The sequence below is a fragment of the Enterobacter sp. YSU genome (genome assembly GCF_016082135.1).
GTDB lineage: Bacteria > Pseudomonadota > Gammaproteobacteria > Enterobacterales > Enterobacteriaceae > Enterobacter > Enterobacter hormaechei_C.
Genome location: NZ_CP059487.1, coordinates 172,675 through 288,017 on the forward strand (window position 1 = coordinate 172,675; position 115,343 = coordinate 288,017).

The 115,343-nt window shown below is 56.4% G+C and carries 107 protein-coding genes, 6 tRNA genes and 1 riboswitch (2 of these 114 only partly in view); of the genes, 48 read left to right on the forward strand and 65 right to left on the reverse strand.

All coding sequences use genetic code 11. From position 1 onward, the window contains the following. From dps to ybiO, 5 genes are all read left to right on the forward strand, one after another. Positions 1-109: the 3' end of a DNA starvation/stationary phase protection protein Dps gene (gene dps / locus H2Z33_RS00795; RefSeq protein ID WP_000100801.1), read on the forward strand. It extends 395 nt beyond the left edge of the window; the window shows 109 of its 504 coding nt (coding positions 396-504); the start codon falls outside the window, past its left edge; it ends in the stop codon at positions 107-109. A gap of 361 nt (positions 110-470) precedes the next feature. Further along, positions 471-1,214: a glutamine ABC transporter substrate-binding protein GlnH gene (gene glnH, locus H2Z33_RS00800; RefSeq protein ID WP_003858455.1), complete on the forward strand. Its 744-nt coding sequence runs from the start codon at positions 471-473 to the stop codon at positions 1,212-1,214. A gap of 93 nt (positions 1,215-1,307) precedes the next feature. Then, positions 1,308-1,967: a glutamine ABC transporter permease GlnP gene (glnP, locus tag H2Z33_RS00805; protein WP_003858462.1), complete on the forward strand. Its 660-nt coding sequence runs from the start codon at positions 1,308-1,310 to the stop codon at positions 1,965-1,967. After that, complete coding sequence (gene glnQ, locus H2Z33_RS00810; RefSeq protein ID WP_006809503.1) at positions 1,964-2,686, forward strand: glutamine ABC transporter ATP-binding protein GlnQ; 723 nt, start codon at positions 1,964-1,966, stop codon at positions 2,684-2,686. The genes glnP and glnQ overlap by 4 nt, the downstream gene beginning before the upstream one ends. A gap of 120 nt (positions 2,687-2,806) precedes the next feature. Then, positions 2,807-5,017 (forward strand): mechanosensitive channel protein, encoded by a 2,211-nt coding sequence (ybiO, locus tag H2Z33_RS00815; RefSeq protein WP_023303335.1) that lies wholly within the window; start codon positions 2,807-2,809, stop codon positions 5,015-5,017. 45 nt (positions 5,018-5,062) lie between these two features. Here the strand turns inward: ybiO and rlmF are convergent, their stop codons facing one another. Next, positions 5,063-5,974 (reverse strand): 23S rRNA (adenine(1618)-N(6))-methyltransferase RlmF, encoded by a 912-nt coding sequence (rlmF, locus tag H2Z33_RS00820; RefSeq protein WP_063134804.1) that lies wholly within the window; start codon positions 5,972-5,974, stop codon positions 5,063-5,065. Positions 5,975-6,216: 242 nt separating this feature from the next. Between rlmF and mcbA the strand changes: the two genes are divergently transcribed. The 3 genes from mcbA to ybiJ all read left to right on the forward strand — a co-directional run bounded on the left by mcbA (position 6,217) and on the right by ybiJ (position 7,416). After that, positions 6,217-6,480, forward strand: coding sequence for a DUF1471 family periplasmic protein McbA (mcbA, locus tag H2Z33_RS00825; RefSeq protein WP_003858470.1), 264 nt, complete (start codon positions 6,217-6,219; stop codon positions 6,478-6,480). Between the two features lie 123 nt (positions 6,481-6,603). Further along, the gene (locus H2Z33_RS00830; RefSeq protein WP_017693765.1) at positions 6,604-6,870 is read left to right on the forward strand and encodes a DksA/TraR family C4-type zinc finger protein; all 267 of its coding nucleotides are present in this window, start codon (positions 6,604-6,606) and stop codon (positions 6,868-6,870) included. Positions 6,871-7,155: 285 nt separating this feature from the next. Next, on the forward strand, positions 7,156-7,416 hold the full coding sequence (gene ybiJ, locus H2Z33_RS00835) for a DUF1471 family protein YbiJ (protein ID WP_032670284.1): 261 nt from the start codon (positions 7,156-7,158) through the stop codon (positions 7,414-7,416). A gap of 117 nt (positions 7,417-7,533) precedes the next feature. Here the strand turns inward: ybiJ and ybiB are convergent, their stop codons facing one another. Continuing rightward, positions 7,534-8,496, reverse strand: a complete 963-nt coding sequence (ybiB, locus tag H2Z33_RS00840; protein ID WP_047718766.1) for a DNA-binding protein YbiB — start codon at positions 8,494-8,496, stop codon at positions 7,534-7,536. Between the two features lie 255 nt (positions 8,497-8,751). Between ybiB and H2Z33_RS00845 the strand changes: the two genes are divergently transcribed. The 5 genes from H2Z33_RS00845 to H2Z33_RS00865 all read left to right on the forward strand — a co-directional run bounded on the left by H2Z33_RS00845 (position 8,752) and on the right by H2Z33_RS00865 (position 14,121). Then, complete coding sequence (locus H2Z33_RS00845; RefSeq protein ID WP_047718768.1) at positions 8,752-9,288, forward strand: fimbrial protein; 537 nt, start codon at positions 8,752-8,754, stop codon at positions 9,286-9,288. Positions 9,289-9,357: 69 nt separating this feature from the next. Then, positions 9,358-10,032 carry a molecular chaperone gene (locus tag H2Z33_RS00850; RefSeq protein ID WP_048249640.1) on the forward strand — a complete coding sequence of 225 codons (675 nt, stop codon included), beginning with the start codon at positions 9,358-9,360 and terminating at the stop codon, positions 10,030-10,032. 26 nt (positions 10,033-10,058) lie between these two features. Further along, a complete protein-coding gene (locus H2Z33_RS00855) occupies positions 10,059-12,602 on the forward strand; it encodes a fimbria/pilus outer membrane usher protein (protein WP_139153673.1) in 2,544 nt (847 codons plus the stop codon). A 21-nt stretch (positions 12,603-12,623) separates the two neighbouring features. Then, positions 12,624-13,610 carry a fimbrial protein gene (locus H2Z33_RS00860; protein ID WP_048973313.1) on the forward strand — a complete coding sequence of 329 codons (987 nt, stop codon included), beginning with the start codon at positions 12,624-12,626 and terminating at the stop codon, positions 13,608-13,610. A 7-nt stretch (positions 13,611-13,617) separates the two neighbouring features. Further along, positions 13,618-14,121 (forward strand): fimbrial protein, encoded by a 504-nt coding sequence (locus tag H2Z33_RS00865; RefSeq protein ID WP_033486369.1) that lies wholly within the window; start codon positions 13,618-13,620, stop codon positions 14,119-14,121. Here H2Z33_RS00865 and dinG read toward each other — a convergent pair. Both dinG and rhlE read right to left on the reverse strand, forming a co-directional pair. Then, positions 14,108-16,285: an ATP-dependent DNA helicase DinG gene (dinG, locus tag H2Z33_RS00870; protein ID WP_015571073.1), complete on the reverse strand. Its 2,178-nt coding sequence runs from the start codon at positions 16,283-16,285 to the stop codon at positions 14,108-14,110. The genes H2Z33_RS00865 and dinG overlap by 14 nt on opposite strands. A gap of 97 nt (positions 16,286-16,382) precedes the next feature. Then, entirely contained in the window at positions 16,383-17,765 is a 1,383-nt protein-coding gene (gene rhlE, locus H2Z33_RS00875) for an ATP-dependent RNA helicase RhlE (protein ID WP_017693771.1), read from the reverse strand. Positions 17,766-17,969: 204 nt separating this feature from the next. Between rhlE and cecR the strand changes: the two genes are divergently transcribed. From cecR to H2Z33_RS00900, 5 genes are read left to right on the forward strand one after another with little or no spacing between them, the layout of a single operon-like run. After that, complete coding sequence (cecR, locus tag H2Z33_RS00880; RefSeq protein WP_003858489.1) at positions 17,970-18,647, forward strand: transcriptional regulator CecR; 678 nt, start codon at positions 17,970-17,972, stop codon at positions 18,645-18,647. Continuing rightward, positions 18,644-19,639, forward strand: coding sequence for a secretion protein HlyD (gene hlyD / locus H2Z33_RS00885; protein ID WP_017384929.1), 996 nt, complete (start codon positions 18,644-18,646; stop codon positions 19,637-19,639). The genes cecR and hlyD overlap by 4 nt, the downstream gene beginning before the upstream one ends. After that, entirely contained in the window at positions 19,632-21,371 is a 1,740-nt protein-coding gene (locus H2Z33_RS00890; RefSeq protein ID WP_059295616.1) for an ATP-binding cassette domain-containing protein, read from the forward strand. The genes hlyD and H2Z33_RS00890 overlap by 8 nt, the downstream gene beginning before the upstream one ends. Further along, entirely contained in the window at positions 21,361-22,494 is a 1,134-nt protein-coding gene (locus tag H2Z33_RS00895) for an ABC transporter permease (RefSeq protein WP_047740623.1), read from the forward strand. The genes H2Z33_RS00890 and H2Z33_RS00895 overlap by 11 nt, the downstream gene beginning before the upstream one ends. 57 nt (positions 22,495-22,551) lie before the next feature. Beyond that, a complete protein-coding gene (locus tag H2Z33_RS00900) occupies positions 22,552-23,658 on the forward strand; it encodes an ABC transporter permease (RefSeq protein ID WP_017384932.1) in 1,107 nt (368 codons plus the stop codon). Here the strand turns inward: H2Z33_RS00900 and H2Z33_RS00905 are convergent. Further along, positions 23,620-24,030 carry a YbhQ family protein gene (locus tag H2Z33_RS00905; protein WP_003858499.1) on the reverse strand — a complete coding sequence of 137 codons (411 nt, stop codon included), beginning with the start codon at positions 24,028-24,030 and terminating at the stop codon, positions 23,620-23,622. The genes H2Z33_RS00900 and H2Z33_RS00905 overlap by 39 nt on opposite strands. A 133-nt stretch (positions 24,031-24,163) precedes the next feature. Here H2Z33_RS00905 and H2Z33_RS00910 point away from each other — a divergent pair, with 133 nt between their 5' ends. Genes H2Z33_RS00910 through H2Z33_RS00920 form a run of 3 tightly spaced genes read left to right on the forward strand, consistent with a single transcriptional unit; the run spans position 24,164 to position 27,122 of the window. After that, positions 24,164-24,925 (forward strand): endonuclease/exonuclease/phosphatase family protein, encoded by a 762-nt coding sequence (locus tag H2Z33_RS00910; protein ID WP_017384933.1) that lies wholly within the window; start codon positions 24,164-24,166, stop codon positions 24,923-24,925. Then, entirely contained in the window at positions 24,922-26,160 is a 1,239-nt protein-coding gene (clsB, locus tag H2Z33_RS00915) for a cardiolipin synthase ClsB (RefSeq protein WP_032670294.1), read from the forward strand. The genes H2Z33_RS00910 and clsB overlap by 4 nt, the downstream gene beginning before the upstream one ends. Beyond that, positions 26,160-27,122 carry a lysylphosphatidylglycerol synthase transmembrane domain-containing protein gene (locus H2Z33_RS00920; RefSeq protein WP_015571080.1) on the forward strand — a complete coding sequence of 321 codons (963 nt, stop codon included), beginning with the start codon at positions 26,160-26,162 and terminating at the stop codon, positions 27,120-27,122. The genes clsB and H2Z33_RS00920 overlap by 1 nt, the downstream gene beginning before the upstream one ends. Positions 27,123-27,248: 126 nt before the next feature. Here H2Z33_RS00920 and H2Z33_RS00925 read toward each other — a convergent pair whose 3' ends face one another. The 6 genes from H2Z33_RS00925 to moaA all read right to left on the reverse strand — a co-directional run bounded on the left by H2Z33_RS00925 (position 27,249) and on the right by moaA (position 30,722). After that, entirely contained in the window at positions 27,249-27,956 is a 708-nt protein-coding gene (locus H2Z33_RS00925; RefSeq protein ID WP_015571081.1) for a Bax inhibitor-1 family protein, read from the reverse strand. 58 nt (positions 27,957-28,014) lie between these two features. Next, positions 28,015-28,467: a molybdopterin synthase catalytic subunit MoaE gene (moaE, locus tag H2Z33_RS00930; RefSeq protein ID WP_015571082.1), complete on the reverse strand. Its 453-nt coding sequence runs from the start codon at positions 28,465-28,467 to the stop codon at positions 28,015-28,017. Position 28,468: 1 nt separating this feature from the next. Next, the gene (moaD, locus tag H2Z33_RS00935) at positions 28,469-28,714 is read right to left on the reverse strand and encodes a molybdopterin synthase sulfur carrier subunit (RefSeq protein ID WP_003858510.1); all 246 of its coding nucleotides are present in this window, start codon (positions 28,712-28,714) and stop codon (positions 28,469-28,471) included. Continuing rightward, positions 28,707-29,192 carry a cyclic pyranopterin monophosphate synthase MoaC gene (gene moaC, locus H2Z33_RS00940; protein WP_017384934.1) on the reverse strand — a complete coding sequence of 162 codons (486 nt, stop codon included), beginning with the start codon at positions 29,190-29,192 and terminating at the stop codon, positions 28,707-28,709. Before moaC ends, moaD begins: the two co-directional genes overlap by 8 nt. Positions 29,193-29,195: 3 nt before the next feature. Next, positions 29,196-29,708: a molybdenum cofactor biosynthesis protein B gene (gene moaB, locus H2Z33_RS00945; protein WP_063134802.1), complete on the reverse strand. Its 513-nt coding sequence runs from the start codon at positions 29,706-29,708 to the stop codon at positions 29,196-29,198. A 24-nt stretch (positions 29,709-29,732) separates the two neighbouring features. Beyond that, on the reverse strand, positions 29,733-30,722 hold the full coding sequence (gene moaA, locus H2Z33_RS00950) for a GTP 3',8-cyclase MoaA (RefSeq protein WP_047364671.1): 990 nt from the start codon (positions 30,720-30,722) through the stop codon (positions 29,733-29,735). Beyond that, a riboswitch (molybdenum cofactor riboswitch) is annotated at positions 30,710-30,843 on the reverse strand. (Overlaps the previous gene by 13 nt.) 226 nt (positions 30,844-31,069) lie before the next feature. Between moaA and yvcK the strand changes: the two genes are divergently transcribed. Next, positions 31,070-31,978 carry a uridine diphosphate-N-acetylglucosamine-binding protein YvcK gene (gene yvcK, locus H2Z33_RS00955; protein ID WP_017384936.1) on the forward strand — a complete coding sequence of 303 codons (909 nt, stop codon included), beginning with the start codon at positions 31,070-31,072 and terminating at the stop codon, positions 31,976-31,978. A gap of 78 nt (positions 31,979-32,056) precedes the next feature. Here yvcK and uvrB read toward each other — a convergent pair whose 3' ends face one another. Continuing rightward, positions 32,057-34,072: an excinuclease ABC subunit UvrB gene (uvrB, locus tag H2Z33_RS00960; protein WP_015571085.1), complete on the reverse strand. Its 2,016-nt coding sequence runs from the start codon at positions 34,070-34,072 to the stop codon at positions 32,057-32,059. 748 nt (positions 34,073-34,820) lie between these two features. On the opposite strand from uvrB, the gene H2Z33_RS00965 reads away from it, so the two are divergent. After that, positions 34,821-35,543: an ABC transporter ATP-binding protein gene (locus H2Z33_RS00965; RefSeq protein WP_015571086.1), complete on the forward strand. Its 723-nt coding sequence runs from the start codon at positions 34,821-34,823 to the stop codon at positions 35,541-35,543. Here the strand turns inward: H2Z33_RS00965 and bioD are convergent. From bioD to bioB, 4 genes are read right to left on the reverse strand one after another with little or no spacing between them, the layout of a single operon-like run. Next, entirely contained in the window at positions 35,506-36,207 is a 702-nt protein-coding gene (gene bioD / locus H2Z33_RS00970) for a dethiobiotin synthase (RefSeq protein ID WP_023303329.1), read from the reverse strand. The genes H2Z33_RS00965 and bioD overlap by 38 nt on opposite strands. Next, on the reverse strand, positions 36,200-36,955 hold the full coding sequence (gene bioC, locus H2Z33_RS00975; protein WP_017694114.1) for a malonyl-ACP O-methyltransferase BioC: 756 nt from the start codon (positions 36,953-36,955) through the stop codon (positions 36,200-36,202). The genes bioD and bioC overlap by 8 nt, the downstream gene beginning before the upstream one ends. Continuing rightward, positions 36,939-38,096: an 8-amino-7-oxononanoate synthase gene (gene bioF, locus H2Z33_RS00980; protein WP_045906629.1), complete on the reverse strand. Its 1,158-nt coding sequence runs from the start codon at positions 38,094-38,096 to the stop codon at positions 36,939-36,941. The genes bioC and bioF overlap by 17 nt, the downstream gene beginning before the upstream one ends. Further along, on the reverse strand, positions 38,093-39,133 hold the full coding sequence (bioB, locus tag H2Z33_RS00985) for a biotin synthase BioB (RefSeq protein ID WP_023303328.1): 1,041 nt from the start codon (positions 39,131-39,133) through the stop codon (positions 38,093-38,095). Before bioB ends, bioF begins: the two co-directional genes overlap by 4 nt. A gap of 86 nt (positions 39,134-39,219) precedes the next feature. On the opposite strand from bioB, the gene bioA reads away from it, so the two are divergent. Then, on the forward strand, positions 39,220-40,509 hold the full coding sequence (gene bioA / locus H2Z33_RS00990) for an adenosylmethionine--8-amino-7-oxononanoate transaminase (RefSeq protein WP_017694117.1): 1,290 nt from the start codon (positions 39,220-39,222) through the stop codon (positions 40,507-40,509). Between the two features lie 47 nt (positions 40,510-40,556). Continuing rightward, positions 40,557-41,033: a kinase inhibitor gene (locus tag H2Z33_RS00995; RefSeq protein WP_003858531.1), complete on the forward strand. Its 477-nt coding sequence runs from the start codon at positions 40,557-40,559 to the stop codon at positions 41,031-41,033. A 103-nt stretch (positions 41,034-41,136) separates the two neighbouring features. On the opposite strand, the gene hutH is transcribed toward H2Z33_RS00995, so the two are convergent. The 5 genes from hutH to hutI form a co-directional block, all read right to left on the reverse strand. After that, positions 41,137-42,657, reverse strand: a complete 1,521-nt coding sequence (gene hutH / locus H2Z33_RS01000) for a histidine ammonia-lyase (protein WP_015571090.1) — start codon at positions 42,655-42,657, stop codon at positions 41,137-41,139. Next, positions 42,654-44,342, reverse strand: coding sequence for a urocanate hydratase (gene hutU / locus H2Z33_RS01005; protein WP_003858533.1), 1,689 nt, complete (start codon positions 44,340-44,342; stop codon positions 42,654-42,656). The genes hutH and hutU overlap by 4 nt, the downstream gene beginning before the upstream one ends. Before the next feature lie 127 nt (positions 44,343-44,469). After that, the gene (locus H2Z33_RS01010) at positions 44,470-45,204 is read right to left on the reverse strand and encodes a histidine utilization repressor (RefSeq protein ID WP_017384945.1); all 735 of its coding nucleotides are present in this window, start codon (positions 45,202-45,204) and stop codon (positions 44,470-44,472) included. Between the two features lie 19 nt (positions 45,205-45,223). Further along, positions 45,224-46,162, reverse strand: coding sequence for a formimidoylglutamase (hutG, locus tag H2Z33_RS01015; RefSeq protein ID WP_058700483.1), 939 nt, complete (start codon positions 46,160-46,162; stop codon positions 45,224-45,226). Continuing rightward, entirely contained in the window at positions 46,159-47,382 is a 1,224-nt protein-coding gene (gene hutI / locus H2Z33_RS01020; protein ID WP_033486381.1) for an imidazolonepropionase, read from the reverse strand. Before hutI ends, hutG begins: the two co-directional genes overlap by 4 nt. A 223-nt stretch (positions 47,383-47,605) precedes the next feature. On the opposite strand from hutI, the gene H2Z33_RS01025 reads away from it, so the two are divergent. After that, entirely contained in the window at positions 47,606-48,889 is a 1,284-nt protein-coding gene (locus H2Z33_RS01025) for a putative acyl-CoA thioester hydrolase (protein ID WP_063134801.1), read from the forward strand. Positions 48,890-48,992: 103 nt separating this feature from the next. Here H2Z33_RS01025 and pgl read toward each other — a convergent pair whose 3' ends face one another. Beyond that, positions 48,993-49,988, reverse strand: coding sequence for a 6-phosphogluconolactonase (gene pgl, locus H2Z33_RS01030; RefSeq protein WP_015571095.1), 996 nt, complete (start codon positions 49,986-49,988; stop codon positions 48,993-48,995). A 119-nt stretch (positions 49,989-50,107) separates the two neighbouring features. Between pgl and H2Z33_RS01035 the strand changes: the two genes are divergently transcribed. Continuing rightward, positions 50,108-50,926, forward strand: a complete 819-nt coding sequence (locus H2Z33_RS01035) for a pyridoxal phosphatase (protein WP_063134800.1) — start codon at positions 50,108-50,110, stop codon at positions 50,924-50,926. Here H2Z33_RS01035 and modC read toward each other — a convergent pair whose 3' ends face one another. The 4 genes from modC to H2Z33_RS01055 all read right to left on the reverse strand — a co-directional run bounded on the left by modC (position 50,927) and on the right by H2Z33_RS01055 (position 53,781). After that, positions 50,927-51,985, reverse strand: coding sequence for a molybdenum ABC transporter ATP-binding protein ModC (gene modC, locus H2Z33_RS01040; protein WP_017384950.1), 1,059 nt, complete (start codon positions 51,983-51,985; stop codon positions 50,927-50,929). Further along, complete coding sequence (gene modB, locus H2Z33_RS01045) at positions 51,985-52,677, reverse strand: molybdate ABC transporter permease subunit (protein ID WP_003858545.1); 693 nt, start codon at positions 52,675-52,677, stop codon at positions 51,985-51,987. Before modB ends, modC begins: the two co-directional genes overlap by 1 nt. Then, on the reverse strand, positions 52,674-53,450 hold the full coding sequence (gene modA, locus H2Z33_RS01050; protein ID WP_017384951.1) for a molybdate ABC transporter substrate-binding protein: 777 nt from the start codon (positions 53,448-53,450) through the stop codon (positions 52,674-52,676). The genes modB and modA overlap by 4 nt, the downstream gene beginning before the upstream one ends. 178 nt (positions 53,451-53,628) lie before the next feature. Further along, positions 53,629-53,781, reverse strand: coding sequence for an AcrZ family multidrug efflux pump-associated protein (locus tag H2Z33_RS01055; protein ID WP_003858549.1), 153 nt, complete (start codon positions 53,779-53,781; stop codon positions 53,629-53,631). Between the two features lie 127 nt (positions 53,782-53,908). Between H2Z33_RS01055 and modE the strand changes: the two genes are divergently transcribed. The 7 genes from modE to gpmA all read left to right on the forward strand — a co-directional run bounded on the left by modE (position 53,909) and on the right by gpmA (position 61,717). Continuing rightward, positions 53,909-54,697, forward strand: coding sequence for a molybdenum-dependent transcriptional regulator (modE, locus tag H2Z33_RS01060; RefSeq protein WP_032653013.1), 789 nt, complete (start codon positions 53,909-53,911; stop codon positions 54,695-54,697). A gap of 67 nt (positions 54,698-54,764) precedes the next feature. Beyond that, complete coding sequence (gene modF, locus H2Z33_RS01065; protein ID WP_032653011.1) at positions 54,765-56,237, forward strand: molybdate ABC transporter ATP-binding protein ModF; 1,473 nt, start codon at positions 54,765-54,767, stop codon at positions 56,235-56,237. Positions 56,238-56,438: 201 nt separating this feature from the next. Beyond that, a complete protein-coding gene (gene galE / locus H2Z33_RS01070) occupies positions 56,439-57,455 on the forward strand; it encodes a UDP-glucose 4-epimerase GalE (protein WP_003858554.1) in 1,017 nt (338 codons plus the stop codon). A 9-nt stretch (positions 57,456-57,464) separates the two neighbouring features. Beyond that, positions 57,465-58,511, forward strand: a complete 1,047-nt coding sequence (gene galT, locus H2Z33_RS01075; RefSeq protein ID WP_017384954.1) for a galactose-1-phosphate uridylyltransferase — start codon at positions 57,465-57,467, stop codon at positions 58,509-58,511. Positions 58,512-58,513: 2 nt separating this feature from the next. Further along, on the forward strand, positions 58,514-59,662 hold the full coding sequence (gene galK / locus H2Z33_RS01080; RefSeq protein ID WP_045328177.1) for a galactokinase: 1,149 nt from the start codon (positions 58,514-58,516) through the stop codon (positions 59,660-59,662). Beyond that, the gene (galM, locus tag H2Z33_RS01085; RefSeq protein ID WP_047057806.1) at positions 59,656-60,699 is read left to right on the forward strand and encodes a galactose-1-epimerase; all 1,044 of its coding nucleotides are present in this window, start codon (positions 59,656-59,658) and stop codon (positions 60,697-60,699) included. Before galK ends, galM begins: the two co-directional genes overlap by 7 nt. A gap of 265 nt (positions 60,700-60,964) precedes the next feature. Beyond that, positions 60,965-61,717, forward strand: coding sequence for a 2,3-diphosphoglycerate-dependent phosphoglycerate mutase (gpmA, locus tag H2Z33_RS01090; RefSeq protein ID WP_006809557.1), 753 nt, complete (start codon positions 60,965-60,967; stop codon positions 61,715-61,717). A 61-nt stretch (positions 61,718-61,778) separates the two neighbouring features. Here gpmA and aroG read toward each other — a convergent pair whose 3' ends face one another. Further along, positions 61,779-62,831 (reverse strand): 3-deoxy-7-phosphoheptulonate synthase AroG, encoded by a 1,053-nt coding sequence (gene aroG, locus H2Z33_RS01095; protein ID WP_003858564.1) that lies wholly within the window; start codon positions 62,829-62,831, stop codon positions 61,779-61,781. A 304-nt stretch (positions 62,832-63,135) separates the two neighbouring features. Here aroG and H2Z33_RS01100 point away from each other — a divergent pair, with 304 nt between their 5' ends. After that, complete coding sequence (locus H2Z33_RS01100; protein ID WP_017384957.1) at positions 63,136-63,495, forward strand: protein YbgS; 360 nt, start codon at positions 63,136-63,138, stop codon at positions 63,493-63,495. Between the two features lie 99 nt (positions 63,496-63,594). Further along, the gene (gene zitB, locus H2Z33_RS01105; protein ID WP_015571102.1) at positions 63,595-64,533 is read left to right on the forward strand and encodes a CDF family zinc transporter ZitB; all 939 of its coding nucleotides are present in this window, start codon (positions 63,595-63,597) and stop codon (positions 64,531-64,533) included. Here zitB and pnuC read toward each other — a convergent pair. The 21 genes from pnuC to mngA form a co-directional block, all read right to left on the reverse strand. Next, positions 64,530-65,249 (reverse strand): nicotinamide riboside transporter PnuC, encoded by a 720-nt coding sequence (gene pnuC / locus H2Z33_RS01110; protein WP_023296141.1) that lies wholly within the window; start codon positions 65,247-65,249, stop codon positions 64,530-64,532. The genes zitB and pnuC overlap by 4 nt on opposite strands. Before the next feature lie 22 nt (positions 65,250-65,271). Further along, positions 65,272-66,315 (reverse strand): quinolinate synthase NadA, encoded by a 1,044-nt coding sequence (gene nadA / locus H2Z33_RS01115; protein WP_032653006.1) that lies wholly within the window; start codon positions 66,313-66,315, stop codon positions 65,272-65,274. 230 nt (positions 66,316-66,545) lie between these two features. Next, positions 66,546-66,621: transfer RNA gene (locus H2Z33_RS01120), tRNA-Lys, on the reverse strand. A 31-nt stretch (positions 66,622-66,652) separates the two neighbouring features. Beyond that, positions 66,653-66,728 (reverse strand) — tRNA-Lys (locus tag H2Z33_RS01125). After that, positions 66,729-66,804: transfer RNA gene (locus tag H2Z33_RS01130), tRNA-Lys, on the reverse strand. A gap of 41 nt (positions 66,805-66,845) precedes the next feature. Continuing rightward, positions 66,846-66,921 (reverse strand) — tRNA-Lys (locus tag H2Z33_RS01135). Between the two features lie 3 nt (positions 66,922-66,924). Continuing rightward, positions 66,925-67,000, reverse strand: a tRNA-Val gene (locus H2Z33_RS01140). A gap of 27 nt (positions 67,001-67,027) precedes the next feature. Then, positions 67,028-67,103 (reverse strand) — tRNA-Lys (locus H2Z33_RS01145). Positions 67,104-67,264: 161 nt separating this feature from the next. Next, positions 67,265-68,053: a cell division protein CpoB gene (gene cpoB, locus H2Z33_RS01150; protein ID WP_045350538.1), complete on the reverse strand. Its 789-nt coding sequence runs from the start codon at positions 68,051-68,053 to the stop codon at positions 67,265-67,267. A gap of 9 nt (positions 68,054-68,062) precedes the next feature. Next, on the reverse strand, positions 68,063-68,584 hold the full coding sequence (pal, locus tag H2Z33_RS01155; RefSeq protein WP_003858578.1) for a peptidoglycan-associated lipoprotein Pal: 522 nt from the start codon (positions 68,582-68,584) through the stop codon (positions 68,063-68,065). 34 nt (positions 68,585-68,618) lie between these two features. Further along, positions 68,619-69,911: a Tol-Pal system beta propeller repeat protein TolB gene (gene tolB / locus H2Z33_RS01160; protein WP_017384962.1), complete on the reverse strand. Its 1,293-nt coding sequence runs from the start codon at positions 69,909-69,911 to the stop codon at positions 68,619-68,621. A 100-nt stretch (positions 69,912-70,011) separates the two neighbouring features. After that, entirely contained in the window at positions 70,012-71,247 is a 1,236-nt protein-coding gene (gene tolA, locus H2Z33_RS01165; RefSeq protein WP_047732942.1) for a cell envelope integrity protein TolA, read from the reverse strand. A 28-nt stretch (positions 71,248-71,275) separates the two neighbouring features. Further along, entirely contained in the window at positions 71,276-71,704 is a 429-nt protein-coding gene (tolR, locus tag H2Z33_RS01170; RefSeq protein ID WP_003858589.1) for a colicin uptake protein TolR, read from the reverse strand. A gap of 3 nt (positions 71,705-71,707) precedes the next feature. Continuing rightward, positions 71,708-72,400, reverse strand: a complete 693-nt coding sequence (gene tolQ, locus H2Z33_RS01175) for a Tol-Pal system protein TolQ (protein ID WP_003858590.1) — start codon at positions 72,398-72,400, stop codon at positions 71,708-71,710. After that, positions 72,397-72,801, reverse strand: coding sequence for a tol-pal system-associated acyl-CoA thioesterase (gene ybgC, locus H2Z33_RS01180; RefSeq protein ID WP_003858593.1), 405 nt, complete (start codon positions 72,799-72,801; stop codon positions 72,397-72,399). Before ybgC ends, tolQ begins: the two co-directional genes overlap by 4 nt. A gap of 148 nt (positions 72,802-72,949) precedes the next feature. Continuing rightward, on the reverse strand, positions 72,950-73,240 hold the full coding sequence (ybgE, locus tag H2Z33_RS01185) for a cyd operon protein YbgE (RefSeq protein WP_003858596.1): 291 nt from the start codon (positions 73,238-73,240) through the stop codon (positions 72,950-72,952). Further along, complete coding sequence (cydX, locus tag H2Z33_RS01190) at positions 73,240-73,353, reverse strand: cytochrome bd-I oxidase subunit CydX (RefSeq protein ID WP_003858598.1); 114 nt, start codon at positions 73,351-73,353, stop codon at positions 73,240-73,242. Before cydX ends, ybgE begins: the two co-directional genes overlap by 1 nt. 14 nt (positions 73,354-73,367) lie before the next feature. Beyond that, on the reverse strand, positions 73,368-74,507 hold the full coding sequence (cydB, locus tag H2Z33_RS01195; protein WP_023303309.1) for a cytochrome d ubiquinol oxidase subunit II: 1,140 nt from the start codon (positions 74,505-74,507) through the stop codon (positions 73,368-73,370). Positions 74,508-74,522: 15 nt separating this feature from the next. Then, positions 74,523-76,091, reverse strand: coding sequence for a cytochrome ubiquinol oxidase subunit I (gene cydA, locus H2Z33_RS01200; protein ID WP_003858601.1), 1,569 nt, complete (start codon positions 76,089-76,091; stop codon positions 74,523-74,525). 679 nt (positions 76,092-76,770) lie between these two features. Then, positions 76,771-79,407 (reverse strand): mannosylglycerate hydrolase, encoded by a 2,637-nt coding sequence (gene mngB / locus H2Z33_RS01205; protein ID WP_063134799.1) that lies wholly within the window; start codon positions 79,405-79,407, stop codon positions 76,771-76,773. 23 nt (positions 79,408-79,430) lie between these two features. Beyond that, a complete protein-coding gene (gene mngA, locus H2Z33_RS01210; protein ID WP_032670328.1) occupies positions 79,431-81,347 on the reverse strand; it encodes a PTS 2-O-a-mannosyl-D-glycerate transporter subunit IIABC in 1,917 nt (638 codons plus the stop codon). 170 nt (positions 81,348-81,517) lie between these two features. On the opposite strand from mngA, the gene H2Z33_RS01215 reads away from it, so the two are divergent. Further along, complete coding sequence (locus H2Z33_RS01215) at positions 81,518-82,234, forward strand: GntR family transcriptional regulator (protein WP_032670329.1); 717 nt, start codon at positions 81,518-81,520, stop codon at positions 82,232-82,234. 86 nt (positions 82,235-82,320) lie between these two features. Here H2Z33_RS01215 and sucD read toward each other — a convergent pair whose 3' ends face one another. The 8 genes from sucD to sdhC form a co-directional block, all read right to left on the reverse strand. Beyond that, on the reverse strand, positions 82,321-83,190 hold the full coding sequence (gene sucD / locus H2Z33_RS01220) for a succinate--CoA ligase subunit alpha (protein WP_003858609.1): 870 nt from the start codon (positions 83,188-83,190) through the stop codon (positions 82,321-82,323). Then, complete coding sequence (gene sucC, locus H2Z33_RS01225; RefSeq protein WP_017384968.1) at positions 83,190-84,356, reverse strand: ADP-forming succinate--CoA ligase subunit beta; 1,167 nt, start codon at positions 84,354-84,356, stop codon at positions 83,190-83,192. Before sucC ends, sucD begins: the two co-directional genes overlap by 1 nt. 85 nt (positions 84,357-84,441) lie before the next feature. Continuing rightward, on the reverse strand, positions 84,442-85,668 hold the full coding sequence (odhB, locus tag H2Z33_RS01230; protein ID WP_003858613.1) for a 2-oxoglutarate dehydrogenase complex dihydrolipoyllysine-residue succinyltransferase: 1,227 nt from the start codon (positions 85,666-85,668) through the stop codon (positions 84,442-84,444). A 14-nt stretch (positions 85,669-85,682) separates the two neighbouring features. Continuing rightward, positions 85,683-88,490: a 2-oxoglutarate dehydrogenase E1 component gene (sucA, locus tag H2Z33_RS01235; RefSeq protein WP_003858615.1), complete on the reverse strand. Its 2,808-nt coding sequence runs from the start codon at positions 88,488-88,490 to the stop codon at positions 85,683-85,685. A 238-nt stretch (positions 88,491-88,728) separates the two neighbouring features. Beyond that, complete coding sequence (locus tag H2Z33_RS01240; RefSeq protein WP_023303307.1) at positions 88,729-89,445, reverse strand: succinate dehydrogenase iron-sulfur subunit; 717 nt, start codon at positions 89,443-89,445, stop codon at positions 88,729-88,731. 15 nt (positions 89,446-89,460) lie between these two features. Further along, the gene (gene sdhA, locus H2Z33_RS01245; RefSeq protein ID WP_003858619.1) at positions 89,461-91,227 is read right to left on the reverse strand and encodes a succinate dehydrogenase flavoprotein subunit; all 1,767 of its coding nucleotides are present in this window, start codon (positions 91,225-91,227) and stop codon (positions 89,461-89,463) included. Continuing rightward, a complete protein-coding gene (gene sdhD, locus H2Z33_RS01250) occupies positions 91,227-91,574 on the reverse strand; it encodes a succinate dehydrogenase membrane anchor subunit (protein ID WP_003858621.1) in 348 nt (115 codons plus the stop codon). The genes sdhA and sdhD overlap by 1 nt, the downstream gene beginning before the upstream one ends. After that, positions 91,568-91,972 carry a succinate dehydrogenase cytochrome b556 subunit gene (sdhC, locus tag H2Z33_RS01255; protein ID WP_026080740.1) on the reverse strand — a complete coding sequence of 135 codons (405 nt, stop codon included), beginning with the start codon at positions 91,970-91,972 and terminating at the stop codon, positions 91,568-91,570. The genes sdhD and sdhC overlap by 7 nt, the downstream gene beginning before the upstream one ends. A gap of 639 nt (positions 91,973-92,611) precedes the next feature. Between sdhC and H2Z33_RS01260 the strand changes: the two genes are divergently transcribed. After that, positions 92,612-93,895 (forward strand): citrate synthase, encoded by a 1,284-nt coding sequence (locus H2Z33_RS01260; protein WP_006809584.1) that lies wholly within the window; start codon positions 92,612-92,614, stop codon positions 93,893-93,895. An 84-nt stretch (positions 93,896-93,979) separates the two neighbouring features. On the opposite strand, the gene nei is transcribed toward H2Z33_RS01260, so the two are convergent. From nei to H2Z33_RS01295, 7 genes are all read right to left on the reverse strand, one after another. Continuing rightward, entirely contained in the window at positions 93,980-94,771 is a 792-nt protein-coding gene (gene nei, locus H2Z33_RS01265; RefSeq protein WP_015571114.1) for an endonuclease VIII, read from the reverse strand. Positions 94,772-94,789: 18 nt separating this feature from the next. Beyond that, entirely contained in the window at positions 94,790-95,530 is a 741-nt protein-coding gene (gene pxpA / locus H2Z33_RS01270) for a 5-oxoprolinase subunit PxpA (RefSeq protein ID WP_063134827.1), read from the reverse strand. Next, positions 95,517-96,449, reverse strand: coding sequence for a 5-oxoprolinase subunit PxpC (pxpC, locus tag H2Z33_RS01275; protein WP_063134798.1), 933 nt, complete (start codon positions 96,447-96,449; stop codon positions 95,517-95,519). Before pxpC ends, pxpA begins: the two co-directional genes overlap by 14 nt. Further along, complete coding sequence (gene pxpB, locus H2Z33_RS01280) at positions 96,443-97,099, reverse strand: 5-oxoprolinase subunit PxpB (RefSeq protein WP_003858633.1); 657 nt, start codon at positions 97,097-97,099, stop codon at positions 96,443-96,445. The genes pxpC and pxpB overlap by 7 nt, the downstream gene beginning before the upstream one ends. 14 nt (positions 97,100-97,113) lie before the next feature. After that, a complete protein-coding gene (locus H2Z33_RS01285) occupies positions 97,114-97,857 on the reverse strand; it encodes a type 2 GTP cyclohydrolase I (RefSeq protein WP_026094364.1) in 744 nt (247 codons plus the stop codon). Positions 97,858-97,867: 10 nt separating this feature from the next. Further along, positions 97,868-99,280 (reverse strand): deoxyribodipyrimidine photo-lyase, encoded by a 1,413-nt coding sequence (gene phrB / locus H2Z33_RS01290; protein WP_045349810.1) that lies wholly within the window; start codon positions 99,278-99,280, stop codon positions 97,868-97,870. 600 nt (positions 99,281-99,880) lie between these two features. Continuing rightward, positions 99,881-100,087 (reverse strand): YbfA family protein, encoded by a 207-nt coding sequence (locus H2Z33_RS01295; RefSeq protein WP_003858637.1) that lies wholly within the window; start codon positions 100,085-100,087, stop codon positions 99,881-99,883. A 309-nt stretch (positions 100,088-100,396) separates the two neighbouring features. On the opposite strand from H2Z33_RS01295, the gene kdpF reads away from it, so the two are divergent. From kdpF to potE, 9 genes are all read left to right on the forward strand, one after another. Continuing rightward, positions 100,397-100,486, forward strand: a complete 90-nt coding sequence (gene kdpF / locus H2Z33_RS01300; protein WP_003858638.1) for a K(+)-transporting ATPase subunit F — start codon at positions 100,397-100,399, stop codon at positions 100,484-100,486. Next, a complete protein-coding gene (gene kdpA / locus H2Z33_RS01305) occupies positions 100,486-102,165 on the forward strand; it encodes a potassium-transporting ATPase subunit KdpA (protein WP_023296127.1) in 1,680 nt (559 codons plus the stop codon). Before kdpF ends, kdpA begins: the two co-directional genes overlap by 1 nt. Positions 102,166-102,183: 18 nt before the next feature. Beyond that, a complete protein-coding gene (kdpB, locus tag H2Z33_RS01310) occupies positions 102,184-104,232 on the forward strand; it encodes a potassium-transporting ATPase subunit KdpB (RefSeq protein WP_032652983.1) in 2,049 nt (682 codons plus the stop codon). Positions 104,233-104,244: 12 nt separating this feature from the next. Further along, positions 104,245-104,820 carry a potassium-transporting ATPase subunit KdpC gene (kdpC, locus tag H2Z33_RS01315; protein WP_032652982.1) on the forward strand — a complete coding sequence of 192 codons (576 nt, stop codon included), beginning with the start codon at positions 104,245-104,247 and terminating at the stop codon, positions 104,818-104,820. Next, entirely contained in the window at positions 104,821-107,508 is a 2,688-nt protein-coding gene (kdpD, locus tag H2Z33_RS01320; protein WP_015571120.1) for a two-component system sensor histidine kinase KdpD, read from the forward strand. Next, complete coding sequence (kdpE, locus tag H2Z33_RS01325; protein ID WP_003858643.1) at positions 107,505-108,182, forward strand: two-component system response regulator KdpE; 678 nt, start codon at positions 107,505-107,507, stop codon at positions 108,180-108,182. Before kdpD ends, kdpE begins: the two co-directional genes overlap by 4 nt. A 278-nt stretch (positions 108,183-108,460) precedes the next feature. Continuing rightward, positions 108,461-108,565 carry a leader peptide SpeFL gene (speFL, locus tag H2Z33_RS01330; RefSeq protein WP_003858645.1) on the forward strand — a complete coding sequence of 35 codons (105 nt, stop codon included), beginning with the start codon at positions 108,461-108,463 and terminating at the stop codon, positions 108,563-108,565. Between the two features lie 255 nt (positions 108,566-108,820). Further along, positions 108,821-111,019, forward strand: a complete 2,199-nt coding sequence (speF, locus tag H2Z33_RS01335; protein WP_063134796.1) for an ornithine decarboxylase SpeF — start codon at positions 108,821-108,823, stop codon at positions 111,017-111,019. Continuing rightward, complete coding sequence (potE, locus tag H2Z33_RS01340) at positions 111,016-112,329, forward strand: putrescine-ornithine antiporter (protein ID WP_003858648.1); 1,314 nt, start codon at positions 111,016-111,018, stop codon at positions 112,327-112,329. The genes speF and potE overlap by 4 nt, the downstream gene beginning before the upstream one ends. Before the next feature lie 145 nt (positions 112,330-112,474). Here potE and pgm read toward each other — a convergent pair whose 3' ends face one another. Together pgm and seqA are read right to left on the reverse strand one after the other, a co-directional pair. Continuing rightward, complete coding sequence (pgm, locus tag H2Z33_RS01345; RefSeq protein ID WP_015571122.1) at positions 112,475-114,115, reverse strand: phosphoglucomutase (alpha-D-glucose-1,6-bisphosphate-dependent); 1,641 nt, start codon at positions 114,113-114,115, stop codon at positions 112,475-112,477. A gap of 24 nt (positions 114,116-114,139) precedes the next feature. Further along, positions 114,140-114,685, reverse strand: coding sequence for a replication initiation negative regulator SeqA (gene seqA, locus H2Z33_RS01350; protein ID WP_003858650.1), 546 nt, complete (start codon positions 114,683-114,685; stop codon positions 114,140-114,142). 183 nt (positions 114,686-114,868) lie between these two features. Here seqA and ybfF point away from each other — a divergent pair, with 183 nt between their 5' ends. Beyond that, positions 114,869-115,343, forward strand: partial view of an esterase gene (gene ybfF, locus H2Z33_RS01355; RefSeq protein WP_063134795.1) — the 5' portion only. Its footprint extends 299 nt past the window's final position; 475 of the gene's 774 nt are visible here — the first part of the coding sequence; the start codon lies at positions 114,869-114,871; its stop codon lies beyond the right edge, outside the window.

Here is a 115,343-nt window from a genome sequence, read left to right on the forward strand (position 1 = left end):
TCGTAAAGCGATTGGCGAAGCCAAAGATGAAGATACCGCTGATATCTTCACTGCCGCATCACGCGACCTGGATCAGTTCCTGTGGTTCATTGAGTCCAACATCGAATAATCCCTGCGGATTGTCCGAATAACCCTCGCCCCTGGCGGGGGTTTTGCACATTTATGGTGCGCACTTTTGCCCGCAACGGCCGCAAAAGTGAATAAAATGTAATAATCACCTCACACAACCGTTAACGGAAGATTGTTTTTTCGTCAGATTCTGCGCTAAATATCCCCCTGTCAGAAGACCTTAACGAAGCGCACCAAAACGGTGCTCCATTCTGGTGCAACCTGGCAGAATTGCCACGCTTTTTGTGCAATGCGTGACATCATCCCCTTTGCAAAACAACAGCTTGTAAAATTGGCACGATTTTTTCATTGTGCCTGAGGTTCTCGCAGGGGATCGCCCCGTGGATATAAAAGGAAATGCTATGAAGTCTGTATTAAAAGTTTCACTGGCTGCACTTACCCTGGCGTTTGCGGTGTCCTCGCAGGCTGCCGACAAACTGGTTGTGGCGACTGACACGGCGTTCGTACCGTTTGAATTCAAACAGGGTGATAAATACGTTGGTTTTGACGTGGATCTGTGGGCCGCTGTCGCAAAAGAACTCAAACTGGATTACACCCTGAAGCCAATGGATTTCAGCGGCATTATCCCGGCACTGCAAACCAAAAACGTTGACCTGGCGCTGGCAGGCATCACCATTACCGAAGAACGTAAAAAAGCCATCGACTTCTCTGACGGCTACTACAAAAGCGGCCTGCTGGTGATGGTGAAAGCGGATAACAACGACGTGAAAAGCGTGAAAGATCTCGACGGTAAAGTGGTCGCCGTGAAGAGCGGAACCGGCTCCGTTGATTACGCGAAAGCCAACATCAAAACCAAAGACCTGCGTCAGTTCCCGAACATCGACAACGCTTACATGGAACTGGGCACCAACCGCGCTGACGCGGTGCTGCACGACACGCCTAACATCCTTTACTTCATCAAAACCGCCGGTAATGGCAAGTTCAAAGCGGTAGGTGATTCCCTGGAAGCTCAGCAGTACGGTATTGCGTTCCCGAAAGGCAGCGACGACCTGCGTAACAAAGTTAACGGCGCGCTGAAAACCCTGAAAGAGAACGGCACCTATAACGAAATCTACAAAAAATGGTTCGGTACCGAGCCTAAATAATTTCACCTGACTTCAGGTTTGTAACGCCCGGTGGCGCTTCCGCTTACCGGGCCTACGTTTTTTGTTTTTCACCACGGTATACAGGAATACATCATGCAGTTTGACTGGAGCGCCATCTGGCCTGCCATTCCTCTCTTGCTTGAAGGCGCTAAAATGACCCTGTGGATTTCGGTCCTCGGTCTGGTTGGCGGGTTGATTATCGGTCTGGTGGCCGGTTTCGCCCGCACCTACGGCGGCTGGATTGCAAACCACATCGCACTGGTTTTCATCGAAGTGATCCGCGGCACCCCCATTGTGGTGCAGGTCATGTTCATCTACTTCGCCCTGCCGATGGCCTTCACCGACCTGCGCATCGACCCGTTCAGCGCCGCCGTTGTTACCATCATGATCAACTCCGGCGCCTACATTGCGGAAATTACCCGCGGTGCGGTGCTGTCGATTCATAAAGGCTTCAGCGAAGCCGGCCTGGCGTTAGGTCTTTCCCGTCGCGAAACCATTCGTCACGTGATCCTGCCGCTGGCGCTGCGCCGCATGCTGCCGCCGCTGGGTAACCAGTGGATCATCAGCATTAAAGACACCTCGCTGTTTATTGTTATCGGCGTGGCCGAACTGACCCGTCAGGGCCAGGAGATCATCGCGGGTAACTTCCGCGCTCTGGAAATCTGGAGTGCGGTCGCCGTTGTCTATCTGATTATCACGCTTGTCCTGAGCTTTGTTCTGCGTCGTCTTGAAAGAAGGATGAAAATCCTGTGATTGAATTTAAAAACGTTTCCAAGCACTTTGGCCCAACCCAGGTGCTGCACAATATCGATTTGAACATCAGGCAGGGCGAAGTGGTGGTGATCATCGGGCCGTCCGGTTCCGGCAAATCCACCCTGCTGCGCTGCATTAACAAGCTGGAAGAGATCACCAGCGGCGATCTGATCGTCGACGGCCTGAAGGTCAATGACCCGAAAGTGGATGAGCGCCTGATCCGTCAGGAAGCGGGCATGGTGTTCCAGCAGTTCTACCTGTTCCCGCACCTCACGGCGCTGGAAAACGTGATGTTCGGTCCTCTGCGCGTGCGCGGGGCCAGCAAAGCGGCAGCGGAAGCGCTGGCAAAAGATCTGCTGGCGAAGGTTGGTCTGGCGGAGCGTGCCCACCACTATCCTTCCGAGCTGTCCGGCGGCCAGCAGCAGCGCGTGGCCATTGCCCGTGCGCTGGCGGTGAAGCCAAAGATGATGCTGTTCGATGAGCCAACGTCGGCACTCGACCCGGAGCTGCGTCACGAAGTGCTGAAAGTTATGCAGGATCTGGCGGAAGAAGGCATGACGATGGTGATCGTTACCCACGAAATCGGCTTTGCCGAAAAGGTGGCGTCCCGTCTGATCTTCATTGATAAGGGCCGTATCGCGGAGGACGGGAATCCGCAGGCGCTGATTGCGAACCCACCAAGCCAGCGCCTCCAGGAGTTCCTGCAACACGTCTCCTGATAGCCACACCCAGAGCCGGGCATGCCCGGCTTTTTTACGCCGGATTGTTCCCAAAAACTCCCCTCCGCTCCCCGCGCTCTATACTTATCATTTTGCACGATATTTTTGTCGGAGGACGCCGTGCCGTGGATCCTGTTGCTACTGTTTAGCCTGTTTAGCGCGCCATCACTTGCTGTAACCCTTCCCGGCGTTACCACCGGAGCCACCGCCACCCAGCAAAATGCGCCGCCAGAGCCAGACGCTGAAAAGAAAAAAGCCGCCTACGGCGCGCTGGCCGACGTGCTTGAGAACGACACGTCCCGGCAGGAGTTGATCGATCAGCTGAGGAAGGTGGCCGCCACGCCGCCGCAGGATCCGGTTCCTGCTATTGCGCCGCCGGAAGCCGAAGAAGAAAAAACGGTGCTGGAAAACGTCACCGACATCAGTCGGCGCTACGGGGAAGCCCTGTCGTCGCGTTTTGCCCAGCTCTATCGCAACCTGGTTGGCACCTCACATAAGCCTTTTAATCCTCACACCTTTTCCGCAGCCGCCACCCAGTTTGCTATTCTGGCTGGCGCCGTCTTCATTTTTTACTGGCTGTTGCGCCTGTCTGTTTGGCCGCTTTACCGGAAAATGGGCCAGTGGGGGCGCAAAAAGAATCAGCATAAAAGCAGCTGGCTGCATCTTCCGGCAATGATTACCGGGGCGTTTGTCATCGATTTACTGCTGCTGGCCCTGACGCTGTTTGTCGGCCAGATGCTGGCCGACCGCCTTAATACCGGAAACAAAACCATCGCGTTTCAGCAGGGACTGTTCCTCAATGCGTTTGCCCTGATTGAGTTCTTTAAAGCCCTCCTGCGGTTGATCTTCTGCCCGCGCGTGCCGGACCTTCGCCCCTTCGCCATTTCGGATCAGAGCGCCAAATACTGGGCGGTGCGGCTCAGCGTGCTGAGCGGGTTGATCGGTTATGGCCTGCTGGTTGCCGTGCCGATTATTTCCAACCAGGTTAACGTGCAGTTCGGGGCGCTGGCGAACGTGCTGATCATGCTGTGCATTACCGTCTGGGCGCTGTACCTCATCTTCCACAATAAAAAAGCGATCACCGACAGCCTGCTGCACCTGGCCGATCGCTCCCTCTCCTTTTTCAGCCTCTTTATTCGCGCCTTTGCGCTGGTGTGGCACTGGCTGGCCAGCGCCTATTTTATTGTGCTCTGTTTCTTCTCCCTGTTCGATCCAGGCAATAGCCTGAAATTTATGATGGGGGCGACGTTCAAAAGCCTGGCGATTATCGGCATTGCGGCCTTTGTCTCTGGCCTGCTCTCCCGCTGGCTGTCGAAAACGATCACCCTGTCGCCGCAGGTTCAGCGTAACTACCCGGAACTGCAAAAGCGGGTAAATGGCTGGATGACGGTATCCCTGAAGGTGGCGCGTATTCTGACGGTCTGCGTGGCAATTATGCTGCTGCTGAACGCGTGGGGTCTGTTTGATTTCTGGAACTGGCTGCATAACGGCGCGGGGGAAAAGACCGTTGATATTCTTATTCGTATCGCGCTGATCTTGTTCTTCTCCGCCGTCGGCTGGACGCTGCTGGCAAGCCTTATCGAAAACCGTCTGGTGTCGGATGTCCACGGCAGGCCGCTGCCGAGCGCCCGCGCCCGCACGCTGCTGACTCTGTGCCGCAACGCGCTGGCGGTGATCATCAGCACCATCACCATCATGATTGTGCTGTCGGAAATCGGCGTGAATATCGCCCCGCTGCTGGCGGGTGCCGGTGCGCTTGGGCTGGCGATCTCCTTTGGTTCGCAGACGCTGGTGAAGGATATTATCACCGGCGTTTTTATCCAGTTCGAGAACGGGATGAACACCGGGGATCTGGTGACCATCGGACCGCTCACCGGCACGGTGGAGAGGATGTCCATTCGCTCCGTCGGCGTACGTCAGGATACCGGCGCGTACCACATTATTCCGTGGTCATCGATTACCACCTTTGCCAACTTTGTGCGCGGCATTGGTTCGGTGGTGGCGAATTATGATGTCGATCGTCATGAGGATGCAGATAAGGCGAAGCAGGCGCTGCGGGATGCGGTGAGCGAACTGATGGAGATGGAGGATATTCGCGGGCTGGTGATTGGTGAACCGTCGTTCGCGGGTATCGTCGGGCTGACGAACACTGCCTTTACCCTGCGCGTGTCGTTCACCACCCAGCCCCTTAAGCAGTGGACGGTGCGCTTCGCCCTCGACAGCATGGTGAAAAAACACTTCGATCTGGCGAACGTGAGAGCGCCGGTGCAGACGTATCAGGTATTGTCGCCGCCCGCTTCGCCGCTGCCTCCGCAGGAGCCGACGCTGTAACCGAGCCGGGTGGCGGCTTCGCCTTACCCGGCCTGCGATGGGGGGCTATTTGCGGCGTTTGTTATCGTCCATAAAGGTCCAGGCGATAAAGCGGCTCTGCTTCTGGCCCTGCGCCATCTCTTTTTTGACTACCTTCACCGCGCCGACGTCGGTCAGCGCGCGGTAAAGCGGCGGCAGGTTATCGCCGCGGGAGACCAGCGTGGTAAACCATTTCACCTGACGACCGAAGCCCTTACTCTCGGCAATCATGCGCAGAATAAATGCCACTTCCCCGCCCTCGCACCATAGCTCCTGCTGCTGGCCGCCAAAGTTCAGCGCGCCGTCTTCAGCCTGGCCTAGGTTACGCCGCTTGCGTTCACTTCCCGCACGTGCGGAGGCGGCGGAGTCGTGGAAGGGCGGGTTGCACAGGGTGGCATCATATTGTTCGTTCTTGTGAATAATGCCGTTGAAAATAGCAGCGGGATCCTTTTGACGACGCAAACGAACGGCCCGGCTTAACCCTGGGTTAGCGTTGATAATGGCCTGTGCGCTGGCAAAGGCCTCGGCGCCGATCTCGCTGCCGGTAAACCGCCACTGGTACTCCTGTGCGCCTATCAGGGGGTAGATCAGGTTCGCGCCCGTACCGATATCAAGCACGGTGGCCTGTTTCGGCACCACGCCGCCATTATCATCTGCCAGCAGATCGGCAAGATGATGGACATAATCCGCACGTCCTGGCACCGGTGGGCAGAGAAAGCCATCCGGGATGTCCCAGTGCGTAACGCCATAAAAATGGGCCAGCAGCGCTTTGTTCAGCGTCTTAACCGCCAGCGGATCGGCAAAGTTTACCGACGGTTCACCGGCTGGTGTCTGAACAATAAAATCCTGCAATTCCGGGCAGCTCAGGCACAGGGCTTTCATGTCGTAGCGGCTACGGTGGCGGTTACGCGGGTGCAATCCCGGCTTTTGGGAAGTCATGGCATTCTCCTTTAGACAGCCGCGTAAGATACCCTGTGACGGCGCGGGGGTAAATATCTGTCTGCGCTGCACAAAAAACCGACGAAAATCAGCATCCTGTATGTCTATGATCTGTCAGCAAATTGTCAGAATTTATCGTTCAAAAAATAAGCAGATCATCATCAAATTTTTGCGCTAAATCACGCGCGTCAGGCTTCTAAACTTAAGAGGAATCACCTGTTGTTTCCCCTGAGGATGTGATTATGAAAAAGTATCTGACCTTTATTATTGCGGGTGCGCTGGCAGGCGCATCGTTCTCAGCCTGGTCCGTTCAACCTCTGACCGACAGCAATGACACCAGCCAGCTACGTGCGGCCGGGACGGTCTCTGTCAGCCGGGCAAGCAACCTTGATGACCTTCAGGACAAGCTGGCCGAAAAAGCGCGTCAGGAAGGGGCTAAAGGCTTCGTGGTGAACGCCGCCGGTGGCGATAACCATATGTACGGCACCGCGACCATCTATAAATAACGCCCTCTTTTCCCACACTGCATCTGCAAGGCAGATGCAGTTCTCATTTCCTTCCTTCGCCTTGACTGTGCGTTTTTTAACCCCATATTAAGATGAATGGCTTAAACAGATCAGGAGAACATGATGGCTTCCGGCTGGGCGAATGACGACGCCGTTAACGAACAGATCAACAGTACCATTGAAGATGCGGTCGCGCGTGCTCGCGGTGAAATTCCGCGCGGCGAAAGTTTGACGGAATGCGAAGAGTGCGGGGATCCGATTCCTGAAGCACGGCGTAAAGCCATTCCTGGCGTACGGCTATGCATTGCCTGTCAGCAGGAGAAAGATTCAAAAAATGCGGCACATTCAGGATATAATCGTAGAGGATCGAAAGACAGCCAGTTACGTTGACTTTCCTTTACCGAAGTTAACCGCGCCAGCCGTTTACTTTACGCTCACGACTTTTAGCGAAACGCGTAGCAAAACGTGCCCTTCCGATGGCTTCTGTAAAGCGCATCCCCAAGAAATGTCAATTGCGCTTCTGAATTTATTAATAATCAATAAGTTATTTGTCATTCAATTTTTTTGAGTAACCACGTCAATTCTCTTCGATTTTATCTTCCACTAAAAACCGTGATACTTATCACATCGACGGAACATCGTCCCCTTAACAGAATAGCCTGCGAGAATTGACCTATGAAAACCATCAAATATGCTGTTGCCGCTGTTGCCCTGTCCGCTCTGTCTTTCGGCGCTTTCGCCGTAGAGCCAGTCTCCTCTACTCAGTCACAGGATCTGAACAAAATCGGGGTGGTGAGTGCTGAAGGCGCGACCACGCTGGACGGTCTGGAAGCCAAACTGGCGGAAAAAGCTGCCGCTGCCGGCGCAAGTGGATACACCATCACCTCCACTAACGGTAATAACAAACTGAGCGGTACCGCGGTTATCTACAAGTAATCGAACAAATTATGCTCCACCCTCACCCTCCCCTCTGGTGAGATGCTCCAACCCTCATTGACCCTGTTGTTGTTACCCTTGTTTGCCCGTCCGCCACTGGACGGGCTTTTTTTTTGCTTAAAACGACTGCGCCACGCGCTGCAACCCGGCGTCCACGGACGCCACTTCCCCTGCCGCCAGCAGACAGCAGGCCATTTGCAGCTTGATAGACTGCGGAACCGGCACCTTTCCGGCCAGACACTGTACGATCCAGTGCGCGGTGACTTGCGGATCTTTCAACTCAGGCAGGATCACATCGCTGTTCTCTTCCCCACGTTCCAGCACGACCCGCGTCCCGGCAGGCTCAATCAGCATCAGCTGTGGACAACGCTGCGGGTTGGCGTAAACCTCCCCTTCAGTTCCATGCATCAGCAGCGCTCGCCCGCCGATTTCGGCAAAGAATTGACCGACCCGCGTCACGTACTCCGGATGGGAGACACTGGAAAGACGCAGCGCGGCGTCTTCGGCAAACGGCGTCGCCAGCTTCGCCAGGGTGTGGGCGCTGTTACGTACCCCCATGCGCCAGCGCATGTCCAGCTGCTTTTCCAGCGGCGGGCAGAGCGCGCGCACGGGAATATAGACCGGCTGGTTCCCCTCCAGCTTTGCCTGCGCCTGGCCAGCATGGAGAGTGGGTTCGATGCCTAATAATTCCAGAATGGTTTCTGTCAGCACGCGCGTCGGATCTTCGCTCACGCCATGCACCACCACCGGGAAACCGAGTTTCTGCAACAGAATAGCCAGCAGCGGCGTGAGGTTTGCCTGCTTACGCGCGCCATTGTAGGTCGGGATCACAATCGGCATCGGCTTCGTGACGGGCGGGGTTAAACGCATCGTCTGCGACTGCATGGCCTCATAAAAACCGCGCATCTCCGCCTCACCTTCCCCTTTGATGCGCAGCGCAATCAGAATGCCGCCCATTTCCAGATCCGGCACGTCGCCATTGAGCATATGCGTGTACAACGCACGGGCCGTTTCCTGATCCAGATCGCGAGCATGGTTTTTCCCACGCCCTACCTCTTTGATAATTTTGCGGTAATCCACGACATTTCTCCTGACAGCATCATCTTGTTAACAATATAGCCCGATGAACACGCACCCGATAGTGTTTTGTGATCATTATCAACCTGCTGTTTTCAGGTAAAAAAATAAACTCAAGCACTATTTGCATTATTTGTGATTGGAACTAAAGATTCGTACCTGCCCTTTTTTTGATTAAATAAACATCTGAAAGTTATTAAGGGTCAACGGTAAAAACGTCCAGGCAACGTTTTTGCCAGAAACACATCGGGATTTACTATGAACAAGGTTGCATTAGGGTTGTTTATCGCCGCAGCGGTGGGATGTTCTGCATCCGCATTTGCGGCAATCAACGGTGAAGGGCAGATTAATTTCACCGGAGAAATTATCGATTCTGCTTGCCAGGTCGTGAATGGATTAAGTAATCCATTAGATGTTCAGTTAGGAAAAGTATCTAAAACGGTATTTACCGGCGCAGGCTCTACCAGCACACTCACGAAGTTTGATATTAAGTTAACCAATTGTCCGGAAACCGTAACCTCGGCTGCGATTAACTTCGGTGGTACCCCGGATGCGAATAATAATGCCACGCTGGCATTAACGCCCGATACCGGTGCAGCTACTGGTGTGGCGATTCAGCTAATGGATGCTTCCGGGCAGCCTGTCACCCTGTATACCCCTTCGATGCAATATCCTTTAGTCTCCGGTACGGAGGTTAACGACCTGGAGTTTGGTGCACGTTATATTCAAACTCAGGCGGCAGTCACTGCGGGCCCTGCTAACTCTGTATCGACCTTCACCGTTATTTATAACTGATCTTATCAATCCTGAGATATTAATGCTCTTGCGGGCATTAACATCTCATCTTTTTAATGAGAAATCTTTATGCGCCACGGTTATTTACTGAGCACTCTTTTACTGGTAGCAGCCTCGGCACAGGCGGGTGTCGTGATCAATGGCACCCGTCTGGTCTATCAGGGAGATAAAAAGGAATCATCTCTTGGTCTTTCAAATCCAGATACCACGGATTATCTGGTGCAGTCCTGGGTCGATTCCGGCGGTAAAAACCCGGCCAAAGCCCCGTTCCTGATCACCCCGCCGCTTTTCCGACTGGATGCGAAAGAGGATAACGTCCTGCGCGTGGTGCGTACGGGAGGAAATTTACCGCAAGACAGGGAATCTCTGTACTGGCTGAATATTAAAGCGATCCCTTCCTCAAAGCATGTTGAGGGTGTAAATACGCTGCAAATTGCCATTAACACCCGAATTAAATTGCTCTATCGCCCGTCAGCGGTAAAAGGCAAACCAGAAGATATGGCCGATAAACTTGAATGGCATCGCGAAGGGAATGATTTAGTGGTGAACAATCCCACACCTTTCTATATGAATTTTCAGGCCGTCACCCTGAATGGTCAGAAAATCACGAAAGCCACCTGGGCTGTGCCAAAAACTGAAACGCATTTTGCTTTACCTGGCAATGTCGGAGGCTCGACCGTCGCGTATTCCATTATTACTGATTACGGCAGCATCAGCCAGACATGGTCTAAACACGTTCATTAATAATATTGCCCGGTAATAAAATCATCATGTACCGCCATAAAAAGCCGTTCACCTGCCGATTTTCGTCATTGCTGATGACTTTTTGTTGCCTGGCAATGGCGATCTTTGCGCAGCAGGTTTTGGCTGATGATTATTTTAACCCAGCCCTGCTGGACATTGATAACCCACAGCAGGAAAAGACCGATCTGTCTGTCTATGAAAAAGGTCCCGGTCAGGCGCCAGGTAAATATCAGGTCGCGGTATTTATCAATAACAATAAAATTGATACCCGTGACGTGACCTTTAACATAGTTAAAGATCCGCAGGGCACCAGCACGCTTCAGCCCTGTTTTACACTGGACGAATTAAAGAGCCTCGGGATCAAAACGCAAAAATATCCGCAGCTGAGGGCAGAAGGTCAGTGCGCCGATCTACACGCCATCCCTTCGGCATCCGCGACCTTTCGCGTGCGCAATCAGCAGCTGCTGCTGAGCATTCCGCAAAAGGCGCTCGGACAGGTGCCACGCGGTTACATCGACCCGAAAGAGTTTGACGAAGGGATCAACGCGGGCCTGCTTAATTACAGCGTCAACGCCAGCCAGAGCCATGCGCGCCAGCAGGGTGAAGAGGATAGCAGCAGCCAGTACGTTAACCTGCGTCCCGGCTTCAACCTCGGGGCATGGCGCGTTCGTAACTACTCCACCTGGAATCGCAGCACCACGGGCCACGAGGAGGAACAGAAATTCACCTCCGTTTATACCTATGCGCAACGCGACATTGTGGCAATGAAAAGTGACGTGACGGTGGGGCAAAGCACCTCACCTTCCGACGTTTTTGACAGCGTCCCCTACACCGGCGTGGAGCTGAAATCCGACAGCGACATGCTGCCGGACAGTGAAAAAGGCTATGCCCCTATTATTCGCGGCACCGCCCACAGCAACGCGCTGGTGATGGTCCGCCAGAACGGGTACGTGATTTATCAGAACACGGTCGCGCCGGGCGCATTCGAAATTAACGACCTCTACCCCACCGGCAGCAGCGGTGACCTCCAGGTTACGGTGAAAGAAACAGACGGCAGCGAGAGCCATTTCGTGGTGCCGTTTGCCTCCGTGCCGGTATTGCAGCGTGAAAAAAACCTGCGCTACAGCGTAACCGCCGGGCGTTATCGCTCTTATGACAAAGACGTTGAAAAGACCCCGTTTGCCCAGGGAAGCGCCATCTACGGTTTACCTCACGGCTTCACGGCCTATGGCGGCGTGCAGCAGAGCAGCCACTATCAGTCCCAGGCGCTCGGCGCCGGGAAAAACATGGGCGATCTCGGGGCGTTCTCCATTGACGTGACCCGCGCCAGAGCCCTGCTGAAAAAACAGCAGTCCAGCAAGGGCCAGTCGTGGCGCGTACGCTACAGCAAAGATTTCGCCGGTTCAGGCACCAACTTTTCGCTTGCGGGCTATCGCTATAACAGCAAGGGGTTTTACACCCTGGACGACACTATGGAGTCGTATACCCGCGCCGACGACTGGTCTGCTCCCCAGCAGCGCCGCGCCCGTACAGAAGCCACCGTTGACCAGACGCTGCCAGAAGGTTGGGGGTCGGTGACGCTGAGCATGGTGAAGGAAACTTACTGGAGCCAGAGCCAGAACATGACCTCCCTGAGCGTCAGCTACAACAACAGCTGGCACGGCGTGAGCTACAGCCTCAGCTACAGCATGAACAAAAACACTCACGACAGCGATGAAGACGGTAATGAGGTAACAAACGACAACCAATTCTCGCTGAGCGTTTCGGTTCCGCTGGATCGCTGGATGCATAATACCTGGGCTACGTACAACCTGAACAACACCAAAGACGGCACCACGCAGAACATCGGTCTTAACGGTACGGCGCTGAAAGAAGACAACCTGAACTGGAATATCCAGGAAGGGCTGAGCAGCACCGGCAGCGATAACTCCACCAGCATCAACGCCGATTACAAAGCGACCTACGGCGAAGTGAGCGCAGGCGTCAGTCAGGATAGGTATCAGCAGACCCTGAACGTCGGTTTGCAGGGCGGCGTGGTGGCCCACGCTAACGGGATAACCCTGAGCCAGCCGCTCGGTGAAACCATCGCGCTGGTGAAAGCGCCAGGTACGCACGGCACCCATATCACCAACCAGACAGGCGTGGAGACTGACTTCCGCGGCTATACCGTCGTGCCGTTCGTGACCGCGTATCGCCATAACACCATCGCACTGGATACCGAAACGCTGCCGGAGGATGCCGACGTCACCCACGCGGCGCAAATTGTGACGCCAACCCGCGGGGCCGTGGTGCGCGCCAGCTTTACTACCCGCGTGGGTAACCGCGTCCTGATAACGCTTACACAAAATGGTAAACCGCTGCCCTTCGGCGCAACGGTGACCACCGGGGATAAGGACAGCGAATTTATTGTCGGAAATGACGGCCAGACTTACCTCTCGGGTCTGCCGCAGCAAGGGCATCTCAACGTTTCCTGGGGACAGGAGGCGAGCGAGCACTGCGTTGCTGACTATGCGCTAACGGATGAGAAAGAAAAAACAAGCATCATAAACGCTGCCGCGCAGTGCCATTGATTACCATTCAGGCTAACGATTATGCAAATGATTAAACAGTGCTTTTTATTACTGGTTCTGGGAACCGCCGCGTTATTTATGCCGCATGCGAAGGCGACCTGCACCACGCCGGATCTGCCCAAAATGATTAACGTGGCCTCCATCTCAGTCCCCACGACGCTGACCGTTGGCGAGACCATCCCGGGTACTGAACAAGTCACCCATGTCGCCGGGAGTTGCGACCAGTCGATAGACAGCGGGCTGGAAATTGTCTCTTGCTATTACGGCACGGGCGCGGAAATTTCAGGCCTGAAAGGCGTCTACGCTTCTGGCGTACCCGGTATTGGTGTGGCATTGATGAACGATCGGGGCCAACGCATCAGCGGAGGCGGAGGGGTTAACTGTATCTCTACGGGAACGCCGGTCGGTTACGTCTCCAGTGACGGTAAACGCACTTTTGATTTCGACGTTACGCTGGAGCTGGTCAAAACCAGCACTGCGGTGGCATCGGGCACACTGGATCAAAATCAGACCCGTTTTGGTATTGGTCTTTATCACCACGAGGGCATCGGTGATCCCAACTTAATCTCCTATGCAGGGAATATCATTCTCCAGGAAGTAACCTGTTCCGTCTCGCCAAAAAGTCTGACCGTTGTGTTGGGCGATTTTCCCGTGAGCCAGTTTTTCACAACCGGCCTGCTTACCGATGAAAAAGACTTCAACGTCAGCATCACCTGCAATACAACCGTTCAGCCGGAACTGAAGATCAGCAGTACGAACGGCTACGTACCGGGCTTCGGCGGGGTTATTAAGCTCACACCCGAGAGCGGTGTGGCAACAGGGGTAGGTGTATTTATGGTCACCGATGGCAAGGTTCCCGCCTTCGATGAGTACTTCACCACCTCAAGCCCCGCGAACGCAAATGAAACCTTAAACATCCCCTTCAAGGTACGCTACGAGCAGATAAACGACATCGTCACGCCCGGGCCGGCCAACACCGTCGCGACCATTACCGTTGCGTATAAGTAGGTTCACAATGAAAAGTTATTTGATTTTCCTGACCCTCGGCCTGTTGGCTAACGCTTATGCGGAGGATATTCAGATAGAAATGACCGGCAACATTTACGCCAATACCTGCACGGTGGATAGCGCCAGCCAGAACCTGACGGTTAATCTGGGTCAGGCCGTCGCGGGTAATTTTAAGGATGTAGGGGATACCGGCAAGTGGATAGCGTTTGATTTAACGCTCTCAAAATGTCCCTCAACGACGACCCTGGCGACGGCGACATTTCTCGGCCAGGCCGACGGCGCGCACCCGAGCAAATTCGCTAATATCGGTACGGCCGGTGGGCTGGCGCTGGAGCTGGCCGATCGTCCGGATAAGATGCTCATCGCCCCGCAGGCAAGCTTCAGCGTTCTGGTGAATCAGGACGATCATACCGCCGATTTCCCGCTTTCTGCCCGCTATTACGCCACCGCCCTGCCCGTTACCGCCGGCACGTTCAGCAGCGTTGTTCAGGTCACGTTTATTTACCAGTAGGACCGCGCCTCTTTGCACGGATGCTTTTTGTACGCCCGGCAGAGGGTTTCGCCGGGCGTTTTTTTACCTCCGGCACCTCTGGCTGCTCAATCGGGAAGATCGGCAGCGCATTCAGCAGCCGCTGGCCATAGTTTTTGGTGAGCAGACGTTTGTCATAAATCACCACCTCGCCCCAGCAGCCGTGGCTACGGATCAGGCGCCCGACCTGCTGGATCAGGTTAAACGACGCCGCAGGCAGGCTTTGCACTTCAAACGGATAACGGTTAAGGCTTTTCAGCCATTCGCCTTCGGTGATCACCACCGGGCTGTCGATGGGCGGGAAGGCAATTTTATGGATATGCACCTGCGTCAGGTAGTCGCCTTTTAAATCCAGCCCTTCCGCAAAGGACTGTAGCCCCACCAGCACGCTACGCTCGCCGTTATCAATGCGTTTACGGTGGGTTTCCACCAGCCGATAGCGCGGCTGATCGCCCTGCACCAGCAGGAGTAAGCGCAGATCGGTGACGTGCTCCAGAAAGCGTTGCATCGCGCGGCCGCTGGCAAACAGCACCAGCATACCGGGGTATTTTTTACTCTCAACCTGCTCGCGGAAGTAGGCCGCCATTTCCGCAATATGCTGCTCTTCGTTATCGATAAGCGGCTCATAGTTCATGCGCGGGATCACCAGCTTGCCCTGCTCACAGTGGTTGAACGGCGAGTCCAGGGCCACAAAACGGTCCCCCGCTTTCTCTTTCAGGCCGCTCATTTCCTGCAACCTTGAGAAGCTGTTCAGTGAACGCAGGGTCGCCGACGTCACTACCACGTGCGGCACGCTGCGCCAGATCAGCTTTTCCAGCTGATCGGCCACGCGGATGCCCACGCAGTGGAAGAACAGATGTACCTGCCCGTCTCGCACTTCGCGGGTGGCCCACTTTGTCACTGGCGCCCCGGACGCCTGCGCCATCGAGGCCAGCCGCCAGAGTTTGCTCTGCGCCTCAAACATGCCCAGCGCGCGGTTCATTTGCAGCAGAATGCGGTGCAAGCGCACCACGTCATGGGTACCGGTTTTCTCGCTGAGATCGTTGAGGAACATCTCCGCCAGCCCGCGCAGCTTTTCAAGGTGCTTCGCCAGCTGCTGGCAAATCTCCATCACTTCCTGTGGCAACTCACCCATCGCAAAGCGGTGTTCCGCTTCCTGGGTGGCGGGGAGATACAGGTTGAGAATGTTATTCAGCGAGGCGATGAGGCCGTACACCTCTTCACAGTGCTCGCTCAACCGCTCCGGGACCGCCAGCGGCGGCGTGGTTTTCGGGCGGAACTGCTCCATGCAGGTTGCCACCAGCTTGCAGAACAGATCCAGTTGCAGGCGAAACCACGGGGCGGTAATTTCTGCACTCATCTCCAGCGCATCCCGCGCCACGTCGGGCAGATGATGACCTTCATCCAGCACCAGCAGCAGGTTTTTGGGCTCCGGCAGGACCGCTTCACTCTCCAGGGCAGCCATCACCAGCGCATGGTTGGCGACAACCACCTCCGCTTCCTGAATCTCACGCCGGGCGACAAAGAACGGGCACTCGCGATAGTAATGACAGTTGCGGTTCAGGCAGCTCGCTTTATCGGTGCTGAGCCTGCGCCACAGGTCGTCGCCGATCGCCTGGCTGGTGTGATCCCGCAGGCCGTCCCACCTGTAGCCGTCGAGATCGGCCTTTAGCTTTGCGCACTGCTCCTGCTCCGCCTTGTTGTTTGGCGTCAGCTCGTCATCAAGAAACGCGAGCAGATCCTGCTGGGAGGGTTCACTGCTGGCCAGCGCCGCCAGATTGCGCGGGCAGACGTAGCGCCCGCGACCAAAGGCGGCGGTGAACCGTAAATCGGGGATAATTTTGCGCAGCAGCGGCAAATCTTTGCTGAAGATCTGATCCTGCAAGGCCACGTTAGCGGTACTGACCACCAGCGTTTTGTCTTCTTCCCGCGCGATGGCAATGCCGGGAATGAGATACGACAGGGTTTTCCCGACGCCGGTCGGGGCTTCAATCGCCAGATGTCGTCCGTCGTCCCCGGCGAGCGTTTTTGCCACGTCGGCAATCATCTGCCGCTGCGGGGCTCGGGGGATAAAGTCGGGGATCTGCTGTTGTAGCGCCTTATACCATGCGCCAATTTGCGCCTTGAGCGCAGCGGTTAAAGCCATCGGAAAACCTGAAATACTGTATAAACAGCCACTATTGTGGCACTTTCTCTCCGCTGCCGCAAAAAGAAAAGCCCGGCTTTACGACCGGGCTTCCAGATTACTGCGGGTTAGCAGGTTTACGCGGGCGGCGTCGGCGCTGCCCCTCGCCTGCCGGTTTCCCTTCGCCGCTACGCCACGGGTTTTCACCGGCTGGTTTGCTGTCGTTATTACGACGCGGCGGTTTGCCCGAAGATTTCGGCGCGCCACCTTCGGCACGACGCGGCTGCTGACCGCGACCGCCGCCGCCCTGACCGCGACCGCCGCCCTGACGACCGTTCTGAATTGGCTCAGCTTTGATCGACGGGTCCACTTCATATCCCGGGGTTTCAATGCGTGGGATCTCTTTCTTCAGCAGGCGTTCGATGTCGCGCAGCAGCTTGTGTTCATCCACGCAGACCAGAGAGAGCGCTTCCCCGGTTGCCGCCGCACGGCCGGTACGGCCGATACGGTGCACGTAGTCTTCCGGCACGTTTGGCAGCTCGTAGTTCACCACGTGCGGCAGCTCTTCAATGTCCAGGCCACGGGCGGCGATGTCGGTTGCCACCAGCACACGTATGTCGCCGGATTTAAAATCAGCCAGCGCGCGGGTACGCGCACCTTGACTCTTGTTGCCGTGGATCGCCGCGCTGCGAATACCGTCTTTATTGAGCTGTTCCGCCAGGTGGTTAGCGCCGTGCTTGGTGCGGGTAAAGACCAGTACCTGCTGCCAGTTGCCCTGGCCGATCATCTGGGAGAGCAGTTCCCGCTTGCGCTTCTTATCCACAAAGTGCACGTGCTGCGTCACCTGCTCGGAGGCGGTATTGCGGCGCGCGACTTCCACTTCCAGCGGGTTATGCAGCAGCTTTTCCGCCAGTGCCTTGATCTCGTCGGAGAAGGTTGCCGAGAAGAGCAGGTTCTGACGACGCGTCGGCAGCTTCGCCAGCACGCGGCGAATATCGTGGATGAAGCCCATATCCAGCATACGGTCGGCTTCGTCCAGCACCAGAATTTCGATGTTATCGAGCTTCACCGCGTTCTGGTGTTCCAGATCCAGCAGACGCCCCGGCGTTGCCACCAGCACGTCCACGCCGCCGCGCAGCTTCATCATCTGCGGGTTAATGCTTACCCCGCCGAAAACCACCAGCGAACGAATGTTGAGGTAGCGGCTGTATTCACGCACGTTCTCGCCAATCTGGGCCGCCAGTTCGCGGGTTGGGGTGAGGATCAGCGCACGCACCGGACGACGGCCTTTGGCGTGCGGCTGGTTTTTTACCAACAGCTCCAGCAGCGGCAGGGTAAAGCCCGCGGTCTTACCGGTACCGGTCTGCGCGCTTGCCATCAGGTCACGGCCCTGCAAAACGGCCGGAATGGCCTGCTGCTGGATAGGGGTTGGCTCAACGTAGCCCTGCTCTGCGATGGCGCGCAGAATTTCCGGGTTCAGACCAAGGGAATCAAAAGACATAAAAACTCCGAACCGCCCCGACCATCACAGGTGTAGTTTTCAGGGAGATATAACGAATAGAAGGACAAAAACCACAATGTCGCGAAGGAGCGGAGTGTAGCAGCTTTTGTGACGTGGCGCATAAAATATCCCCGGCCATGACTCGACGTTTGCGCAAATCAGGCATAATCTTAATCAATCGATTGATTAATTTTTAATGCTGCTATGAATACAACCCCAACGACAACCAAAGGCGAACAGGCGAAAAGTCAGCTTATCGCCGCCGCGCTGGCGCAGTTTGGCGAGTATGGTCTGCATGCCACCACGCGGGATATCGCCGCTCAGGCCGGGCAGAATATTGCGGCCATCACCTACTATTTTGGCTCAAAAGAGGATTTATACCTCGCCTGCGCCCAGTGGATCGCGGATTTTATCGGCACCAGCTTTCGCCCGCACGTGGAAGAAGCCACCGCGCTGTTCAGCCAGCCAGAGCCTGACCGGGCTGCCATCCGCCAGCTGATCCTTAACGCCTGTCACAACATGATCCGCTTGCTGACGCACGACGATACGCTGAACCTGAGCAAATTTATCTCCCGCGAGCAGCTCTCCCCCACTGCCGCGTACCAGCTGGTGCACGATCAGGTGATCGCCCCGATGCACAGCCATCTGACCCGGCTGATCGCCGCCTATACCGGACGGGACGCCAGCGATACCGACACCATTTTGCATACCCACGCCCTGCTGGGCGAAGTGCTCGCCTTCCGTCTGGGGCGTGAGACCATCCTGTTACGTACGGGCTGGACACAATTCGATGAGGATAAAGCCGCGCAAATTAGCCAGGTCATTACCTGTCACGTTGATCTGATCCTGCAAGGCTTAACGCAAAGGAGCCAGAAGTCATGAAAAAACCTGTCGCCATCATTCTGGTGGTTGTTGTGTTACTTGCTGCGGGAATCGGTGGCTGGCTGTGGTATCAGAGCCAGCAGGATCGTGGCCTGACGCTGTACGGCAACGTGGATATCCGCACCGTGAACATGAGCTTCCGCGTCGGCGGACGGCTGGCCTCGCTGAACGTTGACGAAGGCGATGCCATCAAAGCCGGGCAGACGCTGGGAATGCTGGACAAAGCCCCGTTTGAGAACGCGCTGATGCAGGCAAAAGCAGGCGTCTCCGTCGCACAGGCGCAATACGACCTGATGCTGGCGGGCTACCGTGACGAAGAGATCTCCCAGGCGGCCGCTGCCGTTAAGCAGGCAAAAGCCGCCTATGACTATGCGCAGAATTTCTATAACCGTCAGCAAGGCTTATGGAAAAGCCGTACTATTTCCGCCAACGACCTGGAAAACGCGCGCTCATCCCGCGACCAGGCACAGGCGACGCTGAAATCTGCCCAGGATAAGCTAAGCCAGTACCGCACCGGTAACCGTGCGCAGGACATTGCCCAGGCGAAGGCCAGCCTTGAGCAGGCGCAGGCGCAGTTAGCCCAGGCGGAGCTGGATCTGCACGACACCACGTTAATCGCCCCGTCTGACGGCACGCTGATGACCCGCGCCGTGGAGCCGGGCAGCATGCTCAGCGCGGGCAGCACCGTGTTAACGCTCTCCTTAACCCGTCCGGTGTGGGTGCGCGCTTACATTGATGAGCCAAATCTTGGTCAGATGCAGCCGGGCCGCGAACTGCTGCTCTATACCGACGGTCGCCCGGACAAGCCGTATCACGGCAAAGTGGGCTTCGTCTCCCCTACCGCCGAGTTCACGCCAAAAACCGTTGAAACCCCGGACCTGCGTACCGACCTGGTGTACCGCTTGCGCATCATCGTCACCGATGCGGACGACGCGCTGCGTCAGGGAATGCCTGTTACCGTGACCTTAAACGACGGGGAACGACATGAATGATGCGGTTATCCAGCTCAACAATCTGGTCAAACGCTTCCCGGGAATGGCCAAACCGGCGGTCGCGCCGCTGAATTGTACGATTCAGAAAGGCTATGTGACCGGGCTGGTGGGGCCGGACGGCGCGGGTAAAACCACGCTGATGCGGATGCTGGCGGGATTGCTGAAGCCGGATGAAGGCAGTGCCAGCGTGCTTGGCCTCGATCCGATCAAAGACGACGCGGCGCTCCACGGCATGCTCGGCTATATGCCGCAGAAGTTTGGTCTGTACGAAGATCTGACGGTAATGGAAAACCTCAACCTGTATGCCGATCTGCGCAGCGTTACCGGCGAAACCCGGCAGAAAACCTTCCAGCGTCTGCTGGCGTTTACCTCCCTCGGCCCGTTCACCGACCGGCTGGCGGGCAAACTTTCCGGCGGGATGAAGCAGAAGCTGGGGCTGGCCTGCACGCTGGTGGGCGAACCGAAGGTGCTATTGCTGGATGAACCCGGCGTGGGCGTGGACCCGATTTCCCGCCGCGAGCTGTGGCAGATGGTGCACGAGCTGGCGGGTGACGGCATGCTGATCCTCTGGAGTACCTCTTACCTTGATGAAGCAGAGCAGTGCCGCGACGTGCTGCTGATGAATGAAGGCGAACTGCTCTATCAGGGCGAACCCACCGAGCTGACGCAAACCATGGCCGGGCGCAGTTTTCTGCTGCACAGCGCGCAGGAGTCCAACCGCAAGCTGCTGCAACGGGTACTGAAGCTGCCGCAGGTGAGCGACGGGATGATTCAGGGCCGTTCGGTGCGCGTGATCCTCAAAAAAGAGACTACCGCCGACGATATCCGCCGTGCGCAGGGTATGCCTGAGATCGACATGACAGAGACCGCGCCGCGCTTTGAAGATGCGTTTATCGATCTGCTGGGCGGGGCGGGAACCTCAGAATCACCGCTTGGCGCCATCCTGCACACGGTGGAAGGCACGGCGGGCGAAACGGTCATTGAAGCAAAATCGCTCACCAAAAAATTCGGCGATTTCGCCGCCACCGATAACGTCAATTTTGCCGTGAAGCGCGGCGAGATATTTGGCCTGCTCGGGCCGAACGGCGCGGGGAAATCCACCACCTTTAAAATGATGTGCGGCCTGCTGGTACCAACCTCCGGCAAAGCGCTGGTGCTGAACATGGATCTCAAAGTCAGCTCCGGCAAGGCGCGCCAGCACCTGGGCTATATGGCGCAGAAGTTTTCGCTCTACGGCAACCTGACGGTGGAGCAAAATCTGCGATTTTTCTCCGGCGTCTACGGCCTGCGGGGACGGGCACAGAATGAGAAGATCGGCCGCATGTGCGACGCCTTCGGCCTGACCGATATCGCCTCACACGCTACCGAAGCGCTGCCGCTTGGCTTCAAACAGCGGCTGGCGCTGGCCTGCTCACTGATGCACGAGCCGGATATCCTGTTTCTTGATGAACCGACTTCAGGCGTGGACCCCCTCACCCGCCGAGAATTCTGGTTGCATATCAATAGCATGGTGGAAAAAGGCGTGACCGTGATGGTCACCACCCACTTTATGGACGAGGCAGAGTATTGCGACCGCATCGGGCTGGTCTATCGCGGCAAGCTGATTGCCCACGGCACCCCGGATGACCTGAAAGCGCAGGCCGCCGACGACGCGCAGCCAGATCCGACCATGGAGCAGGCGTTTATCACCCTCATCCACGACTGGGATAAGGAGAATACTCATGCGCAGTAACGCCCTTTCCTGGCGCCGGGTGCGCGCCCTGTGCGTCAAAGAGACGCGGCAGATTGTGCGTGACCCCAGCAGCTGGCTGATTGCGGTGGTGATCCCCCTGCTGCTGCTGTTTATTTTCGGCTACGGGATTAACCTCGACTCCAGCAAGCTGCGGGTCGGGATTTTGCTGGAGCAGCAGAGCGAAGAGGCGCTGGACTTCACCCACGCCATGACCGGCTCGCCCTACATCGATGCCACCATCAGCGACAACCGGCAGGAACTGATCCAGAAAATGCAGGCCGGAAAAATTCGCGGTCTGATCGTCATTCCGGTCGATTTTGCCGCCAATATGGCACGCCCGGGCGCCGATGCGCCAATTCAGGTGATCACCGACGGCAGCGAGCCGAACACCGCCAACTTCGTGCAGGGCTATGCGGAGGGGATCTGGCAGCTCTGGCAGATGCAGCGCGCCGAAGACCGGGGGGAAAAGTTTGAACCGCTGATTGACGTGCAGACGCGCTACTGGTTTAACCCCGCCGCCATCAGCCAGCATTTTATTATTCCGGGGGCGGTCACCATCATCATGACGGTGATTGGCGCGATCCTCACCTCGCTGGTGATCGCCCGCGAATGGGAGCGCGGCACCATGGAGGCGCTGCTCTCGACCGAAGTGACGCGCGTCGAGCTGCTGCTGTGTAAGCTCATCCCCTACTACTTCCTCGGCATGCTGGCGATGCTGCTGTGTATGCTGGTCTCGGTATTTATTCTTGGCGTGCCGTACCGCGGCTCGCTGGTGCTGCTGTTCTTTATTACCAGCCTGTTTTTGCTCAGCACGCTGGGGATGGGACTGTTAATTTCCACCATCACCCGCAACCAGTTTAACGCCGCGCAGGTGGCGCTTAATGCCGCCTTCCTGCCGTCGATTATGCTCTCCGGCTTTATCTTCCAGATAGACAGTATGCCGGCGGTGATCCGCGCCGTGACGTACATCATTCCGGCGCGCTACTTTGTGAGCACCCTGCAAAGCCTGTTCCTGGCGGGAAATATTCCGGTGGTGCTGATTATCAACACCCTGTTTTTGCTGGCGTCGGCGGTGATGTTTATCGGGCTGACGTGGATGAAAACGAAAAGAAGATTAGATTAGCCATCGGATTTTGTAGGTCGGGTAAGCGCAAGCGCCACCCGACAGGAGGACGACGCGATGTTTCACCGTTTATGGACATTGATCCGCAAAGAGCTGCAATCCTTGCTGCGCGAGCCGCAGACCCGCGCCATTCTGGTGCTGCCGGTGCTGCTTCAGGTTGTACTGTTTCCGTTTGCCGCCACACTAGAGGTCACCAACGCCACCATCGCCATTTACAACGAAGACAACGGCAAGCATTCCGTCGAGTTGACGCAGCGTTTCGCCCGCGCCAAAGCCTTTACCCATGTCCTGCTTCTGGAAAGCCCGCAGGCGATCCAGCCCACCATCGACACGCAAAAAGCATTATTGCTGGTACGCTTCCCGGCGGACTTCTCCCGCAACCTGGACACATTCCAGACCGCGCCGATGCAGCTGATCCTCGACGGACGTAACTCCAACAGCGCCCAGATTGCGGCGAACTATTTGCAACAGGTGGTGAAGGATTACCAGCAGGAGCTGATGGCAGGCAAACCCAAACCCAACAACAGCGAGCTGGTGGTGCGCAACTGGTACAACCCGAACCTGGACTACAAATGGTTTGTGGTGCCGTCGCTGATCGCCATGATCACCACCATTGGCGTGATGATTGTCACCTCGCTGTCCGTGGCGCGCGAACGTGAGCAAGGTACGCTGGATCAGCTGCTGGTCTCACCGCTCGCCACCTGGCAGATATTTGTCGGCAAGGCGGTGCCGGCACTGATTGTCGCGACGTTCCAGGCCACCATCGTGCTGGGGGTGGGAATATGGGCGTACCAGATCCCGTTTGCCGGATCGCTGGCGCTGTTTTACTTCACGATGGTGATTTACGGCCTGTCGCTGGTGGGGTTTGGGCTGCTGATTTCCGCGCTCTGCTCAACGCAGCAGCAGGCGTTTATCGGGGTGTTTGTCTTTATGATGCCGGCGATCTTGCTTTCAGGGTACGTTTCTCCAGTGGAGAACATGCCGGTGTGGTTACAGGATTTGACGTGGATAAACCCAATTCGTCACTTCACGGATATCACCAAGCAAATCTATCTGAAGGATGCGAGTCTGGATATTGTGTGGGGAAGTTTGTGGCCGCTACTGGTCATCGCGGCCACAACGGGCTCAGTGGCCTATGCGATGTTTAGACGAAACATCGCGTAGCTTTTTCTCTTTGGTGAGCAACGACACCACCGCAGGCCCTGCGAGGATAGCCAGACCCGCCAGGGCCAGCAGCAGGTTGTTTTGCAGCACGCGTGACAACAGCCACAGGACGATCATTGCCGCACCAAAATACCAGGTGGTGGTGAGCTCTTCGAGCACATCACCCACTTCACGCCAGCGCGCGTCGTGGTGACGCTGTAAAAACAGCATCGACAGCACGGTCACGCCGTAAACCACGCATAACCCTAAGCCGACACGCACCAGCGTGCCGCTCATCCAGCCCATCACCAGTACGGCCACGACCAGTAAATGCAACATTATCTGCCAGCAACTCAAACCGGTTGCGACACGAACGCGTTGTTGCCACTTCATGGCTTCTCTCCTGAAGGATTTTTCTCTGCTAATTCAGACTACCGCACTTTACGGAAAATTCCGTAACGCCGCATCTTTTTGTGACGCCTACTACACTTTATTTTCATCGGGATAGTCACCCAGGAAGGTGTTTATGAGCAAAAAAACGCAGCATTTCTCGCTTAAGGTGCTGACGATAAACATTCATAAGGGCTTCACAGCATTTAACCGCCGCTTCATTTTACCGGAGCTGCGCGACGCGGTACGCACCGTCAGCGCCGATATTGTCTGCCTCCAGGAGGTCATGGGCGCGCACGAAGTGCACCCGATGCATTTCGAAAACTGGCCCGACACGCCCCATTACGAATTTCTGGCGGATACCATGTGGAGCGATTACGCCTACGGGCGCAATGCGGTCTACCCGGAGGGGCATCACGGTAACGCGGTGCTGTCGCGTTTTCCTATCGAGCATTATGAGAACCGCGACGTCTCCGTTGGCGAGAGCGAAAAACGCGGGCTGTTATACTGTCGTATCACCCCCCCGGCGCTCGATTTTCCCATTCATGTGGGCTGTGTTCATCTTGGCCTGCGTGAAGCCCACCGTCAGGCCCAGCTACAGATGCTGGCAGACTGGACCAATGCGCTGCCGGAGGGCGAGCCCGTAGTGGTGGCCGGTGATTTCAACGACTGGCGACAGCGGGCCAACCATCCGCTGAAGGTGAAGGCGGGGCTGGAGGAGATCTTTACCCGCTCACGCGGTCGTCCCGCGCGGACGTTTCCGGTGCGCTTCCCCCTGCTGCGCCTTGACCGCATTTACGTAAAAAATGCCCACGCCAGCAGCCCGACGGCGCTGGCTTTACTCAACTGGCGACATCTCTCCGACCATGCCCCACTCAGCGCGGAGATCCACTTATGAAATGCACATGGCAGGAAGGTAACCGTATTACGCTGCTGGAAAATGGCGATAACTTTTATCCGGCGGTTTTTGAGGCGATTAGCCACGCACAGCAGAAAGTCTTTCTCGAAACGTTTATCTGGTTTGAAGACGATGTGGGCAGGCAGTTGCACAGCGCACTGCTGCATGCCGCCCGTCGCGGTGTAAAAATCGAGGTTCTGCTCGACGGATATGGTTCGCCGGATCTCAGCGACGAATTTGTTAACGAGCTCACCGCCGCAGGGGTGGTGTTCCGCTATTACGATCCCGGCCCGCGTCTGTTCGGCATGCGCACCAACCTGTTCCGCCGAATGCACCGCAAAATTGTGGTGGTGGATGAAACGGTGGCCTTCGTTGGCGGCATTAACTACTCCGCCGAGCATATGTCGGATTACGGTCCCGAAGCTAAACAGGACTACGCGATCCGTATCGAAGGACCGGTGGTTCAGGACATCCAGCTGTTTGTGCTGGAAAACTTACCCGGCAAAGAGGCCGCTCGCCGCTGGTGGCGACGCCGTCATCGCCCGGAAGAGAACCGCAAGCCCGGCGAGGCGCAGGCGCTGTTCGTCTGGCGGGATAACGAGGAGCACCGGGACGATATCGAGCGTCATTACCTGAAGATGCTGGCGAACGCGAAGCGCGAGGTGATTATTGCCAACGCCTATTTCTTCCCTGGTTACCGGATTTTGCACGCCATGCGCAACGCGGCCCGACGCGGCGTGAGCGTGAAGCTTATCGTGCAGGGTGAGCCCGATATGCCGATTGTGAAGGTCGGCGCGCGTCTGCTCTATCGCTATCTGGTCAAAAGCGGCGTGCAGATCTATGAATATCGCCGCCGCCCGCTGCACGGCAAAGTCGCCGTGATGGATGACCACTGGGCGACCGTTGGCTCCAGCAACCTCGATCCGCTGAGCTTATCGCTCAATCTGGAAGCGAACCTGATCATCCACGATCGCCAGTTTAATCAGACCCTGCACGATAACCTTCAGGGTCTTATCAATAAAGACTGCGTGCGTGTGGATGAGTCCATGGTGCCGAAACGGAGCTGGTGGAACGTGGGCATCGGCGTGGTGGTGTTCCACTTCCTGCGCCACTTCCCGGCCATGGTGGGCTGGCTGCCCGCGCATACGCCGAAACTGGCGCTGGTGGATCCGCCTGTGCAACCCGAAATGGAAACCCAGGACCGCGTAGAGGCGGAAGATGGAGGGAAAACCTGATGTCGAAATCTCATCCTCGCTGGCGGCTGGCGAAAAAAATCCTGACCTGGCTGTTCTTCATTGCCGTCGCGGTCCTGCTGGTGGTGTATGCCCAAAAGGTGGACTGGGAAGAGGTGTGGAAAGTTATTCGCAACTACAACCGGACAGTCCTGCTGGGGGCCGTTGGGCTGGTGATTGTGAGCTACCTGATGTACGGCTGCTATGACCTGCTGGGACGTGCCTACTGCGGACATAAGCTTGCCAAACGGCAGGTTATGCTGGTGTCATTCATCTGCTATGCCTTTAACCTGACGCTGAGCACCTGGGTGGGCGGGATTGGTATGCGCTATCGCCTGTACTCCCGCCTTGGCTTACCGGGCGGCACCATCACGCGTATTTTCTCCTTAAGCATCACCACCAACTGGCTGGGGTATATCCTGCTGGGCGGGGTGATTTTCACCATCGGCGTGGTGCAGCTGCCTGCGCACTGGTACATCGATGAGGCTACCCTGCGCATCCTGGGCATCGTACTGCTGCTGATCATCGCCGCCTACCTGTGGGCCTGCGCCTTTGCCAAACGTCGTCACATGACCATTAAAGGCCAGAAGCTGGTGCTGCCGTCATGGAAGTTTGCCGTCCTGCAAATGGTGGTTTCCAGCGCTAACTGGATGGCGATGGGGGCCATTATCTGGCTGTTGATTGGCGAAGATGTGAACTACTTCTTCGTGCTGGGCGTGCTGCTGGTAAGCAGTATTGCCGGGGTGATTGTGCATATTCCGGCGGGTATTGGCGTACTGGAGGCGGTGTTTATCGCGCTGCTTGCGGGGGAGCATGTGTCTCACGGGACGATTATCGCCGCCCTGCTCGCGTACCGCATGATCTACTACTTCCTGCCGCTGGCGCTGGCAACGGTCTGTTATCTGGTGCTGGAGAGTCGGGCGAAGAAGCTGCGCGCGAAGAACGAGAGGATGTTGGCGAAGTGAGTTGTGTCGGGTAGCGCTGCGGTCTGATGCCCTCACCCCGGCCCTCTCCCACGGGGAGAGGGAGAAAAGCCCGCACCGTGCAATCCCCTCTCCCTGAGGGAGAGGGTTAGGGTGAGGGGGAAATAACTAGCGACGGTTGCCGAAGATACGCAGCAGCATCAGGAACAGGTTGATGAAGTCCAGATAAAGCGTCAGCGCGCCCAGAATCGAGTATTTGCGCAGGTTTGAACTGTCGCGAACATCAATTTGTTCACCGATGTTTTTCAGCTTCTGGGTATCGTAAGCGGTTAAGCCCACGAAGATCACCACCCCGATATAGGTCACCGCCCACATCAGCGCGTCACTCTTCAGCCACAGGTTCACCAGCGACGCCAGCACAATCCCAATCAGCCCCATAAACAGCATGTTGCCGAAGCCGCTCAGGTCACGTTTGGTGGTGTAACCGTACAGGCTCATCACACCGAACATCCCGCCGGTCACCACAAACGTGCTGGCGATGGAAGAGTAGGTGTAAACGATGAAAATACTGGAAAGCGTCAGCCCGGTCAGCGCCGAATAGAGCATAAACAGCGTGGTCGCCATACCCGCGCTGAGCTTGTGCACCAGCCCGGAGAGCACGAACACCAGCGCCAGTTGCGCAATAATCAGCCCAAAGAAGGTGATTTTGCTTGAGAAGATAAACATCATCAGTTCAGGCGTATTTGCCGCATACCACGCGATAAACGCGGTAAGCAGCAGGCCAACCGTCATCCAGCCATACACCTGAGCCATGTAGGTTTGCAGCCCGCTACGGGTCTGCTGAACTATCGAATCGGAACGCGGAAATCGGTCCATGATTCACTCCTGATTAAGTAAACACACACGTTAAGAGTAACACATCCGCGTAAACCAACTACCAACGGCTGGCGGCATGTTTATCGCTGTCGCGTGATTCCACCCAGCGCTCACCTTCCGGCGTCGCTTCACGCTTCCAGAACGGCGCTTTGGTTTTAAGGTAATCCATGATGAACTCCCCCGCCGCAAAAGCACTCCCGCGATGGGCGCTGGTGACGCCGACAAACACAATCTCTTCGCCGGGCCACATTTCGCCGATGCGATGGATAACCGTAACGCGCCCTAGTGGCCAGCGGCCTCGCGCCTCTTCCACAATGGCCGCCAGCGATTTTTCGGTCATTCCCGGATAGTGCTCCAGCGTCAGCGCTTTTACGCTGTCGCCGAGATTATGATTACGCACTTTCCCGGTAAACGTCACGACCGCGCCGTCTTCGTCGCGCCCGGCCAGCCAGTCATATTCCGTGCCCACGTTAAAACGCTCATGGCCGACCAGAATTCGGGTTTCCGTCATCTTAACCCCCTGTGACCGGCGGGAAGAAGGCCACTTCGTCCCCATCGGCCAGCGGGTGGGTCAACTCCACCAGCGTCTGGTTCACGGCGGCCAGCAGTTTGCCTTCGTCCAGCGCCAGCGCCCAGCGGTCGCCTTGCGCCGCCAGATGCGCACGCAGGGCGGCGACATTTTCGAAAGAGCCGTCCAGCGTCAGGCTGTCGGTATTGACCAGCTCACGGACCTGGGCAAAAAAGAGCACCTTAATCATGGCTTTCCACCTTAAAATCACCGGATTTGCCGCCGCTTTTTGCCAGCAGACGCACCGGGCCAATCACCATATCTTTCTGTACCGCTTTACACATGTCGTAGATGGTCAGCGCCGCCACGGAGGCCGCCGTCAACGCCTCCATCTCCACGCCGGTTTTCCCGGTTAAGCGGCACAGGGACTCGATACGCACACGGTTATGCGCCGGCTGCGCCTGCAAATTTACCTCCACTTTGCTGAGCATCAGCGGATGGCAGAGCGGGATGAGGTCCCAGGTACGTTTAGCGGCCTGAATACCGGCGATGCGGGCGGTGGCAAACACGTCACCCTTGTGATGGCTGCCGTCGATAATCATCGCCAGCGTCTCCGGCAGCATGGTGACGAACGCTTCAGCACGCGCCTCGCGCACCGTTTCGGCTTTGGCGGAGACATCCACCATATGCGCTTCGCCAGCGGCGTTTATGTGGGTCAGTTGTGACATAGCTTATTTCTTTAAATGGGGATAAAAATTACACGGACGGGTACGGGCATCCAGCTGCGGGGCAATAATGTTTTCCCACGCGGTGCGGCAGGCTTTGGTCGACCCCGGCATGGCGAAGATCAGCGTCTTATTCGCCACCCCCGCGACGGCACGGGACTGAAGCGTAGAGGTGCCAATCTCTTCAAAGGAGAGCATGCGGAACACTTCGCCGAAGCCTTCCACTTCGCGATCGAACAGCGGGAGCAGCGCTTCCGGTGCCTGGTCGCCTGCGGTAAAGCCGGTGCCGCCAGTGATCAGCACAACCTGGACGTCATCACCCGCAATCCACTGTGAGACCTGAGCGCGAATGGCGTAACGGTTTTCTTTGACGATCGCTTTATCAACAATCTGGTGTCCGGCTTCGTGTGCCGCCTCGCGCAGCCAGTGGCCAGAGGTATCATCCTCTTCACCACGACGTTCGGAAACGGTAAGAATAGCAATGCGTGTCGGGATAAATTCCGCGCTTACCTGACTCATCTTCTGGTTCCTTCTAAAGCCTGATTACCCGCCGATATAGGACAGGTTCTGAGTAATGCCGGTGTTGCCCTGATGCAGGAAATGGGTCTGCTTTTTGTGCATCAGCGCCTCGGAAATACGTGCTTCAAGCGCGTCCTGCTGGGCGTCATCTTCCAGCAAATCGCGCAGATCGACGCCGCCATCCCCGAACAGGCAAAGATGGAGCTTGCCGACGGAGGAGACGCGCAGGCGGTTGCAGCTGGCACAGAAGTCTTTTTCATAGGGCATGATCAGGCCGATTTCGCCTTCATAATCCGGATGACAAAAGACCTGCGCCGGGCCATCGCTGCGCTGGCGGATCTGGTGGATCCAGCCGCGTTTCAGCAGTTCGTCGCGCAGAACCATGCCGGAGATATGATGGCGACGGAACAGCTCACTGCCCTCCCCGGTCTCCATCAGCTCAATAAAACGCAGTTGAATGCGGCGCGGTTTGATCCACGCCAGGAAAGTGTCCAGCTGATGGTGGTTCACATCACGCATCAACACGGTATTGACTTTGACCTTGTCGAAACCGGCGGTGAACGCGGCATCGATGCCGCCCATCACCTGCTGGAACTTATCCTGGCCGGTAATGGCGTGGAACTGACGGGCGTCCAGGCTATCGACGCTGACGTTGATCGCCGTCAGCCCCGCATCGCGCCAGTTCGCCACGTCACGCGCCATGCGGTAACCGTTGGTGGTCACCGCGATCTGGCGGATACGTTCGTTTTCACGCACGGCGGCAATGATGTCAGGGAAATCACGGCGCAGGGAGGGCTCTCCCCCGGTAAGACGCACTTTTTCCGTGCCAAGTTCAGAGAACGCGCGCGTGACGCGGCGTACTTCATCCACGGAGAGAAAGCCATTATTGGTGACGCTGCCCGGCTTGTAGCCATCGGGCAGGCAGTAGGTGCAACGGAAGTTACACACGTCGGTAATCGACAAACGTAAGTAGAAAAACTTACGCGCGAAAGCATCAGTAAGTTGTGAAGCCATGTACACCTTTCCAGATCGGGAGGCACAGTCATTTCTTTCTGTACCCTGGTGGCAAATCCGCCACGGCCAGGGCGCCATATCTCTCGACACAGGCGCCAGGGCTAGAGTGTATGTTTTCAGTTTTGAAAACGGGGTTATGGCGATAGTAGCGTGGAAATCGCCACTTCGCCATTGTCGCTTTTCGCTATATAAATTTATATATAACGGTGTTATCGTGCATTTTCACTACAGAATACGCAAAAACAGCGCTTTCGCATTGATATACGTCATTATGGTTTGTGAGAGGCATCGTCTTTTAGGAGTAGTTGCGTTACTGTGACGCAAGCTTAACAGGATAAGGAATAGGTATGCGCAATCGCACTTTTGCGGATCTGGACCGCGTGGTCGCTCTTGGCGGAGGTCACGGTCTGGGACGAGTGATGTCGTCGTTATCGTCACTGGGCTCGCGCCTGACGGGCATCGTGACAACAACGGACAACGGCGGCTCAACCGGGCGGATCCGACGTGCTGAAGGCGGGATTGCCTGGGGTGACATGCGCAATTGCCTCAACCAGCTTATCACGGAGCCAAGCGTGGCCTCGGCGATGTTTGAGTACCGTTTTGGCGGAAATGGTGAACTTTCAGGCCATAACCTTGGAAATCTGATGTTAAAGGCGCTGGATCACCTGAGCGTGCGCCCTCTGGAAGCGATCAATTTAATTCGTAACCTGTTAAAGGTGGATGCATTCCTGATCCCGATGTCTGAACAGCCGGTGGATTTAATGGCGATCGATGCCGACGATCACGAAGTGTATGGTGAAGTGAATATCGACCAGCTTCTTCTTCCGCCAAAAGAGCTGATGACCTACCCCAGCGTACCCGCAACGCGTGAAGCGGTAGAAGCGATTGCCGAGGCCGATCTGATCCTGATTGGGCCGGGAAGTTTTTATACCAGCCTGATGCCGATCCTGCTGGTGAAAGAGCTGGCGCAGGCGCTGCGCAGAACACCTGCGCCCATGGTCTATATCGGTAATTTAGGCCGCGAACTCAGCCCGGCGGCGGCAAGCCTGTCGCTGGCGGATAAGCTGGACCTGATGGAACAGTACGTTGGTAAGAAAATTATCGATGGTGTCGTGGTCGGGCCGAAAGTGGATGTATCGGGGATTGGCGATCGCGTGGTGGTGCAGGAGCCGCTGGAAGCCAGCGATATTAAATATCGCCACGACCGCCATCTGCTGCGCGAGGCGCTGGAGAAGGCGATTCAGGCATTAGGTTAGGTTCGTTTTGTGCGGCCTGATGCCCTCACCCCGGCCCTCTCCCACAGGGAGAGGGAGAAAACGCCACCGGGCAAAAAACTACGATGCCGCAATAAACAGATCCCGCAGCTGATGCAGCTGATCGCGGATTTGCGCGGCCTCTTCGAACTCCAGGTTCTGCGCGTGCTGCATCATCTGCCCCTCCAGCTCGTGGATCTTCTGCTGCAACGCTTTCGGCGTCAGCGCGACGGTATCCTCTTCCACCACTGAACGGGCCTTGCCGCGGCCTTTCGCTTTGGTCTTCGCAATGTTCTGACCCAGCGCCAGGATATCCACCACCTTCTTGTTCAGCCCCTGCGGCGTGATGCCGTGCTCTTCGTTGTAGCGCTGCTGCTTCTCGCGACGACGTTCCGTTTCGCCAATCGCTTTGGCCATCGACGGGGTGATTTTATCCCCGTACAGGATCGCCTTCCCGTTGACGTTACGCGCGGCGCGGCCAATGGTCTGGATCAGCGAGCGCTCGGAACGCAGGAAGCCCTCTTTGTCCGCGTCCAGAATCGCCACCAGCGACACCTCCGGCATATCCAGCCCTTCTCGCAGAAGGTTAATCCCTACCAGCACGTCGAACTCGCCCAGACGCAGATCGCGGATGATCTCCATACGCTCCACGGTATCGATATCCGAGTGCAGATACCGCACCTTCTCGCCGTGTTCTTCCAGATACTCCGTCAAATCTTCCGCCATACGTTTGGTGAGCGTGGTAACCAGCACGCGCTCGTTGATGGCGGAGCGGGCACGTATTTCCGAGAGCAGATCGTCCACCTGCGTCGCCACCGGACGCACCTCGATAATCGGATCCAGCAGCCCGGTCGGACGCACCACCTGGTCCACCACGTCATCACCGGATTTTTCCAGCTCGTAGTTGCCCGGCGTGGCCGATACGTAGATGGTCTGCGGAGCAAGCGCCTCAAATTCTTCAAACTTCATCGGACGGTTGTCCAGCGCTGACGGCAGTCGGAACCCGTACTCCACCAGCGTCTCTTTACGCGCGCGGTCACCGCGGTACATCCCGCCGATCTGGGGGATCGTAACGTGGGATTCGTCGATCACCAGCAGGCCGTCCGCCGGAAGGTAGTCAAACAGCGTCGGCGGCGCTTCGCCCGGCCCGCGCCCGGAGAGGTAGCGCGAGTAGTTTTCGATGCCGGAGCAGTAGCCCAGCTCGTTCATCATCTCCAGATCGAACTGGGTACGCTGGCTCAGGCGCTGCTCTTCCAGCAGCTTATTGTTCGCCAGCAGCACCTTGCGGCGATCCGCCAGCTCGGTTTTGATCTCTTCCATCGCCTGCACAATACGCTCGCGCGGCGTTACATAGTGCGTTTTCGGGTAGATGGTGAAGCGCTGGATCACCGACTCGACGTGACCGGTCAACGGATCGAACAGCGACAGGCGTTCAACCTCTTCGTCGAACAGCTCCACGCGCAGCGCCATATCGTCCGACTCCGCCGGGAAGATATCAATCACCTCGCCGCGCACGCGGAAGGTCCCGCGCTGGAACGCCTGATCGTTACGGGTGTACTGCAACTCCGCCAGACGGCGCAAAATCGCACGCTGATCGATGATCATCCCCTGCGTCAGGTGCAGCATCATCTTGAGATAGAGATCCGGATCGCCCAGGCCGTAGATCGCCGACACCGAGGCCACCACCACCACATCACGACGCTCCAGCAGCGCCTTGGTCGCCGACAAACGCATCTGCTCGATATGTTCGTTCACCGAGGCATCTTTCTCGATAAACGTGTCGGAGCTGGGAACGTAGGCTTCCGGCTGGTAGTAGTCGTAGTAGGAGACGAAATACTCCACCGCGTTTTCCGGGAAGAACTCTTTCATCTCACCATACAGCTGCGCCGCCAGCGTTTTGTTCGGCGCGAGAACCATCGTCGGACGCTGGAGATCGGCAATGACGTTGGCAATGGTGAAGGTTTTGCCCGAACCGGTAACCCCCAGCAGGGTCTGGTGCGCCAGCCCGTCCTCCAGCCCCTCTTCCAGGCGACGAATAGCCTCGGGCTGATCCCCGGAAGGACGGAAAGCAGAATTCAGTTTAAACGGTTTACTCATGGGCGACGACCTGATGACAGAATAAGCGGCAGGTGAGTAATTTTACTCGTTGTGGCCAGGATTGCCAGTAAAAAACACTGGATGAAAAACCAGTAGCGTGTCAGGATATTTAGCGTAGCGCAGAGAGGATTAGTGCGTTCGCGAGCCAAATTTCGACTGTGACAAAATAAAACACCAGCCTCAGGGGGTTATCCCCAGAACTATTACTTTTTTAACATTTGTCAAGGGCGGTTATGAAAGTTTTATGGCAACAGGTCTCGCTGGCGTTGAGGGAATTGCTTTTATCTAATTCGTTAAAAAATAAAGACTAATTTATTAAGCCGCGTTTCGCATCAATTTGGTTGTAACCCGCGTATTCTCTCGCTTATCGCGGGTTTTCTAACTCTAATGCACAAGGTTATCCACAGGAATAGTGGATAACTGCCTCCAGCCCGTACAGCATGCACTCCAGCAAATTCCCGGTTTTTCCCACGAAGCGGCAGTAAAAAATTTTTATCACTCTTTTTTGCCTGGAAAACGTTCATTTTTTCATAAGCGACTGGCGAGATCTTAATCACAATTCTGTCATTTCTCCTGCACCACAATTCGACATACGCAGCACCAGGAGTGTGCAATTCGTATAAACGTTCAGCTTTTGATAGTGAGTTATTCCTAAAAATGGCCTTTTTTTAATCATTATGAAGTTCCTGGCAGGCGTTTTGCAGACATCACTCTGTGCATCACCCCACACATTTTTAAGGAGAGAAAGATGTTGAGTCTGCGTGCTGTAAATCAGTTTTACGGAAGCCAACATACGCTATGGAACGTGAATATCGATTTCCCGCAAGGCATCTGTACGGGCATTGTTGGCCTGCCTGGCATGGGCAAATCCACGCTTATGAACTGCATTACCGGAAAGGTGCCCGTCGAGAGCGGCACCATCATCTGGCATGAGGCTGGCGCGCCGCCGCATAACTTGCTCAACCCTGCGTCAGCATTCCCGGCGCCGCCGACGATAGGCTACGTCCCGCAGGATCGGCGAATATTTTCCCAGCTGACCGTCGATGAAAATCTGCATATCGCTATGCGGGCGACGGGGAAACCCGACCCGGCATCGAAAAGTGACGTGTATGCCCTGTTTCCGGAGCTCTATCCGCTGCGACAGAGCCGTGCCTCTGCGCTGTCCCCTGACGACCAGTATCAGCTGGCCCTCGCCAGTGCGCTGGTTAATCGTCCGCGCGTGTTGATTCTGGATGAGCCCATGCATGGCGCAGGGCACGGTTTCGCGCGCAGGCTGGGGCAGTTGCTGGTGCGGTTGAATCGGGAGCTGGGAATGACGGTGCTGTTAGCGGAGCAACAGCTGTCGTTTATCCGCCGGGTAGCGGATCGTTTCTGCATGCTCTATCGCGGGCGTAACGTGGCACAGGGCCACGTTAACGAGCTGGATGACGACCTTATTGCGCACTGGATGGCGCGGGACATAAGGCGCTGAGATCGAGATAGCGTCCGGTTTCCGCCTGCTCTGCGCCGTCGGCAAGCCACGGGATCTCGCCGAGAAACGGCGCGGGCAGCACCCGCTTCAGCGTCGCCAGATACTCAGCATGACGTTTACCCGGCGCTACCACGTCATTGGCAATCCACCCTGCCAGACGCAACCCGGCCTGCTGCACGGCCTGGGCGGTCAGCATGGCGTGATTGATACAGCCAAGCTTCACGCCAACCACCAGAATGACCGGAAGCTGCTCGGCCTGCACCCAGTCAGCAAATGTCTGCTCGTCGGACAGCGGGGTAAACCAGCCGCCAGCCCCCTCCACCAGCACCCAGTCGGCCTGCGTTTCCAGGACGCGTAACCCGGAAGAGAGCACCGAAAAATCAATCGGACGATCTTCATCGACGCTGACGATGTGCGGCGAGGTGGGTTCAGCAAAGGTATAGGGGTTCACCGCAGAATAGGCCAGCGTAAGGCTGCTGTTACGCTGTAGCGCCAGCGCATCGGTATTACGTAAGCCTTCCGGCGTCATCTCGCTGCCGGAGGCTACGGGCTTATACCCGGCCGTAGTTTTCCCCAGCAGACGCGCCGCCTGCAACAGCGCGGCGCTAGCAACCGTTTTACCGACTTCAGTGTCCGTGCCGGTAACAAAATAACGTTCAGTCACGTTCAATAATCCCATGAAAAAGATGATAAGAGAGCGGGAACCGGCCCCGCTCCTGCGGCCAGGCCAGCTCGAGACGCTGGAGTTGGCCGCGGGTAAGGGGTTTCTTCTCCCGTCCGGCGTGCAGGTGCGTCGCGCCTATGCCCTTAAGCGATCGCATGGCGCTTAACGCATCGCTAAATTCGAGGGTGACGGTCTGGACCACGCTGCGATAGCGCCAGCCTGCCAGCGCCTGAGTGACCTGTACGTGCGAGAGAAACCGGTTGGCGTGCGGCTGCGCATCCACTGCCCTCCACGCCTGATTCAGCTCTGGCAACGAACTTTCCAGCAGGGTGGTAAAGGCCACCGCTCCGCCGGGCCGCGCCACGCGGTATAGCTCGCGTAGGGCCTGCGGCAGGCTGGCGCACCACTGCACCGCCAGATGGCTCCAGACGAGGTCAAACAGCGCATCCTCCAGCGGGATGGCCTCGATATCGGCCACCAGATAACGGTCTGCTGACTGCTGCTGGCGGGCCTCATCCAGCATCTGCGCGGATAAATCCAGCGCCGTGACGTGGCTACCCGTTGCGCGCCAGTAGCGGCTATTGCCGCCAGGCCCGCAGCCAGCGTCGAGCACCTGCGCAAAACGCCCCTCACCGAGCGCGGCCAGCAGCCCGCGGGCGCTCAGGCGTTGCAGCTCATCGTGCTGTGAATAGCTTTGCGCTGCCCGGCCAAACGCGGCGGCAACGGCCTGTTTATTGACAGGAGACATACAGTGCCTCCAGAAGCGTATCGATATCCTGCGGCTCGTGCGCTGCCGTGAGCGTCAGACGCAAGCGCGCGGTGCCTGGCGGCACGGTGGGTGGGCGGATCGCCGTGACCCACTGCCCGCGTTCTCGTAGCGCCTGTGCCAGCATCAGCGCCCGAGGGTTTTCACCCACAATCACGGGCTGAATGGCGCTGTGCGAGTCGGTAAGCCGGTAAGGCAGTGCGCTTACCCCCCGGCGAAAACGCTGAATATGGTCGGCCAGGCGCGCCCGGCGTTCAGCGCCGTCTTCGCCGCGGATCACCGCAAGCGACGCAGAGAGCGCCACGGCCTGCGCCGGGGGCATGCTGGTGCTGTAGATCAGGTGCCGGGCGAACTGCACCAGGTAATCGGCCACCGGCTCGCTGCACAACACCGCGGCGCCGCTGACGCCAAAGCCTTTGCCGAAAGTGACTACCAGCAGTTCCGGCCTGACGCGTTGCTGGTGCGCGCTTCCGCGCCCCTCCTCGCCGGTGACGCCAATGCCGTGGGCATCGTCGACCAGCAGCCAGGCGTTCTGCTGTTTTGCGACGTCATGCAAAGTGGCAAGCGGCGCGCTGTCGCCGTCCATGCTGAATACCCCTTCCGTCACCGCCAGCTGAAGCCCTGAACAGGGTTTACCCAGCAGGACGTTCAGCTGAGAGGCATCGTTATGGGCAAAACGCCGCAGCTGCGCCGGGCTGAGACTGGCCGCTTCAAGCAGGGACGCGTGGCTCAGGCGGTCCGCGGTGATGCGGTCGTCTTTGCCCATCAGGGCGGCAATCACCGCCTGATTCGCGGCAAAACCGGAGATAAACAGCAGCGCCCGCGGGTAGCCCAGCCAGTCGGCCAGCTCTTCCTCCAGCGCCTGATGCGCCGTGGTGTAGCCGCTGACGTGCCCGGAGCCACCGCTGCCCACGCCGTAACGATCCGCGCCCTGCTGCCAGGCGCGAACGATCTGCGGGTGCTGGCTCAGGCCCAGATAATCGTTGCTGGAGAAATTACAGAACCGCTCTCCTTCCCGGGAGAGAAAACGGCCTGCACCGTTTTCCACTACCCTGCGCACCCGAAACGCATCCGCCGCCCGCCGCTCGTCGAGCGCGGTCCTGATACGTGCCTGCCAGGTCATACGGCTGCCGCGTTGTAGAACTGGTCGGTGTCGGCGTTAAAAATCTGCTGCTCCAGCTGCTGCTGTTGCTCGTTATCCCCCGCCTGTACCTCGGTCTGGTGTGGGTTCAGCCCCAGCTTGCGGAACAGCTGGACATCTTTGTCCTCTTCCGGGTTTGGCGTGGTCAGCAGTTTGCAGCCGTAGAAGATGGAGTTGGCCCCGGCCATGAAGCACATCGCCTGGGTCTGCTCGCTCATCTGCTCGCGACCGGCAGAGAGGCGAACGTAAGAGGTCGGCATCATGATGCGCGCCACCGCGATGGTGCGGATGAAATCGAAGGCATCCACGTCCTCGTTATCCGCCAGCGGCGTCCCTTTTACCTTCACCAGCATGTTGATGGGCACGCTTTCCGGCGGGGTCGGCAGGTTTGCCAGCTGTAACAGCAGGCCGGCACGATCTTTTACCGTCTCGCCCAGTCCCACGATCCCGCCGGAACAGACCTTGATCCCCGCATCACGCACTTTATCCAGCGTGTCCAGACGCTCCTGATAGGTGCGCGTGGTGATGATGTTGCCGTAGAATTCCGGCGAGGTATCGAGGTTGTGGTTATAGTAATCCAGCCCCGCCGCCGAGAGACGCTGCGCCTGCTCTTCGTTCAGCGTACCAAGGGTCATGCAGGCTTCAAGCCCCATCTCCTTCACCCCCTTCACCATTTGCTCCAGATAGGGCATGTCGCGGTCATGCGGATTTTTCCACGCCGCGCCCATGCAGAAGCGGGTCGAGCCAGCGTTTTTGGCCTTGCGCGCGGAGTCGAGCACTTGCTCGACTTCCATCAGGCGCTCGGATTCGAGACCGGTTTTATAGCGCGCGCTTTGCGGGCAATATTTGCAGTCTTCCGGGCAAGCCCCGGTTTTGATCGACAGCAGCGTGCTGACCTGAACATGACGCGGATCGAAGTGCTGGCGGTGCACCTGTTGCGCCTCAAACATCAGCTCCAGGAAAGGTTTGTTGAATAATTCAGTGACTTGCGACATCGTCCAGCGTGCGTGGTGAGCCATCGGGCTTCTCCAAAGGGTTTTGTTAATTGTCGGTTCGGTTTATACTTGTAAACCTAAAACTTTTCAAAATGGTTTACAAGTCGATTATGACCCAGGACGATCTCGCCTTCGACAAGCAGCATATCTGGCACCCTTACACCTCCACGACCCGCCCCCTTCCCGTCTATCCGGTAGCCTCGGCCCACGGCTGCGAGCTGCATCTTGCCAGCGGCGAGCGGCTTGTTGACGGGATGTCCTCCTGGTGGGCGGCGATCCATGGCTACAACCACCCGCGACTGAACGCGGCGATGAAAGCGCAGATTGACCAGATGTCACACGTGATGTTTGGCGGGATCACGCATCAGCCCGCGGTGGATTTATGCCGTCGCCTGGTAGCGATGACGCCTGAATCGCTGGAGTGCGTTTTCCTGGCCGACTCCGGCTCGGTGGCCGTGGAAGTGGCGATGAAAATGGCGTTGCAGTACTGGCATGCGAAGGGCGAAACGCGCCAGCGGTTCCTTACCTTCCGCAACGGCTATCACGGCGACACTTTCGGCGCGATGTCGGTATGTGATCCGGACAACTCCATGCACAGCCTGTGGAAAGGCTATCTGCCGGAAAACCTGTTTGCGCCAGCCCCGCAGAGCCGCTTCGACGGCGAATGGAACGAGATGGACATGGTGGGCTTCGCGCGGCTGATGGCGGCCCATCGCCACGAGATTGCCGCCGTTATTCTCGAACCGATTGTGCAGGGCGCGGGCGGAATGCGGATGTACCATCCCGAGTGGCTGAAGCGCATTCGGAAGATGTGCGACCGCGAAGGGATCCTGCTGATTGCCGATGAGATCGCCACCGGCTTTGGCCGCACCGGGAAATTGTTCGCCTGCGAGCATGCGGGGATCGCGCCGGATATTCTGTGCCTGGGGAAAGCGCTCACCGGCGGCACCATGACGCTCTCCGCCACGCTTACCACCCGCCAGGTTGCCGATACCATCAGCGACGGCGACGCGGGCTGCTTTATGCACGGCCCGACGTTTATGGGCAACCCGCTGGCCTGCGCCGTGGCAAGCGAAAGCCTCGCCATTCTGGAAAGCGGCGCATGGCAGACGCAGGTGGCGGCGATTGAGGCGCAGCTGAAGCAGCAGTTAAGCGCGGCGGCGGAGGCGGAATACGTCGCGGACGTCCGCGTACTGGGCGCCATTGGGGTAATCGAGACAACGCATCCGGTGAACATGGCCGCGTTGCAGCGCTTCTTCGTTGACCAGGGCGTGTGGGTGCGACCTTTCGGTAAGCTGATTTACCTCATGCCGCCGTACAGCATTTCTGCGGATCAGCTCCGCAAGCTGACCGGGGCAGTGGTTGAAGCCGTTAACACTTCAGCGCATTTCGCGATTTAACCCCATGCGTTACACTTTCTGAATGAGTGAGTAACGAGGGAAATCGGATGAAAATCATCAGTAAAGATTTGCGCGACGGCGAAAAGCTGCCGGAACGTCACGTGTTTAACGGGATGGGTTATCAGGGGGATAATATCTCTCCCCATCTGGCGTGGGACGATGTGCCAGCGGGAACCAAAAGTTTTGTCGTGACCTGCTACGATCCGGATGCGCCAACCGGGTCGGGCTGGTGGCACTGGATCGTGGCAAACCTGCCCGCCGACACGCGCGTGCTGCCGCAGGGCTCCGGTTCCGATCTGGTCGCTCTGCCTGACGGTGCGATTCAGACGCGCACTGACTTTGGCAAAGCGGGCTACGGCGGCGCGGCGCCGCCAAAAGGGGAAACGCACCGCTATATCTTCACCGTGCACGCGCTGGATGTGGACAAGATTGAGGTCGACGAAGGGGCGAGCGGCGCGATGGTAGGCTTTAACGTGCATTTCCATTCGCTGGGCAGCGCGTCGATTACGGCGATGTATTCGTAATCGTGCGGGCTGATGCCCTCACCCCGGCCCTCTCCCACAGGGAGAGGGAGAAAACCTAACAATTCCCTCTCCCTGTGGGAGAGGGTTAGGGTGAGGGTAAAAATCACAGCACCGAAGGTAACAGCCCCACCAGCCGTCCTTCCTCCAGAAGCTGCATCGCCTTATCAATATCCGGCGCAAAGAAGCGGTCGTCATCGTAGTGCGTAACGTGCTCGCGCAGTTCCTGGCGCGCCTGCTCCAGCAGCGGGCTGGATTTTAGCCCTTCGCGCAAATCAATACCCTGACACGCCGCCAGCCACTCCACCGCCAGCACGCCGCGGGTGTTAGAGGCCATCTCCCAGAGGCGACGCCCGGCAGCCGGGGCCATCGAAACGTGATCTTCCTGGTTGGCTGAGGTTGGCAGGCTGTCCACGCTGTGCGGATGCGACAGGGCTTTGTTCTCGCTTGCCAGTGCCGCGGCGGTGACCTGGGCTATCATGAAGCCCGAGTTCACGCCGCCGTTGCGCACCAGGAATGGCGGCAGCTGGGACATGTGCTTATCCATCATCAGCGCGATTCGACGCTCAGACAGCGCCCCGATTTCGGCAATCGCCAGGGCGATATTATCTGCGGCCATCGCCACCGGCTCGGCGTGGAAGTTACCGCCAGAAACCACCTCGTTTTCCTGAGCAAATACCAGTGGGTTATCGGACACCGCATTGGCTTCGACCAGCAGCACTTCTGCCGCCTGGCGCAGCTGCGTCAGGCATGCGCCCATCACCTGCGGCTGGCAGCGCAGGGAATACGGATCCTGCACCTTCTCACAGTTGTGATGCGAATCGGCAATGTCGCTGGTATCGGTAAGTACGTGGCGGTACATGGCAGCGGCATCAATCTGCCCGCGCTGGCCGCGCACCTCGTGGATGCGGGCATCGAACGGACGACGCGAGCCGAGCACCGCCTCAGTGGTCAGTGCACCGCACACCACCGCCGAGGCGAACAGATCTTCCGCTTCAAACAGACCGCGCAGCGCGAAAGCGGTCGACGCCTGCGTGCCGTTGAGCAGCGCCAGCCCCTCTTTTGCCGCGAGGGTGATCGGCGTTAAGCCAGCTTTTTTCAGCGCCTCTTTCGCAGGCAGCCACTCCCCTTGCCAGCGCGCCTGGCCTTCACCCAGCAGGAGCAGCGACATATGCGCCAGCGGCGCCAGATCGCCGGAGGCGCCGACGGAGCCCTTCGCCGGGATCCACGGATAAACTTCCGCATTGACCAGCGCCATCAGCGCCTGGATCACGCTCAGACGAATGCCGGAAAACCCACGCGCCAGGCTGTTGATTTTCAACACCATCATCAGGCGGACGATCTCATCGTCCAGCGGCTGGCCAACCCCCGCCGCGTGCGACAGCACCAGCGAACGCTGTAAATTCTCCAGATCGTGCGTGGCGATGCGGGTCTGCGCCAGCAGGCCAAACCCGGTGTTGATGCCGTAGGCGGTGCGCCCCTCCGCCACAATCGCCTCCACGCAGGCCACGCTGTCGTTAATGGCACGGTGGGCGCTTTCATCAAGGGAGAGTGTCACCGGCTGACGCCAGACGTGACGCAGCTGTTTGAGCGTCAGCGAGCCGGGAGTAAGTGTTAACGCGTTCATGCAGGCTTTCCTTGTGTGGCGGGGATCATCGGCAGGTTCAGGCCCTGCTCTTTGGCACAATCAATGGCAATCTCGTAACCCGCATCCGCGTGACGCATCACGCCGGTTGCCGGGTCGTTGTGCAGCACGCGAGCGATACGCGCGGCCGCTTCATCAGTTCCGTCACAGACGATGACCATCCCGGAGTGCTGGGAGAAGCCCATCCCGACGCCGCCGCCGTGGTGCAGCGACACCCAGGTCGCGCCGCTGGCGGTGTTCAGCAGGGCATTCAGCAGCGGCCAGTCGGAGACCGCATCCGAGCCGTCGCGCATGGCTTCGGTTTCACGGTTCGGACTGGCGACAGAGCCGGAGTCCAGGTGGTCGCGGCCAATGACGATCGGCGCGGAGACTTCGCCGCTGCGCACCATTTCGTTAAAGGCGAGGCCGAGTTTTTGCCGCCACTCCAGCCCGACCCAGCAGATACGCGCCGGCAGGCCCTGGAAGTTAATGCGTTCGCGCGCCATATCCAGCCAGCGATGCAGGTGTTCGTCGTCGGCGACAATCTCTTTCACTCTGGCGTCAGTTTTGTAGATATCCTCCGGGTCGCCGGACAGGGCAACCCAGCGGAACGGCCCAATGCCGCGGCAGAACAGAGGACGGATATAGGCGGGCACGAAGCCGGGGAAGTCAAAGGCGTTATTCACCCCCATCTCTTTCGCCATCTGGCGGATGTTATTCCCGTAATCAAAGGTCGGAATACCCATCTTACTGAAGGCCAGCATCGCGGAGACGTGTTCCGCCATGGCGCGTTTAGCCGCCAGTACCGTGCCCTCAGGATCGGTTTCCGCTTTTTGCTGGTAGTCTTCCCACGTCCAGCCTTTTGGCAGATAGCCGTGGAGCGGATCGTGAGCGCTGGTCTGGTCGGTGACCAGATCCGGACGCACGCCGCGCGCCACCAGTTCCGGCAGAATATCCGCCGCGTTGCCGCACAGGGCAACCGACACGGCTTTGCCTTCAGCGGTGTACTTTTTGATGCGCGCCAGCGCGTCATCGAGGTTGTCGGCCTGTTCATCGACATAGCGGGTACGCAGACGGAAATCGATGCGGCTCTGCTGGCACTCAATGTTCAGGGAGCACGCGCCCGCCAGCGTCGCGGCCAGCGGCTGCGCGCCGCCCATGCCGCCCAGTCCGGCGGTGAGCACCCAGCGGCCTTTCAGTGATCCGTTATAGTGCTGACGGCCCGCTTCCACGAAGGTTTCATACGTGCCCTGCACAATCCCCTGGCTGCCGATGTAGATCCAGCTACCCGCGGTCATCTGGCCGTACATGGCCAGCCCTTTTGCGTCCAGCTCGTTGAAGTGTTCCCACGTTGCCCAGTGCGGCACCAGGTTGGAGTTGGCAATCAGCACGCGGGGCGCATTTTTATGGGTTTTGAATACGCCAACCGGTTTGCCGGATTGCACCAGCAGCGTTTCGTCGTTTTCGAGATTCGTCAAAGACTCAACAATCGCGTCATAGCACGCCCAGTTGCGCGCGGCGCGGCCAATGCCGCCGTAGACCACCAGCTCGTGGGGATTTTCTGCTACCTCAGGATCAAGGTTGTTCATCAACATGCGCAGCGGTGCTTCGGTGAGCCAGCTTTTTGCGGTGAGCGTGGTGCCGCGCGCGGCGCGGACATCCTGCTTGCGGTATTTATCTGACGACATTGTGTGTTCCTCATAAGGGACAGGTGATGCATTTAGATATACTTGTATAGACAAGCACACACAAGGTCGGATTTAACAAAAAAGATACAATTTTGCTATATTGCGTTAGCGATCACGCTTATAAAACTTATGACATAAAGTGGCCCTGCAACCGGTAGCGATTCCCCGGGAATAGCAGCTTCGCATGCGACACAATTTGCGAGGACGACCAGGTACGACGGCGGATCAGCAGACAGGGATCGTGCTCTTTAATACGCAACAGCTCGCACTCCTGCGGCGTGGCGCGCACGGCTTCCACGATATGCTCCCCTTCCGTCAGCGGGGCGACGAGCGAGAGATACGCATGCGGTGTGGTTTGGGTGTAATCCTGGCTCAGGTAATCCGGTATCCGCTCCGCGTTGACGCAGCGATCTTCAATCTGGACCGGAATGTCGTTCTCATAATGCACCATCACCGAATGGAAAATCCGGGTGCCCTCGGTAACGTTCAGCTCGATGGCTTGTTCGGCGCTGGCCTGCGTCTCTTCAAGCACCAGCACCTCGCAGTGGTGCTGATGGTTGCGGGCGGCAATTTCATCGGCAATGCTGCGGATTTCAAACAGCGCCGACTGTCCTTTTGGCTCGGCGACAAAGGTTCCGACACCCTGCAAACGCACCAGCAACCCTTCATCGGTCAGTTCACGCAATGCGCGGTTGATGGTCATTCGGCTAAAGCCAAACTGCGCCACCAGCTCGGCCTCGGACGGAATGCGGTCGTGCGGGCGCCAGACGCCGGCGGCGATTTTTTCGCTGATCGCCTGCTTCACCTTTTCGTAAAAAGGCGCGGGAGGGCTCGGCTGCGGCAGGGGCGAGCGTGAAAACATCATGACTCCTTGAATGTTGTTATGCCCACCAGTGAGCAATTTGCCAGGCCAGTCGGGCGGCGAGCTTAGCGCCCTGACCGTCCCGATCGTAGTGCGGATTAAATTCCACCAGATCCGCCGCCTGTAGTTTACCGCTTCGGCAGATACGCTCAATCACCGGGAACAGATCCAGCGCCGGGATCCCCAACGCCGCAGGGGCGGACACGGCGGGCATTTCTGCGGCAGGCAGCACATCAAGGTCAACGGTGAGATAAACCCGGTCTGCCTGCGCAAGCACGTTATCCAGCACGGATAGCGCATCCCGGCGAAAATCGAGATCTTCAACCAGCGTCACGTTCAACCGCTCAGCTTCCTCCCACAGCGCCTGAGTATTCGCCGCACGGCTTACCCCCAGGCAGGCGTAGTGAAACACCCGCGACTGAGACGCGCAGTAGTGCGCCAGCTGGCGGAACGGCGTGCCGGACGTTGCCCGTTCGGCCTTGCGTAAATCGAGGTGCGCATCCAGGTTGATCACCGCAAGGCGATCGTTCGGAAAGGCGTCCAGCACGCCGCGCCCGTGCGCCCAGGCGGTTTCATGTCCACCACCGAAAACCAGAGTACGCATCCCGGATTGCTGGCACGCGGTTATGGCCTCGCTCAGCGCCTGCTGTGCCGCCTCCAGCGCGTGGCCTTCAACATAAATAGCGCCCATATCCACGAGGCGCGCATGCCCCTGATGGCTCGCCATATTCGCCAGCGCGCCACGCAACACATCGGGCGCCTGTGCAGCACCGGGCCTGCCCTGGTTACGCTTAACCCCTTCATCACATTCAAAGCCCAGCAGGGCGATGCCTGACGGCGCGGGAGAAAAGTGTTCGCGCTGCTGTATGGTCTGGAAGAGACGTTTCGCGGTGCTGGACTCGGCGCTGTCGTCACGACCCTGCCAGACCTGCGGAGAGACGGGATGCCACAGTTTCATGCTACCTGCCCCCGAAACACGCGTTGATACATAGGATTCCGCCCCGGCTCGTAAACCATCTCAACCGGATGATTCGCCTCCCAGACGACGAAATCAGCCACATAACCTGGCTTTAACTGCCCGTGCGTCGCACCACGTCCTAGCGCCTGCGCCGCATGCCGCGTCACGCCAGCCCAGGCCTCTTCCGGCGTGAGGCCAAACTGGACGCAGGCCATGTTCATTGCCAGATGCAGGCTGGCAAACGGGCTGGTGCCCGGATTGTAGTCGGTAGCCACCGCCATCGGCACGCCCTGCTCTCTCAACTGCGCCACCGGTGGACGCTGGCGCTCCTGAAGAAAATAGAACGCGCCGGGGAGCAATACCGCCACCGTGCCGCTTTGCGCCATCGCCTGAATACCTGAATCATCGAGATACTCAATATGATCGGCCGACAGCCCTTTATACTGGCTGACCAGCGCCGCGCCGCCGAGATTCGACAGTTGTTCTACATGCCCTTTTACCGGGATCCCGAGCGCGGCGGCGGCCCGGAACAGGCGCTCGGTTTGCGCCGGGGTAAAGCCGACGTTTTCACAAAACACGTCCACCGCTTCAAATAACTCTTTTTGCCACAGCGTGGGCATGATCTGCTCACAGACCAGCGCCAGATAGGCATCCGGATCCTGTCGGTACTCGGCAGGAACGGCGTGCGCGGCCAGCAGCGTCGGGCTGATATCGACCAGATTATTCAGGCTGAGCTGGCGGGCAACCAGCAGCATTTTCTCTTCGGCTTCGGCATTCAGTCCGTATCCCGATTTGATTTCAACGGTCGTTACGCCTTCATTCATCAGCCGCTGGAGTCGCTGCTGCGCCACCGTCAGGAGCGTTTCCGGCGAACTGTTGCGGGTGGCCGTGACCGTGGCGTTAATTCCGCCGCCCTGCGCGCTAATGGTCTGATATGACACGCCGTTAAGCCGTTGCTCCCATTCCGCTGCGCGATCGCCGCCGAACACCAGATGGGTGTGGCAATCGATCAGGCCGGGGGTAACCAGACGCCCGTCGAGATCGACACACTGACGATGCCCGGAGGGGATCTCGGATTCAGGAATAATGGCCAGAATCGTCTGGCCGCGCACAACGAGGGCATGTTGTTCTCTCAGGCCGTAGGGCTCCGCCTCACATGTCGCCAGGGTTGCCAGTCGCGCATTTCGCCATATCACATCATCGGGATGAAGCTGCTGCATGTGCCTTCCACTTGTCATGGGTTGTATAGACATTTATTTTCATCTGCCGCCTGCTGTCAACCGCATTGGGGGAAAATGTTATTTATTTGTGATGACTTTCCCGTCGCCTGCGGGCAAAAATGCAACTTTTCCGGTTTTTATCTTCCCGTTTCGCTCAACTTAGTATAAAAAAGCAGGCTATTTCGTCTATCCAGATAAGACTTGCATACCCAGGAGCATTACCTTGAATATTTCCAGGATTTCCCGTCTGGCGTTGGCACTCGCCTTTGGCGTGACTTTATCCGCTTGCAGTTCAACACCACCGGATCAGCAACCTTCTGAGCAGGTTGCTCCGGGCACCGCTTCCCGTCCGATCCTGTCAGCGGATGAAGCGAAGAACTTCACCCGTGCGCACTATTTCTCGGCGATGGATCCCAATGCAGCCCCGTGGACGCCTTCTTCTATTAACCTGCCGAAACAGCCAGACTTCGTTGTCGGCCCGGCCGGGGCAGAGGGCGTTACACACACCTCTATTCAGGCAGCCGTTGATGCCGCAATCACCAAACACAGCGCATCTCGTCAGTACATTGCCATCCTGCCGGGTGAATACGAAGGAACCGTTTATGTTCCGGCGGCACCGGGAAGCATTACGCTTTACGGCCTGGGCGAAAAAGCGGTCGACGTAAAAATTGGCCTGGCGATTGATTCAGAGATCGACAGCACCACCTGGCGCCGTCTGGTGAACCCGGCCGGTAAATACATGCCAGGTAAACCGGCGTGGTATATGTTTGATAACTGCCAGCGCAAGCGTGCCGCCACCATTGGCGTGATGTGTTCGGCGGTATTCTGGTCACAGAACAATGGCCTGCAATTGCAGAACCTGACCATTCAGAACACCCTGGGCGACAGCGTTGACGCAGGTAATCATCAGGCCGTGGCGCTGCGTAGCGATGGCGACAAAGTACAGATTAACAACGTCAATATCCTGGGCCGCCAGAACACCTTCTTCGTGACCAACAGCGGCGTGCAGAATACCCTTCAGAACAACCGTCTGACGCGTACTCTGGTCACCAACAGCTACATTGAAGGCGACGTGGATATGGTCTCTGGCCGCGGCGCGGTGGTATTTGATAACACCGACTTCCGCGTGGTGAATTCACGTACGCAGCAGGAAGGTTACGTCTTTGCCCCGGCCACGCAGTCTAACCTGTTCTATGGCTTCCTGGCCGTGAATAGCCGCTTTACTGCTGCTGGCGATGGCGTGGCGCAGCTTGGTCGCTCTCTGGACGTGGACTCCGCCACTAACGGCCAGGTCGTGATCCGCGACAGCGTGATTAACGAAGGCTTTAACATGGCAAAACCGTGGGCGGATGCGGCGATCTCGAAACGTCCTTTCTCCGGCAACACCGGCACGGTGGATGAGAAAGACAACGTGCAGCGTAACCTGAATGACGCTAACTTTAACCGCATGTGGGAATATAACAACCGCGGTCTGGGTAGCAAAGTGGTTGCTGAGCCGAAGCAGTAAAATGCCTGCTGCCGGGTGGCGGCTGCGCCTTACCCGGCCTACCTCATGCATTAACCGCGCATAAAAAAACCTCGCGTTTGCGAGGTTTTTTTTCGTCTACGGATCAATGAGCGTTAATCACAACCCACATCGGCCCTTGTCCGACCGCATAGCGTCCTTTCTCTTCCAGTAGACCCTGCACGCCCTGGATTTCATAGAGCGCAATGTGGTGGGATTTCTGCCCCGCCGCAATCAGGTATTTGCCGCTGTGATCGACATTAAAGCCGCGCGGCTGGGTTTCTGTCGGCTGGAAGCCTTCAACTGCCAGAACGCTGCCGTCTTCAGAGACGCTGAAGATGGTGATCAGACTGGAGGTACGGTCACAGGCATACAGGTGACGGCCATCCGGCGTAATGTGAATGTCTGCCGCCCAGCGTGTGTCGGAGAAATCAGATGGCATCATGTCCAGCGTCTGTACGCACTCGATCTGCCCGTTAGGATCGTTCAGTTCCCACACGTCTACCGAGCTGTTCAGCTCGTTAACGACATAGGCATACTGCTGATTCGGGTGGAAGACCATGTGGCGCGGGCCTGCGCCTTCCACGGTGGTGACTTCCGCCGGGCTCTGCGCGACCAGATGGCCGTCATCGCTCAGGGTGAACAGGCAGATGCGGTCCTGCTTAAGCGCTGGCACCCACAGCGTGCGGTTATCCGGCGAAATGTTGGCGGAGTGGCAACCTTCTAGCCCTTCTACCACGTCGACGGTTTCAACGGGAATACCGTCTTCCAGGCGGGTGACGCTCACGCAGCCTGCATTGTAGGAGCCGCTGAAGATAAAGTTGCCTTTATGGTCAGTGGAAATATGGGTCGGGCTGCCCGGCAGCGGGGCTTCTGCGGTATAGGTCAGCGCGCCGTCATCCGGGGAGATACGGTATGCCAGTACGCGGAATTCCGGGCGTACGCCGACATAAAGAAAACGTTTATCCGGGCTGACGACCATCGGCTGCACCTGGCCTGGCACATCAACAACCTGAACCAGCGTAAGCGAACCTTCTGTATTCAAACGCCAGACATGGATCTGCTGACTTTCAGGACTGGCGGTATAAACGGTTTGTTTCATGAATACTCCTGATTATTTTTAACGGTGAATGCTGAATTGTAGTCCGGGATTTTGCAGGGTTCCGCTCTCGGTGTACCATCCCGACAGACCTTAAATTCAACATTAACCCGGAAGAAAAAATGACCTCGCGAGTGATTGCCCTGGATTTAGACGGAACACTGCTTACCCCTCAGAAAACCCTGCTCCCCTCTTCTCTTGAGGCCCTCAAACGAGCCCAGGAAGCGGGGTATCAACTTCTCATCGTAACGGGTCGACATCACGTAGCCATTCATCCTTTTTATCAGGCACTGGGCTTAGATACACCTGCAATTTGTTGTAATGGCACCTATTTGTATGATTATCAGGCAAAAAAGGTTTTAGCCTCCGATCCGCTTCCCGTTACGCAGGCGCTGCAATTGATTGATTTACTGGATGAGCACGCCATTCACGGCCTGATGTATGTGGATAACGCCATGGTGTATGAACGCCCTACCGGCCATGTGATCCGCACCAGCAACTGGGCTCTGTCTCTGCCGGAAGCGCAGCGTCCGGTGTTCACTCAGGTTTCCTCCCTGCGCCAGGCGGCGGAAGACGTCGACGCAATCTGGAAATTTGCCCTGACCGATGTAGACACCGCCAAACTGAATACCTTCGCAAAACATGTCGAGCATACGCTGGGTCTGGAATGTGAATGGTCCTGGCACGATCAGGTGGATATCGCCCGCAAAGGCAACAGCAAAGGAAAGCGTCTGACCCAGTTCGTCGAATCGCAGGGCGGATCAATGCAGGACGTAATTGCCTTCGGCGATAACTATAACGACATCAGCATGCTGGAAGCGTCCGGAACGGGCGTGGCGATGGGTAATGCCGATGACGCGGTGAAAGCGCGCGCTGACGTGGTGATTGGCGATAACACCACCGACAGCATCGCGCAATATATTTATACCCACCTGCTGTAATCAGGCGGTTATGGAAACGCTCTTGATTTGCGCGTAAAGCCACAGGCCAGGCTTGATGCCCAGCTCATCCCTGGCCCACGGGCTGATGCGCGCCCACAGCGTTCTGTTGCCTACTTCCAGCTGCACTTCCACCTGGCCGTTATCATCAAAACACTGCGCCACTTTTGCGCGCAAAATATTGCGGATACTGGTTTGCAGCGGCGGTTGCAGGACCAGGGAGACATCCGACGCCTGAATGCGGATCCGTAACGTGGACTGAATCGGCGTATCGATTTTATTCACCCACAAATGCTGATCGCCCAGCGCCAGCGCGGTCATCGCGTAGTGCGGATGGTGCTCCAGCACGCTCACCTTCAGAATGCTGCTCTGCTGCTCCTTTGGCAGCCATGGATGCATAACACTGCTGCCCCACACCTCCTCCAGATTGCCGAATGCCTTCACCCTGCCCGCTTCCAGCACCAGCACTTTGTCGGCCAGATGTAAAATCTCATCCAGCGAATGGCTGACGTAGAGCATTGGCACATTGATTTCCCGCGCCAGACGTTGCAGATACGGCAGCAGCTCGCGCTTGCGCGGAATATCCAGCGAGGCCAGCGGCTCATCCAGCAGCAACAGTTCCGGCGCGGTTAACAGGGCGCGGCCAATCGCCACGCGCTGTTTTTCACCACCCGACAGCGACGACGGCAGACGATCCAGCAGCGGTTCGATGCCCAGCAGCGCCACCAGCTTATCGAACTGTCCGGCCATGCTTTTTGCCATGCCGTAACGCAGGTTCCCGCGAACGCTGTAGTGCGGAAACAGGCGCGCATCCTGAAACACATAGCCGATACGGCGTTTGTCCGGTGACAGGCAGACCTTCTTCTCCGCGTCATTTAAGACGCGGTTATTTAACACAATACGGCCAGACTGGGGACGCGTCAGGCCGCTAATCGCATTAATCAGCGACGTTTTCCCCGCCCCGGACACGCCAAAAATGGCGGTGATACCGCTGGCAGGCAGCGTTTCGTTCAGCGTCAGGGTGTGGCTGCCCAGGGTTTGCGTAAAGTTGAGTTCCAGCATCACGATTTCCCCATCCGTTCACGGCTGAGGCGCGCCAGCCACTCAGATACCAGCAGCGAGACCAGAGCGAGCACAATCGAAATAATACACAGCCGGGCCGCCGCACCTTCGCCGCCCGGGGTCTGAATCAGGGTATACATGGCCGACGGGATGGTCCGCGTCTCGCCGGGAATGTTCGACACAAAGGTGATGGTCGCGCCAAACTCACCCAACGAGCGGGCGAAGGCTAACACCGTACCGACGATAATGCCCGGTAACGTGAGCGGAAGCGTAATGGTCAGGAATACCCGCCAGCGGCCTGCGCCCAGCGTGCGGGCGGCCTGTTCTAACCGGATATCCACCCCTTCCAGCGCCAGGCGGATAGCGCGCACCATCAGCGGGAAGGACATTACTGCCGCGGCCAGAACCGCGCCGCGCCAGCTGAAAGCAAAGGTCAGTCCGAACCAGTCGTACAGCCATTCGCCGATAAAACCGCGCCGCCCCATGGAGATCAGCAGCAGATATCCGACCACCACAGGCGGTAAGACAAGCGGAAGATGGAGAACACTGTCGAGCAGGGCTTTGCCTGGAAACTTCACGCGAACCAGTAACCAGGCAAAGAACACCCCAAAGGGCAAACTCAGCGCAACCGCCAGGGAAGAGACTTTCAGGCTCAGCAGCACGGCCTGCCATTCAGGTTCGGTCAATATCATTCGTGAGTCGTAAATCCGTAACGTTTAAAGATCGCGGACGCTTCCGGCCCCTTCAGGTAGTCAACAAAGGCCGTCACGGTCGCATTTTTATGTCCATCAACTATCGCAACAGGATATTCTACTTTCTTATGCGAGTCTTCCGGGAAGGTGCCCACCACCTTCACACCTTTACTGGCGACGGCATCGGAGCCGTAAACGATCCCGAGTGGCGCTTCGTTACGCTCCACCAGCGCCAGCGCGCCACGCACATCTTCTGCGGGAGCCAGCTTCGGCGATAAGGTCTCCCATGCACCCAGTTTTTGTAGCGCTTCTTTCGCATAAATCCCGGCAGGAACATGCTCCGGATCGCCTACCGCCAGACGGCCACCGTTGAGCAGACGGGTCCAGTCCGTCTGTTTGTTGATGGCGATGTCGTCCTGCTTGCTGTTTGTGGGCGCGACCACCACCAGGCTATTTCCCAGCAGCGTTTCGCGGGTAGCCGTATCAACAGATTTTTTCTCCACCGCGTAATCCATCCATTTCTGATCGGCAGAGATGAACAGGTCCGCGGGTGCCCCCGCTTCAATCTGGCGGGCCAGCGTGGACGAGGAGGCAAACGACGAGACCACCTCGACGTTTTTCTCTTTTTTGTATACCGCAGCAATATCCTGCATCGCGTTAGTCAGCGACGCCGCCGCAAAGACCGTGATTTTTCCTTCATCCGCCAGTGCGTGGGCGGTGAGTGAGAGAGTCAGCGTTGCCCCTGCGAAAAGGCGTACCCATGAACGTGCCATTTGAAGCTCCTGTGTGTATCGTTATATACAAATAAATATAACGACATATCGCAGGCGTTCCTAGCGCTAAATCGTACCCATTAATGCGTAAACTCAAGGAACGTTGTAAAAGATATCGGCGGGAAAGGAATAAACTTGAGAGCAAAACGCCCGGGCTGGCCGGGCGTTTTGGAGGAAATCATTGCTGCTTTTTAGGCTGGTCACGACGATGACCAATGTTCGAAAAGACGTTGAACACTTCACCCAGGCCGTAGATGGCACCGAGGATGATAGCCATCACTACTGGCACCATGATTACCGCGAATACCAGACTTTTCAACAACTCTAACATGGTTTTCTCCAGATCTTGTGAACGGCTTATTCTACCCTGAAAAGTAAGAAAAACATCCCCTTTTGTGCGGTGCGCTTTCCGCCCCCGGGCATTTGGGTCACAATAGCCTTTTTACCGGGACACTGTTATGCAGGCCGAAATTCTCCTCACCCTACGACTTCAGCAGAAGCTTTTCGCCGATCCGCGACGCATCGCCCTGTTAAAACAAATAGAACAAACTGGCTCGATTAGCCAGGGCGCCAAAAACGCCGGCATCAGCTATAAAAGCGCCTGGGATGCGATTAACGACATGAACACCCTGAGCGAACATACGCTGGTTGAGCGTGCCACCGGCGGGAAAGGCGGCGGCGGCGCCGTGTTGACGCGTTACGGGCAACGTCTGATCCAGCTCTACGATTTACTGGCGCAGATCCAGCAAAAAGCATTTGATGTGCTGAGCGATGACGACAACCTGCCGCTGGACAGCCTGCTGGGCGCCATCTCCCGTTTCTCTTTGCAGACCAGCGCCCGCAACCAGTGGTTTGGTACGGTGACGGGGCGCGATCATTCGCAGGTGCAGGAGCATATAGAGATCCTGCTTGCGGACGGTGCGACGCGCCTGAAAGCCGCCATCACCGCGCAAAGTGGTCAACGCCTTGGGCTGAACGAAGGACAGGAGGTGCTGGTATTACTCAAAGCGCCCTGGATCAGCATCGCACTCAACCCTGAGCAGGCCGCAGAGGCCGACAACCAGCTACGCGGGTGTATCAGCCACATCGAGCGCGGCGCAGAACAATGTGAAGTGCTGATGACCCTGCCGGATGGACAGTTGCTCTGCGCCACCGTTCCGGTGAACGACGCGACCGAATTAGACGAAGGTGCTGTGGTGACCGCATATTTCAATGCAGACAGGGTAATTATCGCCACATTGTGCTAAGCGCATTGACAACCCTGCTTACACTGAGTATCCCTGACATCTGTTGCTGCAAAAAATGGGATAACACATGTCATCATTGCATATTTCGCAAGGCACGTTTCGTCTTAGCGATACCCGTACCTTATCGCTGCCAGAGTTAACCCTTCGCGCCGGAGAAAGCTGGGCGTTTGTGGGCACGAATGGCAGCGGAAAATCCGCGCTGGCCCGCGCTCTGGCAGGCGAATTAACCCAACTGAAGGGTGAACGTCGGTGCACCTTTACCCGGCTGACGCGCCTTTCCTTCGAACAGCTGCAAAAGCTGGTCAGCGATGAGTGGCAGCGTAACAATACCGATTTGCTCAGCCCCGGCGAAGAAGATACCGGCCGCATGACGGCGGAAATTATCCAGGATGAGATAAAAGATCCTGCCCGCTGTCAGCAGCTGGCGGAGCAATTTGGCATTACCGCCCTGCTTAATCGCCGCTTTAAATACCTTTCAACCGGTGAAACGCGCAAAACGCTGCTGTGTCAGGCGCTGATGAGCGAGCCGGAACTCCTGATCCTGGATGAACCGTTTGACGGACTGGATGTGCAATCCCGCGCGCAGCTGGCAGCGTTGCTGGCGTCGCTTAACCAGCAGGGATACACGCTTGTGCTGGTTCTTAACCGCTTTGATGAAATCCCGGATTTCGTACAGTATGCGGGCGTGCTGGCGGACTGTAGCCTGACCGAAACCGGCGAGAAAGCCGTACTGCTTCGGCAGGCGCTGATTGCGCAGCTGGCGCACAGCGAGAAACTGGACGGTATTGCCCTGCCGGAGCCGGATGCGCCTTCAGCACGCCACGGGCTGGACCCTGACCAGCCGCGCATTGTGCTGCGCGATGGGGTGGTTGCTTACGACGATCGCCCTATTCTTAATCACCTCAGCTGGACGGTTAATCCTGGTGAGCACTGGCAGATCGTCGGCCCCAACGGAGCGGGTAAATCCACGCTGCTGAGCCTGATCACCGGGGATCACCCGCAGGGATACAGCAACGATCTCACCCTGTTCGGCCGTCGCCGCGGCAGCGGGGAAACCATCTGGGATATCAAAAAGCACATCGGCTATGTCAGCAGCAGCCTGCATCTGGACTACCGGGTGAGCACCACGGTGCGAAACGTGATCCTCTCTGGCTTCTTCGACTCCATTGGTATTTATCAGGCGGTATCCGACAAGCAGCACAAGCTGGCGCAGCAGTGGCTGGATATTCTGGGTATGGATAACCGGGTCGCCGATGCGCCATTCCACAGCCTGTCGTGGGGGCAGCAGCGGCTGGCATTGATCGTCCGCGCGCTGGTCAAGCATCCTACGCTGCTGATTCTTGACGAACCGTTGCAGGGGCTGGATCCGCTCAACCGTCAGCTGATCCGCCGCTTTGTGGATGTCCTGATTAGCGAAGGTGAAACCCAGCTGCTGTTTGTGTCCCACCATGCTGAAGATGCCCCGTCCTGCATCACCCATCGGCTGGAATTTGTCCCTGACCGCGAGCAATACCGCTACCTGCTGAGCAAAATCGATTAACGCGTGGAGGGCGCTGCCCTCCGCTTTTCAGACAACCTGCAACAATACATCTCTATCTCTTTGATCTACAATGCTCTCAGTCTGAGAAAAAGCGCGTGTGAAAACCAGTGTAAACGATACCACTATTTTATCCCATGTCACACTTTTCGCGTCTCTGATATGCTATGGTTAATTCATACCATAAGCCTAATGGAGCGAAATATGCGAGTTCTGGTAACAGGTGGTAGCGGTTACATAGGAAGTCATACCTGTGTGCAACTGCTGCAAAGCGGCCACGATGTCGTCATTCTTGATAACCTGTGCAACAGTAAGCGCAGCGTGCTGCCGGTCATTGAACGTCTTTCGGGCAAACAGCCGACTTTCGTGGAAGGCGACATCCGCAATGAAGCGTTGATGACTGAAATCCTTCACGATCACGCGATTGAAACCGTTATCCACTTCGCTGGCCTGAAAGCGGTTGGCGAATCGGTGGCAAAACCGCTTGAGTACTATGACAACAACGTCAACGGTACCCTGCGTCTGATCTCCGCCATGCGTGCGGCCAACGTTAAAAACTTTATCTTCAGCTCCTCCGCGACCGTCTACGGCGATCAGCCAAAAATTCCTTACGTTGAAAGCTTCCCGACCGGTACGCCGCAAAGCCCGTATGGCAAAAGCAAGCTGATGGTAGAGCAGATCCTGACCGACCTGCAAAAAGCCCAGCCTGAATGGAGCATCGCATTGCTGCGCTACTTCAACCCGGTTGGCGCGCATCCGTCAGGGGATATGGGCGAAGATCCGCAGGGCATTCCTAATAACCTGATGCCGTATATCGCGCAGGTTGCCGTAGGGCGCCGCGATTCCCTGGCGATTTTTGGTAACGATTATCCCACCGAAGATGGCACCGGCGTGCGCGATTACATTCACGTCATGGATCTGGCCGACGGCCACGTGGCGGCGATGCAGCAGCTGGCGGATAAACCGGGCGTGCATATTTACAACCTCGGCGCCGGGATCGGCAGCAGCGTGCTGGACGTGGTGAATGCCTTCAGTAAAGCCTGCGGCAAGCCGGTGAAGTATCACTTCGCTCCCCGCCGGGATGGCGACCTCCCGGCTTACTGGGCCGATGCCACCAAAGCGGATAAAGAGCTTAACTGGCGTGTCACCCGCACGCTTGATGAAATGGCACAGGATACCTGGCACTGGCAGTCGCGCCATCCGCAAGGCTATCCAGATTAAGGATTTGTCATGACGCAATTCAATCCCGTCGATCACCCGCATCGTCGTTTTAACCCGCTCAGCGGGCAATGGATATTAGTTTCACCGCATCGCGCCAAGCGCCCCTGGCAGGGGGCGCAAGAGACGCCGGCTAAACAGACGCTGCCGCAGCATGATCCGGACTGTTTCCTCTGCCCGGGCAATACGCGCGTGACGGGCGATAAAAACCCGGACTACCAAGGCACCTTCGTGTTTACTAACGACTTTGCCGCGCTGATGACCGATACGCCGGACGCGCCGGAAAGCCATGACCCGCTGATGCGCTGCGAAAGCGCCCGCGGCACCAGCCGCGTGATCTGCTTCTCGCCCGATCACAGCAAAACGCTGCCGGAGCTGAGCGTGGAGGCGCTGAAAGAGGTGGTCAGCACCTGGCAGGCGCAAACCGCAGAGCTGGGGCAGAGCTATCCCTGGGTGCAGGTGTTCGAAAACAAAGGCGCGGCGATGGGCTGCTCCAACCCGCATCCGCACGGTCAGATCTGGGCGAACAGCTTCCTGCCGAATGAAGCCGAGCGTGAGGACCGACTGCAAAAAGCGTATTTCGCCCAGAACGGTTCGCCGATGCTGGTGGATTACACCCAGCGTGAGCTGGCAGATGGCAGCCGTACCGTAGTGGAAACCGAGCACTGGCTTGCGGTGGTCCCTTACTGGGCGGCGTGGCCGTTTGAGACGCTGCTGCTGCCGAAAGCCCATGTTCAGCGCATTACCGAACTCAGCGACGCCCAGCGTGACGACCTGGCGCTGGCGCTGAAAAAACTGACCAGCCGCTACGACAACCTCTTCCAGTGCTCCTTCCCCTACTCCATGGGCTGGCACGGCGCGCCGTTTAACGGCGAAGAGAATCAACACTGGCAGTTACATGCACACTTCTACCCGCCGCTGCTGCGCTCTGCGACGGTACGTAAATTCATGGTGGGCTATGAAATGCTGGCGGAAACCCAGCGCGACCTGACGGCGGAACAGGCGGCAGAACGTCTGCGTGCCGTTAGCGACGTCCATTACCGCGAATCAGGAGTCTAAAAATGAGTCTGAAAGATAAAACACAATCCCTGTTTGCTGAAAAATTTGGCTACCCTGCCACCCATGTTATCCAGGCGCCAGGCCGCGTTAATCTGATCGGCGAGCACACCGACTATAACGACGGTTTTGTCCTGCCGTGTGCCATCGACTACCAGACGGTGATCAGCTGCGCGAAACGCGACGATCGTCAGGTGCGAGTGATCGCCGCGGATTACGGCAACGAAATTGACGAATTTTCCCTCGATGCGCCGATCGTGACCCACGACAGCCAGCAGTGGTCGAACTATGTTCGCGGCGTGGTGAAGCACCTGCAAAAGCGTAACAAGAATTTCGGCGGGGCCGATCTGGTGATCAGCGGCAACGTGCCGCAGGGGGCGGGATTAAGCTCTTCCGCATCGCTGGAAGTGGCGGTCGGCACCGTGTTCCAGCAGCTTTATCATCTGCCGCTGGACGGGGCCCAGATCGCCCTCAACGGTCAGGAAGCGGAAAACCAGTTCGTGGGCTGCAACTGCGGCATTATGGATCAGCTGATTTCCGCGCTGGGCAAGAAAGAACACGCTTTGCTGATTGACTGCCGCTCCCTCGGGACCAAAGCGGTTCCGCTGCCTAAAGGTGCGGCTGTGGTGATCATCAACAGCAACTTCAAACGCACCCTGGTGGGCAGCGAGTACAACACCCGTCGCGAACAGTGCGAAACCGGCGCGCGCTTCTTCCAGCAGCCAGCCCTGCGTGATGTCTCACTTGATGAATTTAACAAGGTTGCCCACGAACTGGACCCGGTTGTCACGAAGCGCGTGCGTCATATACTGACGGAAAATGCCCGTACCGTAGAAGCCGCCTCCGCGCTGGCGAAAGGTGACCTGAAGCGGATGGGCGAGCTGATGGCCGAATCGCATGCCTCCATGCGTGACGATTTCGAAATCACCGTGCCGCAAATCGACACCCTGGTTGAAATTGTGAAAGCCACGATTGGCGACAAAGGCGGCGTGCGTATGACCGGCGGCGGATTCGGCGGGTGCGTCGTCGCCCTGGTGCCGGAAGAGCTGGTCCCTGCCATTCAGGACGCGGTGGCTAAACAGTACGAAGCCAAAACGGGCATCAAAGAAACTTTCTATGTCTGCAAAGCATCACAAGGAGCCGGACAGTGCTAAACGAAACACCAACACTCGCACCGGATGGTCTGCCGTATCGCCTGTTAACCCTGCGCAACAGCGCCGGGATGGTGGTTACGCTGATGGACTGGGGCGCAACGTTACTTTCTGCCCGCGTACCGATGCCTGACGGCAGCGTGCGCGAAACCCTGCTTGGCTGCGCATCGCCGGAGCAGTATATCGAGCAGACCGCTTTTCTGGGCGCATCCATAGGCCGCTACGCTAACCGCATCGCCAGAAGCCGGTTTACGATGGACGGCGTAACGTATTCCCTGCTTGCCAGCCAGGGCGAAAATCAGCTGCACGGCGGCCCGGAAGGGTTTGATAAACGTCGCTGGAAGATTGTGCAGCAAAATGACGGTGAGGTCTGGTTCTCTCTGGACTCCCTCGATGGAGACCAGGGCTTCCCGGGCAATCTCACCGCAACCGCGCGCTTCACCCTGACCGAAGATAATCGCATCGCCATTGAGTACCGCGCGACCGTCGATAAGCCGTGCCCGGTCAATCTGACTAACCACGCCTATTTCAACCTTGACGGTAATCAGACCGATGTCCGCAGCCACAAACTCCAGATCCTGGCGGATGAGTATCTGCCGGTCGATGAGATGGGTATCCCTTATCAGGGGCTGAAACCGGTAAGCGGAAATAGCTTTGATTTCCGTCAGCCGAAAACCATTGCTCAGGATTTCCTGAGTGATGACGATCAGCGCAAGGTGAAAGGCTACGACCACGCGTTCCTGTTGCAGGCAAAAGGCGATCTTTCTCAACCTGCCGCACAGATCTGGTCTGCTGATGAGAAGTTACAGATGACGGTCTACACCACCGCCCCCGCCCTACAGTTCTACTCCGGTAACTATCTGGAGGGTACCACGGCGCGTGAACATGACGCCTACGGCGCCTGGCAAGGACTGGCGCTGGAGAGCGAGTTCCTTCCGGACACGCCTAACCATCCTGAATGGCCGCAGCCGGACTGCGTGCTACGTCCGGGTGAAGAGTACGTAAGCGTCACCGAGTATCATTTCATTCCGCGCGCTTAATGTCCGGCGGCGCACGGGCCTACGAATATAGGCCTGATAAGCGAAGCGCCATCCGGCAAAAAAGACTGGCCCTCATCGCGAGGGCTTTTTTATCTCCGCCTTGCTGAAAATAGCGGCGATCGCAGACAAAATCATAACCCTGGATTCACATGCATCTTACACTCTCGAACTATTTTCGCTATGGTTAGGGTTAAGCGTTGCTGCTGGCACAGTCACGGCAATATAATGAGAATTGTTATCATTCAAAATGCTTGAGGAGTAAGAAATGGCTAATACTAAGCTTGTCCTGGTGCGCCACGGCGAAAGCCAGTGGAACAACGAAAACCGCTTCACCGGTTGGTATGACGTTGATCTGTCCGAGAAAGGCGTGAGCGAAGCAAAAGCGGCAGGTAAACTGCTGAAAGAAGAAGGCTTCACCTTTGACTTTGCTTACACCTCTGTGCTGAAACGTGCCATCCATACCCTGTGGAACGTTCTGGACGAGCTGGATCAGGCCTGGCTGCCGGTTGAGAAATCCTGGAAACTGAACGAGCGTCACTACGGTGCGCTGCAAGGTCTGAACAAAGCGGAAACCGCAGAAAAATACGGTGACGAGCAGGTTAAGCAGTGGCGTCGTGGTTTTGCGGTCACGCCTCCAGAGCTGAGCAAAGATGACGAGCGCTACCCGGGCCACGATCCGCGTTACGCGAAGCTGACTGAGGCTGAACTGCCGCAGACCGAAAGCCTGGCGCTGACCATTGACCGCGTTGTGCCTTACTGGAACGAAACCATTCTGCCACGCCTGAAAAGCGGCGAGCGCGTCATTATCGCTGCTCACGGTAACTCCCTGCGTGCGCTGGTGAAATACCTGGACAACATGGGCGAAGATGAAATCCTCGAGCTGAATATCCCTACCGGCGTGCCGCTGGTGTACGAGTTCGACGAAAACTTCAAGCCAGTTAAACATTACTACCTGGGTAACGCCGACGAAATCGCTGCAAAAGCGGCGGCCGTGGCGAACCAGGGTAAAGCGAAGTAATATTCGCCGGACATAAAAAAAGCGTGGAGCAATCCACGCTTTTTTATTGCCCGGGACAAACTTAGCCGCGACGCGCTTTAACCGCATCCGCCAACTGACGCAGGATCGCATCGGTATCGTCCCAGCCAATGCAGGCATCCGTCACGCTCTTACCGTAGACCAGCGGCTCGCTGCCCTCCAGGTTCTGGTTGCCTTCCACCAGATGGCTCTCAATCATCACCCCAATCACTGCGCGTTCACCGCTGGCGATTTGCTGACACACATCTGCGCCGACTTCCATCTGCTTTTTAAACTGTTTGCTGGAGTTGGCATGGCTGAAATCGATCATCACCTGCGGTGCCAGACCCGCTTTCTCCAGCCCTGCTTTTACCTCCGCTACGTGTTTAGCACTGTAGTTAGGCTCTTTACCGCCGCGCAGTATGATATGGCAATCGCCATTACCGCTGGTATTCACGATAGCGGAGTGGCCCCACTTGGTCACCGACAGGAAGCAGTGCGGTGCGCCAGCCGCATTAATGGCGTCAATAGCGACTTTAATGGTGCCATCAGTGCCATTTTTGAACCCCACCGGGCATGACAGGCCAGACGCCAGCTCACGGTGAACCTGAGATTCCGTCGTACGCGCGCCAATAGCGCCCCAGCTCATCAGGTCAGCCAGATACTGCGGGGTGATCATATCGAGGAATTCTCCGGCAGCAGGCAGCCCGCTGTCGTTGATCTCCAGCAGCAGCTTACGCGCAATGCGCAGGCCGTCGTTGATCTGGAAACTGTTGTCCATATGCGGATCGTTGATCAACCCTTTCCAGCCCACGGTGGTACGCGGTTTTTCGAAATAAACGCGCATCACGATTTCCAGTTCGCCTTTCAGCTCTTCACGCAAGGCGAGCAGACGCGACGCATACTCTTTGGCCGCAGCAGGATCGTGAATGGAGCACGGCCCAATGACTACCAGAAGACGATCGTCGCTACCTTTCAGGATCTTGTGGATCGCCTTGCGGGCATGAGACACCGTGTTGGCGGCATTTTCGGTGGCGGGGAATTTTTCAAGGAGCGCTACGGGAGGTAATAACTCATTGATCTCTTTAATGCGTAAATCGTCGTTCTGATAATTCATCTTCTTTCCGGCTCTGCCATATCTTTAGTAATGAAAGCAATCCTTTCAATCTAACTTGTCGGCCACGAAGTGTAAACGGGCTTTTACACTTCGCGCAGATAATTCCTGGAATTCGCCTAAAATACACAACAAAATAGCGAAAAATGAGATCTCGCCTAAGCTTTTTACTTGTAACGACTGTTTTTAAATATTTATACGCGATTCCATCCTGACATAAATCAGGAAACTGGGATCTTTCGCCACTGAACAAGATGCACTGTTGGAGAATGTTATCCAGCGTAACGATAAGAACAGGAGCACCATGATGAAAATGACGAAACTGACTACGCTTTTCCTGACGGCAACCCTTACTCTGGCAAGCGGTAGCGTACTGGCTGCTGACGCAGGCTCATCCGGCAGCAATGGCGACGCTAATGCCGCTGCCGAAGCGGGCCAGGTTGCGCCGGATGCAAAACAGAATATTGCGCCAAACAATGTTGATAACAGTAATATCAACACGGGCAATACCAACACCGGCGGGACGAGCACAGGCACGATGAACCATGAGGGTATGACCACCGACGAGGTTCATAAAAACTCTGTGTGTAAAGACGGGAAATGCCCGGACCCGAATGACAAAGTAGGCAGCGATGCCAATACCAAAACGGACGGTACTACCCAGTAACCTTCCGTAAGGTAAAACAGGGAGAGCGAATGCTCTCCTTTTTTATTTAAGCTCTTAAAAACGCTAAACTAAAAATAATAATAAATCAGGAACGATACCATGGCGCACTCCCACTCCCACTCCCACTCCACTGGCGATGAAAATGCCAAACGGCTTCTGCTGGCTTTTGGCGTCACTGCCACCTTTATGATAATTGAGGTAACAGGCGGGCTGATATCCGGATCGCTGGCGCTGCTGGCCGATGCCGGGCATATGCTGACCGACGCTGCCGCGCTCCTGTTTGCTCTGCTGGCCGTGCAGTTTGCCCGTCGCCCTCCCAATACCCGCCACACCTTTGGCTGGCTCAGACTGACCACGCTTGCCGCCTTTGTGAATGCGATTGCACTGGTGGTGATTACTCTTCTTATCGTCTGGGAGGCTTTTCAGCGCTTTCGGCATCCACAACCGATAGCCGGGACGACAATGATGGTTATCGCCATTGCCGGGTTGGTCGCCAATATTCTGGCGTTCTGGATATTGCACCGCGGCAGCAGTGAAAAAAATCTGAACGTACGGGCCGCGGCGCTTCATGTGCTGGGCGATCTGCTGGGTTCCGTAGGGGCCATCGTAGCCGCGCTGATCATTATGGGCACGGGCTGGACTCCCATCGACCCGATTCTTTCCGTGCTGGTATCGTGCCTTGTATTACGCAGTGCCTGGCGGCTGTTGAAAGAGAGCGTCAATGAGCTGCTGGAAGGCGCTCCCACGTCGCTGGATATTGGCGAGCTAAAACGCAATCTGTGTCGTTCCATTCCTGAAGTCCGTAACGTTCACCACGTTCACGTCTGGCTGGTGGGTGAGAAACCGCTTATGACGCTGCACGTTCAGGTTATTCCGCCCCACGATCACGATGCGTTGCTTGAACGTATTCGGCACTTCCTTGAGCATCACTACGAAATTGCGCACGCCACCATCCAGATGGAGTATCAGCCATGTAACGGGCCAGACTGTCACCTGAACGAGGCGCAGTCCGGCCACTCACACGCCCATCACCATTAACGGGAAAGCGCGCGCGAGCCACGCTCACGCGCGCTGTTAATCCACATGCGACTGCCGTTCAGGGCAATGACCGTCAGCAGCATGTACTCCAGCGACATGGCATAAACACCCTGGCGGGCAAAAATCACCACGCTAATGACGTTGATGACCACCCACAGCAGCCAGTTCTCAACGTATTTACGGGTCATCAGGATCATTGCGGCAATCGACAACACCATCATGCAGGAATCCCAGAACGGGAAGGCATCCGGCTGAAGCTCAGGCATCGTCACATTTAATCCCAGACCCGACATGACCGAGACCGCCACGCGCGTCAGGAAGGCAAATACCGGATCAATAAAGACGGTCATAAAGCCGATAGCCACCACGCAGGCCGCGAACCAGGCGATGGCTTTTGGCAACGGCAGCCAGCGGATTTGCAGTTCCGCCTCCTGCTGACTGTTTTGCCGAGACCAGGCGTACCAGCCATAGATATTGGCTGCGAAGAAGAACAGCTGTAGAAGCAGGCTGGCGTAGAGCTGGATCTGGAAGAAGATGATCGCAAACAGCGTGACGTTTATCAGCCCGAACGCATAGTTGCTGATCTTCTCAAGGCTGGCCAGCCAGATACAGAGTAAACCGGCCAGCGTACCCACCGCTTCAATCCACGACAGGTCATAGCCGCCCGCACCAATCGGGATATGAACCAGGATGTTCTGTGTGCTAAAAAAATCCATTTTTTCTCCGGGGCGTAATAAGTTAAGTACGTAGTGTAGCCGCAAAATCCAGCATACGGTTAAGTGGAATTAACGCGCCTTCACGCAGAGCGGCATCCACATGGATCTCATGCGCTTCGCCACCGTTCTCCAGGCCCTCCGCAATCGCTTTGAGCCCATTCATCGCCATCCACGGGCAATGCGCGCAGCTTCGGCAGGTCGCCCCTTCTCCGGCGGTCGGCGCTTCGAGCAACGTTTTTTCCGGCACGGCCTGCTGCATCTTGTAGAAGATACCGCGATCGGTCGCCACAATGAGCTGCTTGTGTGACAGGGTTTTCGCAGCATGAATGAGCTGGCTGGTTGACCCGACGGCATCCGCCATGTCGACGATGGACTGCGGGGATTCCGGGTGCACCAGAATCGCGGCGTCCGGGTATAACCCTCTCATGCGCGTCAGGGCCTGGGTCTTAAACTCGTCGTGAACGATACAGGCGCCCTGCCAGCACAGCACATCCGCACCGGTTTGTTTTTGTACATAGTTTCCCAGGTGACGATCGGGCGCCCAGATGATTTTCTCCCCCAGGCTGTCCAGATGCTCAATCAGCTCAACGGCGATACTGGAGGTCACTACCCAGTCTGCCCGGGCTTTCACCGCCGCAGACGTGTTGGCATAGACCACCACGGTACGATCAGGGTGGGCATCACAGAAGGCGGTGAACTCATCAATCGGGCAACCGAGGTCAAGGGAGCATTCGGCATTCAGCGTCGGCATCAGTATGGTTTTTTCCGGGCTGAGAATTTTTGCCGTTTCGCCCATGAAGCGCACACCTGCAACCAGCAGCGTGGAGGCAGGATGTTTTGCACCGAAACGCGCCATTTCCAGGGAATCTGAGATACAGCCGCCCGTCTCTTCTGCCAGCTGCTGAATTTCCGGGTCGGTGTAGTAATGCGCTACCATCACCGCATCACGCTCTTTAAGCAGGCGCTTAATTTTTTCACGATAGAACTGTTTTTCATCCCGGCTTAGCGGAGCGGGCTTCGGCGGGAAGGGATAGATTGCGGTTTCGGGATCAAACATCACACTCATTATGGCTTCTCGTTTTACTGGCTTAACAATATTGCCTTTGTTTTGCATGAGATAACAAAAATGAGGCAATGGTGTTATGTATACTAAACAAGATAGCGAATTTGAGGGGGAATGTCATCGGGAATTGATGCCGGTAGCATCTGTCGGGTGGCGGCTTCGCCTTACCCGACCTACAAGGCACTGGCGAACGACAGATAGCAAAAAGGCGCCTTTAGGGCGCCTTTCAACACTGGTGGGTCGTGCAGGATTCGAACCTGCGACCAATTGATTAAAAGTCAACTGCTCTACCAACTGAGCTAACGACCCCTTGCGGGATGTACTTCAAATCTATTCAGGCTGGTGGGTCGTGCAGGATTCGAACCTGCGACCAATTGATTAAAAGTCAACTGCTCTACCAACTGAGCTAACGACCCTGGTGGGTCGTGCAGGATTCGAACCTGCGACCAATTGATTAAAAGTCAACTGCTCTACCAACTGAGCTAACGACCCGTTCGGGTGTTGCCTGAATTATCACTCGGAACCAATAAAATTGGTGGGTCGTGCAGGATTCGAACCTGCGACCAATTGATTAAAAGTCAACTGCTCTACCAACTGAGCTAACGACCCGAGTGGTGGGTGATGACGGGCTCGAACCGCCGACCCCCTCCGTGTAAAGGAGATGCTCTACCAACTGAGCTAATCACCCACTCTGTACTGCCAGAACTGCTTTAAGTGGTGGGTCGTGCAGGATTCGAACCTGCGACCAATTGATTAAAAGTCAACTGCTCTACCAACTGAGCTAACGACCCACTTTTGCGCTGCTTTCACGTTGTTTGATATCCCGTGGCAACGGCGGCATATATTACTGATTTAAGAATTCTGCGCAACAAAAATTTCGATGAAGATCACTTAACTGCTTAGGAATCATGCTGCACGACCAGAAATGACGCGATTTCTGGTCATGCGATAATCAACCCATCGAACTCAAACGTTTTTGCGCTTGTTTGGCGCCGTCTGTACCCGGGAATTTTGCAACCACCTGCTGATAAACCGCTTTGGCTTTTGCAGTGTCGCCTTTGTCCTGCATGATCACGCCGACTTTATACATCGCATCAGGCGCTTTCGGTGATTTCGGGTAATTTTTCACCACAGAGGCAAAATAAAACGCCGCATCATCCTTTTTACCCTTGTTGTAATTCAACTGACCCAGCCAGTAGTTCGCATTTGGCTGGTAAGTGGAATCAGGGTACTTCTTAACAAAGTTCTGAAACGCAACGATAGCATCCTCCTGGCGCGATTTGTCCTGCACCAGGGCAATGGCCGCGTTGTAGTCCGTATTCGCGTCACCGCTCTGTACAGGCGCACCAGACGACGCGGAGGCATCTGCCGCAGGTGCAGGCGTTGCCGCACCGCTTTGATCGCCTGCTGCTGGCTGTGCTGCTGCTCCGCCGCTGTTCAGGCTATCCATCTGCAACAAAATTTGCTTCTGGCGCTCCACAACCTGATTAAGCTGATACTGACTCTCCTGGATCTGACCACGAAGGGAATCAATATCATTCTGGTTATCGGAAAGCTGCTGCTGGAGTTGAGTTAAAAGCTGGCTGTGAGCGTTAGAAATACGCTCGAGTTGAGTGACCCGGTCTTCTACCGAGCCTGAGCCGACACTACTGATTGGTGCCTGAGCAAAAGCGGCCCAGGGGGCCGCTATTCCAACCAGTAACGACAGACTCATCAGATGATGTCTGAAGTTACTGCTCATGCAATTCTCTTAGTAAACGAGTACGGCACGACGGTTTTTGGAGTAAGCCGCTTCGTCGTGACCCAGTACTGCTGGTTTTTCTTTACCGTAAGAAACGATGGAGATCTGGTCAGCAGAAACGCCTTTACCCTGGAGGTACATTTTAACAGCGTTTGCACGACGTTCACCCAGGGAGATGTTGTACTCCGGAGTACCACGTTCGTCCGCATGACCTTCTACGGTGACTTTGTAAGACGGGTTGCTACGCAGGAAGTTTGCGTGCGCATCCAGCATTGCAGCGAAGTCAGAACGGATGTCGTATTTATCCAGATCGAAGTAAACGATGTTGTTCTGCTGTAACTGCTGCATCTGAAGACGCGCTTGCTCTTCAGAAGACATATTGCCATTGCCGTTAGCGTCCATACCGGTGCCGGCACCCATCATGCCTTCGCCGCTCTGGTCATTGCTTGCATTCTTGTTAGAAGAACACGCTGCGATTGCCATAACAGGCAGAGCGATCATCAGCCCCTTCAGCACTTTGTTCAGTTGCATTTCTAAGATTCCTTTAGTAATCAATTAATTATTATTACAGATACGGCGACCAGGCAGGTGATTTTACCTGTCCATCAGTTGCCGGAAGACGCGCTTTGAAACGCCCATCTGTAGAAACCAGATTCAGCACGGATCCCATCCCCTGAGAAGAGCTGTAGATTACCATGGTGCCGTTAGGTGCCAGACTTGGCGTTTCATCCAGGAACGTTGACGACAGTACTTGTACGCCCCCCGTTACCAGATCTTGTTTGGCAATGTGCTGCTGACCACCCGCAGTACTGACCATTACCATCGTTTTACCATCGGCACTGACGTCAGCATCCTGGTTCTGAGAACCTTCCCAGGTAATACGCTGCGCTGCTCCGCCGTTGATATTCACTTTATAAACTTGTGGTCGACCTGCCTGGTCAGACGTAAAGGCCAGATTCTGGCTGTCCGGGAACCAGGTTGGCTCAGTGTTGTTGCTACGACCATCCGTGACCTGACGGATCTGACCAGAACCAATATCCATCACGTATAGGTTCAGGCTACCGGTTTTAGACAGGGCAAACGCCAGTTTGGTACCGTCCGGAGAGAACGCAGGCGCACCGTTGTGACGCGGGAATGACGCAACCTGACGCACAGCACCGTTAGAGAGCGTCTGGATAACCAGCGCGGAACGGCCGCTTTCGAAGGTCACGTACGCCAGCTTAGAGCCGTCCGGAGACCATGCCGGAGACATCAGCGGCTGTGGTGAACGGTGTACGGTGAACTGGTTGTAGCCATCGTAGTCAGAGACGCGCAGCTCATAAGGGAACTGGCCGCCGTTGGTCTGTACTACGTACGCGATACGGGTACGGAACGCACCTTTAATACCGGTCAGCTTCTCAAACACTTCGTCACTCGCCGTATGGCCTGCGTAACGCAGCCACTGCTTGTTCACCTTATACGTGTTTTGAGCCAGAACGGTACCCGGCGCACCGCCGGTATCCACCAGCTGATAAGCGACGTTATAGCCGCCGTCTGGCGCAGGAGTAACCTGTCCGACAACCACGGCATCAATACCCAGTGCAGACCATGCAGCAGGTTGAACTTCCTGAGCGGTACCCGGCTGCTGCGGCAGACGAGAACGATCTAAGGGGTTAAATTTACCGCTGTTACGCAGGTCAGCTGCAACAATGCCGCCAATATCTTCAGGCGCAGCGCCCGGGCCTGCCCACTGGAACGGAACGACACCGATTGGTCGCGCTGAGTCGTTCCAGTCGGTAATGTCGATGCTTACTGTGGCATGCACTGCTGACGTCAACAGTACTAAAAAACCAAAAGCTAATCGTAATGCCTGCTTCATCATATCTCCCTTATCCGAACAATAAGTCCTGGATAATTTAGCAGAAGGTTAACAAACTCAAATACACAAAACTATCAGAACCCGATAACCGCAGCTCTGCTTATGGCTTAAAGTTCAGCGAAGCGTCTTTGAACACTTCATAGACAGCCTGTGACGGAGGTTTTGGCAGTTTTGCCTGATTCACTGCCACAAGTGCAGCCTGGCATAATGCGTCATCGCCTCCTTCAGACTCAACGCTCAGCACGGTACCATCAGTATGCAGTTTAATATGCAGTCTGCATGTTTTCCCTGTATACAATGATTTATCGTTAAGCCTGCTGGATATAGCCGCAGCAATCTGGTTCTTGTAGTCGTTAATCTCAGCGCCAGAAGCACCGTTGTTCTTAGTGTTACCACTTCCTGCCGGTGCTGCATTACTCCCTTTTGCCCCACCGCCAGTTTTCGGCGCATTCTTACCAGAACTCAGGTCGCCAATGATATCGTCAGCGGTGGCTGCTTCAGCGGCAGCTTTTTCAGCAGCGGCCTTCCTGGCAGCGGCTTTTTCAGCGGCGGCTTTCTTGTCGGCTGCGGCTTTTTCGGCAGCAGCTTTTTTAGCTGCGGCAGCTTTCTCGGCAGCCGCTTTTTTATCAGCCGCAGCTTTTTCAGCGGCAGCCGCTTTTTCAGCCGCAGCCTTCTCGGCAGCAGCCGCTTTCTTCGCAGCATCGGCAGCAGCTTTCTTCTCTGCTTCCTGAGCGGCTTTCTTCGCGGCTTCTGCTTCCGCTTTCTTCTGGGCATCAGCAGCGGCTTTCTTCGCAGCTTCTGCTTCCGCTTTTTTCTGAGCATCAGCAGCGGCTTTCTTCGCCGCGTCAGCCGCTAATTTCGCCTGTGCGTCAGCCTGCGCTTTTGCATCAGCCGCGGCTTTGGCTGCCGCCTCTTCCGCCTGCTTCTGCTGTTCCTGCGCCTTCTTCGCAGCGGCTTCAGCCTGCTTCTGCTGCTCTGCCTGCTCTTTCGCCGCTTCCTGCGCCTGCAAACGCTCTTTCTCTAGCTGCTTCAGACGTTCCTGCTCGGCGGCCTGCTTTTCACGCAGCTCTTCCGCCTGCTGTTGCGCCTGTTTTTCTCGCTGCTCTTCAGCACGTTTAGAGCTCGCCTGCTGCTGTTGCTGACGATTATAGTTCTGAACGATCGCACCGGGATCCACCATGACGGCGTCGATGGACGAGCCCCCACCGCCGCCTGATGCATCAAGGTGCTCATCGAACGAACTCCAGATCAGCGCTGCAAAAAGAATTACGTGCAGCACTGCGGAGACGATTATCGCTCGCTTAAGCTTGTCGTTCTGTTCGGTTGCCTTTGACACTATCGGTTCCCAAAAACTACGCAGATGATCAAATAGGCTGAGTCATTAAGCCAACTGACTTAACGCCCGCGCTATGTAGCAAGTTCAGCGCTTTGATAATTTCATCATATGGTACGTCTTTCGCACCACCGATTAAGAAGACCGTCTTCGGATTTGACTCCAGGCGTCGTTGCGCTTCAGCAATAACCTGCTCTGGCGGAAGCTGATCCATACGATCTTTCTCTACCACCACGCTGTACTGCCCTACGCCGGAAACCTCAATGATGACCGGAGGATCGTCATTGGTGCTTACCGCCTGTGATTCTGTCGCATCCGGCAGATCAACTTCCACGCTCTGGGTGATGATGGGCGCCGTCGCCATAAAGATCAGCAGCAGCACCAGCAGCACGTCCAGTAACGGAACGATATTGATTTCGGACTTGAGCTCGCGACGACCTCGTCCACGCGATCTGGCCATGGTTTACCCCTTGTTGCTCTCAGTGCTGGTAAACGCCTGACGATGCAGAATCGCGGTGAACTCTTCCATAAAGTTGTCGTAGTTCAGTTCCAGTTTGTTCACGCGCTGGTTCAGACGGTTGTACGCCATTACCGCCGGAATTGCGGCGAACAGACCGATTGCGGTCGCGATCAGTGCTTCTGCGATACCCGGCGCAACCATCTGCAACGTTGCCTGCTTCACCGCCCCAAGGGCGATAAAGGCGTGCATGATCCCCCACACCGTACCAAACAGGCCGATATACGGGCTGATGGAGCCAACGGTTCCGAGGAAAGGAATATGCGTTTCAAGATTTTCCAGTTCGCGGTTCATGGAGATGCGCATCGCACGCGACGCCCCTTCTACCACGGCTTCCGGCGCATGGCTGTTAGCGCGATGTAAGCGAGCGAACTCTTTGAAACCGCTATAGAAAATTTGTTCGGAGCCTGAAAGGTTATCACGGCGTCCCTGGCTTTCCTGGTACAGACGCGAAAGCTCAATACCCGACCAGAACTTATCTTCAAACGCTTCGGCTTCGCGGCCAGCGGCATTGAGGATACGCGTTCTCTGGATGATGATGGCCCAGGATGCGATTGAAAAACCAATCAAAATCAACATGATAAGTTTAACCAGAAGGCTTGCCTTCAGGAACAAATCAAGGATATTCATGTCAGTCACTGCTTAAACTCCGCGACAATAGACTTAGGAAGCGCACGAGGCTTCATTATGGTTGGATCAACACAGACAATCAGGACTTCAGCTGAGTTCAGTACCGTGTTCTCTGCATTGACTATCCGCTGCGTGAAAACCAGTGAAGTTCCGCGCATTGATGTAATTTCTGTTTGGACTTCGAGCATATCGTCGAGTCTGGCAGGCGCAAAATACTCAAGCGTCATCTTGCGTACCACGAAGGCAACTCGCTCAGCCAACAGCACCTGTTGACTAAAGTGATGATGGCGCAGCATCTCTGTGCGTGCCCGTTCATAAAAAGCAACGTAGCTGGCGTGGTAGACCACACCACCGGCATCGGTATCTTCGTAATAGACACGTACCGGCCATCGAAACAGCGTTGTATTCACTTTACATCCCGGTAATACAAGAAAAGTTGGAGCTTTCAAACTTCGCTACTATACGCGCGGGAATGATGGTTTGGAATGGGAGAAAGTAAACGGAGAGTAAATTTTTATGGGCCAGGGTAAGCCCATAACGTTAACGGACATTTCTTATTCAGAAGAAGAAGAAAATCAAACCGGCGAGGAGAACCAGATCGGCAATCAGTGGGCAGAAGATGCCCTGCCAGTGTAGCGCTTTCGGACGAAAGCCGACACCGTGAATCACGCCTGCGCACACCGCCCACATAATCAGGAAGCCGTGCCAGATTTCAAGCTCGCTGGTTTTCGCCGCGAAGCGCGACGGGTCCCAGAAGATACAGCCTGCCAGCAGTAATGCCATAATGAGGGAAAGCGCCCTCAAGGGGCGCTTATCCATTACCGCATATAACGTTGCGATAATATTCATTAGTGCTTTTCTTCACCTGCTTTGGTCGCTTCTACATGCTCAAGCGCCAGGGCAGTGATGACACCAAACGCACAGGCAAGAAGCGTCCCTAAAATCCATGCGAAATACCACATATTCAGCTCCTTACTTAGTACATAGAGTGGGTGTTGCTTTCGATATGTTCTTTAGTGATACGACCGAACATTTTCCAGTAACACCAGATGGTGTAAGCCAGAACAATCGGAACGAACACGCAAGCCACATAGGTCATTAAGTTCAGCGTCATATGGCTGGACGTTGCATCCCACATGGTCAGGCTGGCATTCATCATGGTGCTGGATGGCATCACGAACGGGAACATCGCAATACCGGCCGTCAGGATGATGCACGCCAGCGTCAGGGAAGAGAATACGAACGCCAGAGCACCTTTCTCCAGACGAGACGTCAGCACGGTCAGCAGTGGCAGCAGCACACCCAGAGCCGGGATAGCCCACAGCACAGGGGTATTGTTGAAGTTCACCAGCCATGCACCGGCCTGACGCGCCACCTCTTTGGTCAGCGGGTTAGACGGTGCAGCATGGTTGATAGCGGACGTCACCACGTATCCATCAATACCATACACCACCCACACGCCTGCCAGAGCGAAGCAGACCAGCGTCACCAGCGCTGCCACCTGAGCGGTAGCGCGGGAACGCAGATGCAGTTCACCTACGGTACGCATCTGGAGATAGGTTGCCCCCTGGGTGATGATCATCGCCACGCTCACCACGCCTGCCAGCAGACCAAACGGATTCAGCAGCTGGAAGAAGTTACCGGTGTAGAACAGACGCATATATTCGTCGACGTGGAACGGTACGCCCTGCAACAGGTTACCGAACGCCACACCAATGACCAGCGGTGGAACGAAGCTACCGATGAAGATGCCCCAGTCCCACATGTTACGCCAGCGGGTGTCTTCAATCTTGGAACGGTAGTCGAAACCCACCGGACGGAAGAATAAAGAAGCCAGCACCAGAATCATCGCCACATAGAAGCCGGAGAACGCAGCCGCGTAGACCATCGGCCAGGCAGCGAACAGCGCGCCGCCTGCGGTGATCAGCCACACCTGGTTACCGTCCCAGTGCGGGGCGATGGAGTTGATCATGATTCGACGCTCGGTGTCATTACGACCGAGGAAACGGGTGAGCATGCCCACGCCCATGTCGAAACCATCGGTGACCGCGAAACCAATCAGCAGAACACCGATCAGCAGCCACCAGATAAAACGCAATACTTCATAATCGATCATTTGATGACTCCTGTCTTAGCGTGCCGGCTGAGTAGTCGCAACAGACTGCTCGTAGTGGTAGCGACCGGTTTTCAGGCTGCTTGGGCCAAGGCGCGCGAACTTGAACATCAGGAACAGTTCAGCCACCAGGAACAGGGTGTACAGACCGCAAATGAGCAGCATGGAGAAGATCAGGTCGCCTGCGGTCAGGGAGGAGTTCGCTACCGCTGTTGGCAGCACCTCACCGATCGCCCAAGGCTGACGGCCATATTCCGCAACAAACCAGCCGGACTCGATAGCAATCCATGGCAGTGGGATACCGTACAGCGCGGTGCGCAGCAGCCATTTTTTCTCACCGATACGGTTACGAATGACTGACCAGAACGAGGCCGCGATGATCAGCAGCATGATAATGCCGCAACCCACCATGATGCGGAACGCGAAGTACAGCGGCGCAACGCGTGGAATAGAGTCTTTGGTTGCCATCTGAATCTGCGCTTCCGTCGCGTCGGAGACGTTCGGGGTATAGCGTTTCAGCAGCAGACCGTAACCGAGGTCTTTCTTCACGTCGTTAAATTGATCGCGAACGGCCTGGTCGGTAGAGCCGGCGCGCAGCTGTTCCAGCAGCGAGTAGGCTTTCATCCCGTTACGGATACGCTCTTCATGCTGCACCATCAGATCTTTCAGGCCAGTCACCTGTTTGTCGACGGAGCGCGTGGCGATAATACCCAGAGCGTAAGGAATTTGAATGGCGAAGCGGTTTTCCTGCGCTTCCTGGTCAGGCACACCGAACAGGGTAAACGCTGCCGGTGCCGGCTGGGTTTCCCATTCAGCTTCAATTGCGGCGAGTTTGGTTTTCTGCACGTCGCCCATTTCGTAACCGGATTCATCACCCAGAACAATCACGGACAGAATCGCGGCCATACCGAAGCTTGCTGCGATAGCAAAAGAACGCTTGGCGAACGCGAAGTCACGGCCGCGCAGCATATAGTAGGAGCTGATGCCCAGCACGAACATCGCGCCGCACACATACCCAGACGCCACGGTGTGAACGAATTTAACCTGAGCAACCGGGTTCAGGACCAGCTCAGCGAAGCTGACCATCTCCATACGCATGGTTTCGAAGTTGAAATCAGATGCGATTGGGTTTTGCATCCAGCCGTTCGCCACCAGGATCCACAGTGCGGACAAGTTGGAGCCTAATGCCACCAGCCAGGTTACCGCCATATGCTGGACTTTACCCAGACGGTCCCAACCGAAGAAGAACAGACCTACAAAGGTGGATTCGAGGAAGAAGGCCATCAGACCTTCAATGGCCAGCGGCGCACCGAAAATATCCCCCACATAGTGGGAATAGTAAGACCAGTTTGTCCCGAACTGGAACTCCATGGTCAGACCGGTTGCCACGCCCAGCGCAAAGTTGATACCAAACAACTTGCCCCAGAACTTGGTCATATCTTTATAAATCTGTTTGCCGGAGAGGACGTAAACCGTTTCCATGATGGCCAGCAGGAACGCCATACCGAGCGTCAGCGGCACAAACAGGAAGTGGTACATCGCGGTCAAGGCAAACTGTAAGCGCGACAGTTCGACTACGTCTAACATTATGACTCCTTGCTCATCGCATGAAGACTCCGAGAGTGAACCCCGTTAGATAAGGATCCACACGCATGCCCCAATACAAAGTTATCTGCTTCCCTTCTTCGTTGCTTATTCTCTTCAGGAGGAAAAAGCAATGATGAAAGGTTACAAATACGTTAAGAAAAAACCAAATTGATCCCGTAAATATAATACGCTGCAAAACCCTTACAATAAACAGGTTTTTATTCGAACAGATTTACGTTTTTCGACGGCGATCAATTTATAGCAAAATTACCACTTTTCGGCCATTTTGATCGGGAACAATTTAACGCCTTTCGGAGCCTTTTTCCAAGGATTAAACATTGATTTAAATCAAAAACAGTCAGAGCTGTTAATGATGTTTCTTTGTGGTGCGGATAGTAAAAACCTTGTTAACAATATGTATATTTAAAGGCGTTATTGGTTATAAAAGCCAGAAGATAATATAAACAGTTGTGATTTTTATTAACGCGCGAGAAAAAACGCATTTTGCCGGAAGATAACCATATAATGTTATCTGCTTCACAGTATTTTTCTTTCGCTTTGCTACCCGCCGAAAAGATTACATTTCATTCACCTTTAATAATCTTAAAATTAACACCCTTTCGTGACTATTTGATGAAATAAAGGCCGCAGGAATGCGGCCTTTATTTTGTTCGGAGGATTACCTTTCAATTTTTATGCTAAAGGTGCGTGACTGGCATGGCCGGAACGACCCCGTAATGGCTGAACCCTCCTCCCCTTGCGCCTTGCGCACCTCATTCATGTCCGTTTCGCAACAGGCCTGGACCTCACGGTTCACAGACAAAGCCACGTCACAGGAGCGGGTCTCCGAAGGGTTGTACAGACGAAGAATCATCTCGTCACGATCCTCCGCTTTTTTCAGCGCACTGAGTACGCATCCGTTAGGCGCCAGCGTTAACAGGCTATAGCTACAAGGGGTGGTGAAAGAGGCGCGGTTAAGCTTCATCGCATCCCACGGGATTTTGTTATAACAGTGCACTGGCGTTAACCACGACTTCGCCTGCTGCGCAACGCCAGCACTGACGGGCGTACCATTAAAACTGAACAGGCTAAAGCGACAGGTTAACTGGCCCCGCATCTGCGAATCAGGCACCGGCATTTTGATCCCGGACGGTCTGCCGGGGCGCAGCAGTAAATCTTCCTTCCCAAGCACCCCCACGCCGCGAAGCAACGTCAGGGCAAACGTTTTTTGACGCTCGCCAGTCACTTCAAATTCGCGCAACCCTTCGGTAAACAGCGCCATTCCGTTACGCCGTTCCTGGAGCACCGCGTAGTTGAGCAGATTCCACACCGGCAGCGGCGCTTCCTTCCAGCCCTCCTCCTGCCAGTTCGCCATCGCTTCATCCTGTACAGGTCGCGTCAGCGAACCGAACTGGGTATCGGCTAACACCGTGTCTGCGGTAAATGGCGTCGGGATCAGCACCCGCACACGGTGGTCATCCGCGTGATTTCCGAGACGCGCCTCAACGTCGATACGTCGGCTGTTATGGCTGAGCGTGACCGTGAGTTCTGCCTCAAGCGTTCCCGTCTGCTGACGCGCAGAACGTTCGGCGAGATCCGCCGGCACCGCCATGCGATGGCGGATCACCGCCCTGCTCTGCCAGGCCTCGTGGATCACCTCAACCTCATGCTCGCCCTGAGCGGAAGTGAGTCTCCACTCTTCCCGTGAAGGCGAGTAGTCGTACTCATCGCCATCATCCGAGCTCTCTTCTATTTCCAGCGCGCGGTCATAGATAAGCCCGGACGCTTTATCGAGCAGACGCAGGGTGCCGTCGTCGTTTAACGTTATTTCCCAGAAAGCATTTTCCAGCAACGCCTCCGACGATTTTTCTGCCGCCAGCAGCTTGCCGGCCACGTGCGGCTCGATATAGAGCGTGCGGTAACCCATTGATGGCAGGATCTGATTGAGCTGGATATCAAACTCCATAAAGGGATCGTAGTTGCCGTAATGCACAATTTGCCGGTCAATCAAGCCGGGGTCGATTTCACGCGCGCTGCGCAGGCAGTAAGGGATTTCATTCCCCCTATCGTCCAGCAGGCGGAACTGGCTGGCGCGCAGACGTATCGTGGTGTTAATCACTTCCTCACGCGGCCAGGGCGTGAGGTTAAACATCACCAGTTTGTCTTCCTCGCTCTGCGGCATGTTGTCGACAATCTTGCGCATATAGAAGCACGTCAGGTTATCGGCCATGTCTTCCGCCAGCTCGAAGCGGGACATCACCTCACGATGCACTTTGTCACTACAGCAGCAGCCGATACTGTCATGGGCGTGATTCTTGAGGATCTCTTTCCACATTTTTTCCAGCAAGCCGTGGTGATACTCAAAGCCCAGCGTCCAGGCAAGCGTGGCCAGCGGCTCAAGGACGTTGACGATTTTATTCTCTATCCGGGCGTGGGCGATTTTAATGTCCATTCGCGTGGAGCCTATCGTCCGGTGCACCCGCATATATTTACCGTCAATAAACTCCCCTTTCAGCGTCGCCAGTTCATCGCGGTGCGCGTCAATGTGGTCAAACACGTCCTCGAAGCGGCTCATCACAAACTGACGCTGCGGATAGATTTCGCGCAGCTTATCCATCACCGCAAAGATGTTCTGCTGGAGCGGCATCTGATCATGGCCGTTAGGCAGCAAAATTTCTTTCGTCACGGAGGCTTTTTCCAGCACCTCGAAGTACGTGTCGAGCCGTTTGCGCAGCCCGGCCTCATCCTCCGGTAAGTACTTACCAATCGCGTAGCCCAGCGGCAGCACCTGTGCCGTCACTTCGCTGCCGTCCTGACTTTGCCAGAGAAATTCGGTTTTATCGGTACCGTGCCGCTCGGAACACCCGCGCCAGAACATGGTACGCGTGATGCCAAAACCATTGTAAATGTGCGGCAGCTGGGAAGACATGCCGAAGGAGTCCGGCAGATAGCCAATTTTCATCGGCTCGCCAAAGGCCAGACAGTCGCGTATACCGTACATCAGATTTCGAACAATCGACTCGCCGGAAACAAGGGTGGTATCCGTCTGGGTATACCACGGCCCGATAATCAGCTTCCCGGCCGCCACCAGTGCCTTCACGCGTGGCCTGTTTTCCGGTTTCACGGCAAAATAATCTTCCAGCACCGCCGTCTGGCCGTCGAGTACGTAGTATTTATACTCTGTGTCCTGCTCAAGACGAGTGAGGATCTCTTCCATATTATTGACCAGAAGAATACGTGACGCTTCGGTGGTGAAGTACCACTCCCGGTCCCAGTGCATATGTGGCGTGATATGAACGCGAGATACAGCTTTCATCTTCGTTTCCTGTCAGTGCGTGTTTACGATGGTATGTCTTCAGTCACGTAGGTGCCGCTCTTCACGGCCTGGCGTCGCCAGAGCAGTAAAATGAGCGTAGAGATTGTGGCGCCAGCCAGCGCGGCGCCAAACCAGCCGACAGCGGCCATCACGCCGCCCAGCCCGGCATCATGCAGTAAGAAGAGCGAGAAAATGCCCGCGCCGGGGGTGGATAGCCCAATCCCCATCGCCCCGACAATCGCTCCGGTCACCATTGACCCCAGAACAAATGAGCCGATGACCCGCAACGGATCCTCGATAGCCATCGGAATTGCCCCTTCGGTGATGCCCGCCAGCCCCAGCAGCCAGGTGGACTTGCCGGTTTCAATTTCGAACTGTTTGAACAGGTTCGGAGCCAGCATCGTTGATGCCGTCACGGTAAAGGCCGATACCATTTTGACGGAGGCAAAAATCGCATAAGGCCCGTATACGCCATTGGCCATCGCTCCCAGACAGAACGCGTAAGAGGCTTTGTTGACCGGACCGCCCAGATCGAACGAGCACATAAAGCCCAGGATCGCCCCCAGCAGCAGCGCGTTCGCGCCGGACAGACCGTTAAGCCAGGCGGTCAGGGCATTATTGATCCAGGCCACCGGTTCGCCGATCACAAACAGCATCAGGCTGCCTGCGCCCAGCACGCCAATCACCGGATAGAGATAAAAGGTCAGAAAGCCGTTGTAGCGGCTACTCAGTCGGATGTGGTTTTTTACCCAGCGCATCAGGTAGCCCGCAATCAGCCCGCCGACGATGGCCCCGAGAAAACCAGAGCCGATCATATTGGCGGCAAGACCCGCCGCAAAGCCCGGCGTTAGCGCAGGTTTATCCGCCAGCGAGTAAGCGGTATAGGCTGCCAGAACAGGCACCATCAGAATACCGAGCATCCCGCCGCCCAGTTTGCGGTACATCCACAGCCACGAATTTTCCTGATCGAACAGATGCTGCAAGCCCAGGATTTGCGCCAGCAGTACCGACACCGCCAGCACCGTGCCGCCAGCAACAATCAGCGGCACCGCAAAGGAGATACCGCTGAGCAGCGCCTGCTTGAGTTCGGTTTTAACGCACTTTTTCGCGTCCGAGTCGACATGCGCAGGACGCGCATCGGATACAGGCTGTAGCGCCAGCGCACGCTCAATGAGCGCTTCCGCATGGCGTAAGGGTTCCGCGACGGGCACGGAAATGGCGGGCATCCCCTGAAAACGCTCACGCTCTTTGATCGCCACTTCCGCCGCGAAGATACACGCTTTTGCCTCCTGCAACTGCTGCGCGGTGATGCGCCCCTCAATACCATTTGCCCCCTGCTTTTCGACCACCACATTGACGCCGAGCTTACGTCCCGCTTTTTCGAGATACTCCGCTGCCATGTAGGTATGGGCGATCCCGGCCGGACAGGCGGTAACGCAGACGATCGTCGGGGCATTCTCCGCCACGGCGGTTTCTTGTGCGTCAGGCGCCGTTTCCAGCGCCGCAAGCACCGCTTCCGCGCTGGTCGCCGTCATCACGCGCGCCCTGAGCTCGTCATCCGCCAGGCGAGACGTCAGTTCCGTCAGGACCTGAATATGCGTTGATCCCGCTTGTGCGGGAGGAATGGCGAGCAGAAAAATTAGCTCGACCTCCTCCGGTCCGTCCACACCTTCCCAGGCCAGCGGCTCACGCAGTGTGGCCACGGCAAAAGCCGCTTCGTTTACCGCCACTGATTTACCATGAGGTACGGCCAGCCCCTCGCCCAGCGCCGTCGGGCCAAGCGATTCCCGATGGAAAACGTCTGCCAGAAACGTATCGGCGTCGGCTATTTTGCTCAACGCCACCAGCCGCGTCGCAAGCTGACGGATTGCCTCATCACGGCTGGTAAACTGCGCCTGCACGCAGACAGCACGGGGGTCGGTCAGAGTCGTTAGGTTCATAAGATCCTCACCTATCCAAAGTTATTGTCTGGGCAGGATTGTGGCAGACCGGATAATACATTTATGTGATCATTTTCACTAACACCGATATTTGTATCTTATTTGTATTATTTACAAATTTACCACTGAAGGCATAATTCCCTGAAAACGTATTAAAAAGGCGCGACACAATGGGCAATAAACCGATGTACCGGCAGATCGCCGATGCGTTCCGCGAGAAAATTAATGCCGGTGAGTTAAAACCTGGCGACGCGCTGCCGACGGAATCCAGCCTTCAGGAGGCGTTTAGCGTCAGCCGGGTCACCGTGCGGCAGGCTTTGAAGCTGCTCGCCGACGAGCAGATCATCGAAAGTATTCAGGGCAGCGGCTCGTATGTAAAAGAGGAGCGGGTGAATTACGATATTTATCAGCTCACCGGTTTTTACGAAAAGTTAGCGGATCGCAACGTCGATACGCACAGCGACGTCAGCGTCTTCGAAGTGGTGAAAGCCGATGAGCGGCTCGCGGCAAAACTTGCGCTCAATCCGGATGATAAGGTCTGGCACGTCAAGCGCGTACGCTTCATCAGGGAAAAGCCGGTGAATCAGGAAGAGACATGGATGCCGCTGGCGATGTTCCCCGACCTCACCTGGGAAGTGATGGAACAGTCGAAATACCATTACATTGAGCAGATCAAAAAGATGGTGATCGATCGCAGCGAGCAGGAGCTGGTGCCAGTCATGCCATCGGACGAGGCGATTGCCGCCCTGGCGCTCGATCCGGCAAAACCGATTCTGGAAAAAGTCTCTCGTGGCTTTCTGAAAGACGGCCGGGTATTTGAATACAGTCGCAACGTGTTTAACACCGACGACTATAAATTCACCCTGGTGGCTAAACGCAGGCAATAAAAAAAGGCCGCTTTACAGCGGCCAACCATGTCGAAACGGACATTTTTTTATACTTCAACGCGCCCCAATCGGGGAGCAGAGAGGACTTACTTAATGATGGATTTCAGTGCTTCACCGATATCCGCCAGGCTGCGAACGGTTTTCACGCCTGCGGCTTCCAGTGCTGCGAATTTCTCATCAGCCGTACCTTTACCGCCTGCGATAATCGCGCCCGCGTGACCCATACGTTTGCCTTTCGGCGCGGTCACACCCGCGATGTAACCCACCACCGGCTTGGTCACATGATCTTTGATGTAAGCAGCCGCTTCTTCTTCCGCGCTACCACCGATCTCACCGATCATCACGATCGCTTCGGTCTGTGGATCTTCCTGGAACAGCTTCAGGATGTCGATGAAGTTAGAGCCCGGGATCGGGTCACCGCCGATGCCCACGCAGGTGGACTGGCCGAAACCGTAGTCGGTGGTCTGCTTAACCGCTTCATAGGTCAGGGTACCGGAACGGGACACGATACCCACTTTGCCTGGGCGATGAATGTGGCCCGGCATGATGCCGATTTTGCATTCGCCTGGAGTGATAACGCCTGGGCAGTTCGGGCCGATCATGCGCACGCCTGCTTCGTCCAGCTTCACCTTCACGGTCAGCATATCCAGCGTCGGGATGCCTTCGGTGATGGTGATGATCAGCTTAATGCCTGCGTCGATCGCTTCCAGAATAGAGTCTTTGCAGAACGGCGCCGGTACGTAGATCACGGTCGCGGTTGCGCCCGTCGCTTCTACCGCTTCACGCACGGTGTTGAACACCGGCAGGCCCAGGTGGGTGGTGCCGCCTTTACCTGGCGTTACGCCGCCAACCATCTGCGTACCGTAGGCAATCGCCTGTTCGGAGTGGAAAGTCCCCTGGCTACCGGTGAAGCCCTGGCAGATAACCTTGGTATCTTTATTAATTAAAACGGACATTATTTCCCCTCCACTGCGGCAACAACCTGCTGAGCTGCATCCGTCAGACTTTTCGCTGCAATAATATTCAGGCCGCTGTCAGCCAGTTTTTTCGCGCCGAGTTCAGCGTTGTTCCCTTCCAGACGTACAACAACCGGAACGTTAACGCCCACTTCTTCTACCGCGCCGATGATACCGTCGGCGATCAGGTCGCAACGTACGATACCGCCGAAGATGTTCACCAGAACCGCTTTCACGTTGCTGTCAGAGAGGATGATTTTGAACGCTTCGGTTACGCGCTCTTTGGTTGCGCCACCGCCCACGTCGAGGAAGTTCGCTGGCTCACCGCCGTGCAGCTTAACGATGTCCATGGTGCCCATTGCCAGGCCCGCACCGTTAACCATGCAGCCGATGTTGCCATCCAGCGCCACGTAGTTCAGTTCCCACTGTGCAGCCTGCGCTTCACGCGGATCTTCCTGAGACTGGTCGCGCATTTCGCGCAGATCGGACTGGCGGAACAGCGCGTTGCCGTCAGCGCCCAGCTTGCCGTCGAGGCAGATCAGGTCGCCCTGGGTGGTGATCACCAGCGGGTTGATCTCGATCAGCGCCAAATCGCGCTCCAGGAAAATGGTCGCCAGACCCATGAAGATCTTGGTGAACTGCTGAACCAGCTTGCCTTCCAGACCCAGTTTGAATGCCAGCTCACGACCCTGGTAAGGCATTGGGCCCGCCAGCGGATCGATAGCCACTTTGTGGATCAGGTGCGGGGTTTCTTCCGCCACTTTTTCGATTTCCACGCCGCCTTCGGTAGACGCCATGAACACCACGCGACGGGAGCTACGGTCTACGACTGCGCCGAGGTACAGTTCTTTCGCGATGTCGGTTGCCGCTTCCACCAGGATCTGGTTAACCGGCTGGCCGTTCGCATCTGTCTGGTAGGTTACCAGACGCTTGCCGAGCCAATGTTCAGCAAACGCACGGATCTCTTCTTTGCTCTTAACAACCTTCACACCGCCCGCTTTACCACGGCCACCAGCGTGAACCTGACATTTAACTACCCACGGGCCGGAACCGATTTTAGACGCGGCTTCTTCTGCTTCACGCGGGGTAGTACAGGCATAACCCACCGGAGCCGGTAAGCCATACCGGGCAAACAGCTGTTTGGCCTGATATTCATGTAAGTTCATGTGTTCTATCCATCCTTCAGGTAATCGTTAGGTAGTGCTTTTGTAGGCCCGGCAAGCAACGCGCCGCCGGGCAAGACTGCAAAAACTAGACGTCCAGCAGCAGACGCGTTGGATCTTCCAGCAGCTCTTTAATGGCAACCAGGAAGCCTACGGACTCGCGGCCGTCGATCAGGCGGTGATCGTAAGAGAGCGCCAGGTACATCATCGGCAGGATCTCCACTTTACCGTCTACCGCCATTGGACGATCTTTAATGGCGTGCATACCCAGGATCGCGCTCTGCGGCGGGTTGATGATCGGGGTAGACATCAGCGAGCCGAACACACCACCGTTGGTAATGGTGAAGTTACCGCCAGTCAGGTCCTCAACGGTCAGCTTGCCGTCGCGGCCTTTCACGGCCAGCTCTTTGATTTTCTTCTCGATGTCAGCCATACCCAGGGTATCCACGTCACGCAGAACCGGGGTAACCAGGCCGCGCGGGGTAGAAACCGCCATGCTGACGTCGAAGTAGTTGTGGTAAACCACGTCATCGCCATCGATAGACGCGTTCACTTCCGGGTAGCGTTTCAGCGCTTCAACTACCGCTTTCACGTAGAAGGACATGAAGCCCAGACGGATACCGTGACGTTTTTCAAACGCGTCACCGTACTGCTTGCGCAGATCCATGATTGGCTTCATGTTGACTTCGTTAAAGGTGGTCAGCATCGCGGTGGAGTTTTTCGCTTCCAGCAGACGCTCGGCCACGCGCTTACGCAGGCGGGTCATCGGCACGCGTTTTTCGCTACGTGCGCCCAGAGCTGGCTGTGCCGCTGGTGCTGCCGCAGGGGCTTTCGCTTCCGCTTTCGCCTCAGAAGGCGCTTTTGCCAGATGCTTGTCGATGTCTTCGCGCGTCAGACGGCCACCCACGCCGGTGCCTTTGATGGCTGCCGGATCGAGGCTGTGCTCAGCCAGCAGGCGACGGATCGCCGGGCTGAGCGCGTCATTGGTCTGATCGGACAGAGACGCCTGCTGGCGCTGGGCCGGAGTAGACGCTTTCTCTTCAGATTTGGCGCTGGACTCTTTGCCCGCGCTATTGCCTTCACGCAGGCGACCCAGGATCTGGCGAGAAGTGACGGTCGTACCTTCATCTTCCAGGACTGCATCCAGAATGCCATCCGCTGAAGCCGGTACTTCCAGTACCACTTTGTCAGTTTCGATTTCTACCAGCACTTCGTCACGGGTTACCGCGTCGCCTGGTTTTTTGTGCCAGGTGGCGACGGTTGCATCTGCTACGGACTCAGGCAGGTCGGGAACAAGAATATCTACGCTACTCATTATGTATCCTTTAATTAATCGACGTTCAGCGCGTCATTGACCAGATCTTGTTGCTGCTTCTGGTGAACGGACATATACCCTACCGCCGGAGAGGCGGAGGCCGGGCGACCTGCATAACGCAGGGCAGACCCAAATGGAATCACTTCACGGAAATGATGCTGGCTGCAATACCATGCGCCCTGGTTGAGCGGCTCTTCCTGGCACCAGACAAAATCATGAACGTGAGCGTACTGTTTCAGCACTTCCTGCATCGCCTGATGCGGGAACGGATAAAGCTGTTCGATACGCACGATGGCGACATCTTTCTGATCGTTCTTACGGCGCTGTTCCAGCAGGTCGTAATAAACCTTACCAGAACACATTACGACACGCTTAACGGCCTGCGGATCCAGCTCGTCAATTTCACCGATGGCCGGCAGGAAGGTGCCGTTTGCCAGCTCTTCCAGGCTGGAGACCGCCAGTGGATGGCGCAGCAGGGATTTTGGTGACATGACTACCAGCGGACGGCGCATACCGCGCAGCGCCTGACGACGCAGCATGTGGTAAACCTGAGCCGGAGTGGACGGCACACAAACCTGCATATTCTGCTCGGCGCAGAGTTGCAGATAACGCTCCAGACGCGCGGAGGAGTGCTCCGGACCTTGTCCTTCATAGCCGTGCGGCAGCAGCATCACCAGACCACACATACGGCCCCACTTCTGCTCACCGGAGGAGATGAACTGGTCGATGACGACCTGCGCACCGTTGGCGAAGTCACCGAACTGCGCTTCCCAGATGGTCAGAGTGCGGGGTTCTGCGGTGGCGTAGCCGTATTCGAAGGCCAGAACCGCTTCTTCTGACAGCACGGAGTCCCAGACCTTGAACTGGCCCTGACCGTTATGCACGTGCTGAAGCGGAGTGTACGTTGAACCGTTAGACTGGTTGTGCACAACCGCATGACGGTGGAAGAAGGTGCCACGACCCGCATCTTCACCGGACAGACGAACCGGAATACCTTCGTCAACCAGCGTCGCATAGGCCAGCGTTTCCGCGCCGCCCCAGTCGAACAGCTTCTCACCCGCCGCCATTGCCTGGCGGTCGCCATAGATCTTGGCCACGCGGGACTGCATCTCGATCGCTTCCGGCACGGTGCTGATGCGTTTAGCCAGCTCCTGCAAACGTTTCATTTCAACCTTGTTCGGGTAGCTCTCGTCCCACTCGTGGTTGAGGTACGGCGACCAGGTGAAGGAGTGCATGTTCATTGGGCGCAGTTCTTTCACCACGCATTCACCCGCATCCAGCGCGTCGCGATAAAGATTGACCATCTCGGTCGCATCTTCCAGCGTCGCCACTTTTTCGCTTTCCAGCTTGTCAGCGTAGATTTTACGCGGCGTCGGGTGTTTTTTGATTTTCTGGTACATCAGCGGCTGGGTTGCACTTGGCTCATCCGCTTCGTTGTGGCCGTGACGGCGGTAGCAGAAGAGGTCAATGAACACATCGCGCTTGAAGGTGTTACGGAAGTCCAGCGCCAGACGGGTAACGAAAGCAACGGCTTCAGGGTCATCCGCGTTAACGTGGAAAATTGGCGCCTGAACCATTTTACCGATGTCGGTGCAGTACGGGGTGGAACGCGCATCCAGCGGGTTAGAGGTGGTGAAGCCCACCTGGTTGTTGATTACGATGCGAACGGTACCGCCCACTTCATAACCACGCGCTTTCGACATGTTCAGGGTTTCCTGAACCACGCCCTGCCCTGTGACCGCCGCATCACCGTGAATAGTGATTGGCAGTACTTTATTGCTGCTCGGCTCGTCCAGACGATCCAGACGCGCACGCACGGAACCGATAACCACCGGGCTGACGATTTCCAGGTGCGACGGGTTAAACGCCAGCGCCAGGTGAACCTGACCGCCCTCGGTTTCGATATCCGACGAGAAGCCCATGTGGTATTTCACGTCACCGGTGCCGAGGTGCTCTTTATGTTTACCCGCAAATTCGTCGAACAGATCCTGCGGCTTTTTACCCAGCACGTTAACCAGCACGTTCAGGCGACCACGGTGCGCCATGCCCAGCACCACTTCGCGCGTGCCGCTCTTACCGGCATGACGAATCAGCTCTTTCAGCATCGGGACTAACGCATCGCCGCCCTCCAGTGAGAAGCGTTTTGCGCCAGGGAATTTCGCGCCCAGATAGCGCTCAAGGCCTTCCGCGGCGGTCAGTTCGCTGAGGAAACGTTTTTTCTCTTCTGCTGAGAAATTCGCGTGGCCTGCCACGGATTCGATACGCTGCTGGATCCAGCGTTTCTCTTCGGTGGAGGTAATGTGCATATATTCCGCGCCGATGGAGCCGCAGTAGGTTTGCTTGAGCGCGTCAATCAGATCGCCCAGCTTCATCGTGTCTTTGCCGATGGCAAAGGAACCTACGTTAAAGCTTTCCTGGAAATCGGCCTCGGTCAGATCGTGATAAGCCGGATCAAGATCCGCTACACGTTCCTGCTGCCACAGTCCCAGCGGATCGAGATTCGCATGCTGGTGACCACGGAAGCGATAAGCGTTGATAAGTTGCAGGACTTTAACCTGCTTCGCATTGGTGTCAGGGTCGGAAATCGCAGAAGAGTAACGTGAGGCATCCTTCGCCAGACGACGGAAATAATCACGTGTTTTTGAATGGAATTGATCCGGTTTGACCCCTGTACCAGGCAACTGCTGGAACATTGAACGCCAGTTTGCGTCCACTGAGTCAGGATCGGTTAAGAAGTCTTCATAGAGCTGTTCTATCCAGCTCTGGTTTGAACCAGAGAGGTAAGAAGAGTCCAGCCAGGCTTTCATTGCGCCGTTCTGCATCGTGATCCCTTAAGCATTTTTATGCTTACTTTCGCCGTAGAAACTACCACGCACACCACGTGTACGTGCCGGGGTTCACCTGCGAGCTCTTTTCATTTGGCCCGCGAAGGAACCTTTAGAAACTGTCTAAACTTCAGGGCAGTTTTTAAAGGTTTCTGCAATTTGCCCGGTGACGCTACGCTTACCGGGCCTACTGTTACGTAGGCCGGATAAGCGCAGCGCCATCCGGCGTTGTTACTTACGCACTGCGCTGCAACAACATCGACTTAATATGGCCGATGGCGCGCGTCGGGTTCAGCCCCTTAGGACACACACTGACGCAGTTCATGATGCTATGGCAGCGGAATACGCTGAAAGCGTCACTTAGCCCTTCCAGACGATTCTCGGTTTCGGTATCGCGGCTGTCGATCAGGAAGCGATAGGCAGCCAGCAGACCCGCAGGGCCGATAAATTTATCCGGGTTCCACCAGAATGACGGGCATGACGTTGAACAGCATGCACAGAGAATACACTCGTACAACCCATCGAGTTTTTCACGCTGCTCAGGAGACTGTAAGTGCTCGCGAGCGGGTGGATTTTGCCCATTATTCAATAAGTAAGGCTTAATCTTCTCATATTGTGCATAGAATTGCCCCATGTCCACCACCAAATCACGCACGACCGGCAGGCCAGGCAGAGGACGGATCACAATTTTCTGGCCAGAACGCTGTAGCGCTGAAATTGGCGTAATACAGGCCAGACCGTTTTTGCCGTTCATGTTTACACCGTCAGAGCCACACACCCCTTCACGGCAGGAGCGGCGGAACGACAGCGTAGGATCTTTCTCTTTCAGCTGGATTAAGGCATCCAGCAGCATCATGTCACGACCTTCTTCCGCTTCGAGGGTGTAATCCTGCATACGCGGAGCATCGTCTACATCCGGGTTATAACGATAAACTGAGAATTCGAGTTTCATTATCCTGTCTCCGCATTAGTAAGTACGAATCTTCGGCGGGAACGCCGGACGCAGTTTCGGTTCCATGTTAACGCTACGACGCGTCATGGTTTCCGACTCTGGCAGATACAGGGAATGGCACAGCCAGTTTTCGTCATCACGATCCGGGAAGTCGAAGCGGCTATGGGCGCCACGGCTTTCGGTACGGAAGTTTGCCGACATCGCAGTGGCGAACGCGGTTTCCATCAGGTTATCCAGCTCCAGGCACTCAACGCGCTGGGTGTTGAACTCGCTGGAGGTATCATCCAGACGGGCATTCTTCAGACGCTCACGGATCGCTTTCAGCTGCTCAAGCCCTTTGGCCATCGCGTCACCTTCACGGAATACCGAGAAGTTGTGCTGCATACACTCCTGCAACGCCTTACGGATCTCCACCGGATCTTCGCCGTTACGATTACCGTTCCAGCGATTGAGGCGCTCAAGAGAGGCATCGATTTCGTCATCGGTCGCATCACGCAGCGCGCCCTGCTCGGCAATAGATTCCTGGAGATGCAGCCCCACCGCACGACCAAATACCACCAGGTCCAGCAGGGAGTTGCCGCCCAGACGGTTTGCGCCGTGCACGGATACGCAGGCAATTTCGCCTACCGCGAACAGGCCAGGGATGACTACGTCTTCGCCCTGCTCGTTCACGGTCAGCGCCTGACCGGTCACTTTGGTCGGAATACCGCCCATCATGTAGTGACAGGTTGGGATAACCGGAATTGGCTCTTTCACCGGGTCGACGTGCGCGAAGGTGCGGGACAGCTCCAGAATGCCCGGCAGACGGGATTCCAGCACTTCTTTACCCAGATGGTCGAGTTTCAGCTTCGCGTGTGGACCCCAAGGGCCGTCACAGCCGCGGCCTTCACGGATTTCGATCATGATGGAACGCGCCACCACGTCACGGCCCGCAAGGTCTTTTGCGTTTGGCGCATAACGCTCCATGAAGCGCTCGCCATGTTTGTTCAGCAGGTAACCACCTTCACCACGGCAGCCTTCTGTCACCAGTACGCCCGCACCGGCGATACCGGTTGGGTGAAACTGCCACATCTCCATGTCCTGCACCGGCACGCCAGCGCGGATCGCCATCCCAACGCCGTCACCGGTGTTGATATGGGCATTGGTAGTGGACTGATAGATACGGCCTGCGCCGCCGGTCGCCAGCACGGTTGCGCGGGCTTTGAAGTAGACCACTTCACCGGTTTCGATGCACAGGGCGGTACATCCCACCACGGCGCCATCGGCGTTTTTCACCAGATCCAGCGCATACCACTCGGAGAAGATGGTGGTGTGGTTTTTCAGGTTCTGCTGATACAGCGTGTGCAGCAGCGCGTGACCGGTACGGTCAGCCGCCGCTGCGGTTCGTGCCGCCTGCTCTCCGCCGAAGTTTTTCGACTGGCCGCCAAACGGACGCTGATAGATGGTGCCATTTTCCAGACGAGAGAACGGCAGACCCATGTGGTCCAGCTCCAGAATCGCTTCCGGGCCGGTTTTACACATATATTCGATGGCATCCTGGTCACCGATGTAATCGGAACCTTTTACCGTATCGTACATATGCCATTCCCAGTTATCTTCATGGGAATTACCCAGCGCAACGGTGATACCGCCCTGCGCAGACACAGTGTGGGAACGGGTCGGGAATACTTTAGAGAGCAGCGCACAGGTCTGGCCGCTCTGGGAAATTTGCAGTGCGGCGCGCATACCTGCGCCACCCGCACCAATCACAACAGCATCAAATTCTCTGACTGGCAGTTTCATTACACACCCCACACCACAACAAATCCATAAATGACGTAAACCAGCAGAGCAACAACAATAATCAGTTGCAGCGGAAGGCGAATCGCCAGCGGTTTAACGTAATCGGTCAACACCTGCCACATGCCAATCCAGGCATGAATAAGGATGGAGAACAGGGCCAGCAGGGTGAACACTTTGGTGAAGGCCGATCCGAAGAAACCACTCCAGATTTCCCACGTCAGCGTGCCGCTGGTCGCGAAGAAACCGATCATATAGATGATGTAAAGGGTGAGAACGATGGCGGTAGCACGGACCAGGATGAAGTCATGTACGCCGTTGCGTCCTAATGCGGAGGCGTTGCTTACCATACGAGAACTCCTGCGAGAAGTGAAAGCACGACAGTGATCACAAATGAAATGTTAGCGGTACGTTTACCGGCCTCGAACGTCTCTTCCAGGTAGCCAAAGTCCATCAGCATATGGCGAACGCCGCCAACCACGTGATAGGCCAGCGCAGTCAGAATGCCCCACATGATAAATTTCACGAAGAAGCTGTTCATAATGGCTGAGGCCTGGAGGAATCCTTCAGGGGATGAGAGGCTGGTTCCCAGTAACCACAGCAAGATACCGACCGCCACAAACGTAATCACACCAGAAACACGGTGCAGAATGGACGCTATTGCTGTTACAGGGAATCGGATCGTTTTCAGATCCAGATTGACAGGTCTTTGTTTTTTCACATTTCTTATCATGAATAACGCCCACATGCTGTTCTTATTGTTTCCTTCCTCCGGACTGCGATGCGGGTCAGACAGCGTTCCTTTTCTATAACTGCGCGTCATGCAAAACATTGCTTCCAAATGCTAAAACGACACGTTACAACGCTGGGTGGCTCGGGATTGCAGGGTGTTCCGGAGACCTGGCGGCAGTATAGGCCGTTCACAAAATCATTACAATTAACCTACATACAGTTTGTTGGGTTTTCTCTGGAACAGTGATCGGGGTCACGATAACAACATCTTTTTAATTTTTAATCATCTGATTTGACAAATGTTAAACAATATTGTTACAAACGTCATCAGAAAAGGCATATAATGCGCAAAAGTTATGAGGTCTATCTTTCACCTGACAAATAGTTATGTAACAGTGTGATGGTATTGACCGAAGTTATCAGGACAGTTATTAGTGATATACAGGTTTGAATAATTCGGACTGCAAAAACGCTGATTTGCTGTTGTTTCACTGATATTTCATTCGTTTACCTGCAAGGCGCCATAGCTCTGTACCCTGGTTTCTCCTCGTGAGCTGAGCGGTAAGCCAAATAACAATCTGGTAACGATGATTAACAGCTGAAAGCAAATCCGGTAAAGCGCAGTCTTAAGCATAAGGCGCTAAGGAGACCGTAAATGGCTGATACAAAGGCAAAACTCACCCTAAATGGTGATGATGCTATTGAACTGGATGTGCTAAAAGGCACGCTCGGTCAGGATGTTATTGATATCCGTACGCTGGGTTCCAAAGGGGTATTCACCTTTGACCCTGGATTCACCTCCACCGCATCTTGCGAATCCAAAATCACCTACATTGACGGTGACGAAGGTATCCTGCTCCATCGCGGCTTCCCCATCGATCAGTTAGCCACCGAATCCAACTACCTGGAAGTGTGCTACATCCTGCTGAACGGCGAAAAACCGACGCAGGCCCAGTACGATGAATTTAAAACCACCGTGACCCGTCACACCATGATCCATGAGCAGATTACCCGTCTGTTCCATGCGTTCCGTCGTGACTCTCATCCGATGGCGGTCATGTGCGGTATTACCGGTGCGCTGGCGGCGTTCTACCACGATTCTCTGGACGTGAATAACCCACGTCACCGTGATATCGCGGCGTTCCGTCTGCTGTCTAAAATGCCTACCATGGCGGCGATGTGTTACAAATACTCTATCGGTCAGCCGTTTGTGTACCCACGCAACGACCTCTCCTACGCGGGTAACTTCCTGCGTATGATGTTCTCCACGCCGTGCGAAGAGTACGAAGTGAACCCGGTGCTGGAACGCGCGATGGACCGTATTCTGATCCTGCACGCTGACCACGAACAAAACGCCTCGACCTCTACCGTCCGTACCGCGGGCTCTTCCGGCGCGAACCCGTTCGCCTGTATCGCTGCGGGCATCGCCTCCCTGTGGGGACCGGCGCACGGCGGCGCGAACGAAGCGGCACTGAAGATGCTGGAAGAGATCAGCTCCGTTGAGCACATTCCTGAGTTCGTGCGCCGCGCGAAAGACAAGAATGACTCCTTCCGTCTGATGGGCTTCGGTCACCGTGTTTACAAAAACTACGACCCGCGCGCGACCGTCATGCGTGAGACCTGCCACGAAGTGCTGAAAGAGCTGGGCACCAAAGATGATCTGCTGGAAGTGGCGATGGAGCTGGAACACATCGCGCTGAACGACCCGTACTTCATCGAGAAGAAACTCTACCCGAACGTCGATTTCTACTCTGGCATTATTCTGAAAGCGATGGGCATTCCGTCTTCCATGTTCACCGTAATCTTCGCCATGGCCCGTACCGTGGGCTGGATTGCGCACTGGAACGAAATGCACAGCGAAGGCATGAAAATCGCGCGTCCTCGTCAGCTGTATACCGGCTACGAGCAGCGTGATTTTAAGTCTGACATTAAGCGCTAAAAAACACGCCCGGCGGCGCTTCGCTTGCCGGGCCTACAAGTGCGAGATGTAGGCCGGGTAAGGCGTAGCCACCACCCGGCTTTTTTACATCTGGCACCCAGGACACCAGTAAAACGGCCTGGAAGAGATCGTCGCCTTCTCAATCACCCCGCCGCACCGCTCACACTTTTTACCTGCCCGATGAAACACCTTGAAGCGGAACAGCGCCCCGTGATGCTTGTTCTCATCCACCACGCCGCGCGTGTTGTACGACAGCCGTGGAATATCCAGTAACGCGTGCGACAGCGCCTCCAGCTGTTCATCGCTCAGCTGCGACGCTTTGTGCTGCGGCGCCAGCCCCACTTCCCAGAGGATCTCCACCCGCAGGTAGTTTCCCAGCCCCGCCAGAAATGCCTGATCGAGCAACAGCCCGGAGAACTGCCGGTTGCGGAATGTGGGGGATAACAACCGGGCTTTCACATCGCTTGCCGTCAGACGCATGTCGAGCACGTCCGGCCCGACCCGCTGTAAGAACGGATGCGTCAGCAGCTGCTCCGGCGTTAACATTTCGATATCAGAGGCGCTGTAAAGCAGGATCGCCTTATCCGCCGTTTGTAGCCGCACGCGCAGCACGCGGGTCGTTTGCGGCTGCTCGTCCGCCTCCACCACCCGCCAGACACCGTAAAGCTGATTATGGCTGTATAACGTCAGGTTATGGGAAAAGTGGGTGAGTAACGCCTTGCCGCGCGTTTCAATGTGGGTCACCGTCTGCCCCACCAGCTGCGATTCAAACGGCTTGAGTTGAGGAAAGGCAAACCAGACGTGTGTCAGAGGTTTGCCCTTTATCGCCGCCTCCAGGCTATCCGCCGCGCGGCGGATCTCCGGACCTTCTGGCATGTTATTGTCCTTTCATGATTATTCTGCGCTGACAACAATGCCCTCTTCCGAGAACGCCGCCCGCAGGCGTCGCGCAAACTGGAGCGCATGCTCGCCGTCACTGTGTAAGCACACCGTATCAGCCTGAACGTTTGCCGTTGTCCCCTCCGTTGAGGTTACTCGCCCGAAGCGCACCATCTCCAGCGTCTGCGCCAGTGCTTTACCTTCGTCGGTGATCAGCGCACCGGCCTGCGTACGCGGAACCAGGCTACCGTCCGGCAGGTATCCCCGATCGGCAAACACTTCCTGCCGCGTAGTCAGCCCCAGCCGTTCTCCGGCACGAATAAGCTCGCTGCCCGCCAGGCCTACCAGAATCAGTTGCGGATTACAGTCCCGCACCGCACGGGCAATGGCATCCGCCAGCGCCGGATCTTTCGCCGCCTGGTTATAGAGCATGCCGTGCGGCTTGACGTGGCGCAACACGCCATTCTCAGCGCGCACTATCGCCTCCAGCGCGCCGATCTGGTAGAGCATTTGCGCGTAAACCGTCTCAGGCGGCAGATCCATCGCTGTGCGACCAAAGTTTTCCCGGTCGGGAAAGCTGGGGTGAGCGCCAATCGCCACAACGTTTTTCATGGCATTGCGCACGCTCGCCAGCATGGTCTGCGCATCGCCGGCATGAAACCCGCAGGCGATATTCACCGAGGAGACCAGCGTCATCAGCGCCGCATCGGCGTTGCTGCCCTCCCCCAGATCGGCGTTTAAATCAATCTTTACCATCGAGCCTCCACGCCAGCTGTTCGAGATAACGCTGCTGATCCTGCCGGGCTTTCAGCGCCTCCTCCAGCGAACACTGCACAAAATGAATGGGCTGACCGAGAGGAATTTGCGCCAGATGGTAGCGATCCGCTTCGATAATGCAGGCAATACGCGGATATCCCCCCGTGGTTTGCGCATCGTTCATCAGTACGATGGGCTGCCCGTTGCCCGGCACCTGAATCACCCCGGGCAACAGACCATGGGAAAGCAGCTCCCGGTCAGTCGTGCGGGTCAGCGGCTGCCCCTGAAGCCGGTAACCCATGCGGTTACTCTGCGGGCTGATCTTCCACGGCGAGCGCCAGAAAGACTCTTTCGCGGCTTCATCAAACTCATGGTATTCCGGTCCTGGTAAGGCGCGGATCACGTTCCCCCACAGCAGCTGTTTCACGCCCTGCATGGTGGTGAAATGGCGCGTTGAGGTCTTTATCCGCAGACGATCGCCGTCACGCAGCAGCCGCCCTTCATGGCCGCCCATTCCCGCTTTCTGGTCGGTGCTGGATGAGCCCAACACCTCCGGCACGTCGATCCCCCCCGCCACCGCAAGATAGCTGCGCACGCCGTGCAGAGGACGCTTGAGCGTCAGACGCTGCCCGGCCTTCGCCCGCAGGCGCCAGCCGGTCCACACCGCTTTGCCGTCCAGCGTCGCGTCACAGCCCGCGCCGGTTAAGGCAAACCAGGTTTCCTGACCAAACTCAATCACGCACTGACCCAGCGTAATTTCTAACGCCGCCGTGCTGCCTGCGTTACCTACCAGCAGGTTGGCAATCTCCAGCGAAGGGCGATCGAGCGCACCGCAGTAGCTCACGCCCGACTGACGCAGCCCAAAACGCCCGGCATCCTGTACCGAGGTGTAAAGCCCTGCGCGAATAAGCGTTAACATACCCCCTCCTTCTGCGGGATAAAGCGCAGGGTATCCCCCGGACGCAGGAGTATGGGCGCGTCCTGGCCTGGTTCAAATAACGGCGTGGACGTGTGCCCAATCAGTTGCCAGCCTCCCGGTGAGGCGAGCGGATAAATTCCCGTTTGCTCGCCACCAATCGCCACGCTGCCCGCCGGTACGCTCAGGCGCGGCTCAGCCCGGCGCGGCGTATGCAGCTGGGGCGATAACCCGCCCAGATAGGGGAAACCCGGCTGAAATCCCAAAAACCAGACAACATAGTCGACTGAGCTATGCAGCTCCACAACCTGCTTCTCCGTTAATCCACAGTGTTCGGCCACCACGCCAAGGTCGGGGCCTCCCTTGCCGCCATAGACAACCGGGATCTCAATCGTCCGCGATTCCGGCTCCAGCGCCTCGCTCTCCTCCCACCAGCGTTGCAGACGCTCAATGGCATCCAGCGCCCCCGTGTGCGGATCACGCAGCACCACGGTGATATTATTCATACCCGGAATAGCTTCAACCACGCCGGGTAGCTCGGGCAGTCGCTGAGCCAGACGCCAGATACGCTTTTGCGTAGCAAGCGTCACCGGAGGCTCAAGCTCCAGAACTACCGCGGTTTCACCCAGAAGATAACAACGCGCTCGCTGCACTTAACTACCTCTCATCAGGCCGGATTAGGGATATCAATAAACGTCACATCCAGATCGGTATTTTCCGTCAGCCACTCGCTGAGGGCGCGGATGCCGCCACGCTCGGTGGCGTGATGGCCCGCCGCGTAAAAATGCAGGCCTTGTTCACGGGCTGAGTGAATGGTCTGCTCGGAGACTTCGCCGGTAATGAAGGCGTCGACACCAAAACGCGCCGCGCTGTCAATAAAGCCCTGGCCGCCGCCGGTGCACCATGCCACGCGCTTCACGGTATCCGGCCCGGTGTCGCCGCACCACAGCGGACGACGCCCCAGGCGCGCTTCGATCCACGAAGCCAGCTCCAGACCCGGAACCGGCATCGACAGTTCGCCCCACGGCACCAGAGGTTCAATTTCACCCATCACGGTAATCCCCAGCAGCTGCGCAAGCTGAACGTTATTTCCCAGTTCAGGATGCGCATCGAGCGGCAGGTGATAGCCGTACAGGTTGATGTCATTCGCCAGCAGCGTTTTGAGTCGGTTGCGCTTCATGCCGCGAATAATCGGTGATTCGTTTTTCCAGAAATAACCGTGGTGGACAATCACCGCATCGGCTTCCTGACGCACCGCCTCATCCAGCAGCGCCTGGCTTGCCGTCACGCCGGTGATGATTTTTTGCACCGCCTCGCGCCCCTCCACCTGCAAGCCATTCGGGCCGTAGTCGCTAAACGAAGCCGTGTTGAGTTTTTCGTTAATCAGGCGTTCCAGTTCACTGTTTTTCATCATCATTCTCTCAAACTTTTCGGGCGGCTTCGTACGCCGCCAGCGTGGCGACGCGCGCCTGTTTATGGTCGACAATGGGACGGGGATAGTTCAGGGTAACACGCTGTTTATCCGCCCATACCCAGGGTTCATGAATGGCTTTGGCCGGGACATCCTTTAGCTCAGGCAGCCAGCGACGGATAAACTCGCCGTCGGCGTCAAATCGTTGTCCCTGCGTGGTCGGATTGAAGATCCGAAAATAGGGAGCCGCATCCGTTCCGGTGGAGGCCGCCCACTGCCAGCCGCCGTTATTCGCCGCCAGATCGCCATCGATCAGCTGAGAGATAAAATAACGCTCTCCGGTTCGCCAGTCGATAAGCAGATCCTTCACCAGGAAGCTGGCGGTAATCATACGCAGACGGTTATGCATCCACCCGGTTTCATTGAGCTGCCGCATAGCCGCATCAACAATCGGGAAGCCGGTGAGCCCACGCTGCCATGCTTTAAGCAGCTTCTCATTCGACTGCCACTGTACCTGTTCGGTCCAGTGAATAAAGGGCCGATGTTTACACAAATCAGGATGATACGTCATCAGATGGCGATAAAACTCACGCCAGATCAGTTCGTTCAGCCACACTGCGCCCGCCCCCCCGTCTAAGGCCTGAGGCTGTTCCGCCAGCAGGCGATGTAAACACTGGCGCGGAGAGAGCGCGCCCAGCGCTAAACAGGCCGACAAGCGGCTGGTGCCTTCAGTCGCTGGAAAATCCCGACGCGCCTCGTACTCTGCCGCCCCCTGCGTGCAGAACTGACGCAACCGGTCAATAGCTGCTTTCTCACTGGCGGGGAATACTGTTTCATCGAACGACTGCTGGGGATAATTCAGCCTGATCGCCGGCAGATCCGTTATCGTTTCCCCTCTCACGGTCGGGGCGGTAACGCACTCAGGTAGTCCCTCTTTCAGGCGTTTGATAAAGGCATTTTTAAACGGCGTGAAAACTTTATACATTTCGTGGCTACCGGTCATTACGCTGCCCGGCGCGAGCATCACGCTGTCATCAAAGCCTTCACAGACCACGCCCGCAAGGGTTTTCTCCAGCTGACGATCCCGCTGTTGCTCGTTGAATTCATACTGATAGTTGTAATAAAGATGCGTTACTGCGTGCTGCTGGCAGATTGCCTGCACCGTCTGGCGCTGCGCGGCAAAATCATGGGCCTCTTTATAGATCAGCGGAATGCCTTTTTCAGCCAGTGAATGTTGCAGGTCATTCAGATACGCGCTGAGTAGTGCCGCTTGCCGGGGCGCCATGTCATGCTGCCGCCACTGTTCAGGCGTGGCGATAAACAGGGCCAGCACATTCGCGTCTTTAGCGCGGCAGGCCGCCGCGAGAGCGAAGTTGTCGTGAATGCGTAAATCCGCGCGAAACCAAACCAGATGGGTGGGCATAAAACTCCTGCAATTGTCCATTATGTCCGTAAGGGCATGCCGTAAAAGGAAAAAGGCACGCATTGAACTACTTTGCCATGAAGTGTAGACGGGATGAAATAAAAAAGGCCGCCCGAGGCGGCCTTAACGCTACTTGTCCTGCGCTATCAGGGTAAAGGCAATAAACACATCCGGTTTATCACTCTTTACAACGAGTGCGCTGGCGACAATGAACGCGATGCATAAATAGCGTTTCACTATGCGGTCCCTGCTGCTAACCGCTCCACCTATCACCACCGGTGATAAATCGGTGGACACAAGCTCTGTGTGGAGCCTGACTCACGGTTGTGGTAACACCTTTCCCGGGACCGGTGCCCATTTGCGAGATGGCGGAAAGGGACGCTGCATAGTAGGCATCACGTGAGCAAAGCGTCATCCATTGAACCTGTTTTTAAGAATTTATTTAGGAGTGAAGCGTTTGCTTATTAAACCAGCAGAAGTATGCTTGTAAGCCTCTGTGTGAGAGCTTGAAAACCACCCAACGGACCGCGAATCCCTAGGGACAAAAAAACCGCCACATTGCTGTAGGCGGTTTTTTTATGGCTACGATGTCACACCGTATCAGTAGAAATCGCAGGTCGCTTTCTCGGCCTGATCCATCCACACCGGCTTCTCGCTGGTTTTCGCCCAGACGCGGTGCAGGTAACTGTAGAAACGTGCGCGATCTTTCCAGAACAGCATCACCGGCAGGGCCAACACGCCAGCCACTACGGCGAAAGTGCGACGCATGAAAATGATATGAGCCGGAAACTCTTTATAAAGATCCATAATTTTCTCCCCTGTAGTTGGCCGGAAACCGTCTCCGAAAAATGTGAAATCTGTGACCTGGTTAAAATATTACCGCTTTGTTTGTAATTTTACTACTCATCCGACCACTTATTTTCATCCATTTCGTGAATATTTACATTCCCGCCTGTAATTAAGTTACAAAAAAGTTAACGATTTACTTACCAATAGTTAAATTGTGGTCTTTCCCTTTTTATACTTTTTTTACACCTGCCCTTCTGATTTTTGCGAAATCTTTGCGTCATAAATCCTACCGTTTGTACAACAACAAAAGTCACCCGGAGGTGGATTGTGAGTGCAGGTCTGATTGCCGGCATCGTGCTGGTGTTCCTGTTATTGGGTTATCTGATTTATGCCCTGATTAATGCGGAGGCATTCTGATGGCTGCTCAGGCGTTTTTGCTTATTGCCAGCTTTTTACTGGTGCTGTTTGTGCTCGCCAGGCCGCTGGGAACAGCGCTGGCGCGTCTGATAAACAACGTGCCATTGCCGGGCACGCGAAATATTGAAAACGTGCTCTGGCGCATTTCAGGTATCAGCGATCGGGAAATGAACTGGCGCCAGTACCTGATGGCGATACTGCTTCTGAATATCCTGGGGCTTATTGCCCTCTTTACGCTGCTGATGCTCCAGGGCAGTCTGCCGTTGAACCCGCAGCAGTTACCGGGTTTATCCTGGCATCTGGCGCTGAACACGGCGGTCAGCTTTGTCACCAACACCAACTGGCAGTCTTACGCTGGTGAAACCACGCTCAGCTACTTCAGCCAGATGGCCGGGTTAACCGTGCAAAACTTTCTTTCTGCGGCCAGCGGTATCGCGGTGATCTTCGCCCTGACGCGCGCGTTTGCCCGTCAGAATGTCAGCACCCTCGGCAACGCCTGGGTTGATGTCACGCGCATCACCCTTTGGATCCTGGTGCCTGTTGCGCTGATTATTGCCCTGTTCTTTATTCAGCAAGGCACTCTGCAAAACCTGCTGCCTTATACCCCTTACACCTCGCTTGAAGGGGCCAGGGAACTCCTTCCTATGGGGCCGGTGGCGTCGCAGGAAGCGATCAAGATGCTGGGCACCAACGGCGGCGGCTTCTTCAACGCCAACTCATCGCATCCGTTTGAAAACCCAACGGCATTAACCAATTTTGTACAGATGCTGGCGATCTTCCTGATCCCCGCCGCGCTCTGCTTCGCCTTTGGCGATGTGGTTAACGATCGCCGCCAGGGACGTACGCTGCTGTGGGCGATGTCGTTGATCTTCGTGGTCTGCGTAGCACTGGTGATGTGGGCCGAATGGAACGGCAACAGCCACTTCATGCAGCTGGGGGCTAACAGCAATATCAACCTGGAAGGCAAAGAGAGCCGCTTCGGCATTCTTGCCAGCAGCCTCTATGCGGTGGTCACCACGGCGGCCTCCTGCGGGGCAGTGAACGCCATGCACGACTCTTTTACCGCGCTCGGCGGCATGATCCCGATGTGGCTGATGCAGATTGGCGAGGTAGTTTTCGGTGGGGTCGGTTCGGGGCTATACGGCATGCTGTTGTTCGTTCTGCTCGCCGTGTTTATCGCCGGGCTAATGATCGGTCGCACGCCGGAGTATCTCGGCAAAAAAATCGACGTCCGCGAAATGAAATTAACCGCGCTGGCAATTCTGGTCACCCCCACCCTTGTGCTGCTCGGTACCGCGCTGGCGCTGATGACCGACGCCGGGCGCAACGGCATCTTTAACCCGGGCATTCACGGCTTTAGCGAAGTGCTTTACGCCGTTTCGTCTGCCGCCAACAACAACGGCAGCGCCTTTGCAGGATTAAGCGCCAACTCGCCGTTCTGGAACTGTTTGCTGGCGTTCTGCATGTTCATCGGACGTTTCGGCGTGATTATTCCCGTCATGGCGATCGCTGGAACACTGGTGAATAAGAAGATCCAGCCGACCACCACCGGTACGTTACCGACTCACGGCGCGCTGTTCGTCGGCCTGCTGATTGGCACCGTTTTACTGGTGGGTGCCCTGACCTTTATCCCCGCCCTCGCGTTAGGCCCGGTTGCGGAATATCTCTCTTTACGCTGATTTTGCGGAGAATTTGTCATGAGTCGTAAACAACTGGCCCTGCTCGAACCGACGTTAGTTCGTCAGGCCCTCATGGATGCGGTAAAAAAACTGAGCCCGCGCGTGCAGTGGCACAACCCGGTGATGTTTATTGTCTGGACTGGAAGTTTACTCACCACCGCACTGGCGATTGCCATGGGAACGGGACACCTTTCAGGGAATGCAACCTTTACCGCCGCCATCAGCCTGTGGCTGTGGTTTACCGTGCTGTTCGCCAACTTCGCCGAAGCGTTAGCGGAAGGCCGCAGTAAGGCACAGGCCAACAGCCTGAAAGGGGTAAAAAAGACCGCCTTTGCGCGCAAATTACGCGAACCTAAATACGGCGCGCAGATGGACCACGTTCCGGCGGATGAACTGCGCAAAGGTGACGTGGTGCTGGTGGAAGCTGGCGACATCATCCCCTGCGACGGTGAGGTGATTGAGGGCGGCGCATCGGTAGACGAAAGCGCCATTACCGGGGAATCCGCACCGGTGATCCGTGAGTCGGGCGGAGATTTCGCCTCAGTTACCGGCGGAACGCGCATTCTTTCCGACTGGCTGGTGATCCAGTGCAGCGTTAACCCGGGCGAAACCTTTCTCGACCGGATGATCGCCATGGTGGAAGGCGCACAGCGTCGTAAAACGCCGAACGAGATCGCCCTGACCATTCTGCTGGTGGCGCTCACCATTGTTTTCCTGCTGGCAACGGCGACCCTGTGGCCTTTCTCCGCCTACGGCGGTACAGCGGTTAGCATCACCGTACTGATCGCCCTGCTCGTCTGTCTGATCCCCACCACTATCGGCGGCCTGCTTTCCGCGATTGGCGTGGCGGGGATGAGCCGGATGCTGGGCGCGAACGTCATCGCCACCAGCGGACGCGCCGTTGAAGCGGCGGGTGACGTAGACGTGCTGCTGCTGGATAAAACCGGGACCATCACCCTGGGCAATCGTCAGGCCTCTGACTTTCTACCTGCTCCCGGCGTGGATGAAAAAACGCTGGCTGACGCGGCGCAGCTTTCCTCGCTGGCCGATGAAACGCCGGAAGGCCGCAGTATCGTGATCCTCGCCAAGCAGCGCTTTAACCTGCGCCAGCGCGACGTTCAGAGCCTGCACGCCACGTTCGTGCCCTTCACAGCGCAAACCCGAATGAGCGGAATTAACATTCAGGACCGGATGATCCGTAAAGGGTCCGTTGATGCCATTCGCCGTCATATTGAAGCCAATAATGGACACTTCCCCCCGGAAGTCGACAACCTGGTGGAAAGCGTGGCGCGTCAGGGAGCAACCCCGCTGGTGGTGGCGGAAGGTGCAAGCGTTCTGGGGGTTATCGCCCTGAAGGATATCGTTAAAGGCGGTATTAAAGAGCGTTTCGCCCAGATGCGTAAGATGGGCATTAAAACAGTGATGATCACCGGGGATAACCGTCTGACTGCGGCGGCCATTGCCGCCGAAGCGGGCGTGGATGATTTCCTTTCCGAAGCGACGCCGGAAGCGAAGCTGGCACTCATTCGCCAGTATCAGGCGGAAGGCCGTCTGGTGGCGATGACCGGCGACGGCACCAACGACGCCCCGGCGCTGGCGCAGGCCGACGTGGCGGTGGCGATGAACTCCGGTACCCAGGCGGCAAAAGAGGCGGGCAACATGGTGGATCTCGACTCGAACCCGACCAAGCTGATCGAAGTGGTACATATCGGGAAGCAGATGCTGATGACGCGCGGCTCGCTGACCACGTTCAGTATCGCCAACGACGTGGCGAAGTATTTCGCCATCATTCCGGCGGCTTTTGCGGCAACCTACCCGCAGCTGAATGCCCTGAACGTGATGCACCTGCACTCTCCGGCCTCGGCCATTTTGAGCGCGGTGATCTTCAACGCGCTGATTATTGTCTTTCTTATTCCGCTGGCGCTGAAAGGGGTGAGCTATAAGCCGCTGACGGCCGCCGCCATGCTGCGCCGTAACCTGTGGATTTACGGTCTGGGTGGGCTAGTGGTGCCCTTTATTGGGATCAAGGTTATCGACATGCTGTTAACGCTGTTCGGGCTGGTTTAAAAGGTGGATCCAATGACGATGTTACGTCCCGCTATACTGTTGTTTATTCTGCTGTCTCTGATTACCGGCGGGCTTTACCCGCTGATGACTACCGCGCTGGGCCAGTGGTGGTTTAAAGATCAGGCCAACGGCTCGCTGATTATCCAGAACGGTGAAAACCGCGGCTCGCGTCTGATTGGGCAGAACTTTACGGACCCGCGCTACTTCCAGGGACGCCCTTCCGCCACTGCGGAAAGCCCGTATAATCCAATGGCCTCCGGCGGCAGCAATCTGGCTGGCAGTAATCCTGACCTGGACAAAGCCGTTGCTGAACGCGTTGCCGCCCTGCGCGCCGCGAATCCGCAGGCCAGCCGTGAGGTGCCGGTTGAGCTGATCACCGCTTCCGCGAGCGGGCTGGATTACAGCCTGACGCCGGATGCGGTGGTGTGGCAGATCCCACGCGTGGCAGCCGCCCGTCAGCTGACCGTCGAGCAGGTGAGCCAGCTGGTCGCAGAACATACGCAAAAGCCGCTGGTCAGCTTCATCGGCATGCCGATAGTGAACATTGTTGAGCTGAATCTGGCGCTGGACGCGCTAAGGAAGAACTAAATGACCGACGAGCCCATGCGCCCGGATCCGGACAGGCTGCTTGAACAGACGGCTGAAGCCCACCGCGGCAAGCTGAAAATTTTCTTCGGCGCCTGCGCGGGCGTCGGGAAAACCTTCGCCATGCTGACGGAAGCCCAGCGGCTTCGGGCGCAGGGGCTTGATATTCTCATCGGCGTGGTGGAAACCCACGGTCGCAAAGAGACGGCTGCGCTGCTGACGGGGCTGGCGACGCAGCCGCCCCAGCGTATCAGCCATCGCGGGCGGCTGGTCACGGAGTTTGATCTTGATGCCGCCCTCGCCCGCCGCCCTGCCCTGATCCTGATGGACGAACTGGCGCACAGCAATGCGCCAGGCTCCCGCCATCCGAAGCGCTGGCAGGATGTTGAGGAGCTGCTTGAGGCAGGCATTGACGTCTTCACCACGGTAAATGTTCAGCATCTGGAAAGCCTGAACGACGTAGTGAGCGGCGTAACCGGTATCCAGGTGCGGGAAACCGTCCCCGATCCGTTTTTTGATTCTGCCGATGAAGTCGTACTGGTTGACCTGCCGCCGGACGATCTACGCCAGCGCCTGCACGAAGGCAAAGTGTATATTGCCGGCCAGGCCGAACGCGCCATCGAACATTTTTTCCGCAAAGGAAACCTGATTGCCCTGCGCGAGCTGGCCCTGCGCCGCACCGCCGATCGCGTTGATGACCAGATGCGCGCCTGGCGAGACCTACAGGGACAAGAGCGCGTCTGGCACACGCGGGACGCCATTCTGTTATGCATTGGTCACGGCAGCGGCAACGAAAAACTGGTTCGCACCGCCGCCCGGCTGGCAGCGAAATTTGGCAGCGTCTGGCACGCGGTCTACGTCGAAACGCCGCAGCTGCATGGCCTGCCAGAAAATCAGCGTCGCGCCATTTTGAGCGCGCTGCGGCTGGCGCAGGAGCTGGGTGCCGAAACCGCCACCCTTTCCGAACCGCAGGAAGATAAAGCCATTCTGCGCTACGCGCGCGAGCACAACCTGGGCAAGATTGTCATTGGACGTCGACAGCATCGCCGCTGGTTTAGCCGCGAATCTTTTGCCGACAGGCTGGCCCGCCGCGCGCCGGATCTTGATTTAGTCATCGTCGCGCTGGATGACAAGCCCGCCCCACTGCCCAACCGTACGCCGGATGCTCGCACCTTTGGCGATAAATGGCGCATTCAGATCCGGGGTTGCCTGGTGGCAGTGGTCCTTTGCGCCCTGATTACGGTGATTGCCAGCCAGTGGCTCATCGCCTTCGACGCCGCCAATCTGGTCATGATTTATCTGCTCGGCGTCGTTGTGGTCGCGCTCTTTTATGGCCGCTGGCCGTCGGTGCTGGCAACGGTGATCAACGTCATCAGCTTCGACCTTTTTTTTATCGCTCCGCGCGGGACGCTTGCTGTCTCGGACGTGCAGTACATTCTGACCTTTGCCGTGATGCTTACCGTCGGGCTGGTGATCGGGAATCTGACGGCAGGCGTACGCTACCAGGCACGCATTGCCCGCTATCGCGAGCAGCGCACGCGCCATCTGTATGAAATGTCAAAATCGCTGGCGGTTGGCCGCACGCAGCGGGATATCGTACAGACCAGCGAGCAGTTTATCCGTTCGACCTTTCATGCCAGTAACCTGATTTTGCTCCCCGACGAACAGGGGCGCCTTCGCCCGCTGACCTCCCCTTCGGGGATGACGCCCTGGGATGAAGCGATTGCCCGCTGGAGTTTCGATAAGGGGTTACCTGCCGGCGCCGGCACCGACACGCTGCCCGGCGTGCCTTACCAGATCCTGCCGCTGCGCAGCGCGGATAAAAATCACGGGCTGGTCATCGTCGAGCCGTCTAACCTGCGTCAGCTGATGATCCCAGAGCAGCAGCGCCTGCTGGAAACCTTCACCCTGCTGGTCGCCAGCGCCCTTGAACGGCTGGCGCTCACCGCCAGCGAAGAGCAGGCGCGGCTGGCAAGCGAGCGCGAAAGTATTCGCAATTCGCTGCTGGCAGCGCTGTCTCACGATTTGCGCACCCCGCTTACCGTGCTGTTTGGCCAGTCCGAAATTCTGACGCTGGATCTGGCGGCGGAAGGATCAAAGCACGCGATGCAGGCCAGCGAAATTCGCCAGCACGTGCTGAATACCACGCGCCTGGTGAACAACCTGCTGGACATGGCGCGCATTCAGTCCGGCGGGTTTAACCTCAAAAAAGAGTGGCTCACCCTTGAGGAGGTTGTCGGCAGTGCGCTGAAGATGCTGGAGCCGGGTCTCGGCGGGCGCCATATTGAGCTGGACATGCCGGAACCCCTGACGTTAATCCATGTGGATGGCCCGCTGTTTGAGCGCGTGCTGATTAATCTGCTGGAAAACGCGGCTAAATACGCCGGGACAAAGGCCCGGCTGGGGATTGCTGCCAGGGTGGATAAACGTGTGCTGCGGCTCGACGTCTGGGATAACGGGCCGGGTATTCCGGCCGGTCAGGAGCGCGCCATATTCGAAAAATTTGCGCGCGGTAATAAGGAATCCGCCATTCCGGGCGTTGGGCTGGGTCTGGCGATCTGCCAGGCGATTGTCGACGTGCATGGTGGCACCATTTCCGCAGAGAACCGCCCGGAAGGTGGGGCACGCTTTTGTGTTACACTTCCTCTTGAAACCCCACCAGAACTTGATGAATTACCAGAGGATTTGTGATTAACGTTCTGATTGTTGAAGATGAGCTCGCTATCAGCCGATTTCTGCGTACCGCGCTGGAAGGCGACGGCTTGCGCGTGCATGAAGCCGGTACGCTTCAACGGGGGTTAATTGAAGCCGCCACCCGCAAGCCAGATCTGGTGATCCTGGATCTGGGACTTCCGGATGGCGACGGCATCGATTTTATTCGTGAGGTGCGTCAGTGGAGCCAGATGCCCATTCTGGTGCTCTCTGCCCGCACCGAAGAGACGGATAAAATCGCCGCGCTGGATGCCGGAGCGGATGATTATCTGATCAAACCGTTTGGCATTGGCGAGTTACAGGCCCGGCTTCGTGTGGCGCTGCGTCGACACAGTGCCACGTCCCCTTCCGATCCGGTGTACGCCTTTGGCGATATCCGCGTCGATCTTGCCGCCCGCCGCATCGTGCGAGGGGAAGAAGAGATCCACCTTACGCCTATCGAATTTCGTCTGCTGGCCGTGCTGCTCAATAACCACGGAAAAGTGTTAACGCAGCGACAGCTGTTAAGCCAGGTCTGGGGACCGAATGCTGTCGAGCATAGTCACTATTTACGCATTTATATGGGACACCTTCGCCAGAAACTTGAAGCCGATCCCGCGCGTCCTCGTCATTTATTAACAGAAACCGGTATCGGATATCGGTTTATGATCTGAATAAGTATTCACTTTAATTTTAAATAAAAAACATACCAGCCTTAATATAGCCATGAAAATAACGATGAGTTTATTTTCATAGCTATATCCGCCCTCTTTAAACACAATTAAAACATCAAATTAACACCGAACCAACAAAACAGCATTTTGATCTGCGTTATTCACTCAAAACGACTAATTATTTCTAAAATGATCGGTTATTGGTGATCTGTTTCACAGTTAATCCCTTTTTCCTGGATAAAATGACCATGCTTTCAATTACTGAAAGGAAACTGAGCATGGAAAACAATAATCGTTTAATGCCCCATATAAGGCGGACAACACATATCATGATGTTTGCCCACCGTAACTGTTTTGACTTTCATCTCTTTAACGCCCGGTAGTCCTTCGACTTCTGGCGCATCTGCTTACAGGTTATCCTGAAAAACGCTATTTTACAGGCTGTTGCCTGTGAACACCTGCGCTCATTCCTTGTGATTCAGATTCTCCGCAACCGGGCGGACTGAATTCTACTCAGCAAAAAAGCAATTAACTGATTTCGTATCAGCGGACACGCTTTGCTTTTTTTTCCGGAAATAATCGATTTCTTTACCGCAAGAAGTCGAGGGCCCCATATTGCATGAAATAAAGAGATAAAGATGAAAACGTTAAAAATTGCCGTCAGCCGTTCCTGCCCTGAATGCTTTACCACTTCGCGCGACATCGTGGATATCACCGCATCAGATTATATTGATGTGGCAGCCGTGGTTCTGGCCGTCAGCGATATTTTCAATGGCGCCATAGAAGAAATTGAAGCCACGGGATTCGGTATCCCGGTGTTTATTGCCACGCATAAAGAAGAAAGGGTTCCGGCTGAATTTCTGTCGCGTATTCACGGCGTTTTTGAGTACTCCGACACCAGCAATGCGTACTACGGACGCCAGCTTGAAGCGGCTGCACAGAAGTACGAAACCCAGCTCCGCCCGCCGTTCTTCCGCGCGCTGGTCGATTACGTCCAGCAGGGGAACAGCGCGTTTGACTGCCCCGGACATCAGGGAGGCCAGTTCTTCCGCCGCCATCCGGCCGGAAACCAGTTTGTCGATTTCTTTGGCGAAACGCTTTTCCGCGCCGATCTGTGCAATGCCGACGTGGCAATGGGCGATCTGCTGATCCACGAAGGCGCGCCATGCATCGCCCAGCAGCATGCGGCAAAAGTCTTTAATGCGGATAAAACCTACTTCGTGCTGAACGGCACCTCCTCTTCTAACAAGGTGGTGCTCAATGCCCTGCTCACGCCAGGCGATCTGGTGCTGTTCGATCGCAATAACCATAAATCTAATCACCACGGGGCGCTGTTACAGGCGGGCGCGACGCCGGTGTATCTGGAAACGGCGCGCAACCCGTACGGGTTTATCGGCGGTATCGACGCACACTGTTTCGACGAGAGCTACCTGCGGGAGCTGGTGTCAGAGGTCGCGCCTGGCCGTGCGCGGGATGAACGTCCGTTCCGTCTGGCGGTGATCCAGCTGGGCACCTACGACGGTACCATTTATAACGCCCGTCAGGTGGTGGATAAGATTGGTCACCTGTGCGATTACATTCTGTTTGACTCCGCCTGGGTGGGTTACGAGCAGTTTATCCCGATGATGGCCGACTGCTCGCCGCTGCTGCTGGAGCTGAACGAAAACGATCCGGGCATTCTGGTGACCCAGTCGGTGCATAAGCAGCAGGCGGGCTTCTCGCAAACCTCGCAAATCCATAAGAAGGACAGCCACATAAAAGGCCAGCCGCGCTATGTCCCGCATAAACGCCTCAACAACGCCTTTATGATGCACGCCTCCACCAGCCCCTTTTATCCGCTGTTTGCCGCCCTGGATATCAACGCCCGCATGCACGAGGGGCAAAGTGGGCGCAACATGTGGATGGACTGCGTGGTGACGGGTATCGAAGCGCGGAAACTGATCCTTCAGAACTGTCAGTTTATTCGTCCGTTCGTGCCGGAGACGGTGGATGGCCGTCCATGGGAAAGCTGGGATACGGCAGAGATTGCGACCGATCTGCGCTTCTTCCATTTCGTTCCGGGCGAACGCTGGCACGCCTTTGAGGGATACGCCGAGCATCAGTATTTTATCGATCCCTGCAAACTGCTGCTAACTACGCCGGGCATCAACGCCCGCACCGGTGAGTACGATGATTTCGGCGTGCCCGCCACCATCCTCGCCAACTTCCTGCGTGAAAACGGCATCGTGCCGGAAAAATGCGACCTCAATTCCATTCTGTTCCTGCTCACCCCGGCGGAGGACATGGGCAAATTGCAGCAGCTCGTCGCCCAGCTGGTGCGCTTCGAAAAACTGCTCCAGAGCGATGTGCCGCTGAAAGAGGTTCTGCCCTCTCTTTATAAGCAACATCCGGAACGTTATGCGGATTATACCCTGCGTCAGATTTGTCAGGAGATGCATGACCTCTACGCCCGCCATAACGTGAAGCAACTGCAAAAAGAGATGTTCCGCAAGTCTCACTTCCCACGCGTCATGATGAACCCGCAGGAGGCGAACTATGCCTATCTGCGCGGTGAGGTCGAGCTGGTGTCCCTGCGCGACGCGGAAGGCCGTATCGCCGCGGAAGGCGCGCTGCCTTACCCACCGGGGGTGTTGTGCGTGGTGCCGGGAGAAGTCTGGGGCGGTTCCGTGCTGCGCTATTTCGCCGCGCTGGAAGAAGGGATCAATCTGCTGCCGGGTTTTGCGCCGGAGTTACAGGGGGTTTACGTCGAGGAGTGTGACGGTCGCAAACAGGTGCGCTGCTACGTCATCAAACAACCTGCCGCTCAGCCATCGCTGCTGAAAGGAGAAAAATTATGAGTAAGGCCAACAAGATGGGCGTGGTGCAACTCACTATTCTCACCATGGTGAATATGATGGGTTCGGGGATCATCATGCTCCCCACCAAGCTCGCTGAAGTGGGGACGATTTCGATTATCTCCTGGCTTGTTACCGCCGTGGGTTCGATGGCGCTGGCGTGGGCGTTTGCCAAGTGCGGTATGTTCAGCCGCAAGTCCGGCGGGATGGGCGGCTATGCCGAATATGCGTTTGGTAAGTCCGGTAACTTTATGGCGAACTATACCTATGGCGTGTCGCTGCTGATCGCCAATGTGGCGATTGCCATTTCCGCTGTCGGTTACGGCACAGAGCTGTTTGGCGCGACGCTGACCCCGGTGCAAATTGGGCTGGCGACCATCGGCGTGCTCTGGATCTGCACCGTCGCTAACTTTGGCGGCGCGCGCATCACCGGACAGCTCAGCAGCATCACCGTCTGGGGCGTCATCATCCCGGTTGTCGGCCTGTGCATCATCGGTTGGTTCTGGTTCAGCCCGACGCTGTACGCCAATTCCTGGAATCCGCATCACGTACCGTTCTTCACCGCCGTGGGATCGTCCATCGCCATGACGCTGTGGGCCTTCCTCGGGCTGGAGTCGGCCTGTGCGAATGCGGAAGTGGTGGAAAACCCGGAGAAAAATGTGCCGATCGCGGTACTCGGCGGGACGCTGGGGGCGGCGGTGATCTATATCGTCTCAACCAACGTGATTGCGGGAATTGTGCCCAACATGGATCTGGCTAACTCCACGGCGCCGTTCGGACTGGCGTTTGCGCAGATGTTTACGCCGGAGGTAGGGAAAGTGATCATGGGACTGATGGTGATGTCCTGCTGCGGCTCGCTGCTGGGCTGGCAGTTCACCATCGCCCAGGTATTCAAATCTTCCGCTGACGAAGGTTATTTCCCGAAAATCTTCTCCCGCGTCACCAAAGCGGATGCACCGGTGCAGGGCATGCTGGCGATTGTCATCTTCCAGAGCGGATTGTCGCTGATGACCATCAGCCCGTCACTGAACAGCCAGTTTAACGTGCTGGTCAACCTGGCGGTGGTGACGAACATCATTCCGTACATTCTGTCGATGGCGGCGCTGGTGATTATTCAGAAGGTGGCGAAGGTGGATCCGCGCAAAGCCCGGGCGGCCAATATCGTGGCGCTGATTGGGGCGATTTACAGCTTCTATGCGCTCTACTCGTCCGGTCAGGAGGCGATGCTGTATGGGGCGATGGTGACATTCATGGGCTGGACGCTGTACGGTCTGGTCTCACCACGGTTTGAACTGAAGAATAAACATAGTTAAAAAAGAAGCCCGGTGGCGCTGGCGCTTACCGGGCCTACGAGGTCAATGCAAAACGGCAACCCTGAGGTTGCCGTTTTTTATGTTTTCTCCCTCTCCCAGTGGGAGAGGGCCGGGGTGAGGGCATCAGCCCGCACCAGATCACGACTTACGCGTTTTTCAGCACTTCGCTGACAATCTCTACCGCTTCTTTCTCAATCTGCTGACGATGCTCAGCGCCGAGGAAGCTTTCACAATAGATTTTGTACGCATCTTCCGTACCGGATGGACGCGCGGCGAACCAGCCGTTTTCGGTCATCACTTTCAGGCCGCCGATCGATGCGCCGTTACCCGGCGCCGCCGTCAGACGCGCGGTGATCGGGTCACCAGCCAGGGTACTGGCACTGACCATCTCCGGAGAGAGTTTTGACAGAGCTGCTTTTTGCGCAGACGTGGCGCCAGCCTGAATACGGTTATAGCTTGGCGCACCAAAACGTTCCGCCAGCTCGTTGTAATGTTCCTGCGGGTTCTTACCGGTGACCGCGGTGATTTCCGCCGCCAGCAGGCACATGATGATGCCGTCTTTATCGGTTGACCATGGGGTGCCGTCGAAGCGCAGGAAGGATGCCCCCGCGCTCTCTTCACCGCCAAAGCCGAAGCTGCCGTCGTGCAGACCGTCAACAAACCACTTGAAGCCCACCGGCACTTCCACCAGCTTGCGACCCAGCGCGTCGACCACACGGTCAATCATAGCGGAAGAGACCAGCGTTTTACCCACCGCAACCTCTTTGCCCCACTGCGGACGGTGCTGGAAGAGATAATTGATTGCAACAGCCAGGTAGTGGTTCGGGTTCATCAGCCCTGCCGGGGTGACGATACCGTGGCGATCGTAGTCCGGGTCGTTGGCAAACGCCAGATCGAACTTGTCGCGCAGCGCCAGCAGGCCAGCCATTGCGCATTCGGAGGAGCAGTCCATACGGATCGCGCCGTCTTTGTCCAGGTGCATAAAGCGGAAGGTCTGATCGACGTGATCGTTCACGATGGTCAGATCCAGCTTGTAGTGCTCGGCAATGCGTTTCCAGTATTCAATACCGGAGCCGCCCAGTGGATCCACGCCCAGCTTCAGACCGGCTTTCTGGATAGCGGCCATATCGACGATATCCGCCAGCCCTTCCACGAACGGCTGCACCAGATCCTGCTCTTTCACGTGGCCGGAGGCCATGGCTTCATCCAGCGAGATGCGTTTCACACCGTTCAGACCGTTAGCCAGTAACGCGTTGGCACGATCTTCCACCACTTTCGTGACGTTGGTATCCGCCGGGCCACCATTAGGTGGGTTGTACTTGATGCCGCCATCCTCCGGTGGGTTGTGGGACGGGGTGATCACAATGCCGTCAGCCTGCGCGCCACCTTTTTTGTTGTGTACCAGAATAGCGTTAGAAACCGCTGGCGTTGGCGTAAAACCGTTGTTCTCCTGAACAATCACGTCTACGCCGTTCGCCGCCAGCACTTCCAGCACGGAGATAAAAGCAGGTTCAGACAGGGCGTGGGTATCTTTCCCGACATAGCACGGACCGGTGACGCCATTTTTGGCGCGCTCTTCCGCGATGGCCTGAGCAATGGCCAGAATATGCGGTTCGTTAAAGCTGTGGCGCGCCGCACTACCGCGGTGGCCAGATGTACCAAACTTCACTGCGTGTTCTGCGTTGCCCACCACCGGCTTCAGCACGTAGTACTGCGCGGTCAGTTGAGCGACGTTAATCAAATCGCTTTGTTGTGCAGGTTGTCCTGCACGGCTGTGATTTGCCATTGCCTGGTCCTTCTGATGCAAGGGTTAAATTGTACCGCAAACCTTTTCGATCAATTCCGCCGGGAACTGCATGGACTGCATGATATGTTCGATCATGCTGCACTTACGGCCCGTATTGGTGTTGGTGATCACCCAGTATGGTGTACCGGGAACGTGTTTGGGCTTGGTTTGGTTGCCATTTTGCAGCAGGGTCTGCTCGTCGCCTGCGAAGTAAACGCGCGTGCGACCGTGCAGCGACTCTGTCGCTTCTGCAAATGCGTTGTTATCCAGTGAGTAAAGTGTAGACAGCACCAGCATAAAGCGGTTAACCGCCTTTTTCTGCTCGGCATATTCATCGGACAGCAGCAGCTCGCGCATCGCGCGCACTTTGTCTTTTGCCGGCATGACGGCAGGTTTTACTTGTGCAACAACGCTCGGCTGAGACACGACATCTTTAGTGACAGGAGTGGGCTGTGAGGCGGCGGAAATTTTAAGCATGCGCCGTAAAATGTCGGACGCGCTCTCCCCAATATGCCGCGTCTGGCTGGCAATATACTGATAGAGTTCGTCATCAACTTCGATTGTTTTCATCTTAATCCAGTGCGATATCTTATCTGAATACAAGTCGTTGAGATTATAAGGTCAAATCCCAACAGCGGATAGCGTCAAACCAGGTTGGCGGCAAAAGTCAGATTAAACTGGATCCTTGCCCCCGGGCGGCAGAATGGTCAACATGATACCCTAACCTGACAAACCTAAAAAAAGAACTTTGCCATGAAATTGAATACCCGAGCGCAAACTGCACAATCGCCGAACAATAATTCTCCCATCGTACTGGTTCACGGCCTGTTTGGTAGCCTGGATAATCTGGGTGTGCTGGCGCGCGATTTAGTGACCGATCACGCGATCCTCCAGGTTGATATGCGCAATCACGGTCTTTCTGGGCGCTCGGAGGAGATGACCTACGCAGCCATGGCGCAGGATCTGCGGGACACCCTCGATGCGAATAATATCCAGAAAGCGACGCTTATCGGGCATTCAATGGGCGGCAAAGCGGTGATGGCGCTCACTGCGCTGGCCCCTGAGCGAATTTCCGGGCTGGTGGTCATCGACGTTGCGCCCGTCAATTACGACGTTCGCCGTCACGATGAGATTTTTACCGCCATCAATGCGGTCACCGAAGCGGGTGTCGCAACCCGCCAGCAGGCGGCTGCCGTTATGCGTGAGCATCTTGATGAGGAAGGCGTAG

Coding starts and splice junctions, on each gene's coding strand:
- glnH (WP_003858455.1), top strand. CDS start 471: ATGAAGTCTGTATTAAAAGTTTCACTGGCTGCACTTACCCTGGCGTTT.
- glnP (WP_003858462.1), top strand. CDS start 1,308: ATGCAGTTTGACTGGAGCGCCATCTGGCCTGCCATTCCTCTCTTGCTT.
- rlmF (WP_063134804.1), bottom strand. CDS start 5,974: ATGACTTCCCAAAAGCCGGGATTGCACCCGCGTAACCGCCACCGTAGC.
- mcbA (WP_003858470.1), top strand. CDS start 6,217: ATGAAAAAGTATCTGACCTTTATTATTGCGGGTGCGCTGGCAGGCGCA.
- H2Z33_RS00830 (WP_017693765.1), top strand. CDS start 6,604: ATGGCTTCCGGCTGGGCGAATGACGACGCCGTTAACGAACAGATCAAC.
- ybiJ (WP_032670284.1), top strand. CDS start 7,156: ATGAAAACCATCAAATATGCTGTTGCCGCTGTTGCCCTGTCCGCTCTG.
- H2Z33_RS00845 (WP_047718768.1), top strand. CDS start 8,752: ATGAACAAGGTTGCATTAGGGTTGTTTATCGCCGCAGCGGTGGGATGT.
- H2Z33_RS00850 (WP_048249640.1), top strand. CDS start 9,358: ATGCGCCACGGTTATTTACTGAGCACTCTTTTACTGGTAGCAGCCTCG.
- H2Z33_RS00855 (WP_139153673.1), top strand. CDS start 10,059: ATGTACCGCCATAAAAAGCCGTTCACCTGCCGATTTTCGTCATTGCTG.
- H2Z33_RS00860 (WP_048973313.1), top strand. CDS start 12,624: ATGCAAATGATTAAACAGTGCTTTTTATTACTGGTTCTGGGAACCGCC.
- H2Z33_RS00865 (WP_033486369.1), top strand. CDS start 13,618: ATGAAAAGTTATTTGATTTTCCTGACCCTCGGCCTGTTGGCTAACGCT.
- dinG (WP_015571073.1), bottom strand. CDS start 16,285: ATGGCTTTAACCGCTGCGCTCAAGGCGCAAATTGGCGCATGGTATAAG.
- rhlE (WP_017693771.1), bottom strand. CDS start 17,765: ATGTCTTTTGATTCCCTTGGTCTGAACCCGGAAATTCTGCGCGCCATC.
- cecR (WP_003858489.1), top strand. CDS start 17,970: ATGAATACAACCCCAACGACAACCAAAGGCGAACAGGCGAAAAGTCAG.
- hlyD (WP_017384929.1), top strand. CDS start 18,644: ATGAAAAAACCTGTCGCCATCATTCTGGTGGTTGTTGTGTTACTTGCT.
- H2Z33_RS00890 (WP_059295616.1), top strand. CDS start 19,632: ATGAATGATGCGGTTATCCAGCTCAACAATCTGGTCAAACGCTTCCCG.
- H2Z33_RS00895 (WP_047740623.1), top strand. CDS start 21,361: ATGCGCAGTAACGCCCTTTCCTGGCGCCGGGTGCGCGCCCTGTGCGTC.
- H2Z33_RS00900 (WP_017384932.1), top strand. CDS start 22,552: ATGTTTCACCGTTTATGGACATTGATCCGCAAAGAGCTGCAATCCTTG.
- H2Z33_RS00905 (WP_003858499.1), bottom strand. CDS start 24,030: ATGAAGTGGCAACAACGCGTTCGTGTCGCAACCGGTTTGAGTTGCTGG.
- H2Z33_RS00910 (WP_017384933.1), top strand. CDS start 24,164: ATGAGCAAAAAAACGCAGCATTTCTCGCTTAAGGTGCTGACGATAAAC.
- clsB (WP_032670294.1), top strand. CDS start 24,922: ATGAAATGCACATGGCAGGAAGGTAACCGTATTACGCTGCTGGAAAAT.
- H2Z33_RS00920 (WP_015571080.1), top strand. CDS start 26,160: ATGTCGAAATCTCATCCTCGCTGGCGGCTGGCGAAAAAAATCCTGACC.
- H2Z33_RS00925 (WP_015571081.1), bottom strand. CDS start 27,956: ATGGACCGATTTCCGCGTTCCGATTCGATAGTTCAGCAGACCCGTAGC.
- moaE (WP_015571082.1), bottom strand. CDS start 28,467: ATGACGGAAACCCGAATTCTGGTCGGCCATGAGCGTTTTAACGTGGGC.
- moaD (WP_003858510.1), bottom strand. CDS start 28,714: ATGATTAAGGTGCTCTTTTTTGCCCAGGTCCGTGAGCTGGTCAATACC.
- moaC (WP_017384934.1), bottom strand. CDS start 29,192: ATGTCACAACTGACCCACATAAACGCCGCTGGCGAAGCGCATATGGTG.
- moaB (WP_063134802.1), bottom strand. CDS start 29,708: ATGAGTCAGGTAAGCGCGGAATTTATCCCGACACGCATTGCTATTCTT.
- moaA (WP_047364671.1), bottom strand. CDS start 30,722: ATGGCTTCACAACTTACTGATGCTTTCGCGCGTAAGTTTTTCTACTTA.
- yvcK (WP_017384936.1), top strand. CDS start 31,070: ATGCGCAATCGCACTTTTGCGGATCTGGACCGCGTGGTCGCTCTTGGC.
- uvrB (WP_015571085.1), bottom strand. CDS start 34,072: ATGAGTAAACCGTTTAAACTGAATTCTGCTTTCCGTCCTTCCGGGGAT.
- H2Z33_RS00965 (WP_015571086.1), top strand. CDS start 34,821: ATGTTGAGTCTGCGTGCTGTAAATCAGTTTTACGGAAGCCAACATACG.
- bioC (WP_017694114.1), bottom strand. CDS start 36,955: ATGTCTCCTGTCAATAAACAGGCCGTTGCCGCCGCGTTTGGCCGGGCA.
- bioF (WP_045906629.1), bottom strand. CDS start 38,096: ATGACCTGGCAGGCACGTATCAGGACCGCGCTCGACGAGCGGCGGGCG.
- bioB (WP_023303328.1), bottom strand. CDS start 39,133: ATGGCTCACCACGCACGCTGGACGATGTCGCAAGTCACTGAATTATTC.
- bioA (WP_017694117.1), top strand. CDS start 39,220: ATGACCCAGGACGATCTCGCCTTCGACAAGCAGCATATCTGGCACCCT.
- H2Z33_RS00995 (WP_003858531.1), top strand. CDS start 40,557: ATGAAAATCATCAGTAAAGATTTGCGCGACGGCGAAAAGCTGCCGGAA.
- hutH (WP_015571090.1), bottom strand. CDS start 42,657: ATGAACGCGTTAACACTTACTCCCGGCTCGCTGACGCTCAAACAGCTG.
- hutU (WP_003858533.1), bottom strand. CDS start 44,342: ATGTCGTCAGATAAATACCGCAAGCAGGATGTCCGCGCCGCGCGCGGC.
- H2Z33_RS01010 (WP_017384945.1), bottom strand. CDS start 45,204: ATGTTTTCACGCTCGCCCCTGCCGCAGCCGAGCCCTCCCGCGCCTTTT.
- hutG (WP_058700483.1), bottom strand. CDS start 46,162: ATGAAACTGTGGCATCCCGTCTCTCCGCAGGTCTGGCAGGGTCGTGAC.
- hutI (WP_033486381.1), bottom strand. CDS start 47,382: ATGCAGCAGCTTCATCCCGATGATGTGATATGGCGAAATGCGCGACTG.
- pgl (WP_015571095.1), bottom strand. CDS start 49,988: ATGAAACAAACCGTTTATACCGCCAGTCCTGAAAGTCAGCAGATCCAT.
- H2Z33_RS01035 (WP_063134800.1), top strand. CDS start 50,108: ATGACCTCGCGAGTGATTGCCCTGGATTTAGACGGAACACTGCTTACC.
- modC (WP_017384950.1), bottom strand. CDS start 51,985: ATGCTGGAACTCAACTTTACGCAAACCCTGGGCAGCCACACCCTGACG.
- modB (WP_003858545.1), bottom strand. CDS start 52,677: ATGATATTGACCGAACCTGAATGGCAGGCCGTGCTGCTGAGCCTGAAA.
- modA (WP_017384951.1), bottom strand. CDS start 53,450: ATGGCACGTTCATGGGTACGCCTTTTCGCAGGGGCAACGCTGACTCTC.
- H2Z33_RS01055 (WP_003858549.1), bottom strand. CDS start 53,781: ATGTTAGAGTTGTTGAAAAGTCTGGTATTCGCGGTAATCATGGTGCCA.
- modE (WP_032653013.1), top strand. CDS start 53,909: ATGCAGGCCGAAATTCTCCTCACCCTACGACTTCAGCAGAAGCTTTTC.
- modF (WP_032653011.1), top strand. CDS start 54,765: ATGTCATCATTGCATATTTCGCAAGGCACGTTTCGTCTTAGCGATACC.
- galE (WP_003858554.1), top strand. CDS start 56,439: ATGCGAGTTCTGGTAACAGGTGGTAGCGGTTACATAGGAAGTCATACC.
- galT (WP_017384954.1), top strand. CDS start 57,465: ATGACGCAATTCAATCCCGTCGATCACCCGCATCGTCGTTTTAACCCG.
- galK (WP_045328177.1), top strand. CDS start 58,514: ATGAGTCTGAAAGATAAAACACAATCCCTGTTTGCTGAAAAATTTGGC.
- gpmA (WP_006809557.1), top strand. CDS start 60,965: ATGGCTAATACTAAGCTTGTCCTGGTGCGCCACGGCGAAAGCCAGTGG.
- aroG (WP_003858564.1), bottom strand. CDS start 62,831: ATGAATTATCAGAACGACGATTTACGCATTAAAGAGATCAATGAGTTA.
- H2Z33_RS01100 (WP_017384957.1), top strand. CDS start 63,136: ATGAAAATGACGAAACTGACTACGCTTTTCCTGACGGCAACCCTTACT.
- zitB (WP_015571102.1), top strand. CDS start 63,595: ATGGCGCACTCCCACTCCCACTCCCACTCCACTGGCGATGAAAATGCC.
- pnuC (WP_023296141.1), bottom strand. CDS start 65,249: ATGGATTTTTTTAGCACACAGAACATCCTGGTTCATATCCCGATTGGT.
- nadA (WP_032653006.1), bottom strand. CDS start 66,315: ATGAGTGTGATGTTTGATCCCGAAACCGCAATCTATCCCTTCCCGCCG.
- cpoB (WP_045350538.1), bottom strand. CDS start 68,053: ATGAGCAGTAACTTCAGACATCATCTGATGAGTCTGTCGTTACTGGTT.
- pal (WP_003858578.1), bottom strand. CDS start 68,584: ATGCAACTGAACAAAGTGCTGAAGGGGCTGATGATCGCTCTGCCTGTT.
- tolB (WP_017384962.1), bottom strand. CDS start 69,911: ATGAAGCAGGCATTACGATTAGCTTTTGGTTTTTTAGTACTGTTGACG.
- tolR (WP_003858589.1), bottom strand. CDS start 71,704: ATGGCCAGATCGCGTGGACGAGGTCGTCGCGAGCTCAAGTCCGAAATC.
- ybgE (WP_003858596.1), bottom strand. CDS start 73,240: ATGAATATTATCGCAACGTTATATGCGGTAATGGATAAGCGCCCCTTG.
- cydX (WP_003858598.1), bottom strand. CDS start 73,353: ATGTGGTATTTCGCATGGATTTTAGGGACGCTTCTTGCCTGTGCGTTT.
- cydB (WP_023303309.1), bottom strand. CDS start 74,507: ATGATCGATTATGAAGTATTGCGTTTTATCTGGTGGCTGCTGATCGGT.
- cydA (WP_003858601.1), bottom strand. CDS start 76,091: ATGTTAGACGTAGTCGAACTGTCGCGCTTACAGTTTGCCTTGACCGCG.
- mngB (WP_063134799.1), bottom strand. CDS start 79,407: ATGAAAGCTGTATCTCGCGTTCATATCACGCCACATATGCACTGGGAC.
- mngA (WP_032670328.1), bottom strand. CDS start 81,347: ATGAACCTAACGACTCTGACCGACCCCCGTGCTGTCTGCGTGCAGGCG.
- H2Z33_RS01215 (WP_032670329.1), top strand. CDS start 81,518: ATGGGCAATAAACCGATGTACCGGCAGATCGCCGATGCGTTCCGCGAG.
- sucD (WP_003858609.1), bottom strand. CDS start 83,190: ATGTCCGTTTTAATTAATAAAGATACCAAGGTTATCTGCCAGGGCTTC.
- sucC (WP_017384968.1), bottom strand. CDS start 84,356: ATGAACTTACATGAATATCAGGCCAAACAGCTGTTTGCCCGGTATGGC.
- odhB (WP_003858613.1), bottom strand. CDS start 85,668: ATGAGTAGCGTAGATATTCTTGTTCCCGACCTGCCTGAGTCCGTAGCA.
- sucA (WP_003858615.1), bottom strand. CDS start 88,490: ATGCAGAACGGCGCAATGAAAGCCTGGCTGGACTCTTCTTACCTCTCT.
- H2Z33_RS01240 (WP_023303307.1), bottom strand. CDS start 89,445: ATGAAACTCGAATTCTCAGTTTATCGTTATAACCCGGATGTAGACGAT.
- sdhA (WP_003858619.1), bottom strand. CDS start 91,227: ATGAAACTGCCAGTCAGAGAATTTGATGCTGTTGTGATTGGTGCGGGT.
- sdhD (WP_003858621.1), bottom strand. CDS start 91,574: ATGGTAAGCAACGCCTCCGCATTAGGACGCAACGGCGTACATGACTTC.
- sdhC (WP_026080740.1), bottom strand. CDS start 91,972: ATGTGGGCGTTATTCATGATAAGAAATGTGAAAAAACAAAGACCTGTC.
- H2Z33_RS01260 (WP_006809584.1), top strand. CDS start 92,612: ATGGCTGATACAAAGGCAAAACTCACCCTAAATGGTGATGATGCTATT.
- nei (WP_015571114.1), bottom strand. CDS start 94,771: ATGCCAGAAGGTCCGGAGATCCGCCGCGCGGCGGATAGCCTGGAGGCG.
- pxpA (WP_063134827.1), bottom strand. CDS start 95,530: ATGGTAAAGATTGATTTAAACGCCGATCTGGGGGAGGGCAGCAACGCC.
- pxpC (WP_063134798.1), bottom strand. CDS start 96,449: ATGTTAACGCTTATTCGCGCAGGGCTTTACACCTCGGTACAGGATGCC.
- H2Z33_RS01285 (WP_026094364.1), bottom strand. CDS start 97,857: ATGAAAAACAGTGAACTGGAACGCCTGATTAACGAAAAACTCAACACG.
- phrB (WP_045349810.1), bottom strand. CDS start 99,280: ATGCCCACCCATCTGGTTTGGTTTCGCGCGGATTTACGCATTCACGAC.
- H2Z33_RS01295 (WP_003858637.1), bottom strand. CDS start 100,087: ATGGATCTTTATAAAGAGTTTCCGGCTCATATCATTTTCATGCGTCGC.
- kdpA (WP_023296127.1), top strand. CDS start 100,486: ATGGCTGCTCAGGCGTTTTTGCTTATTGCCAGCTTTTTACTGGTGCTG.
- kdpB (WP_032652983.1), top strand. CDS start 102,184: ATGAGTCGTAAACAACTGGCCCTGCTCGAACCGACGTTAGTTCGTCAG.
- kdpC (WP_032652982.1), top strand. CDS start 104,245: ATGACGATGTTACGTCCCGCTATACTGTTGTTTATTCTGCTGTCTCTG.
- kdpD (WP_015571120.1), top strand. CDS start 104,821: ATGACCGACGAGCCCATGCGCCCGGATCCGGACAGGCTGCTTGAACAG.
- speFL (WP_003858645.1), top strand. CDS start 108,461: ATGGAAAACAATAATCGTTTAATGCCCCATATAAGGCGGACAACACAT.
- speF (WP_063134796.1), top strand. CDS start 108,821: ATGAAAACGTTAAAAATTGCCGTCAGCCGTTCCTGCCCTGAATGCTTT.
- potE (WP_003858648.1), top strand. CDS start 111,016: ATGAGTAAGGCCAACAAGATGGGCGTGGTGCAACTCACTATTCTCACC.
- pgm (WP_015571122.1), bottom strand. CDS start 114,115: ATGGCAAATCACAGCCGTGCAGGACAACCTGCACAACAAAGCGATTTG.
- seqA (WP_003858650.1), bottom strand. CDS start 114,685: ATGAAAACAATCGAAGTTGATGACGAACTCTATCAGTATATTGCCAGC.